General features: G+C 61.8%; 108 protein-coding genes, 6 pseudogenes and 1 riboswitch (1 of these 115 cut by a window edge). Of the genes and pseudogenes, 53 read left to right on the top strand and 61 right to left on the bottom strand.

The window, feature by feature from the left end:
• The 3 genes in view from ahcY to metF are tightly spaced (at most 44 nt apart) and all read left to right on the top strand, a layout consistent with a single transcriptional unit that may run on beyond the window.
• A protein-coding gene (gene ahcY / locus U5O12_RS10595; protein WP_416221478.1) for an adenosylhomocysteinase crosses the window boundary here: on the top strand, window positions 1-664 show its 3' portion. 857 nt of this gene lie to the left of the window's left edge; only the last 664 of its 1,521 coding nucleotides appear in the window; its start codon lies off the left edge, out of view; its stop codon occupies window positions 662-664.
• Window positions 665-676: 12 nt separating this feature from the next.
• On the top strand, window positions 677-1,576 hold the full coding sequence (locus U5O12_RS10590) for a TlyA family RNA methyltransferase (RefSeq protein WP_322578600.1): 900 nt from the start codon (window positions 677-679) through the stop codon (window positions 1,574-1,576).
• Between the two features lie 44 nt (window positions 1,577-1,620).
• Window positions 1,621-2,469 (top strand): methylenetetrahydrofolate reductase [NAD(P)H], encoded by an 849-nt coding sequence (metF, locus tag U5O12_RS10585; protein ID WP_322578599.1) that lies wholly within the window; start codon window positions 1,621-1,623, stop codon window positions 2,467-2,469.
• Window positions 2,470-2,568: 99 nt separating this feature from the next.
• On the opposite strand, the gene U5O12_RS10580 is transcribed toward metF, so the two are convergent.
• Window positions 2,569-3,465, bottom strand: coding sequence for a 23S rRNA (adenine(2030)-N(6))-methyltransferase RlmJ (locus U5O12_RS10580; RefSeq protein WP_322578598.1), 897 nt, complete (start codon window positions 3,463-3,465; stop codon window positions 2,569-2,571).
• Window positions 3,466-3,572: 107 nt separating this feature from the next.
• Between U5O12_RS10580 and U5O12_RS10575 the strand changes: the two genes are divergently transcribed.
• The 6 genes from U5O12_RS10575 (at window position 3,573) to erpA (ending at window position 7,932) form a co-directional block, all read left to right on the top strand.
• Complete coding sequence (locus tag U5O12_RS10575) at window positions 3,573-5,249, top strand: serine/threonine protein kinase (protein ID WP_322578597.1); 1,677 nt, start codon at window positions 3,573-3,575, stop codon at window positions 5,247-5,249.
• 164 nt (window positions 5,250-5,413) lie between these two features.
• The gene (rplM, locus tag U5O12_RS10570) at window positions 5,414-5,884 is read left to right on the top strand and encodes a 50S ribosomal protein L13 (protein WP_094477216.1); all 471 of its coding nucleotides are present in this window, start codon (window positions 5,414-5,416) and stop codon (window positions 5,882-5,884) included.
• Window positions 5,881-6,273, top strand: coding sequence for a 30S ribosomal protein S9 (rpsI, locus tag U5O12_RS10565; protein WP_094477218.1), 393 nt, complete (start codon window positions 5,881-5,883; stop codon window positions 6,271-6,273). The genes rplM and rpsI overlap by 4 nt, the downstream gene beginning before the upstream one ends.
• 89 nt (window positions 6,274-6,362) lie before the next feature.
• On the top strand, window positions 6,363-7,091 hold the full coding sequence (locus U5O12_RS10560; RefSeq protein ID WP_322578596.1) for a DUF6776 family protein: 729 nt from the start codon (window positions 6,363-6,365) through the stop codon (window positions 7,089-7,091).
• A gap of 18 nt (window positions 7,092-7,109) precedes the next feature.
• Window positions 7,110-7,505, top strand: coding sequence for a polymer-forming cytoskeletal protein (locus U5O12_RS10555; protein ID WP_322578595.1), 396 nt, complete (start codon window positions 7,110-7,112; stop codon window positions 7,503-7,505).
• A 61-nt stretch (window positions 7,506-7,566) separates the two neighbouring features.
• Window positions 7,567-7,932, top strand: a complete 366-nt coding sequence (gene erpA, locus U5O12_RS10550; protein ID WP_087495111.1) for an iron-sulfur cluster insertion protein ErpA — start codon at window positions 7,567-7,569, stop codon at window positions 7,930-7,932.
• A gap of 15 nt (window positions 7,933-7,947) precedes the next feature.
• Here erpA and U5O12_RS10545 read toward each other — a convergent pair whose 3' ends face one another.
• Together U5O12_RS10545 and U5O12_RS10540 are read right to left on the bottom strand one after the other, a co-directional pair.
• Window positions 7,948-9,072: an anhydro-N-acetylmuramic acid kinase gene (locus tag U5O12_RS10545; RefSeq protein WP_416221479.1), complete on the bottom strand. Its 1,125-nt coding sequence runs from the start codon at window positions 9,070-9,072 to the stop codon at window positions 7,948-7,950.
• Window positions 9,073-9,074: 2 nt separating this feature from the next.
• The gene (locus U5O12_RS10540; RefSeq protein ID WP_322578593.1) at window positions 9,075-10,439 is read right to left on the bottom strand and encodes a M23 family metallopeptidase; all 1,365 of its coding nucleotides are present in this window, start codon (window positions 10,437-10,439) and stop codon (window positions 9,075-9,077) included.
• Between the two features lie 122 nt (window positions 10,440-10,561).
• Here U5O12_RS10540 and tyrS point away from each other — a divergent pair, with 122 nt between their 5' ends.
• The 3 genes from tyrS to U5O12_RS10525 all read left to right on the top strand — a co-directional run bounded on the left by tyrS (window position 10,562) and on the right by U5O12_RS10525 (window position 12,881).
• On the top strand, window positions 10,562-11,806 hold the full coding sequence (gene tyrS / locus U5O12_RS10535; protein WP_322578592.1) for a tyrosine--tRNA ligase: 1,245 nt from the start codon (window positions 10,562-10,564) through the stop codon (window positions 11,804-11,806).
• A gap of 60 nt (window positions 11,807-11,866) precedes the next feature.
• A complete protein-coding gene (gene dtd, locus U5O12_RS10530; RefSeq protein ID WP_322578591.1) occupies window positions 11,867-12,331 on the top strand; it encodes a D-aminoacyl-tRNA deacylase in 465 nt (154 codons plus the stop codon).
• A gap of 160 nt (window positions 12,332-12,491) precedes the next feature.
• Window positions 12,492-12,881, top strand: coding sequence for a hypothetical protein (locus U5O12_RS10525; protein WP_322578590.1), 390 nt, complete (start codon window positions 12,492-12,494; stop codon window positions 12,879-12,881).
• A 201-nt stretch (window positions 12,882-13,082) separates the two neighbouring features.
• Here the strand turns inward: U5O12_RS10525 and ybeY are convergent, their stop codons facing one another.
• Window positions 13,083-13,526, bottom strand: coding sequence for an rRNA maturation RNase YbeY (gene ybeY, locus U5O12_RS10520; protein ID WP_416221477.1), 444 nt, complete (start codon window positions 13,524-13,526; stop codon window positions 13,083-13,085).
• A complete protein-coding gene (locus U5O12_RS10515) occupies window positions 13,526-14,566 on the bottom strand; it encodes a PhoH family protein (protein WP_322578589.1) in 1,041 nt (346 codons plus the stop codon). The genes ybeY and U5O12_RS10515 overlap by 1 nt, the downstream gene beginning before the upstream one ends.
• A gap of 111 nt (window positions 14,567-14,677) precedes the next feature.
• On the opposite strand from U5O12_RS10515, the gene ruvA reads away from it, so the two are divergent.
• From ruvA to U5O12_RS10500, 3 genes are all read left to right on the top strand, one after another.
• Window positions 14,678-15,250: a Holliday junction branch migration protein RuvA gene (gene ruvA, locus U5O12_RS10510; protein WP_322578588.1), complete on the top strand. Its 573-nt coding sequence runs from the start codon at window positions 14,678-14,680 to the stop codon at window positions 15,248-15,250.
• Window positions 15,251-15,275: 25 nt separating this feature from the next.
• Window positions 15,276-15,818: a hypothetical protein gene (locus tag U5O12_RS10505; protein WP_322578587.1), complete on the top strand. Its 543-nt coding sequence runs from the start codon at window positions 15,276-15,278 to the stop codon at window positions 15,816-15,818.
• 1,133 nt (window positions 15,819-16,951) lie between these two features.
• Window positions 16,952-17,827: a hypothetical protein gene (locus U5O12_RS10500; protein ID WP_322578586.1), complete on the top strand. Its 876-nt coding sequence runs from the start codon at window positions 16,952-16,954 to the stop codon at window positions 17,825-17,827.
• A 152-nt stretch (window positions 17,828-17,979) separates the two neighbouring features.
• Here U5O12_RS10500 and U5O12_RS10495 read toward each other — a convergent pair whose 3' ends face one another.
• Window positions 17,980-19,062: a carbonic anhydrase family protein gene (locus tag U5O12_RS10495; RefSeq protein ID WP_322578585.1), complete on the bottom strand. Its 1,083-nt coding sequence runs from the start codon at window positions 19,060-19,062 to the stop codon at window positions 17,980-17,982.
• 154 nt (window positions 19,063-19,216) lie between these two features.
• On the opposite strand from U5O12_RS10495, the gene ruvB reads away from it, so the two are divergent.
• Entirely contained in the window at window positions 19,217-20,290 is a 1,074-nt protein-coding gene (gene ruvB, locus U5O12_RS10490; RefSeq protein WP_322578584.1) for a Holliday junction branch migration DNA helicase RuvB, read from the top strand.
• 2 nt (window positions 20,291-20,292) lie between these two features.
• On the opposite strand, the gene U5O12_RS10485 is transcribed toward ruvB, so the two are convergent.
• The 8 genes from U5O12_RS10485 to U5O12_RS10450 form a co-directional block, all read right to left on the bottom strand.
• Entirely contained in the window at window positions 20,293-22,047 is a 1,755-nt protein-coding gene (locus tag U5O12_RS10485; RefSeq protein WP_322578583.1) for a lysoplasmalogenase family protein, read from the bottom strand.
• 70 nt (window positions 22,048-22,117) lie between these two features.
• Window positions 22,118-22,576: a hypothetical protein gene (locus U5O12_RS10480; RefSeq protein WP_322578582.1), complete on the bottom strand. Its 459-nt coding sequence runs from the start codon at window positions 22,574-22,576 to the stop codon at window positions 22,118-22,120.
• A gap of 15 nt (window positions 22,577-22,591) precedes the next feature.
• Entirely contained in the window at window positions 22,592-23,242 is a 651-nt protein-coding gene (locus U5O12_RS10475; protein ID WP_322578581.1) for a histidine phosphatase family protein, read from the bottom strand.
• Window positions 23,243-23,833: a DUF4136 domain-containing protein gene (locus tag U5O12_RS10470; RefSeq protein ID WP_322578580.1), complete on the bottom strand. Its 591-nt coding sequence runs from the start codon at window positions 23,831-23,833 to the stop codon at window positions 23,243-23,245.
• 10 nt (window positions 23,834-23,843) lie between these two features.
• Window positions 23,844-24,803: a tRNA 2-thiocytidine(32) synthetase TtcA gene (gene ttcA, locus U5O12_RS10465; protein ID WP_322578579.1), complete on the bottom strand. Its 960-nt coding sequence runs from the start codon at window positions 24,801-24,803 to the stop codon at window positions 23,844-23,846.
• Window positions 24,804-24,829: 26 nt separating this feature from the next.
• Window positions 24,830-25,201, bottom strand: a complete 372-nt coding sequence (locus U5O12_RS10460) for a dihydroneopterin aldolase (protein WP_094477252.1) — start codon at window positions 25,199-25,201, stop codon at window positions 24,830-24,832.
• Window positions 25,198-25,599 carry a dihydroneopterin aldolase gene (locus U5O12_RS10455; RefSeq protein WP_322578578.1) on the bottom strand — a complete coding sequence of 134 codons (402 nt, stop codon included), beginning with the start codon at window positions 25,597-25,599 and terminating at the stop codon, window positions 25,198-25,200. The genes U5O12_RS10460 and U5O12_RS10455 overlap by 4 nt, the downstream gene beginning before the upstream one ends.
• Window positions 25,596-26,378: an SDR family oxidoreductase gene (locus U5O12_RS10450; protein ID WP_322578577.1), complete on the bottom strand. Its 783-nt coding sequence runs from the start codon at window positions 26,376-26,378 to the stop codon at window positions 25,596-25,598. The genes U5O12_RS10455 and U5O12_RS10450 overlap by 4 nt, the downstream gene beginning before the upstream one ends.
• Window positions 26,379-26,453: 75 nt before the next feature.
• Here U5O12_RS10450 and U5O12_RS10445 point away from each other — a divergent pair, with 75 nt between their 5' ends.
• A complete protein-coding gene (locus U5O12_RS10445; protein WP_322578576.1) occupies window positions 26,454-27,575 on the top strand; it encodes a class I SAM-dependent methyltransferase in 1,122 nt (373 codons plus the stop codon).
• 28 nt (window positions 27,576-27,603) lie between these two features.
• On the opposite strand, the gene U5O12_RS10440 is transcribed toward U5O12_RS10445, so the two are convergent.
• Window positions 27,604-28,344 (bottom strand): DnaJ domain-containing protein, encoded by a 741-nt coding sequence (locus tag U5O12_RS10440; protein WP_322578575.1) that lies wholly within the window; start codon window positions 28,342-28,344, stop codon window positions 27,604-27,606.
• Window positions 28,345-28,479: 135 nt separating this feature from the next.
• Between U5O12_RS10440 and U5O12_RS10435 the strand changes: the two genes are divergently transcribed.
• From U5O12_RS10435 to U5O12_RS10390, 10 genes are all read left to right on the top strand, one after another.
• Window positions 28,480-28,848: a phosphomannose isomerase type II C-terminal cupin domain gene (locus tag U5O12_RS10435; RefSeq protein WP_322578574.1), complete on the top strand. Its 369-nt coding sequence runs from the start codon at window positions 28,480-28,482 to the stop codon at window positions 28,846-28,848.
• An 18-nt stretch (window positions 28,849-28,866) separates the two neighbouring features.
• Window positions 28,867-29,850, top strand: a complete 984-nt coding sequence (locus tag U5O12_RS10430; protein WP_322578573.1) for an ROK family protein — start codon at window positions 28,867-28,869, stop codon at window positions 29,848-29,850.
• A gap of 169 nt (window positions 29,851-30,019) precedes the next feature.
• Window positions 30,020-31,270, top strand: a complete 1,251-nt coding sequence (locus tag U5O12_RS10425; RefSeq protein WP_322578572.1) for an ABC transporter substrate-binding protein — start codon at window positions 30,020-30,022, stop codon at window positions 31,268-31,270.
• A 103-nt stretch (window positions 31,271-31,373) separates the two neighbouring features.
• Entirely contained in the window at window positions 31,374-32,636 is a 1,263-nt protein-coding gene (locus tag U5O12_RS10420; protein WP_322578571.1) for an ABC transporter substrate-binding protein, read from the top strand.
• Window positions 32,637-32,681: 45 nt separating this feature from the next.
• Window positions 32,682-32,810, top strand: a complete 129-nt coding sequence (locus U5O12_RS10415; protein WP_322578570.1) for a hypothetical protein — start codon at window positions 32,682-32,684, stop codon at window positions 32,808-32,810.
• A gap of 5 nt (window positions 32,811-32,815) precedes the next feature.
• On the top strand, window positions 32,816-33,694 hold the full coding sequence (locus U5O12_RS10410; protein WP_322578569.1) for a sugar ABC transporter permease: 879 nt from the start codon (window positions 32,816-32,818) through the stop codon (window positions 33,692-33,694).
• A gap of 18 nt (window positions 33,695-33,712) precedes the next feature.
• Window positions 33,713-34,564, top strand: a complete 852-nt coding sequence (locus U5O12_RS10405; RefSeq protein ID WP_322578568.1) for a carbohydrate ABC transporter permease — start codon at window positions 33,713-33,715, stop codon at window positions 34,562-34,564.
• Window positions 34,565-34,567: 3 nt separating this feature from the next.
• On the top strand, window positions 34,568-35,641 hold the full coding sequence (locus tag U5O12_RS10400) for an ABC transporter ATP-binding protein (RefSeq protein ID WP_322578567.1): 1,074 nt from the start codon (window positions 34,568-34,570) through the stop codon (window positions 35,639-35,641).
• 229 nt (window positions 35,642-35,870) lie between these two features.
• On the top strand, window positions 35,871-36,608 hold the full coding sequence (locus U5O12_RS10395) for a hypothetical protein (RefSeq protein ID WP_322578566.1): 738 nt from the start codon (window positions 35,871-35,873) through the stop codon (window positions 36,606-36,608).
• Between the two features lies 1 nt (window position 36,609).
• Window positions 36,610-37,518: a hypothetical protein gene (locus tag U5O12_RS10390; protein WP_322578565.1), complete on the top strand. Its 909-nt coding sequence runs from the start codon at window positions 36,610-36,612 to the stop codon at window positions 37,516-37,518.
• A gap of 145 nt (window positions 37,519-37,663) precedes the next feature.
• Here U5O12_RS10390 and U5O12_RS10385 read toward each other — a convergent pair whose 3' ends face one another.
• The 6 genes and pseudogenes from U5O12_RS10385 to U5O12_RS10360 form a co-directional block, all read right to left on the bottom strand.
• The gene (locus U5O12_RS10385; RefSeq protein WP_322578564.1) at window positions 37,664-37,888 is read right to left on the bottom strand and encodes a hypothetical protein; all 225 of its coding nucleotides are present in this window, start codon (window positions 37,886-37,888) and stop codon (window positions 37,664-37,666) included.
• Window positions 37,889-37,899: 11 nt separating this feature from the next.
• Window positions 37,900-39,276: a sensor histidine kinase gene (locus tag U5O12_RS10380; RefSeq protein WP_322578563.1), complete on the bottom strand. Its 1,377-nt coding sequence runs from the start codon at window positions 39,274-39,276 to the stop codon at window positions 37,900-37,902.
• Entirely contained in the window at window positions 39,273-39,974 is a 702-nt protein-coding gene (locus U5O12_RS10375; protein ID WP_322578562.1) for a response regulator transcription factor, read from the bottom strand. The genes U5O12_RS10380 and U5O12_RS10375 overlap by 4 nt, the downstream gene beginning before the upstream one ends.
• Window positions 39,975-40,059: 85 nt before the next feature.
• Window positions 40,060-41,362: pseudogene (locus U5O12_RS10370) on the bottom strand (multifunctional CCA addition/repair protein).
• A gap of 20 nt (window positions 41,363-41,382) precedes the next feature.
• Window positions 41,383-42,067, bottom strand: a pseudogene (locus tag U5O12_RS10365) (glutathione S-transferase family protein).
• Between the two features lie 110 nt (window positions 42,068-42,177).
• Window positions 42,178-44,191: pseudogene (locus U5O12_RS10360) on the bottom strand (transglycosylase SLT domain-containing protein).
• A 9-nt stretch (window positions 44,192-44,200) separates the two neighbouring features.
• Here U5O12_RS10360 and U5O12_RS10355 point away from each other — a divergent pair.
• Window positions 44,201-44,800 carry a 5-formyltetrahydrofolate cyclo-ligase gene (locus U5O12_RS10355; protein WP_322578561.1) on the top strand — a complete coding sequence of 200 codons (600 nt, stop codon included), beginning with the start codon at window positions 44,201-44,203 and terminating at the stop codon, window positions 44,798-44,800.
• Window positions 44,801-44,917: 117 nt separating this feature from the next.
• Here the strand turns inward: U5O12_RS10355 and U5O12_RS10350 are convergent, their stop codons facing one another.
• Together U5O12_RS10350 and U5O12_RS10345 are read right to left on the bottom strand one after the other, a co-directional pair.
• A complete protein-coding gene (locus tag U5O12_RS10350) occupies window positions 44,918-45,340 on the bottom strand; it encodes a TfoX/Sxy family protein (RefSeq protein WP_322578560.1) in 423 nt (140 codons plus the stop codon).
• An 8-nt stretch (window positions 45,341-45,348) separates the two neighbouring features.
• Window positions 45,349-46,293, bottom strand: coding sequence for a DUF6279 family lipoprotein (locus tag U5O12_RS10345; RefSeq protein WP_322578559.1), 945 nt, complete (start codon window positions 46,291-46,293; stop codon window positions 45,349-45,351).
• A 39-nt stretch (window positions 46,294-46,332) separates the two neighbouring features.
• Here U5O12_RS10345 and glmU point away from each other — a divergent pair.
• Together glmU and U5O12_RS10335 are read left to right on the top strand one after the other, a co-directional pair.
• Window positions 46,333-47,713, top strand: a pseudogene (glmU, locus tag U5O12_RS10340) (bifunctional UDP-N-acetylglucosamine diphosphorylase/glucosamine-1-phosphate N-acetyltransferase GlmU).
• 11 nt (window positions 47,714-47,724) lie between these two features.
• On the top strand, window positions 47,725-48,462 hold the full coding sequence (locus U5O12_RS10335; protein ID WP_322578558.1) for a HAMP domain-containing sensor histidine kinase: 738 nt from the start codon (window positions 47,725-47,727) through the stop codon (window positions 48,460-48,462).
• Window positions 48,463-48,539: 77 nt separating this feature from the next.
• On the opposite strand, the gene U5O12_RS10330 is transcribed toward U5O12_RS10335, so the two are convergent.
• A complete protein-coding gene (locus U5O12_RS10330; protein ID WP_322578557.1) occupies window positions 48,540-48,752 on the bottom strand; it encodes a hypothetical protein in 213 nt (70 codons plus the stop codon).
• Between the two features lie 205 nt (window positions 48,753-48,957).
• Here U5O12_RS10330 and U5O12_RS10325 point away from each other — a divergent pair, with 205 nt between their 5' ends.
• Window positions 48,958-49,914 (top strand): LysR family transcriptional regulator, encoded by a 957-nt coding sequence (locus U5O12_RS10325; protein WP_322578556.1) that lies wholly within the window; start codon window positions 48,958-48,960, stop codon window positions 49,912-49,914.
• Here U5O12_RS10325 and U5O12_RS10320 read toward each other — a convergent pair.
• A complete protein-coding gene (locus U5O12_RS10320; protein WP_322578555.1) occupies window positions 49,900-50,382 on the bottom strand; it encodes an Lrp/AsnC family transcriptional regulator in 483 nt (160 codons plus the stop codon). The genes U5O12_RS10325 and U5O12_RS10320 overlap by 15 nt on opposite strands.
• Before the next feature lie 136 nt (window positions 50,383-50,518).
• On the opposite strand from U5O12_RS10320, the gene glmS reads away from it, so the two are divergent.
• From glmS to queC, 5 genes are all read left to right on the top strand, one after another.
• On the top strand, window positions 50,519-52,435 hold the full coding sequence (gene glmS, locus U5O12_RS10315; RefSeq protein WP_322578554.1) for a glutamine--fructose-6-phosphate transaminase (isomerizing): 1,917 nt from the start codon (window positions 50,519-50,521) through the stop codon (window positions 52,433-52,435).
• A 233-nt stretch (window positions 52,436-52,668) separates the two neighbouring features.
• Window positions 52,669-54,111, top strand: a complete 1,443-nt coding sequence (locus tag U5O12_RS10310) for a DUF4139 domain-containing protein (protein ID WP_322578553.1) — start codon at window positions 52,669-52,671, stop codon at window positions 54,109-54,111.
• 51 nt (window positions 54,112-54,162) lie between these two features.
• The gene (locus tag U5O12_RS10305) at window positions 54,163-55,743 is read left to right on the top strand and encodes a methyl-accepting chemotaxis protein (RefSeq protein ID WP_322578552.1); all 1,581 of its coding nucleotides are present in this window, start codon (window positions 54,163-54,165) and stop codon (window positions 55,741-55,743) included.
• 346 nt (window positions 55,744-56,089) lie between these two features.
• Window positions 56,090-56,434: a hypothetical protein gene (locus U5O12_RS10300; protein WP_322578551.1), complete on the top strand. Its 345-nt coding sequence runs from the start codon at window positions 56,090-56,092 to the stop codon at window positions 56,432-56,434.
• Window positions 56,435-56,554: 120 nt separating this feature from the next.
• Window positions 56,555-57,295 (top strand): 7-cyano-7-deazaguanine synthase QueC, encoded by a 741-nt coding sequence (gene queC / locus U5O12_RS10295; RefSeq protein ID WP_322578550.1) that lies wholly within the window; start codon window positions 56,555-56,557, stop codon window positions 57,293-57,295.
• Here the strand turns inward: queC and U5O12_RS10290 are convergent.
• The 4 genes from U5O12_RS10290 to gspF form a co-directional block, all read right to left on the bottom strand.
• A complete protein-coding gene (locus U5O12_RS10290; protein ID WP_322578549.1) occupies window positions 57,250-59,040 on the bottom strand; it encodes an ABC transporter ATP-binding protein/permease in 1,791 nt (596 codons plus the stop codon). The genes queC and U5O12_RS10290 overlap by 46 nt on opposite strands.
• Window positions 59,041-59,121: 81 nt before the next feature.
• Window positions 59,122-59,334, bottom strand: coding sequence for a hypothetical protein (locus U5O12_RS10285; protein ID WP_322578548.1), 213 nt, complete (start codon window positions 59,332-59,334; stop codon window positions 59,122-59,124).
• Between the two features lie 80 nt (window positions 59,335-59,414).
• Window positions 59,415-60,308 carry a 5'-nucleotidase gene (locus U5O12_RS10280; protein ID WP_322578547.1) on the bottom strand — a complete coding sequence of 298 codons (894 nt, stop codon included), beginning with the start codon at window positions 60,306-60,308 and terminating at the stop codon, window positions 59,415-59,417.
• Window positions 60,309-60,314: 6 nt separating this feature from the next.
• Window positions 60,315-61,529, bottom strand: a complete 1,215-nt coding sequence (gene gspF / locus U5O12_RS10275; protein WP_322578546.1) for a type II secretion system inner membrane protein GspF — start codon at window positions 61,527-61,529, stop codon at window positions 60,315-60,317.
• Between the two features lie 229 nt (window positions 61,530-61,758).
• Here gspF and U5O12_RS10270 point away from each other — a divergent pair, with 229 nt between their 5' ends.
• Together U5O12_RS10270 and U5O12_RS10265 are read left to right on the top strand one after the other, a co-directional pair.
• The gene (locus tag U5O12_RS10270; RefSeq protein ID WP_322578545.1) at window positions 61,759-62,691 is read left to right on the top strand and encodes a triacylglycerol lipase; all 933 of its coding nucleotides are present in this window, start codon (window positions 61,759-61,761) and stop codon (window positions 62,689-62,691) included.
• An 87-nt stretch (window positions 62,692-62,778) separates the two neighbouring features.
• A complete protein-coding gene (locus tag U5O12_RS10265; RefSeq protein WP_322578544.1) occupies window positions 62,779-63,675 on the top strand; it encodes a lipase secretion chaperone in 897 nt (298 codons plus the stop codon).
• Between the two features lie 58 nt (window positions 63,676-63,733).
• Here the strand turns inward: U5O12_RS10265 and U5O12_RS10260 are convergent, their stop codons facing one another.
• Window positions 63,734-64,294 carry a DUF4148 domain-containing protein gene (locus U5O12_RS10260; protein WP_322578543.1) on the bottom strand — a complete coding sequence of 187 codons (561 nt, stop codon included), beginning with the start codon at window positions 64,292-64,294 and terminating at the stop codon, window positions 63,734-63,736.
• On the opposite strand from U5O12_RS10260, the gene U5O12_RS10255 reads away from it, so the two are divergent.
• Together U5O12_RS10255 and U5O12_RS10250 are read left to right on the top strand one after the other, a co-directional pair.
• Window positions 64,293-64,481 carry a hypothetical protein gene (locus U5O12_RS10255; protein ID WP_322578542.1) on the top strand — a complete coding sequence of 63 codons (189 nt, stop codon included), beginning with the start codon at window positions 64,293-64,295 and terminating at the stop codon, window positions 64,479-64,481. The genes U5O12_RS10260 and U5O12_RS10255 overlap by 2 nt on opposite strands.
• A gap of 14 nt (window positions 64,482-64,495) precedes the next feature.
• Window positions 64,496-65,428: a LysR family transcriptional regulator gene (locus U5O12_RS10250; protein WP_322578541.1), complete on the top strand. Its 933-nt coding sequence runs from the start codon at window positions 64,496-64,498 to the stop codon at window positions 65,426-65,428.
• 15 nt (window positions 65,429-65,443) lie between these two features.
• Here U5O12_RS10250 and U5O12_RS10245 read toward each other — a convergent pair whose 3' ends face one another.
• The 10 genes from U5O12_RS10245 to gspG form a co-directional block, all read right to left on the bottom strand.
• Window positions 65,444-66,832 carry a GspE/PulE family protein gene (locus U5O12_RS10245; protein WP_322578540.1) on the bottom strand — a complete coding sequence of 463 codons (1,389 nt, stop codon included), beginning with the start codon at window positions 66,830-66,832 and terminating at the stop codon, window positions 65,444-65,446.
• 3 nt (window positions 66,833-66,835) lie between these two features.
• Window positions 66,836-68,878, bottom strand: a complete 2,043-nt coding sequence (gene gspD / locus U5O12_RS10240) for a type II secretion system secretin GspD (protein WP_322578539.1) — start codon at window positions 68,876-68,878, stop codon at window positions 66,836-66,838.
• An 81-nt stretch (window positions 68,879-68,959) separates the two neighbouring features.
• Window positions 68,960-69,772 (bottom strand): type II secretion system protein N, encoded by an 813-nt coding sequence (gspN, locus tag U5O12_RS10235; protein WP_322578538.1) that lies wholly within the window; start codon window positions 69,770-69,772, stop codon window positions 68,960-68,962.
• Complete coding sequence (gene gspM / locus U5O12_RS10230) at window positions 69,769-70,260, bottom strand: type II secretion system protein GspM (RefSeq protein ID WP_322578537.1); 492 nt, start codon at window positions 70,258-70,260, stop codon at window positions 69,769-69,771. The genes gspN and gspM overlap by 4 nt, the downstream gene beginning before the upstream one ends.
• A gap of 9 nt (window positions 70,261-70,269) precedes the next feature.
• Window positions 70,270-71,529: a type II secretion system protein GspL gene (gene gspL, locus U5O12_RS10225; protein ID WP_322578536.1), complete on the bottom strand. Its 1,260-nt coding sequence runs from the start codon at window positions 71,527-71,529 to the stop codon at window positions 70,270-70,272.
• Window positions 71,530-71,575: 46 nt separating this feature from the next.
• Window positions 71,576-72,532, bottom strand: a complete 957-nt coding sequence (gene gspK / locus U5O12_RS10220) for a type II secretion system minor pseudopilin GspK (RefSeq protein WP_322578535.1) — start codon at window positions 72,530-72,532, stop codon at window positions 71,576-71,578.
• Window positions 72,529-73,203 carry a prepilin-type N-terminal cleavage/methylation domain-containing protein gene (locus U5O12_RS10215; protein WP_322578534.1) on the bottom strand — a complete coding sequence of 225 codons (675 nt, stop codon included), beginning with the start codon at window positions 73,201-73,203 and terminating at the stop codon, window positions 72,529-72,531. The genes gspK and U5O12_RS10215 overlap by 4 nt, the downstream gene beginning before the upstream one ends.
• Window position 73,204: 1 nt before the next feature.
• Window positions 73,205-73,573 (bottom strand): type II secretion system minor pseudopilin GspI, encoded by a 369-nt coding sequence (gene gspI / locus U5O12_RS10210; RefSeq protein WP_322578533.1) that lies wholly within the window; start codon window positions 73,571-73,573, stop codon window positions 73,205-73,207.
• On the bottom strand, window positions 73,570-74,004 hold the full coding sequence (locus tag U5O12_RS10205; protein WP_322578532.1) for a pilus assembly FimT family protein: 435 nt from the start codon (window positions 74,002-74,004) through the stop codon (window positions 73,570-73,572). Before U5O12_RS10205 ends, gspI begins: the two co-directional genes overlap by 4 nt.
• Before the next feature lie 19 nt (window positions 74,005-74,023).
• Window positions 74,024-74,455, bottom strand: a complete 432-nt coding sequence (gene gspG / locus U5O12_RS10200; protein WP_322578531.1) for a type II secretion system major pseudopilin GspG — start codon at window positions 74,453-74,455, stop codon at window positions 74,024-74,026.
• 71 nt (window positions 74,456-74,526) lie between these two features.
• Here gspG and U5O12_RS10195 point away from each other — a divergent pair, with 71 nt between their 5' ends.
• Window positions 74,527-74,991, top strand: coding sequence for a type II secretion system protein N (locus U5O12_RS10195; RefSeq protein WP_322578530.1), 465 nt, complete (start codon window positions 74,527-74,529; stop codon window positions 74,989-74,991).
• Window positions 74,992-75,030: 39 nt separating this feature from the next.
• On the opposite strand, the gene ilvA is transcribed toward U5O12_RS10195, so the two are convergent.
• Window positions 75,031-76,653: a threonine ammonia-lyase, biosynthetic gene (ilvA, locus tag U5O12_RS10190; protein WP_322578529.1), complete on the bottom strand. Its 1,623-nt coding sequence runs from the start codon at window positions 76,651-76,653 to the stop codon at window positions 75,031-75,033.
• A 125-nt stretch (window positions 76,654-76,778) separates the two neighbouring features.
• Here ilvA and U5O12_RS10185 point away from each other — a divergent pair, with 125 nt between their 5' ends.
• Complete coding sequence (locus U5O12_RS10185) at window positions 76,779-77,228, top strand: OsmC family protein (RefSeq protein WP_322578528.1); 450 nt, start codon at window positions 76,779-76,781, stop codon at window positions 77,226-77,228.
• A gap of 7 nt (window positions 77,229-77,235) precedes the next feature.
• On the opposite strand, the gene coq7 is transcribed toward U5O12_RS10185, so the two are convergent.
• Window positions 77,236-77,853 (bottom strand): 2-polyprenyl-3-methyl-6-methoxy-1,4-benzoquinone monooxygenase, encoded by a 618-nt coding sequence (gene coq7, locus U5O12_RS10180; RefSeq protein WP_322578527.1) that lies wholly within the window; start codon window positions 77,851-77,853, stop codon window positions 77,236-77,238.
• Window positions 77,854-78,095: 242 nt separating this feature from the next.
• On the opposite strand from coq7, the gene U5O12_RS10175 reads away from it, so the two are divergent.
• The gene (locus U5O12_RS10175) at window positions 78,096-79,100 is read left to right on the top strand and encodes a porin (RefSeq protein WP_322578526.1); all 1,005 of its coding nucleotides are present in this window, start codon (window positions 78,096-78,098) and stop codon (window positions 79,098-79,100) included.
• A 296-nt stretch (window positions 79,101-79,396) separates the two neighbouring features.
• The gene (locus U5O12_RS10170; protein WP_322578525.1) at window positions 79,397-80,479 is read left to right on the top strand and encodes a porin; all 1,083 of its coding nucleotides are present in this window, start codon (window positions 79,397-79,399) and stop codon (window positions 80,477-80,479) included.
• A 44-nt stretch (window positions 80,480-80,523) separates the two neighbouring features.
• Here the strand turns inward: U5O12_RS10170 and U5O12_RS10165 are convergent.
• Window positions 80,524-80,745 (bottom strand): annotated as a pseudogene (locus tag U5O12_RS10165) (integrase core domain-containing protein); the annotation flags it as partial.
• Window positions 80,746-80,774: 29 nt separating this feature from the next.
• Complete coding sequence (locus U5O12_RS21165) at window positions 80,775-81,305, bottom strand: integrase core domain-containing protein (RefSeq protein ID WP_416221476.1); 531 nt, start codon at window positions 81,303-81,305, stop codon at window positions 80,775-80,777.
• 120 nt (window positions 81,306-81,425) lie between these two features.
• Between U5O12_RS21165 and U5O12_RS10155 the strand changes: the two are divergent.
• A pseudogene (locus tag U5O12_RS10155) lies at window positions 81,426-81,722 on the top strand (IS30 family transposase); the annotation flags it as partial.
• A gap of 161 nt (window positions 81,723-81,883) precedes the next feature.
• Here U5O12_RS10155 and U5O12_RS10150 read toward each other — a convergent pair.
• Window positions 81,884-82,732 carry a MurR/RpiR family transcriptional regulator gene (locus U5O12_RS10150; RefSeq protein WP_322578524.1) on the bottom strand — a complete coding sequence of 283 codons (849 nt, stop codon included), beginning with the start codon at window positions 82,730-82,732 and terminating at the stop codon, window positions 81,884-81,886.
• A gap of 125 nt (window positions 82,733-82,857) precedes the next feature.
• Window positions 82,858-84,324 (bottom strand): glucose-6-phosphate dehydrogenase, encoded by a 1,467-nt coding sequence (gene zwf / locus U5O12_RS10145; protein WP_322578523.1) that lies wholly within the window; start codon window positions 84,322-84,324, stop codon window positions 82,858-82,860.
• A 143-nt stretch (window positions 84,325-84,467) separates the two neighbouring features.
• Between zwf and tal the strand changes: the two genes are divergently transcribed.
• The 5 genes from tal (at window position 84,468) to U5O12_RS10120 (ending at window position 90,209) form a co-directional block, all read left to right on the top strand.
• Window positions 84,468-85,415 (top strand): transaldolase, encoded by a 948-nt coding sequence (gene tal / locus U5O12_RS10140; protein ID WP_322578522.1) that lies wholly within the window; start codon window positions 84,468-84,470, stop codon window positions 85,413-85,415.
• Between the two features lie 12 nt (window positions 85,416-85,427).
• Window positions 85,428-86,996, top strand: coding sequence for a glucose-6-phosphate isomerase (pgi, locus tag U5O12_RS10135; protein WP_322578521.1), 1,569 nt, complete (start codon window positions 85,428-85,430; stop codon window positions 86,994-86,996).
• Window positions 86,997-87,166: 170 nt separating this feature from the next.
• On the top strand, window positions 87,167-88,402 hold the full coding sequence (locus tag U5O12_RS10130; RefSeq protein WP_322578520.1) for a winged helix-turn-helix domain-containing protein: 1,236 nt from the start codon (window positions 87,167-87,169) through the stop codon (window positions 88,400-88,402).
• A 115-nt stretch (window positions 88,403-88,517) separates the two neighbouring features.
• Entirely contained in the window at window positions 88,518-89,489 is a 972-nt protein-coding gene (locus U5O12_RS10125; RefSeq protein ID WP_322578519.1) for an MBL fold metallo-hydrolase, read from the top strand.
• Window positions 89,490-89,558: 69 nt separating this feature from the next.
• Window positions 89,559-90,209, top strand: coding sequence for an HAD family phosphatase (locus U5O12_RS10120; RefSeq protein WP_322578518.1), 651 nt, complete (start codon window positions 89,559-89,561; stop codon window positions 90,207-90,209).
• A 226-nt stretch (window positions 90,210-90,435) separates the two neighbouring features.
• Here the strand turns inward: U5O12_RS10120 and groL are convergent, their stop codons facing one another.
• The 3 genes from groL to U5O12_RS10105 form a co-directional block, all read right to left on the bottom strand.
• Window positions 90,436-92,082 (bottom strand): chaperonin GroEL, encoded by a 1,647-nt coding sequence (groL, locus tag U5O12_RS10115; protein ID WP_322578517.1) that lies wholly within the window; start codon window positions 92,080-92,082, stop codon window positions 90,436-90,438.
• 92 nt (window positions 92,083-92,174) lie between these two features.
• Window positions 92,175-92,468 carry a co-chaperone GroES gene (gene groES, locus U5O12_RS10110; protein ID WP_094477374.1) on the bottom strand — a complete coding sequence of 98 codons (294 nt, stop codon included), beginning with the start codon at window positions 92,466-92,468 and terminating at the stop codon, window positions 92,175-92,177.
• 254 nt (window positions 92,469-92,722) lie between these two features.
• Window positions 92,723-93,004 (bottom strand): hypothetical protein, encoded by a 282-nt coding sequence (locus U5O12_RS10105; RefSeq protein WP_322578516.1) that lies wholly within the window; start codon window positions 93,002-93,004, stop codon window positions 92,723-92,725.
• A 189-nt stretch (window positions 93,005-93,193) separates the two neighbouring features.
• Between U5O12_RS10105 and U5O12_RS10100 the strand changes: the two genes are divergently transcribed.
• Together U5O12_RS10100 and U5O12_RS10095 are read left to right on the top strand one after the other, a co-directional pair.
• The gene (locus U5O12_RS10100; protein ID WP_322578515.1) at window positions 93,194-94,168 is read left to right on the top strand and encodes a tripartite tricarboxylate transporter substrate binding protein; all 975 of its coding nucleotides are present in this window, start codon (window positions 93,194-93,196) and stop codon (window positions 94,166-94,168) included.
• A gap of 38 nt (window positions 94,169-94,206) precedes the next feature.
• Window positions 94,207-94,298: riboswitch (cyclic di-GMP riboswitch) on the top strand.
• A 54-nt stretch (window positions 94,299-94,352) separates the two neighbouring features.
• Complete coding sequence (locus U5O12_RS10095; protein WP_322578514.1) at window positions 94,353-94,790, top strand: hypothetical protein; 438 nt, start codon at window positions 94,353-94,355, stop codon at window positions 94,788-94,790.
• A gap of 4 nt (window positions 94,791-94,794) precedes the next feature.
• On the opposite strand, the gene U5O12_RS10090 is transcribed toward U5O12_RS10095, so the two are convergent.
• The 12 genes from U5O12_RS10090 to U5O12_RS10035 all read right to left on the bottom strand — a co-directional run bounded on the left by U5O12_RS10090 (window position 94,795) and on the right by U5O12_RS10035 (window position 110,834).
• Window positions 94,795-98,319: a YhgE/Pip family protein gene (locus U5O12_RS10090; protein WP_322578513.1), complete on the bottom strand. Its 3,525-nt coding sequence runs from the start codon at window positions 98,317-98,319 to the stop codon at window positions 94,795-94,797.
• An 84-nt stretch (window positions 98,320-98,403) separates the two neighbouring features.
• Window positions 98,404-99,531 carry an FAD-dependent oxidoreductase gene (locus tag U5O12_RS10085; RefSeq protein WP_322578512.1) on the bottom strand — a complete coding sequence of 376 codons (1,128 nt, stop codon included), beginning with the start codon at window positions 99,529-99,531 and terminating at the stop codon, window positions 98,404-98,406.
• A gap of 4 nt (window positions 99,532-99,535) precedes the next feature.
• Window positions 99,536-100,183 carry a DUF3047 domain-containing protein gene (locus U5O12_RS10080; protein ID WP_322578511.1) on the bottom strand — a complete coding sequence of 216 codons (648 nt, stop codon included), beginning with the start codon at window positions 100,181-100,183 and terminating at the stop codon, window positions 99,536-99,538.
• A 127-nt stretch (window positions 100,184-100,310) separates the two neighbouring features.
• The gene (selD, locus tag U5O12_RS10075; RefSeq protein ID WP_322578612.1) at window positions 100,311-102,569 is read right to left on the bottom strand and encodes a selenide, water dikinase SelD; all 2,259 of its coding nucleotides are present in this window, start codon (window positions 102,567-102,569) and stop codon (window positions 100,311-100,313) included.
• Window positions 102,491-104,848: an FAD-dependent oxidoreductase gene (locus U5O12_RS10070; RefSeq protein WP_322578510.1), complete on the bottom strand. Its 2,358-nt coding sequence runs from the start codon at window positions 104,846-104,848 to the stop codon at window positions 102,491-102,493. Before U5O12_RS10070 ends, selD begins: the two co-directional genes overlap by 79 nt.
• Window positions 104,845-105,450: a CDP-alcohol phosphatidyltransferase family protein gene (locus U5O12_RS10065; protein WP_322578509.1), complete on the bottom strand. Its 606-nt coding sequence runs from the start codon at window positions 105,448-105,450 to the stop codon at window positions 104,845-104,847. Before U5O12_RS10065 ends, U5O12_RS10070 begins: the two co-directional genes overlap by 4 nt.
• Window positions 105,451-105,465: 15 nt before the next feature.
• Complete coding sequence (locus tag U5O12_RS10060; protein ID WP_322578508.1) at window positions 105,466-106,005, bottom strand: TlpA disulfide reductase family protein; 540 nt, start codon at window positions 106,003-106,005, stop codon at window positions 105,466-105,468.
• Window positions 106,006-106,067: 62 nt separating this feature from the next.
• A complete protein-coding gene (locus U5O12_RS10055; protein WP_322578507.1) occupies window positions 106,068-106,706 on the bottom strand; it encodes an ATP-binding cassette domain-containing protein in 639 nt (212 codons plus the stop codon).
• A complete protein-coding gene (locus U5O12_RS10050; RefSeq protein WP_322578506.1) occupies window positions 106,703-107,095 on the bottom strand; it encodes a Rieske (2Fe-2S) protein in 393 nt (130 codons plus the stop codon). The genes U5O12_RS10055 and U5O12_RS10050 overlap by 4 nt, the downstream gene beginning before the upstream one ends.
• Before the next feature lie 35 nt (window positions 107,096-107,130).
• Complete coding sequence (locus tag U5O12_RS10045; RefSeq protein WP_322578505.1) at window positions 107,131-108,735, bottom strand: ABC transporter permease; 1,605 nt, start codon at window positions 108,733-108,735, stop codon at window positions 107,131-107,133.
• A gap of 142 nt (window positions 108,736-108,877) precedes the next feature.
• Entirely contained in the window at window positions 108,878-109,831 is a 954-nt protein-coding gene (locus U5O12_RS10040; protein WP_322578504.1) for a Tim44 domain-containing protein, read from the bottom strand.
• 118 nt (window positions 109,832-109,949) lie between these two features.
• On the bottom strand, window positions 109,950-110,834 hold the full coding sequence (locus U5O12_RS10035) for a LysR family transcriptional regulator (protein ID WP_322578503.1): 885 nt from the start codon (window positions 110,832-110,834) through the stop codon (window positions 109,950-109,952).
• A 98-nt stretch (window positions 110,835-110,932) separates the two neighbouring features.
• Between U5O12_RS10035 and U5O12_RS10030 the strand changes: the two genes are divergently transcribed.
• Window positions 110,933-111,280, top strand: a complete 348-nt coding sequence (locus U5O12_RS10030; RefSeq protein WP_322578502.1) for an HPF/RaiA family ribosome-associated protein — start codon at window positions 110,933-110,935, stop codon at window positions 111,278-111,280.
• Window positions 111,281-111,430 lie beyond the last annotated feature (150 nt).

Below are 111,430 nucleotides of genomic sequence, written 5' to 3'. Positions count from 1 at the left end.
CCTGGTGGCTGGCTACGGTGACGTGGGCAAGGGCTCCGCCCAAGCGCTGCGCGCCCTGTCCGCCCAAGTGTGGGTGACCGAGATCGACCCCATCAACGCCCTGCAAGCCGCCATGGAAGGCTACAAGGTAGTGACCATGGAATACGCTGCCGACAAGGCCGACATTTTTGTGACCACCACTGGTAACAAGAACGTCATCACCTACAAGCACATGGACGCGATGAAGGACCAGGCTATCGTCTGCAACATCGGTCACTTCGACAATGAAATCGACGTGGCTTCGCTGTCCAAATGCAAGTGGGAAGAGATCAAGCCGCAAGTTGACCACGTGATCTTCCCCAAGAGCGGCAAGAAGCCCGAAAAGCGCATCATCTTGCTGGCCAAGGGCCGCTTGGTGAACCTGGGTTGCGGCACGGGTCACCCCAGCTTTGTGATGTCGTCCAGCTTTGCGAACCAGACGATCGCCCAGATCGAGCTGTTCACCAAGCCCAAGGAATACAAGGCCGGTAAGGTCTATGTGTTGCCCAAGCACCTGGACGAAAAAGTGGCACGTTTGCACCTGAAGAAAGTCGGCGCCATGCTGACCGAGCTGACCGACGAGCAAGCGGCCTACATTGGCGTGAGCAAGGCCGGTCCGTACAAAAAAGAAACCTACCGCTACTAAGCCAGGGACGCGATGCGCATTGACCAACTGCTGGTACAGCGCGGGCTGGCCAGCACCCGCTCCCAAGCCCAGCGCCTGATCGCCGATGGCGTGCAATGGCGCAAGCTGGAGGTCGCTGGCGAAGTCTGGAAGCGCGTGGCCAAAAATGGCGACGAGGTTCCGGAGGACGCGGTGATTGAGCTGCTGGATGACTCCGAGGCGCGGTATGTGTCTCGGGGCGGCCTGAAGCTGGAGGCCGCGCTCAAGCAGGTGGGCCTGTCGGTGGCGGGCCTGCGTTGTCTGGACGTGGGGCAAAGCACGGGTGGTTTCACCGACTGCCTGTTGCAGGCAGGGGCTCAAGCGGTGGTGGGGGTGGATGTGGGCAGCGCCCAGTTGCACCCCAGCTTGCGCGCAGATCCCCGGGTCCTGTGTGTGGAGAGTGTCAATGCGCGCACCCTGTCTGCTGCAGATTTGATAGCTGCTTACGCAGACAGCACGGGGGCTGAAGGGCCGTTTGACCTTGAAGATGACAGCGAAACTTTTGAAGATTTCGACGGTGCAGAGGGCGAAGGCCCTGACGATGACGAGGCGGCTGAACTGGCCGCCTTGCCGCCCGAATTCGCACCGCCGTTTGATCTCTTGGTGGCAGATCTGTCTTTCATCTCGCAAACGCTGGTGTTGCCCGCCGCTGTGCACTTGCTCAAGGCTGGGGGAGTGCTGTTGACGCTGGTGAAGCCGCAGTTTGAGTTGCAGCCTGGCCAAGTGGGCAAGGGCGGCATCGTCAAAGACCCGGCTATGTACGCCATCGTCGAGCAGCGCTTGCGTGAGGCATGTGCCGAGTTGGACCTGACGGTCACCGCGTGGTTTGACTCGCCCATCGAAGGTGGCGACGGCAACCGCGAATTTTTCATTTGCGCCCGCAAGGCGGGCTGAGCGCAGACCTGGCTTAGGCCAGGGGTTGCGAGACGGAGATGCTGATGTTTGCGAACCACCGAATTCCGCTGAGTCTGGAATTCTTCCCCCCCAAGACGCCCGAGGGGGCAGAAAAGCTGCGCAGTGTGCGCCAGCAGCTCTACACGTTGCAGCCCGAGTTTTGCTCGGTCACTTTTGGTGCGGGCGGTTCCACACAAGAAGGCACGTTCAACGCGGTGCGCGAGATTCTGGCGGAAGGCGTCAGTGCCGCCTCCCACTTCTCCTGCATCGGTGCAACCAAGGCGACGGTGCGTGAGCAACTGGCCACGCTCAAGGCCATGGGCGTGAAGCGTCTGGTGGCATTGCGCGGCGATCTGCCCAGTGGGTATGGCGCAGGTGGTGAGTTTCATTACGCCAGCGACCTGGTGGCATTTATCCGCGCTGAGACAGGGGACGATTTCCATATCGAGGTGGCTGCCTACCCCGAGGTGCATCCCCAGGCCAAATCACCTGCCAGCGACTTGCAGGCTTTTGCAGCCAAGGTCAAGGCTGGGGCTAACTCCGCCATCACCCAGTATTTCTACAACTCTGACGCCTACTTCCGTTTCGTGGAAGAGGTGGACGCCCTGGGGCTGGCGGTGCCGGTGGTGCCGGGCATCATGCCTATCACCAGTTCGACCCAGTTGCTGCGTTTCTCGGATGCCTGCGGTGCCGAGATTCCGCGCTGGATTCGCCTGCGCCTGCAAAGTTATGGCGACGATGTGGCGTCCATCAAAGCTTTTGGGCTGGAGGTGGTGACGGACTTGTGTGAACAACTGCGAGCCGGCGGCGCCCCAGCCTTGCACTTCTACACCATGAACCAGAGCGCGGCTACGCTCGCGTTGTGTGCCAACTTGGGACTGGCCGCCAGCTAGAACCTCAGCCTGTAAGGGCATTCAGTGGGCGGCGATTTCTGCGCGTTTGGCAGTATGAGCCGCCCACTGAATGCCCTTGCAGGCGTCCGAGCGAGAGGGTCAGCCCGCCGAATCCAGCGTAAACGCTGCGTTGCTGTCTTGCCCCAGCAGCTCCACCATTTGCGGCAAGGCGTCTTTGAGCAGGGCCTTCAGTGTGTGGGGTGGGTTGATCAGGAACATGCCGCTGGCGGGTAGGCCAGGACGCACTACTTCGCCTTGCGCGTCCTGTGTCAGCTTGCTCGATTTGACCGTCAGCGTGGCATGCAGCCACGACTTGCCGGCCTTGTTGGCCATGGTTTTCAGGCGTTTGGGCAGGTCATGGGCTTCGGGCCGCGGAATGATGGGGTACCAGACGGCGTAGGTGCCCGTGGCAAAACGTAGCAGGGCGTCGGCAATCATGTCGAGCACGCGGCCATAGTCGTTCTTGACTTCGTAGCTTGGATCGCACAGCACCAAGGCGCGGCGGGACGGTGGCGGCAGGAACTTCTTCAGCCCCTCAAATCCATCTTCGCGCAGGATGGCCACTTGCCGGCCTGCTTCGAGCTGGGCCACGTTCGCCATCAGGGTTTTGGTGTCGGTGGGATGCAGCTCGAACAGCTTGAGCTTGTCGCGCGCTTCTTCCCGCAACAGGCTCTGGATGATGAAGGGCGAGCCCGGGTACACACTCCAGTGCTCGCCGTTGTTGAAGCCGGCCACCATGTCCACATAGTCTTGCAGCGCGGGGGCGAACGGTTGTTTGGGTTTGGTGGCTACCAGCTTCAAAAAGCCTTCTGCCGCTTCTTCACTGGTTTTTGCGTAGTCGCCATCCAGGCGATACAGACCGGCTCCCGCATGTGTATCGAACACATTGAGGGCAGTCTCCTTTTGCGTCATATAGCGCAGGACCGCTAGCAAGACGGTGTGTTTGAGGACGTCGGCATGGTTGCCGGCGTGAAAGGCGTGGCGGTAACTGAACATCCCCTATGATACCCACGCAGGGCACCCACGCCACAGGCGTATTCGTTGGATACAAGGGCCCGCAAGTTCCGCACGGCTTTGCGCCGCGATCTCTACACAGTTACAGAATGCGTGAAAGTACATCCCCGCCCAGTACGTCTGCCGTGTCCCCTTTGGGGCATGTAGATGCATTGCCGCCTGGCGCCATGCTGGGTGAGTTTGAAGTGCAATCGCTTTTGGGCGTGGGTGGATTCGGCATGGTGTACCGCGGATACGACCACACCCTGCACCGCCCCGTAGCCATCAAAGAGTACATGCCCTCGGCTCTGGTCGGGCGTGGCGCCAGTTTGGCGCTCACGGCTCGCTCCACGGCCGATACCCAGCCGTTCCAGACAGGTTTGCAGTCGTTCATGGACGAGGCGCGTCTGCTGGCGAGGTTTGAGCATCCTTCGCTCGTCAAGGTGTACCGGTTTTGGGAGGCCAACAACACGGCCTACATGGCCATGCCGCTCTATGAGGGGATGACGCTCAAAGAAGCCCGTCGCCGCATGAGCGGTCCGCCGCCAGAGGCTTGGTTGCGCCAAGTGCTGTGGTCGGTGCTGGAGGCATTGCGCGTGCTGCATGACAACGCCATGCTGCACCGCGATGTGTCGCCAGACAATATTTTTTTGCAGGATGTGGGGCCGCCTGTTTTGTTGGATCTGGGCGCTGCCCGGCGGGCCATTCTGGATAGCAGCCACAAACACACGGCCATTCTCAAGGTCAATTACGCGCCGATTGAGCAGTACGCCGATGCGCCCGACCTGCGCGAGGGTCCATGGACCGACCTGTATGCGCTGGCGGCGGTGGTGCATGGCTCGGTGTGCAACGAATCCCCGCTACCCGCCACATTTCGGGTAGTGCGTGACCGCATGCCGCCCTTTGCGCAGGTGGCCCAGACTGCGCAGACCCACTTTGGTCAAGCGTATACCCCCGACTTTGTGCGTACGGTGGCCCATGCCTTGGCCATAGAGCCTGACCACCGCCCGCAAAGTGTGGATGCATTTGCCCAGGAAATGCTGCTGCAGCCGCCGTCTGACATGGCGCGGTTTGATTGGCGTGATGCCCTGGGCCCTGGCGTGACCCTGGACACTGACGCCCCACCCGTAAACGCACCCACCACAGCCTTGCTGACCACACAGCCCGCACCACAACCGCGGACCCAATCCTTGGCGGCCAAGCGCCGTCGAGGGGAGGCTCGAGATGTCAAGGCCGCGCGCAGGCCACACGGCAAACGCGATGTAGCAAAGCGCAAAACCCGTGCTCCTGCTACCGCCAATTGGGTATTTGGCGGAGTCTTGGCCTTGGTTGCCTTGTTGCTGCTTGTTAGTGCTTACTTGGCTTTACGCAAGCCTTCTGCGGTGCTGGACTCCCGGCCGCCGGTGCCGGAGGTCAGTGTATTGACGCCGGCCACGGAGGCGACGTCGCCCTTGGCTGCCAGTTCGGCGCCTGCCAGCCCCGCTGTGCAGGCTATCTTGCTGCCGCCCAAGCCCAGCCTGCCCAAACCGCTTCCCTCCACGCCGGAAAAGCCTGCCCCTGCCGGGCCAGGCAAACCTGTCCGATCGGAAGTCCGTCCAGCGGTACCCGCGGCCTCTGCCCCGACGGGGGCGGTTGCGCCGCCGGAGTTGTGTCCTAACGCCAGTATCTGGACGCGCAGCATGTGTGTATACCAAGAGTGTCAGAAACCGGAATACGCTCAGTTGCCGGTGTGTATCGCGGATCGCAAGCGCTGGGAGAGCCAGAACAACAGGGTCACCAGCCCTTGATTGGCGCCGGGTTTGGGTTTTCCTGCATTTTTTGTATAATCGAGGGCTTCGCAGCGCTTTAGTGGCTCCGCGGCGAAGCTTGAACTCCCACCTAAGAGATTCCCATCAGAGGAACGCCGACCGTGGAAAAGAGCCCGACAAACCCTCCTTTAAAGAGAAATCTCATGTCTACTTTCAGCGCAAAACCCGCTGAGGTCGTGCACGAGTGGTTTGTGATTGACGCGACCGACAAGGTCCTCGGACGAGTAGCCAGCGAAGTTGCTCTCCGTTTGCGCGGCAAACACAAGGCCATTTACACGCCTCACGTCGATACCGGTGACTTCATCGTCATCATCAACGCATCCCAGTTGCGTGTCACCGGCGCCAAGCCGATTGACAAGGTGTACTACCGTCACTCCGGCTACCCCGGCGGCATTACTGCCACCAACTTCCGTGACATGCAAGCCAAGCACCCTGGCCGCGCTTTGGAAAAAGCCGTCAAAGGTATGCTGCCCAAGGGTCCCCTGGGTTACGCCATGATTAAGAAGCTTAAGGTTTACGGTGGTGCTGAGCATCCCCACACAGCCCAGCAGCCCAAGGTTCTGGACATTGCTGGTATTTCCAACAACGCTGTGAAACGTGAGGCAGCCCAATGATCGGTGAATGGAACAATGGCACCGGCCGTCGCAAATCCAGCGTCGCCCGCGTGTTTCTGAAAAAAGGCTCCGGCCAAATCGTGGTGAACGGCAAGGCGATCGAAAAGTTCTTCGGTCGTGCAACCTCCATCATGATCTGCAAACAGCCCCTGCTGTTGACCAACCACGCTGAAACGTTTGACATCATGGTCAACGTGGCTGGCGGTGGTGAGTCCGGCCAGGCTGGTGCAACCCGCCACGGCATCACCCGGGCTTTGATCGACTACGACGCGACCCTCAAGCCCGTCTTGAGCCAGGCTGGCTTCGTGACACGTGACGCACGTGAAGTCGAACGTAAGAAGGTCGGCTTCCACGGCGCTCGCCGTCGCAAGCAGTTCTCCAAGCGTTAATCGCTGGCAACGACTCGTTGCAATTGCAAAAGCCGCCAGGGTGCAAATCCTGGCGGCTTTTCTTTTGGGGCTGCTAGACTTCGCTCTCCATGAGATTCCGCCTGCTCCGCCGCCGCCTCACCATCAGTGCCCCCCGCATGGCCGTGCGCAGTGCCTTGCCTTGGCCTTTTCGCTGGGCAGTGCTGGCGATTGTGTTGGGTTTTTGTGCGGCCATCGGGTTGTGGGCGTTTGAGTTCGGCAAAAATATTGCTGGACTGGAAAAGGGCTCCAAGGAAGAGCTGTTGCAGCTCAGGGCTGAGGTCTTGGCCCTGCGTGGTGAGCTGGTCAGCGTGAAGGCCGAGCGTGATGAAGCCCAGTCGGTGGCCAATACCGCCGATACGTTGGTCACTGCGGAAAAGGCCTCGCATGAGAAACTGCTGGCACAGGTGAAGCAGCTGGAGGCTGACAACCGTTTGCTTCGTGATGATTTGGGTTTTTTTGAAAAATTGATTCCAGCAGGTTCGGTGGATGGTCTCGCAATCCGTGGTTTGCAGGCCGAACTGATTGCACCGACAACGCTAAAATGGCAGGCGCTGGTGATGCAGCCGGGTCGTAACACGCAAGAGTTCAATGGTCGTTTGGAAATAACCTTTGCGGGCACGGTGAATGGCAAACCCTGGACCGCTACTTTGCCTGACGGCCCCATGCCGATCAAGGTCAAGCAATACGGGCGGATGGAGGGCGAGTTGGCGCTTCCTCCTCAGGTCATAGTCAAGAGTGTCTCGGCACGGGTTCTTGAAGGATCGGTCGTTCGCGCGTCCCAGTCCATCAAGCTGTAATGTCTACAGAGGTTCATCATGTTTAATAAAAAGAAGCAGCCCCCGATCAAAAGCCTGATTGCCGAAGGTACCCAGATTGAAGGTAACTTGGCCTTTTCTGATGGGCTGCGTGTCGATGGAACCATCGTCGGAAATGTGCTGGCAAGTGATGGTGGTGCCAGCATCCTCGTGATTTCTGACTCCGCAAGCATTACCGGCGAAATTACTGCTGATCACATCATTGTGAACGGCACGGTAAAGGGCCCGATCCACGCGCGCCATATGCTAGAGCTGCAACCCAAAGCCCGTATTGAAGGTGATGTGGAATACGCGGCGCTGGAGATGCACCAAGGCGCCTTGATAGCTGGCCAGTTGCGCCCGATGCTGGGCAACGAAGAAAAACCCACACTGAAACTAGCGGCAAATAACCAGTAAGAAGAATTCCCGAGCGAATTCCTGTAGTATTTGTCCATCCTGATTGAGACCGGAGTCCGCCATGAGCGCCGTTGCTGAAAATATCCAAACCGAAATGCCTGCCCCTATCCTGTTCACCGACAGCGCCGCTGCCAAGGTGGCGGATCTGATTGCGGAAGAAGGAAACCCAGACCTGAAACTGCGCGTCTTTGTGCAAGGCGGTGGCTGCTCTGGTTTTCAGTATGGTTTTACGTTTGATGAAATCACCAACGAAGACGACACCACCATGACCAAGAATGGGGTGTCTCTGTTGATTGATGCGATGAGCTACCAGTACCTGGTGGGCGCCGAGATTGATTACAAGGAAGACCTGCAAGGCGCTCAGTTCGTGATCAAGAATCCGAACGCCACCACGACCTGTGGTTGCGGCTCATCGTTTTCGACCTGAGTGTTGCGGCCCTGCTCAGGCAGGGTAGATTGCACCGAGTATGCGGGCGCCTTGGGCGCCCGTTACTTTTGGCAGACTCGCCGTTTGGCGTAGGCACGCTTGTCGGGCCAACCAAGCAAAAGCAGTGGCTTCTACTTGCAAGGGGGGGAGCCCACGTGCATCTGAGGGCAGTACCCGACAGTCTGGAAGATGGTGTGCCAAACGCTGCATTAAATGGGCGTTCAGGGCGCCACCACCGCATACCACCAACATGCTACACGCCGATGCTGCGTTCTGGAGGGCCTGGGCGCAGGAGAGTGCGGTGAGTTCGGTCAGCGTGGCCTGCACATCTTGCGGCAGAAGGCCAACAAATTGGCGCAGGTGATTGTCCAGCCACGCCGCGTTGAACAAATCCCGCCCCGTACTTTTGGGCGGTGGCTTGGCAAAGAATGCTTCGTCAAGTAGCGTATTCAACAAGTCAGTATTCACTTTGCCACTGGCGGCCCATTGGCCTGCATCGTCAAACGCTTGGCCGGTGTGGCCGTAACACCATCCGTCCATCAGTGCATTGCCGGGTCCACAGTCAAATCCCAATACCGGTGTTTTGGAGGCGGAGTCCAAGATCGTGACATTGGAAATGCCGCCAATATTCAGCACAGCCTGTGTGGTGTTGGGTTGGCCAAAAAACGCCTGATGAAAAGGTGGCACCAGTGGCGCACCTTGGCCACCCGCTGCTACATCCCGGCTGCGGAAGTCGGCCACCACGTCGATGCCGCACAGCTCGGCCAGCAAGGCCGGCTGGTTGAGCTGCAAGGTGTAGCCCGTGCCATCAAACTCTTGGGGCCTGTGGCGAACCGTCTGCCCATGTGCGCCAATGGCACGTATTGCGTGCGGATGGCATTGCGTATGTGCCAGCAGGGCTTGAACCACATCTGCATAACAACGCACCAAGGCATTACCGGCCAAGGCTGCCCGATGCAGTTCGTTGGAGCCTGCACTGTTCAGTGCCAGCAGCTCAGCGCGCAGATTCGAGGGAAACGGTGCGCTGGCATGGTGCAAAACGCGCAACTGTTCGCCGGAGAAATCAACCAGCACACCATCAATACCGTCCAGCGAGGTGCCAGACATCAAGCCTATGTAGAGCTCCGGCACAGACTGAATGTCTATTCCGCGCTGGCCAGGCTGACTTGGGCTGCGGCGCTCAGCTGGGTGCGAACTTCGGCAGCGGTCTTGTCGAACAACGGCTTGGCAGAGGCGGTGACCGGGATCGACTCACTCTGGCGGGCGATAGTCAGGGGGTCGTGGTGCACGCCGTTGACGCGGAATTCAAAGTGCAGGTGCGGGCCTGTGGCCCAGCCGGTGGAGCCCACGGCGCCAATATTCTGGCCCTGGCTGACGGTCTGCCCCTTTTTGACTCCAATGCGGCTCAGGTGGGCATACACCGTGGTCTGGTTGTTGCGGTGCTTGATCATCACCACATTGCCAAAGCCATTTTGCACGCCAGCAAAATCGACGACGCCATCACCCACAGTGCGCACTGGCGTGCCGGTTGCCGCCGCATAGTCCACGCCCAGGTGGGCGCGCCATTTCTGCAGGATGGGGTGAAAGCGCATTTTGAAGCCGCTGCTCACGCGCGAAAACTCCATGGGCGATGCCAAGAAGGCGCGGCGCAGGCTATCGCCTTCGAGTGTGTAATAGCCGCCCTTGCTCGCTTCTGCGGCAGTGGGCTCGCGGAACCACATGGCTTGATGGGCCTTGCCGGCATTGACGAACTCGGCGCTCAGCACACGGCCGGAGCGCAGCGGCTCGCCATCGCCTTCCAGCGTTTCGTAGACCACCGAGAAGCGGTCCCCTTTGCGCAGGGCGCGGTGAAAGTCGATGTCGCCCGAGAAGATCTCGGCCAGCTGCACCGCAATGGCGTCCGGCAGGCGCGCGTCGTCGGTGGCGGCAAACAGCGAGGTCTGGATCACACCACCGCCCAAGCGGGTAGAGGCCACCAGGGGCAGGGTTTCCAGTTGGGCCGTGAAATCTGTGCCTTGCTTGCGGATGCTCAGGCGCTTGAAGGTACCGTCGTCCATCGGACTCCAGCGGGCGGTCAGGCTCAGCAGCGACTGTTGGTCGTCCACCTCCACCGTGACATTACGGCCCGCGCGACCCAGCAAGACTTGCTGCACTTGGCTGTTGGTGCGCAAAAACGCGGCGGCGGCGGGGTCAAACACGCCCAGGCGTTTGAGCAGGCTGTCCGCGGTGTCGGTGGAGCGTGTGAGCTCTGAACGGTACAAAGGCGTTGCGGGCAGGGCCGACAAGGTGGCCTCGGGCAGCACCAATTGCAGGGGAATGGACTCGACCACGGTGCGCACCGGCAGGTCGGCTGCATCAGGCGCCAGGTTGGCGACAGCGAAGGTGGCACCCGTGCCGCCGACCAACAGGGCGGCGACGATGGCGGTGATGCGTTTGGGATGGCGTTCTGTCAGGTCGCGGGCGAAGGCAAGACAGGTCTCTACGGCCTGGATCAATCCGTGTTTCAAAATCTGGAACTCCGATGGATGGGGCGGCCCGACTAAAATCCAGCCGCTGGCAACGAAACCGTTGCAGGAGAGAGCCCGAAGTATAGCGGCCGCATACCCCCCAGCAACGAGAAAAAACCCTTATGAATCAAGCCTTAATCCCCCAATTAGTTGTAAGCGATCGTGTCCGCGAAGCCCTGGCGGTGACCCTGCGCGGTGTGGAAGAACTGTTGCCACAAGACGAGTGGGTGAAAAAGCTCGCCAAGTCCGAAGCCACCGGCAAACCGCTGCGTATCAAGCTGGGGCTAGACCCCACCGCGCCCGACATCCACATCGGCCACACCGTGGTGCTGAACAAGATGCGGCAATTGCAAGATCTGGGCCACACGGTCATCTTTTTGATTGGTGACTTCACCAGCATGATTGGTGACCCGTCCGGCCGCAACAGCACGCGCCCCCCGCTGACGGCGGAGCAGATCAAGCTGAACGCGGAAACCTACCGCGCCCAGGCCGACAAGATCCTGGACCCTGCCAAAACCGAGCTGCGCTACAACAGCGAGTGGAGCGACCCGCTGGGCGCGCGCGGCATGATCCAGCTGGCCAGCCGCTACACCGTGGCGCGCATGATGGAGCGCAACGACTTCCACGACCGCTTCAAAGCCGGTACGCCGATTGCGGTGCACGAGTTTTTGTACCCGCTGATGCAGGGCTACGACTCTGTGGCGCTGCAGAGCGACCTGGAGCTGGGCGGCACTGATCAAAAGTTCAACCTGCTCATGGGCCGCACGCTGCAGGCTGAATACGGTCAAGAGCCCCAGTGCATCTTGACCATGCCGTTACTGGAAGGTCTGGACGGCGTCGAGAAGATGTCCAAGAGCAAGAACAACTACATCGGCGTCACCGAAGAGCCCAACACCATGTTTGCCAAGGTGCTCAGCATTTCCGACGTGCTGATGTGGAAGTGGTACACCTTGCTCAGCTTCAAGCCCGAGGCCGAAATTGCCGCACTCAAGGCGGAGGTGGAAGCCGGACGCAACCCCAAGGATGCCAAGGTGGCCTTGGCCAAGGAAATTACGGCACGCTTCCACAGCGCTGCCGCAGCGGATGCAGCCGAGCAGGACTTCATCAACCGCAGCAAGGGCGGCATCCCCGATCAAATCGACGACATCAGCCTGCCTTTGGGCGAGGGCGGTGCTGCGATTGGTATCGGTGCATTGCTGAAATCTGCCAATCTGGCCGCATCCAGTGGTGAGGGCAACCGCCTGATCGATGGTGGCGGTGTGCGCATCGACAGCAACGTGGTCAGCGACAAGGGCCTGAAGCTGGGTGCCGGGACGTACGTGCTGCAAGTGGGCAAGCGCAAGTTTGCCCGCGTGACACTGGCGTAAATGCTCCTATTTTCATAGCTGCCTGCGCATGTTTTATAAGGGCTGGAGGCCAAAAACACCATGATCTCGGTCGTGCAGCGCGTTCGCCGTGCGCAGGTGGTGGTGGATGGTGCCACGGTGGGCAAGATTGACCAGGGACTCTTGGTACTGGTGTGCGCCGAGCAAGGCGACACGGAGGTGCAAGGAGACAAGCTGCTGGCCAAGCTGCTCAAGCTGCGCATCTTTGGCGACGCCGACGGCAAGATGAACCGCAGCGTGCAGGACCTGGACGGTGCGGGCCTGCAGGGCGGCTTGCTGATCGTGAGCCAGTTCACGCTGGCGGCCGACACCTCGAGCGGTAACAGGCCCAGCTTCAAGGGGGCTGCCGCACCGGATGATGGGCGCCGCCTGTATGACTACTTCGTCGCCCAGGCGCGGGCGGCGCACCCCATCGTGCAAACCGGCATTTTTGCGGCGGACATGCAGGTGGAGCTGGTCAATGATGGGCCCGTAACGATTCCGATGCGGGTGATTCCTGTTGTTTGATTGCTATTGATTTAATAGCTATTCGCGCATATTCCATGGGCGCTAGAGGCTCAAAGTCTTTATGTCTTCAGAGGGGTGTTTCAGTCGAAGGCCCCAGCTTACGAGGGCTCATGCTGCGGCACGTCGCTGCGAAATCATGCTCCGTATCGATAATTTGCGCATGAAAATCGCACTCGCTATCGGAACCGCATTCCTCGCTTTGTTGTGGACCGGCTTTATCGCACTGTCGGCGGCCTTGGCCAATTGGGTGGCAGGCCAAGGCGTTGACCTGCAGGGCGGGCTTCAGACCATCGCCCAGTGGCCGCTGCCCCCATGGATTGCGCTTTGGACAGATGCAGGCACGGCTGAGGCAGTGCGCGCAACCATCGTGTGGTCTGTGGAGTTGCTCGCCGCTGCCATGCCCTGGATTACCCCATTGCTGGATTGGGTAGCACCGCTGCTGTGGGTGATCTGGGCTGTCGGCATGGTGGGGCTGGTGGTGTTGGCAGCGGTGGGTTGGCTGCTGATCGGCCGCATGCGCGGGCGCGCACGGTTTGCGGGCGCGCGCTAGGCGCATTCACTGAGGGGTCTTGGCCCTTCCCCTCCCTAGGCGCGTAGAAAGACCTGGGCCATATTGGCGTACCCAAGTCTCCAGCACTTGCAAGAGTGGCCGGGCTGCGTATTTTGCGAAGGTCAAGTAGGAGGCCGAAGGCGGGGGGGGCACGCAGCAAAATGCGCGGCCCGGTCACTCTGGAGCACGCCGTCCAAAAACTCAGTAAGGGTTCTTGAAACCCAGCCGCGCCATGATCTCGGTTTCGCGCAGCTCCATCACCTCGGCGTCTTCGTCCAGCTCGTGGTCCCAGCCCTGCGCGTGCAAGGTGCCGTGGATGATCATGTGGGCGTAATGGGCTTCCAGCGTTTTCTTTTGCTCTTTCGCTTCCTTGGCGATCACCGGTGCGCACAGCACCAGGTCGGCGGTGACGGGTTCCTGGGTGTAGTCAAAGGTCAGCACATTGGTGGCGTAGTCCTTCTGGCGGTACTCGCGGTTCAGGGTCTGGCCTTCTTCGGCGTCCACGATGCGCACGGTGATCTCGCCGTCCACCTCCAGGGTGTTGCGGATCCAGCGGATGACTTTGTGGCGCTTGAGGGCATCGCGGTGTTTGTCGGCATCAGTGATCTTGCCGAATTGCAGGGAGAGGGAGAGTTCGGGCAGCATCAGCGGGCCTTGGTGGAGTTCTTGGTGGTAGAGGTTTTGGGCGAACGGGTCTTGGGCAAGCCCACGCGGGGCAGCTCTTCTTCGGCGTCCGGGATGGCAATGGGCGGCAAATCTTCCAGTCGCGCGGCCTCGTAGGCATCCACGATGCGGGCCACCAGCGGGTGGCGCACGATGTCGGAGCTGGTCAGGCGGGTGATGGCAATGCCCGGCGTGCGGCGCAGCACGCGTTCGGCCTCCACCAAGCCGCTCATCTGCGCCTTGGGCAGGTCGATCTGGCTCACATCACCGGTGATGACCGTCTTGGTGCCAAAGCCCACACGCGTCAAGAACATCTTCATCTGCTCGGGCGTGGTGTTTTGCGCTTCGTCCAGGATCACAAATGCATTGTTCAGCGTGCGCCCGCGCATGAAGGCCAGAGGCGCAATTTCGAGCTGCTGGCGCTCAAAGGCTTTATGCACCTGGTCGTAGCCCATCAGGTCGTACAGCGCGTCGTACAGCGGGCGCAAATACGGGTCTACCTTCTGGTTCAGGTCGCCGGGCAAAAAGCCCAGGCGCTCGCCAGCCTCGACAGCGGGGCGGGTCAGCACAATGCGCTGCACGGCGCTGCGTTGCAGGGCATCCACCGCGGCGGCCACGGCCAGGTAGGTCTTGCCGGTACCGGCGGGGCCGATGCCAAACGTGATGTCGAACTCGGCGATGTTGTCCAGGTACAGCGCCTGGTTCTGGCTGCGGGGCTTGAGATCGGCACGGCGGGTGGAGAGGGTGGGGCCGTCTTCGCCATCCATGCCACCGTCGCCGCTCAGCATGAGCTGTACGGTGGACGCGGCAATCGGGCGGCCTGCAATCTCGTACAGGGCCTGCAGCATTTCCATGGCGCGCTGGGCCTTGGCCTTGGCGCCTTCTACCTTGAACTGCTCGTGGCGGTGGGCAATGCGCACCTCCAGTTCGCGCTCGATGGTGCGCAGGTGTTCGTCGGTCGGGCCGCACAGGTGCGAGAGGCGCGTGTTGTTCAGCGGGGTGAAGATGTGTTTGAGAATCAAGCTGATAATCCGGCAGGGCTAAGGGGGCGCCACGGTGGGCGCATCCCCACATTGTCCCCAATGTTAGGCCTCCGGGCCACACCTCCGCATTCCAACCCCAGGCACACCACGATGATCGGCAAACTCACAGGCATCCTCAGCGACAAAAACCCACCCCAAGTCATCATTGACTGTGGCGGTGTGGGCTACGAGGTGCAGGTGCCCATGAGCACCTTCTACAACCTGCCTGCCGACGGTGCCAAGGTCTCGTTGCTGACCCACTTTGTGGTGCGGGAGGATGCGCAAATCTTGTACGGCTTTGCCACCGCCGCGGAGCGCGAGGCTTTCCGCGAGTTGATCAAAATATCGGGTGTGGGCCCGCGCACGGCGCTGTCGGTGCTCTCGGGCATGGATGTGGGTGACCTGGCCCAGGCCGTGACGCTGCAAGAGGCCGGGCGCCTGGTCAAGGTGCCGGGCATCGGCAAGAAGACGGCCGAGCGCTTGCTGCTGGAGCTCAAGGGCAAGCTGGGCGCTGACCTGGGCGCACCCATGGGCGCGGTGGGAGACGCCCAGTCCGACATCCTGCAGGCACTGCTGGCGCTGGGCTACAACGACAAGGAAGCCGCCGCGGCGCTCAAAGCCCTGCCCAAGGACGTGGGCGTGAGCGACGGTATCAAGCTCGCCCTCAAATCCTTGGCCAGATAACTAAGAATCTTGTGGGAGCTGAGTATTGACCTCAATATCCAAACTAATCGTCGGTGGATTTAAAAGTATTAGGGATAGAACAGAGATCCCCATTGCGCCCATCACATTTCTATTCGGCCCCAATTCAGCAGGCAAAAGCGCGGTGCTTGGTGCCGTGAATGCCTTGCGCCAACGCATAGAAGAGGGGCCAACCAAAATCTACCCTGAATCGCCCCGTGACACGCCTCCTCCGACGATTCGAAATGGGTCTGCGTACATTGGCAAAGAGAGGAAAGCCTACGCGGAGAATGGCATAGACATGCGGTTGGGGGACTATCCCAATGTGTCGCTGGGTGTCGAAATTGAAGACTTTTCCTCCCACGCAGAGCCCGAAAAATTGAACTTTAGCGGACGCTCACTTTATTGGGCACTCGATAGTGCATCGGTTCACGTTGAGGTTGAGGAGTTCTATTTGGAGGGCTGTTTCAGAGCATCTTCAAGTGGCTTGAAGGTAGATCAAGTGGATCTCCTCAAATTCCGTACTCCAGATATTGCCAGGAGCTTGGATTTCCCATACTCTGGAATTTGAAGAATGGAAGGCAAACTCGACTTTCGGCGGTGGATTGAAGGCGCTGGCCTAGTGTCCATCAATCTAGCGCACCCTGTTTTGGGTACGGCTTTCATTGAGGAGGGGCGCGCCAATTTTGATGTACATCTTGATAAGCGGTCGCGAAATTCGACCTACAAATAACTTTGTGCTGCGCTCCAACGTGAACATGCGGAAAAACGGAGTCTCCATTTTTCAGGCATTGCTCTCCTCAGAAGGATGGTGCACTTGCAGCCGAACTGCCATTGGGCAAGCTGGTCGCCCAACATGTTCTATTCCGTCGCCCACCCGTTTATGCACAAGCAAACCAGGCGTGGAGCGCAGCCTCGTGACCAAAACACATTCTTCCCTTTCGAGTTTACTCCCTGTACTCGCCTCAACTTTATTCCTCAGGGCGCGGGGGCGACCGGGTTACCGCGCGAACCGTCAATTTCCGGCGGAAGCGACGCGAAAGTTCTGGAACCGCTGTCTACGCAACTCATACTTGTCCTCGTATCCTTTTGTGGGCTGTCGCCACCCGGGCGGTACCGCGCCACTCTTCTCGCATCCAGTTCCGCAGCACTGCGCGTAACTCCAATTGCCCCATTCAGCGGCAACTTTGTCAATCTAAACCTTTTCCCGCCATAGTCAAACCTACTGTCTGTCTTGCAACCAAACCTCGTCTCGTACCCAAACGAAAGGGGCAGACAACACAGTTGAAAGTGCAGCCATCTTAAACCAGAGGACGAAACGGTTCTCTCAAGAGCAGGGCACAGTATGGCCTTTTGGCGTCGTTGCATGGGGCAAAAATCTCTTGGGTGGCACAACCGGAGTTACATCTCCACCCCGCCGCTCAGTGCGAAATGGGCGATGTATTTTTGCGTGCTTTCAATCGGCATTTCTCTGTATTGAAACACACAGCGAGCACATGCTGCTCGGGTTTGAAACATACGCCAGACAACGCAAGGTGCAATGCGGACAACGAGTTGAATTGCCCGCCTGAAGCCGTTTCAGTTCTGTACTTTGACCCCCAGGAGGAGGAGACTCAATGAAACAAATGCGTGTTTCCCGTTTGGGTGATTTCAAAGATCGATGGCCAAACGGATTCTTTGAAGAGCGTGGCAAGGAGCTCTTTGATGAATGATGTTTATGGCATCGACCCCGTCGCACCCTCCGACCCCAGAGACTTTGCGCACTTGATGCGCGTGTTCGAGGTGGATCAAGGGCGTTTCATTGCAGATTTCCCCAGTGGGGGATGGTTCCCCGAGGTCAAGCGACACTTGGGCAGTTTGGCTGCTTTGGAACAAATGAAGGCCATAGAGCTTTGGTTGCGAGTTGGACAAAGTGCATTGGTGCCAGCATCGGGCAGATTCAATCCATCACGCACTTGGCCAGAGAACGCCACGAATCTCCAAGGGCAGGTAAAAACTCTGATTGGCGCCAGTGGTTGCCCAGCAACGCTGACACCTCTTGATCAACTATTGCTGGACCCGAACGGGTTCCCAGATGCAAGTGGTGCCCATGTACCGCGTACGGCGGAAGCCTATGCTAGGGTTGCCGAACCCCTGCTACAGACATCCCCCAAAGTAGTGCTTGTCGATCCCTATTTCAAGTTGCGCTATTTCGATGATCGAACGCGACAGTTTCGACCGGCCACTCGTTTTCGAAAATCCTTGCAAAGTTTGTTACATGATGCTGCTCGGTGGGGGCGCGTTGAAATATTTAAACTGGCTGTCTCTCCGCGAGAGGCATTTGTAGATGATCCGGACGGTGATGTATTCGCTGACCAACTTGAAGTGCTGGCAAATGAATGTGGCGTTACGGCGATCAAATTAGAAATTCAGGAGTTGGATCCAAGCTTTTCGTCGGACAAACATCCACGCTATTTGCTAGGCATGCAGCGTGGACTGCACTTTGACTGGGGATTTGACACAGGCGACGCTGGGTCAACCAATCATGTGGAGTGGATTAGCAAAGCAGCATTGGCACCGTTGTTGAAGCGCTTTACATAAGGCAATAATTGACTGAAAAGTGCATTGCGGAACAAAGAAATAGACACTCTATTTACAGAGGTATCTCTAGAGTTAATCTAGGTTGATTTTTGATAAAATAGGCCTCTAGCCGTTGCAGATGTTGCGCTAATAGCTACAAAATCAATAGCAATTTATTGGGCTTCGCGCACGGGGCGGCTGTTGAGCGCTTGCACCGGGCGGGCGTTATTGGGGTAGAGCTGGGTGAAGAGCTTGAGCTGGCTGCGGCTGAGCGGCGACGGTTGTTTGAGCACCATCCACAGCACCCCTTCGGTACAGGGTGGTGTGGTCAGCGAGCCCATGAACTGGTAGTAGCGCTGGTCCGCCGGCAGCAATTCATTGAGGTTGAGCAGCTCGCGTGGCATGCGCACGCGATCGCCTGCATCCAGAGGCATGTAGGTCCAGACCTTGTCGATCATGGGGTTGGTATCACCGGGTTGCAGCAGCACCGCCACCACAGCCAGTTGGCCCTCATCACTCTTGTGCACCAGGTGCGCCACCATGGCGGCGCGCTGTCCGTTGATTTGCTCCTCGGACGGGGCGTGGAAATGGAACTGCAGCAGCCGGTAACGTGTTCCGCGCACGGTGATGCTGTTCTCGCCCTGCACGTCCACCTGGACGGTGTGGCCGTTGTTGATCACTGTGCCATTGCTGGGCACGTAGTTGAATTTCACCGGTTCGGCTGGTCCCTGCAGCGTGCTGCCGTCTTCGATGTTGATGGGAGATTGGCGTTTGCCGATGGCGCACACATTGAACTCGGGCTTGAGCTTGGCCCAGGCCAGCGGGCCGTTCTCGCCTTCGTAGGACCAGTGCACATCGCCCCCATGGGCATCCGCCGCAGGGGCCGCGGACACCGACGTAATCTGCACCGTTTGCCCGTGGCCCACCACAGCGGCGGCACGTGCGGCTTTGGCGCTCACGGGCGCGGGGGTGCCATTGCCGGCCGCCTTGCCGCTGACCACGATGGTGAGTTTCTTTTTGGCCGGGACCGCGGTGCCCAGGGCTTCGCGCAACTGGTCGCCCACTTCTTTGGGGCTGGATGCGCTGGTGGCGGTGATGTCTGCGGCGGGCTTTTTGGCGGCGGCTTTGGGCGCGGGCGGCGGATCGTTGGCACGTGCGGTACCGCAGCACAGTGCCAGGCCCGCCAAGAGCAGGGCGCCCAGAATGGGCTGCAGGGGCCGGGGGCGGTGCAAGGCTGTGGGGCGGCGAGAGAGCATGGGTGGCAAGGCCTTTCAGACGGGCACGGGCGAAACGAGGGGGTGTGCAACTGCTATCGGCAGTTGTGGCTGGCTTCTTGAGCCACGCCCCGTGCAGGCTATAGTGGCAACCCACCCCGCGTTTCACCCATTTTGCAACCTACAGGCCCTTTGCGTGAGCATCCAGACTGACGATTTTGCTGTTCCCCCTTTGCCCGCTGGCGCCAGCCGGGTGGTGTCGGCCGCTCCGACCTCTAGCAGCGAGGAAGCGATAGAGCGCGCGCTGCGCCCCAAGTTGCTGGACGAGTATGTGGGCCAGACCAAGGTGCGTGAGCAGCTGGAGATCTTCATCGGTGCGGCGCAAAAACGTGGCGAGGCGTTGGACCATGTGCTGTTGTTTGGCCCGCCCGGCCTGGGCAAGACCACGCTCTCGCACATCATCGCGCACGAGCTGGGCGTGAACCTGCGCCAGACCAGTGGCCCGGTGCTGGAGAAGCCCAAGGACCTGGCGGCCCTGCTGACCGGGCTGGAAAAGAACGACGTCCTGTTCATCGACGAAATCCACCGCCTCTCGGCCGTGGTGGAAGAAATTTTGTATCCCGCGCTGGAGGACTACAAGATCGACATCATGATTGGCGAAGGGCCTGCGGCACGTTCCATCAAGCTGGACCTGCAGCCCTTCACCCTGGTGGGCGCCACCACCCGGGCGGGCATGCTGACCAACCCGCTGCGCGACCGCTTCGGCATCGTGGCGCGGCTGGAGTTTTATACCAACGAAGAACTGGCCCGCATCGTCAAGCGCAGCGCCGGACTGCTGGGCGTGCCCATGGACGAAGACGGTGGTTTCGAGATCGCCCGCCGCTCGCGCGGAACGCCGCGTATTGCCAACCGCCTGCTGCGCCGTGTGCGCGACTTTGCGGAGGTCAAGGGCAACGGCACCATCACGCTGGACATAGCCAACCGTGCGCTGGCCATGCTGGATGTGGACCCGCAGGGCCTGGACCTGATGGACCGCAAGCTGCTGGAGGCCGTGATCCACCGCTTTGACGGCGGCCCCGTGGGGCTGGACAACATTGCTGCCAGCATTGGCGAAGAGCGCGAAACCATCGAGGACGTGATTGAGCCCTACCTGATCCAGCAAGGTTACCTGCAGCGCACCCCACGTGGGCGCATTGCCACGCTGGCTGCTTACCGGCATTTGGGCTTGACGGCGCCGGCTGGCCCGGCGGTGGACCTGCTGGGCGACTGAACCTAAGCCCGGGCGGGGCCGGTTTTGTGCAGGTGTGCCAGCACGTGGTGCACGATCAGCAGCTGCGCGGCGTAGTAGGTCAACAAGATCCAGAACGAGGCCAGGGGCACGGGGGTGAGGAATTTGTTGATGGCGATCAGCGAGTCGCTAAGCATGAACACACAGGCGCCCGCTGCCACCCAGCGCGCTGCGGAGTCACCCAGCACGCTGGCCCGTGACCAGGCCTGTGCCGCCATCAGGCAGATGACGGTGACGTAAGCGGCCACAGCCCCCTGGAGCACAGGGTTGCCCAGGCTGCCCCACAACACCCCCAGCATCAGGGCACCAAAGGCCAACAAGCCCCACAGTGCCTTGCGCTGCACAAACCACCCAGCGCCCTGGCGGAACAGGGCGATGTAAAACACGTGCGCCACCAAAAACGACGCCAGACCGGGAATGAAATAGTCGCCCGGCAGCATGAGGAAGACATCGCCGCCCAGCGAGAACAGCAGCGCACCCAGCAGCAATGCGTGTGATTTTGAGCCAAATGTGCCACTAGCCCTTGTGGAATAAGCGCGAATAGCGACAAAAATCATAGCTAAAACCATGACCAGCGGCTTGGTGAGAAGGTAGTACGGCAGCAGCTCCATGGCACCCAGCGTGGCCAGGGCAGCGGCTTCCACCATCAGCACCTCCAGGGCGCTCAGCGTGTGCTGCATGTAACGGCCCAACGCCCACACACCCGCCGACAGCGCCACGCAGCCCACCGCGGCATGGGCGAAGCTGAGGCTGTCGGCCACCCAAAGGTAGCCCGCCACCGCGCCCAGCAAGCCCAGAAACTGCAGGCCGGCAAACCACTGCTGGCTGAGGTTCAGTGGTGGGTTGTAGGTCTGTACCTGCTCCAGCCGAAAGGCGGGCTTGGGGTGGGCCGCGGCCAGATCGGCGGGTTGCCAGCCAGGCGGCTTGAGCCATACGCGCAACTTGTCGCTCCAGCGGCGGGTGGCCCAGCTGTCTTTGGCCAAACCCCAATAGACGTCGGCATTGGCCCAGAGCGGGTCCCAGCTGTTGAGCGGGCCGCGCGTACCGTAGACGCAGGGCTCCTTTTCTTCGGTGAAGGTGCCGAACAGGCGGTCCCACAGCACCAGGATGCCGCCGTAGTTTTTGTCGATGTATGGATCGTTCACCGCGTGGTGTACGCGGTGGTTGCTGGGGGAGCAGAACACGCGGTCAAACCAGCCCAGCTTGCCTACCTGCTCGGTGTGCACCCAGAACTGGTAGAGCAAATCAATCAGCGCCACGATGCCAAAAATCATGGGCGGCACACCGGCAATGGCCATGGGCAGGTAGAAGATCCAGCCAAAGAATGCCCCGCTGCTGGTTTGGCGCAGGGCGGTGGACAGGTTGTAGTGCTGGCTCTGGTGGTGCACCACATGGGCCGCCCAAAACAGTGCCACCACATGGCCCGCGCGGTGCAGCCAGTAGTAGCAAAAGTCGTAGAACACCAGCGCCAGCACGATGCCGTACCAGGTCTTCCAGAATTCGAGGTCCGGGTAAATGGCGACGGCGCTGAACACCGCGGTGTAAATGCCCACGCTGAGTGCCTTGGTGAGCACACCCCCCACCTGGCTCAGGATGCCCAGGCTGATGCTGTTGATGGCATCGTTGAGCCGGTAGGCCTTGGCCCCTGGCACGCGGGCGGTGGCGCGGCGGCTCCAGAAGAACTCCAACGCGATCAGCAGCAGGAAAACGGGGGTGGCGAACACAATGACTTTGCCCATGGCGGAATTTTTGCCGAGCAAGCGCTTGGTGCCGAGCGGGACAACCCTAGGCCGGGCTAGAGCGGGCTGACTATTTGCCGCGGAAGTCGCGCCACTGCGCTCGCGCAAACCATGCGCAGACCGCACCCAGCACCAGCCAGAACAGCAGCGAGCCCCAGGACATCTTCGGGAGGCTGAAGGCCTCGCTCAGCACGGCGGAGAGGCTAATGAGGAATCCCAGGCCCGAGAGCAGCACAAAGACCAGCGCCAGGGTGCGCTCCACGCCGGACTTCAGTTGCTTGACGGTGCTTTGGGTCTGCTCCCAGGCTTCGGCAGCATCGGCCAGCGGGCTGCGGTCTTGGGCAGCCAGCGCTTCGGCCACATTGGCGTGGGTGGCCAGTGCTGCAAAGTCGCCCTTGGCGGGCCGGCTCGCGCGCTTGCGCCACCAGAACACCCCAAACAGCGCTACGAGGGCCACGAGGATCAGGCCTGCGTAGAGCAACTGGTTCTGCCAAGGGACCGAACCGGCGTGCAACAGGTAGTGGCCCATGTGGGGTACTCCGCGTCAGGTACTGGATTCGTCCAGTGCGTTGTCGTCCAGGTGGCCGGTGTCGGCCCAGCCTACCAGCGTCAGGGCGTCGGGCGTCCACAGCAGGCGGTTGATGGCGGCGTTGCCCAGTTCCCAGGTGCGCGGGGCGTGCAGTTCCTGCTGCGTGGCCAGGCGATAGAGCATGTCCATCACGCCGCCATGCGCCACCAGCACGATGTGTTCGCCCAGGTGCTGCGCTGCAATCTCGTTCACGGTGCGCGAGACACGGGCCAGCAGTTGTGTGGGGGTCTCGCCGCCAGGCGGTGCAAAGTGCGGGTCGCGGGTTTTCCAGCGGCGTGATTCTTCGGGCCACTGCTCGGCAATGGCGGCCCAGGTCTGGCCCTCAAAGGTGCCAAAGCCGCGCTCGCGCAGACCAGTGTGCAAGCGCACGCTGCGCGCTGTTGGCTGCTGGGCATGTTGTGCAATCGCTTGGGCGGTGCTGTGGGCGCGGGATAGATCGCTGCTGTAGATGTGGTCGATGGTTTCATCCGCCAGCGCCAGGCCCACGCGCTGGGCCTGCCAGAGACCGTGCGCGTTCAGGCCGATGTCCAGCTGGCCCTGGATGCGGGTATCCACATTCCAGGCGGTTTCGCCATGGCGCACGGCAATGATGCGGGTGGCTCCCATTCAGCGCGCACCCGCCACGGGCAACTCCACCACCACCCGGCGCTTGCCGGGAAGCGGGTAGTCTTTCAGGGCCGCTTCCAGCATGGGCGGCAGCAGATTCAGGGTGTCGCGCCAGGGGCCGTCAAACACGGCCGCCGTCTCGTAGGCCAACTGGCCATTGGCACTGTCGCGCAGCAGCACTTGGACGCGGTGGCGGTACCAGGGCACCTCCACATCCATGGTCCACGGCCATTCTTCGTAGACCACGCCATTCGCGCCCACCACCAGGCGCGGGCGGGACGGCCGGTAGTGCGGGTTACGCATGCCGTCCACCGATACATTCACCTGCACCAGGTAGCGGGGCGCATCGTCGTTGCGCTGCAGGCCAATGCGCTCCAGGGCTTCTTGCGCCAGGGCCTCGATCTGGTCCTGGTCGCTGTTCTGGGCCTGCGAGGGAAGGCGTTCAAACCGGTAGCTTGCGCCGCTCAGGGCTGGCGCGTTGCCCACAAAGCTCTGCACATCGCTGTCAATCATGCGCGGCAGGGCGCAGCCTGTGAGCGCCGCAGCAGCCAGCACCAACAGTGCATGGCGGAACCAGGAATGCAGCGCCATGGTGGGCTCCTTAGAGGGTGACAACCTGCACGCCCGGCAGGCCGCTCAGGCTGGGCTGTGCTGGCGCGGGAAACTCTTCCTCGTCAAACGCCTTGTCGCCGTTATCGTCTTCCACCCCGGTGGGGCGAATGCCCTTGAAATCATGTTTGCTGTGGTCCATCAGGTGCGAAGGCACCACATTCTGCAGCGCCGTGAACATGGTTTCGGCGCGGCCGGGGTATTGCTTTTCCCAGTCGCGCAGCATGTTGCCAATCTGCACACGCTGCAGGTTGGTCTGGCTGCCGCACAGCGAGCAGGGGATGATGGGGAATTGGCGGTGCGCAGCCCAGCGGATCAGGTCCTTCTCAGCCACATAGGCGAGCGGGCGAATCACCACAAACTCGCCGTTGTCGCTGGTGAGTTTGGGTGGCATGCCCTTGAGCTTGCCGCCGAAGAACATGTTGAGGAAAAATGTCTGCAGCATGTCATCGCGGTGGTGGCCCAGCGCGAGTTTGTTGCACTTGAGCTTGCGCGCCACGTTGTACAGAATGCCCCGGCGCAGGCGGCTGCACAGGCTGCACATGGTCTTGCCCTCGGGGATATTTTTCTTGACGATGGAGTAGGTGTCTTGCGTCTCGATGTGGAACTCCACGCCCAGCTTGGTCAGGTACTCGGGCAGGATGTGGTCGGGGAAGCCCGGTTGCTTTTGGTCCAGGTTGACCGCCACGATCTCAAAGTTGATGGGCGCGCGCTGCTGCATCTTGAGCAGGATGTCGAGCATGCCGTAGCTGTCTTTGCCACCGGACATGCAGACCATCACGCGGTCGCCTTCCTCGATCATGTTGAAGTCCATGATGGCCTGGCCCATTTGACGGCACAGGCGTTTTTCGAGCTTGTGCGTTTCGCGCTCGATCTTCAGCTCTTTGTTCCGGTTCGCTGCCGCCGCTTCTGCGGCCTCGGCGGCTTCGTCTTCAACCCATACTGCACTCATATCGTTCTCCATGGCGCCATGCGCACTTACCACTGGCCGGTCTCCATGCGGATGGCCACTTCACAATCTTCAAAAATTTCCAGTTTCGCAATCTTGACCCGCACCCCCAGCACTCCGGGCAACTGCATCAAGCGGTGTGCCAGTTTGCCAATCAGTGTTTCCAGCAGGTTCACGTGTTCTGCGGTGCATTCGGCAATGATGATCTGGCGCACCTTGCGGTAGTCCAGCACATGGTTGATGTCATCGTCATGCGGCAGCAGGGGCTGGGTGCCCAGGCTCAGCTCGGCGTCCACCTGGATCGGCTGGGGCGCGGTTTTTTCCGACTCCAGAATGCCCAGGTTCGCGTCGAAACGCAGGCCCGTCAGGGTCAAGGTTTGGTGACCGGTGCTGGCCTTCATGCGTTCATGCCTTTCATGCGGAATACTTCAACGCCCACGCCCGCACAGTCGGGGTACACGTCCGGTTTTTGGGTGGACAGGCGCACGGCGCGCACCTGCGGGTGGGCCAGCAGCTGCTGCACCAGTTCATCACACAGGGTTTCCTGTAATTCGATGTGCCCTTGGGCAATGCGCGCTGCAATCACTTCGCGCACAAAGTCATAGTCCACCACTTCATCCAGCTTGTCCGCCTTGGGGGTGCTGCTGGCAAAGGGTACAAACAATTCCACATTAAAAACCAGGCGTTGGGTCACGCCTTTCTCAAAGTCGTGCGCGCCAATGTGCACCGGCACCATATGGTCGCGCAAAAACAGGCGGCGGCATTCCAGGGCCAGGGTGTCAAACATGCTGTGGCTCATGGCGCACCTCCTGCATTGGACGGCACCATGAACATCACGTCACGCGCCAGTGGTACCAGGTGCTGCCCGTTGTCCACGGCAATGGTTACGCCATTGATGGCGGGGCTTTGCGCCAAAAACACGCAGGTGGCGGCCACCTGGGCTGGGTCCAGCGGCTCGCGCAGCAGGTTCACGCGTGCGGCTTGGTCAAAGTTGTCTTGGGTTTGCGGGCCGCTCAAAAACATCAACCCTGGCGCCAGGCCGCAGACGCGAATGGCCGGGGCCAGTGCCTGCGCCTGCAGGGCCACCGCACGCTCCAGCGCCAGCTTGGTCACGGTGTACGAAAAATAATCCGGGTTCAGGTTGAACACCTTCTGGTCCAGCACATGGAGGATGCTGCGCGAACCTGCGGGCTCGTTGGCATCGGTTTGCGCCATCAGGCTGGACAGCGCCAAAGGCGCCAGCAAGTTCACCTCGATTTGCTGGCGCGCACCGTCCACGTCCATAGCCTGGCCACTGTCAGGCTCGAAGCTGGAGGCATTGTTCACCAGGCAGTGCAGCGGGCCGGATTGGGCGGCAATCTGTTGCACCATGGCGCGTCGGCTGTCTTCCTGGGCCAGGTCGGCGTGGATGGCATGGGCCGCGTACCCTTGGGCGCGCAGGTTGGCACACAAGGCCTCGGCCGCGTCGGCACTGCGTTGGTAGTGGCACCACACCTCCCAGCCTGCCTGCGCAAACTGGGCGCACAGCAAAGCGCCCAGGCGATGGGCGCCACCGGTGATGAGTACGCGTTTAAGCACCAAATAGTCCTTGAGCAGGGTGGGGATGAGGGGGCAAGATAATCCTTGGCTTTACCAAACACGAGACGGATGTTCATGTTCACTGCCGAAAGCATTCCGGCCAGCCTGACCCGAATTATCGCGGATGCGACCGAAAAAGCCGGGGGCTGGCAGGGTTTTGACGCGTTTATGGGCCAGGCCCTCTACACGCCGGGTCTGGGCTACTACGCCAATGGCCTGTCCAAATTCGGCCAGATGCCGCAAGGCCTGCGCAGCGCCGAGGGCATCACGGGGGCCGGGAGCGACTTTGTGACAGCACCTGAAATGACGCCGCTGTTTGGTCAGGCGTTGGCCCGCCAAGTGGCGCAGGTTTTGGAGGCTACCGGCACTGATGAGGTCTGGGAGTTCGGCGCGGGCACAGGAGCGTTGGCCCTACAGCTGCTGGAGACGCTGGGGGACAAGGTGCGCAGCTACACGATTGTGGACCTGTCGGATTCGCTCAAGGCGCGGCAGGCGCAGACCTTGGCTGCCCACGCGGGCAAGGTGCGCTGGGTAAGCACCTTGCCGGACCAGATGCGCGGCGTGGTGGTGGGAAACGAGGTGCTGGACGCCATGCCGGTCCAACTGCTGGTGCGCAAAAGCGGCGTCTGGCATGAGCGTGGGGTGGTGGTGGAGCAGGGTGCATTGCAGTGGAGCGACCGTCCCACGGCGCTGCGCCCGCCGATTGAGATTGACGGCGAACATGACTACCTGACCGAGATTCATCCTCAGGGTGAGGCCTTTGTGCGCACCCTGGCGGACCGCCTGGCATTGGGTGCTGCCTTGTTGCTGGACTATGGTTTCCCCGAGAGTGAGTACTACCATGTGCAGCGCCACATGGGCACGGTGATGTGCCACCAAGCGCACCGGAGCGACCCGGATCCGCTGCAGGCGGTGGGGCTGAAGGACATCACCGCCCATGTCAATTTCACTGGCATTGCCCTGGCCGCGCAGGACGCGGGGCTGGACGTGCTGGGCTACACCAGCCAGGCCCACTTCCTGATCAACTGCGGCTTGGTCGAGGCCATGCAGGATGCGCCTTTGCCAGAGCGCGTCGCCGCCCAGAAGCTCATCATGGAGCACGAAATGGGCGAGTTTTTCAAGGTCATTGCCTTGGGCCGTGGCGTGGACGTTAGCCTGCGAGGCTTTGCGCGCGGCGATAGAACCCACCGTTTGTGAGTACTCATTTGGCGCACCCGCGTCGGGCTTAACACTGTGTACGTCGGTACTGCTGGTAGCAGAGTTCGCGGATGCGTTGCTGGTCTGCTGCTAGCCGCCGTTGTGCGTCGTAAACGCGCTGACGCTCTTCAGATTTCGCTTCTGACTCTTTGCGCTGTTTGTCTCGTTGCAGTGCTTCCTCCTTGCGGCGCATATCGGATTGCGCTTGTGACTCTGCAATCATGGCGCTTCGCAAGCTGTTGGAGGCATCCGCCGCCATTTGTTGCTCGCGGGCCTTGTCCTCTGCTTGTTGGCGCGCTCGTCTTTCGTCGGTGCGTTTGCGCTCCTCTTCTTCCCGCACTAGCGCTTCGGCCGCCAGTTTTTTCTCCGCCAGCAAGGTCGCTTCGGCGGCCGCTCGGACCTTGTCACGGGCATGGGCCATATAGCCCCCAATCACAAACATAGACAGCACTAACAATGCCCCGACGTACAAAAAGTTGGTGTACCAAGGCGGTGGCACCGGTTCCATCACAATTTTGGGTGCGGATCGCGGCCTGTTCACATAGCTAAGTAGCTTTCTGTCGTGGGCCGCCCGCATGTCACTGTTGCTCAGGATTTTGTGGGCTTCACGGATGGCCAACATCCGTGCGATGGCGTCGCTGTCTTGAGCCAGTTTGGCGTGGTTGTAATGATGTAGCGCCTTCTGTAATGCTTGGTTAATTTCGTCTGGCGTGGCATTGCCAGGAACTCCCAGTACCTTGTATGCAGAATCCATGTTGCGGCCCCCCACCGGCCCGGCTTTGTTTTATCGTGGCCAAATCATATACATGTAACAAGCCGTTTGCGGGGCTGCCGTAACGGCACGGTAACACCGCCCCATGCTTGCAAGGTAGTATCGGCCGCGAGTTTTAAGGATCTTTTCATCATGACCACCACCCACCGCACCGAGACCATTGAACGCACACTCCGCCCCTGGGGCTGGTACGAGACCGTGTCGGAAGTCGCTGGCAACAAGATCAAGCGCATTGGTGTGTTGCCGGGCCAGCAGCTGAGCCTGCAAAAGCACCACCAGCGCGCAGAACATTGGGTGGTGACCCAGGGCACGGCCCGTATCACGCTGGACGACAAAGTCTTTGACCTGACGCCGGGCCAGCACTGCGACATCGCCGTGGGGCAGGTGCACCGCCTGGCCAACCTGACCACCGAGCCGGTGGAAATTGTGGAAGTGCAATTTGGCGCCTACCTGGGCGAAGACGACATCGTGCGTCTGCAAGACGACTATGGCCGCCAGTAATTGAAGGACATCAGCACCATGGCAACAACAACTTCAACTCCGTTTGTGCAAATGCCCGCGGGCTGCCCGCCGGTGGCCTGTGTCGACATTGGGGGCACCAAAGTGGCCGTGAACATGGCCGACGCCCAGGGGGTGCGCGGCAAAGTCTCGGAGCCAACCGCCAAGGTCGGCAACAACGACGCGCTAGCGCAGCAAATCATTCGCATGATTGGCGAGAGCTGTGCCCTGGCAGGCATTGCCGTGGCCGATATTTCCGCAGTAGGCGTGGCCACCTGCGGCCCATTCGTCATCAAGCAGGGCATGGTCGAGCTGGCTGGCCCCAACATTTGCGGCGGCCTGGCTGGCAAGGCGCGCGGCCTGCCCAATGACTGGACCACGGCGCTGCTGGAAGCCCCGCTGAAGGCGGTGTTTCCGAATGTGCGGGTGGAGAACGACGGCGTGGGCGCGCTGGAGGCCGAACGCCGCTGGGGCGCCCTGCAAGGGCTGGACAACTGCGCCTACGTGACCTGGAGTACCGGCATTGGCATGGGCCTGTGCGTGGATGGCCACATTTTGCGCGGCAAGAACGGCAACGCCGGCCACGCGGGCCACACCTTTGTCATCAGCAACGACGATGCCCTGTGCGGCTGCGGCTTGGTGGGCGATGTGGAGGGGCTGGTGGCCGGTAACGCCATTCCGCGCCGTTTTGGCAACGATGGCTTTACCGATGCTGCTACTCTTTTTGTAGCTGCTCGCGCAGGTAATACGGGGGCTGTGGCCATTATTGATGGCTTATGCGAGGTTATGGGCCGCACCCTCTTCAACATGGTGGCGACGCTGGACTTGCAGCGCATCAGCGTGGGCGGCAGTGTGTTCTGGCACAACCGCGACTACCTGTTGCCCAAGCTGCAGGCCTACCTGCACGGCAAGCTGCCCGCGCTGACGCAAGGCGTGGAAATCGTGCCAGCTGGCCTGGGCGAACAGGTGGGCGACTACGCCGCTTTGGCGCTGGTGGTGTCCTGATTCTCCATCAGAGGGGTTGATTTAATCGACCCTAGGGAAACTCCTAGTAGTTCAGCGTTAAAAATTAATGAAAATTAATTAATTCGAGTTGGCATGGTGCCGACAAGAATGCAACGTTGTTTTGGGCCCCACCAAGGGGCTACGAAGACAAAACTTTTTTGGAGACAAGATGTTGAAGCTTTCTAAACTCGCCACCGCAGTGGCACTCGTGGTTGCTGGTTCGGCCGCTGTGGCTGGTGAAGTGGAAGTCCTGCACTACTGGACATCCGGCGGTGAAGCCAAGTCGGTTGCTGAACTGAAGAAGATCATGCAAGCCAAGGGCCACGTCTGGAAAGACTTTGCTGTGGCCGGTGGCGCTGGCGACAACGCCGCCACCGTGTTGAAGAGCCGTGTGGTGAGCGGCAATCCTCCTGCTGCTGCCCAGATCAAGGGCCCTGCCATCCAGGAATGGGCAGCCGAAGGCGTGCTGGCCAACCTCGACGCCACTGCCAAGGCCGAAAAGTGGGATGACCTGCTGCCCAAGGTCGTGGCTGACGTCATGAAGTACAAGGGCAACTATGTGGCTGCCCCCGTGAACGTGCACCGCGTGAACTGGATGTGGGCCAACTCCGCCGTGCTGAAAAAGGCTGGCGTGACCTCCACTCCCAAGACATGGGACGAATTTTTCGCTGCCGCTGAAAAAGTCAAAAAGGCTGGCCTGATTCCCGTGGCACACGGTGGCCAGAACTGGCAAGACTTCACCACCTTTGAGTCCGTGGCTCTGGGCGTGGGCGGTACCAAGTTCTACAACGACGCCTTGATCAAGCTGGACGAAAAAGCGCTGACCAGCGCCACCATGACCAAGGTCCTGGAAACTTTCCGCAAGATCAAGGGTTACACCGACGCAGCTGCTCCCGGCCGCGACTGGAACCTGGCCACCGCCATGGTGATCCAAGAGAAGGCTGCATTCCAGTTCATGGGTGACTGGGCCAAGGGTGAGTTCTCTGCCGCTGGCAAGGTGCCAGGCAAGGACTACATCTGCGCTGCTGCGCCTGGCACCGACAAGGCTTACACCTTCAACGTGGACTCGTTTGCCATGTACAAGCTCAAGGACGCGGGTGCCCAAAAGGCCCAGGGCGATCTGGCTGCTTCCATCATGGGCACCGAGTTCCAGGAAGTGTTCAACCTGAACAAGGGTTCCATCCCTGTGCGTTTGAACATGAAGATGGACAAGTTTGACGACTGCGCCAAGACCTCTGCCAAGGACTTTGTGGACACCGCCAAGTCTGGTGGTTTGGTGCCTTCCGTGGCCCACGGCATGGCCATCAAGCCTGCTGCTGAAGGTGCGATCAAGGATGCCGTGTCCCAGTTCTGGAACGACGACAAGATCTCCGTGGCTGACGGCGTGAAGAACATCGCCAAAGCTGCTGCTACCAAGTAAGTCGTGCTGGCGCGCAAGCGCCAGTTTCTTGCCAAGCAGACGCCCCATCCCCCTGCGGGGGTGGGGCTGTTCAAATTTGACCGTCTTCTCAAGATTGCATCCCATGCCATTCCAATCCTCTTTGCGTTGTCTGTGGGCCGCTGTGGCCTTGTGTGCTGGTGCGAGCCTGTGGGCTGGCGAGGTGGAGGTGCTCCACTACTGGACGTCGGGGGGCGAGGCCAAATCGGTGGCCGAGCTCAAAGGCATGATGGCCCAGCGTGGCCATACCTGGCGGGATTTCACAGTCACTGGCGGCGGTGGACAAAACGCCATGGCGGTGCTCAAACAGCGTGTGCTGGCGGGCAGTGCGCCTGCTGCGGCCAACATCAAGGGCCCGGCGATTCAGGAATGGGCCGAGCTCAAGGCGCTGACCAGTCTGGATGCGATGGCATCGTTTGAGAAGTGGGACGAGGTCTTGCCCAAAGTGGTGGCGGACCAGATGAAATACAAAGGCCGTTACGTGGCCGTGCCGGTGAACGTGCACCGCGTGAACTGGTTGTGGGCCAACTCCGCAGTCTTGAAGAAGGCTGGCGTTGCAGCGCTGCCCAAAACTTACGATGAATTTTTTGCCGCTGCCGACAAGATCAAGGCGGCCGGCTTTGTGGCCGTGGCCCATGGGGGCCAGGACTGGCAGGACTTCACGGTGTTTGAATCCGTGGTGTTGGGCGTGGGCGGCCCCGCGTTTTACGACAAGGCCCTGGTCAGGCTGGACCGTGCGGCGCTGGCCAGCGACGAGATGAAAAAGTCGCTGGAGGTGTTTCGCCGTATCAAAGGCTACACCGACGACAAGTCGCTGGGGCGCGACTGGAACGTGACGACCGAACTGGTGATCAACGGCAAGGCCGGCTTCCAGTTCATGGGCGACTGGGCCAAGGGCGAGTTTTTGGCCGCTGGTCAGACCCCCGGCAAAGACTTCACCTGCTCGGCCGCGCCGGGTACCGACAAGGCCTACACCTTCAACGTGGACTCTTTTGCCATGTTCCAGCTCAAAGGCTGGGAGGCCCAAAAGGCCCAGGGCTACCTGGCCTACCTGCTCATGGGAAAAGACTTCCAGGAGAAATTCAACCTGCGCAAGGGCTCCATCCCCGTGCGTTTGGGCATGCCCATGGACAAGTTTGACGAATGCGCCAAGACCTCTAGCAAGGACTTTGTGGCCACGTCCGCCAGCGGCACGCTGGTGCCGTCGGTGGCGCACGGCATGGCGCTGTCCTCCAGCCAGCAGGCCGCCATGCGTGCGGTGGTGTCCGAGTTCTGGAACAACGACAAATTGACAGTGCCTGAAACCCTGTCCAAGCTGTTGGCGGTAAGCGCCCCCAAACAGAAATAAAGCTTATCCGCCAGCGGCACGCTGGTGCCGTCGGTGGCGCACGGCATGGCGCTGTCCTCCAGCCAGCAGGCCGCCATGCGTGCGGTGGTGTCCGAGTTCTGGAACAACGACAAATTGACAGTGCCTGAAACCCTGTCCAAGCTGTTGGCGGTAAGCGCCCCCAAACAGAAATAAAGCTTATGAAAACCCTTGAAAACATCCTGCCCAAGCTGGTGATCGCCCCGGGCTTTGTGCTCGGCTTCGCCTTCATCTATGGCTTCATGATCTGGAACGGCGTGCTCTCCGTCACCGGCTCGCGCATGCTGCCCAACTACGAAGAATTTGTGGGGCTGGAGCAGTATGTGAAGCTGTGGGAAATGGACCGCTGGTACGTGGCGCTCAAGAACCTGGGTCTGTTCAGCTTGTTGTATGTGGGCGGCTCCATGGTGCTGGGCATGGGCCTGGCAATTTTTCTGGATCAGAAGATACGCTTTGAGGGCGTGCTGCGCACCGTATACCTGTACCCCATGGCACTGTCCTTCATCGTGACCGGCACTGCGTGGAAATGGATTTTGAACCCCAGCCTGGGTCTGGAAAAACTCATGCACGACCTGGGTTGGGCCAGCTTCAGCTTTGACTGGCTGGTGCAGTCCGACACCGCCATCTACTGCGTGGTGATTGCCGGCATCTGGCAGTCCGCCGGCTTTGCCATGGCCCTGTCGCTGGCCGGCCTGCGCGGCATTGACGACAGCATCATCAAGGCCGCCCAGATCGACGGTGCCTCGCTGCCCCGCATCTACTGGCGCATCATTTTGCCCATCTTGCGCCCCGTGGTGTTCTCCACCGTGCTGGTGCTGTCGCACCTGTCCATCAAGAGTTTTGACCTGGTGATGGCGCTCACCTCGGGTGGCCCTGGCTTCTCGTCCGACGTGCCGGCCACCTTCATGTACACCATGAGTTTCACGCGCGGCCAGATTGGCCTGGGCGCCGCCAGCGCCACCATGATGCTGGCCTTTGTGGCCGCCATCGTGGTGCCCTATCTGTACAGCGAATTGCGCTCCAAACCCCACGACCGTTAAGCCGGAACCTGCCCTCCTATGCTCAAAAACCTACCCCGCGTGCTGATCTACGGCACCCTTCTGATTGCGGCCTTCTTCTTTCTGGCGCCGCTCTATGTCATGTTGGCCACGTCCTTCAAGGACGCCGAGCAAATTCGCTCGGGCAACCTGCTGAGCCTACCCAACAGTCTGAACTTCGAGTCTTGGCGGCTGGCTTGGTCCACTGCCTGTACGGGTGTGGACTGCCGCGGCCTGCAGCCCTACTTTGTCAACTCCATCATCATGGCCGTGCCGGCCGTGCTCATCTCCACCGCCTGGGGCGCCATCAACGGCTACGTGCTGAGCATGTGGAAGTTCAAGGGCAGCGAAGTGCTGTTCGGTTTCATGCTGTTTGGCGTGTTCATGCCCTTCCAGGTCGTGCTGCTGCCCATGAGCCAGGTGCTGGGTTTTCTGGGCCTGTCCAGCTCGCTGGGTGGCTTGGTCATGGTGCACTGTATCGCCGGTCTGGCTGGCACCACGCTGTTCTTCCGCAACTACTACACCGCCATCCCCAAAGAGCTGGTGAATGCTGCGCGTATTGACGGTGCCGGTTTCTGGCGCATCTTCTTCCGCATCGTGGTGCCCATGTCTACGCCCATTTTGATGGTGACGCTCATCTGGCAATTCACCAACATCTGGAACGACTTCCTGTTTGGCGTGGCTTTCAGCGGCGCCGACAGCAAGCCCATCACCGTGGGTCTGAACAACATGGCCAACACCTCCAGCAGCGTGAAAGCCTACAACGTGGACATGGCTGCGGCCGTGATTGCTGGTCTCCCCACCATGCTGGTCTATGTACTCGCAGGTCAATATTTCGTGAAAGGTCTCACCGCCGGCGCGGTGAAAGGATAAAAAATGGCAGCTTCTCTCCAAATCGCAGGCATCCGCAAAGTTTTCGGCAAGGGCGACAAAGCCGTTGAAGTCCTCAAAAAGATCGAAATCGACGTCGCCCCTGGCGAATTCCTGATCCTGGTCGGCCCCTCTGGCTGCGGCAAGTCCACCTTGCTCAACATCATTGCTGGACTCGAAGAACCATCCGAGGGCGAGCTGCGCATCGCTGGCAAAAACGTGGTGGGCGTGGCCCCCGCGCAGCGCGACATCGCCATGGTGTTCCAGAGCTATGCGCTGTATCCCACCATGAGCGTGGCCGACAACATCGGGTTTGCGCTAGAAATGCGCAAAGTGCCGCTGGAGCAGCGCAAGAAGCGTATTGCCGAAGTGGCCGCCATGCTGCAGATCGAACACCTGCTGGACCGCCGCCCCGCGCAGTTGTCTGGCGGCCAGCGCCAGCGTGTGGCCATGGGCCGCGCTTTGGCGCGTGACCCCCAGCTCTTCTTGTTTGACGAACCGCTCTCCAATCTGGACGCCAAGCTCCGTGTCGAAATGCGTGCTGAAATCAAGCGCCTGCACCAAGTCAGCGGCATCACCAGCGTCTACGTCACGCACGACCAAATCGAAGCCATGACTCTGGGCAGCCGCATCGCGGTGATGAAGGACGGCATCCTGCAACAAATCGGTACGCCCGACGACATCTACAACCGCCCGGCCAACACCTACGTGGCCACCTTTATCGGTTCGCCCACCATGAACCTGATCAAGGGCCATGTGGAAACATCCGGTGCCCAAGGCCGCTTCAGCTTCAACGGCAGCACCCTGGAGCTGGCTACCCCCGCCGTGGGCGACGCCACCCTGGGCGTGCGCCCCGAGCACATCGAGCTGGTGGCCGACGCCTCGTGGCGTGGTGAGGTCGCGGTGGTGGAGCCTACCGGCGCCGATACCTATGTGGTGATCAAGACTGCCGCGGGCGATGTGACGGTGCGTACTGCGCCTAGCGCCCAGTGGAAGGCGGGTGACCAAGTGGGCTTGCGCGTGAGCCCTGCGAATACCAACTGGTTCAGTACCGCGACGGGTGTGCGTCTGGACGTTTGAATTTTCCAACATTCAACGAAAAAGCCGGGTGGCCCTTTTTGGGAGTCCGGCTTTTCTATTTTTGTCAAAAACTGGTAGCTGTCGTTCTTCACCGGCGCTTTGAAGGACAACCCCGACCAGCAACGGTGTTTGATCGCGTCTGCGGTAATCGGTCGACAATGCTGTGGGCAGAGTGGGGTACATTCAAAACCCCACCGTTGGCATCGGTGGCAGACTACTTCGAGTACTTATGGAAACAGAACAATCGATCTCGACCGACGCGAACGCGCTGAAGACCTTCCTTGTTGAACATGTGCGCAAGCATTATGCGCAAACGAATGAAGACCTGCTGCTTGCCAACGTTGGCTGGGCCCTAAACAACCAGCGTCCCGAGCTACGCGAAAAGCTAGGGCGTCGAACGGTTGGGCAGTTCATTCGACGCGAGCTTAGTGAGCAGCTCGACATGCCGCGAAACCTCGGTAATCCCACAGAGCAGTATGTCTACTTGAAAGGGCAAGCGGACGCGTCTGTGCCTTCGTCGACTCGAGGCGCGACTACGGCTGCCGCAACTTCGGTTAAGTCGAGAAAGTACGCCCACGCGGTCTTTCTCGCTTTCACCCGTCCGGTCACCCCAGGCTACAAGCGTTTCCTGATGCTGGGTGACCCGATTCACTTTCGCGACATCTTGGATGACGCCGAAGCGCCGGGCGAAGGTGTGGAAATCGAGTCCACCCTGATCGTACCGCCGTCCGCCGGTCAATCCAAAGCGGAGGTTCTGCAAGAACTGAATAAGCAGGTCGATCATTGGCTTCGACAAAACGGGCTGCAGTTGAATTGCGTCCTCGAACAGTCAAAACTCGCGAGTGCTGACGGCGGCAATCACATAAGCCTCTGGGACCTCCTGCTTGCCTCACTCACCGAGGCAGAGCGAAAGCGAATCCAACTCCCGCTCGATATCATCGCGAAGCTCCAAAATACTCCGAAATAGCATGCGATTCACCCTCGGGTACGCTGGCTTACCGGCTGGCGAGGCGTTTGACTATATAAACAAAAAACGCGACTCTCTATTGAGCGCGAATTCTGATTTCGTCGGGTTTCCGATGTCGAAGAAAGAGGGGCTTTCGGCGAATCACGCCAAGCTTTTCCTGACGGAATTCAAAAGTCGGCTTGATAGTGAATTTGACAAACAGTCGAATTTAGTGGGTACGTGTTGTGCAGTGATCTACCGCCGCAGTAACAACGGCAGCGATATCGCCTTCGAGAACCACTTCTTCCCCGCTATCCTGCCTGTGCCTATCAATTGGGAGCCTAGTGGCACCACCCCTGACGAACGGCGGGCTGCGGAAAAATGTCTTTTCGAAACTTTGGTGCGGACGACAGCGCGGACTCGCGAAATCTTGGCGGTCTTGCACCGCGAGCTTCGCGATCAAGCGAACACAACGCCATTGCTGCTGCCGGTGCGTAACTTCAAATCGAACTCTTATCGAGATTGGCTGCGCGAATTACAGACCAATATCGCTGCGTCCAACGACGAACAGCTGGCCAAGAATGTATTGAACGCTGCTACCAACGCTTTCGAGGCGAGTTACCCTCGTGTGAGGGGCTCAGGGGAGGTGCTGTCGTTTCACGATGATCGAGGGATCGAGTTCAAAGCCCCGGGAGCATCGCGTCGAATGCACGGCCGCCCGTGGATGGTGGAGGAGCACCCGGAAGACATGTGTCACCTCGCGGGATTTCGTCGCTTGGGCGCACCGTTCAACGCGGCGTTCCACTATGACGCGCAAAAGAATTCACCGAAGAAGCTGACCGGACGCTTTTGTCAGTGCCACGGTGACTTGGAGAATAAGACGGGCGATCCGCACTTGAATATCGCGCCCGGCGATTTCACCAGAATCTAGACGCAAAAAAGGCCAGCATATGCTGACCGTCAATGCAGTGAGATCGTATAACGATTCACCAATAATCATCAGTGTCTGAAACTCTCTTCCAAGTCTGATGGTGCGCCGGCCAAGATGCGGGGGCCATATATTGCCAGCCGATCCTCTAGCTCATCGCACCAAACTGAAAATGGGACATCCAGCCAATCTCAGTTAACTCGCTCACTTTAGAGGCAGAAATCCCCGTGTTTTTTAGTACGAAGCGTTCCGCACCCAGAAGATGCGCTGCAAAAAATGCAGCCCCCAGAATGTAGCACATCACCATATACAGCACGGGCTTGTCGCAAACGCGATGTTCTGCTGCGATCACGAACGGCAGCAACCGCGGCAAGCAGCTCACCTTCACCCCTGCACCGGCAACTGCAACCGAATCGTCAGCCCATGCGGCAGCGTGGTCTGCGCGGTCGCCGTGCCGTTATGGCGCCGCGCAATTTCCGCCACGATGGACAGGCCCAGGCCGCAGCCGCCGGGGAATTCGCTGGCGCGCCAGAAGCGTTCAAACACGCGCTCCAGGTGTTCGGCCGACAGGCCAGGACCGGTGTCTTCTACGTCCAGCCAGCACATACCCTCACGCACCGTGGTGCGCAGCGTGACGGCGGCACCCTTGCCGGCGTAGCGCAGGGCGTTGTCGATCAGGTTGCTCAGCACTTCGCGCAGCAGCAGCTTGTCACCGGGCACCGTCAGCGAGTCTTCGCCCTCGTAGCCCAGGTCCACGCCCGCAGTCACCGCACGCGGCGTCCACTCGCGCGCCACTTCACGGGCCAGTGCGGCCACATCCACGGGGTGCAGCGCCACCTCGGCCTCGGTGCGCGCCAGTGACAGCAGTTGGTGCACCAGGTGGGCGCTGCGTTGGGCACCGGTGTGCACCTTGACCAAGCGTTGGCGCAAGGCCTCGGGCTCGGTCTCCTGCATGGCCAATTCGGTCTGGCTGATCAGGCCGGCCAGCGGGGTGCGCAGTTGGTGGGCGGCGTCGTTCAAAAAGCGCTTTTCCTGGCTCAGGCTGCGGCGCAGGGTGGTGAGCAGCTGGTTGAGCGCATTGGCCAGCGAGTGCACTTCCTCCGGCGCCTGCGTCATCTCGATGGGGGACAGCGACGCCGTGGCACGGTGCGCCAGCTGGGCCTCCAGCCGTTCCAGCGGCGCCAGGCCGCGGCGAATGCCCTCGTACACCAGCACGCTGAGCACGGCGCCCAGAATCAGCAGCGGAAACAGCACGTCGCGCACCAGCTCGCGCGCAATGCGCTGCTGCACCACCAGGCTCTTGGCCACCTGCACGCGCATGCGCTGGTCGGTAAAGCCGTCGCCAAAACTCAGGTCGATGGACGCCACGCGCATGGGCTTGCCGTCCAGCACCACCTCGTACAGCAGCGGTTCGTTGTCGGGCACGTAGAGGTCGGGCGTCATGCCGGGGATCTTGGTGTTGCCCAGCAAAAAACTGCCGGGCGGCGAGGACACCATGTAGGCCACGCGGTCCTCGGGGTCCTGCTCGATGATGTCGCGCGCCGCGCGCGGAAAGTCCACCAGCAGGCCCGAGCCCATGGGTTTGACCTGGCGCGCCAGCGAGCGCACCGATTGCGTCAGCGACTGGTCAATCGTCTTCTCGGCATAGGTGAGTGCCACGCGAAAGGCCAGCACCCCGCCCATGAGCCACAGCACCAGCTGCGGCAGCAGCAGCCACACCAGCAGTTGCCGCTTGAGCGAGAAGCGGGCCGGAACGTTCATGCGCTTTCGGTTTCCAGCATGTAGCCCAGACCGCGCACGTTGCGGATGTTGAGGCCACTGTCGGTGAGCTTGCGGCGCAGGCGGTGCACATACACCTCCAGCGCGTTGGAGCCCACCGCGGCGCCGTCTTGGGGCTGGGTTTGCCACACGGCCAGTACGTCTTCGCGCCCCACGACCTGGCCCATGTTGTTGACCAAGAGCGAGAGCAGCGACCATTCGCGCTGCGTCAGGTCCATGGGCTCTTCGCCCAGCCAGGCCAGGGGGCGCACCGGGTCCAGGCGCAGGTTTTTGCTGGAGTCGCTTTGCACTTCCAGCGAGCCACCAAAGGCCGGCAGGCGCGAGCGGCGCAGCATGGCCTGCAGGCGTGCCAGCAGTTCGGCCATGTTGAAGGGTTTGGTGAGGTAGTCGTCGGCGCCGGCGTTGAGGCCTTGTACCCGGTCGTCCACACCGTCGCGGGCAGTGAGGATGAGCACTGGCAGCGCACTCAGGCGTTGGCGTATCCATTGCAGCACTTGGATGCCGTCGAGTACGGGCAGGCCCAGGTCCAGCACCACGCCATCAAATCGGGTGCCTTCCAGCAGGCTCTGGGCTTGCGCGCCGTCGCTGGCGCTGCTCACGCTGTGGCCCGCGTGGACCAGCTGCGCACACAGGCCGTCGCGCAGCAATTCGTCGTCTTCAACAATCAGTAAATGGGCCATGGGCTAAGCATACCAAGGCAGACTGTGCCGCAGGGAGGGGGAAAGCGCGGGGGGCGCTACCCGCGAAGCGTTGGGACGAGCCCGTTCAGGCGGCTGGCGCAGCGTCCAGACCTGCGGCCACCGCTTCGGTTCGAGCAGTTTGGATGAATTGACCTATCTTTGGGCCTGTAGCACCCATGGATATTGCGCGAGCAGCTACCAAATCTGTAGCAACTGCCAGTGCCAATTGCAGCGTCTGCGCCAAACGCGTGGCCTGCGGGTAGGGCGTGTCGGTTTTGCCCAAGCGGCCTTGGGCATCGCACTGACAGGCTTGCAGCGCTTGGGCAAAACGCGCCGGTTTGCGAAAGGCGTCGCAGCGCTCCAGCAGGCGCACCAGGGCTGCTGCGTTGAGCGTGGCACTGCGGTGGATGTTGCCGTGTTCACGCGCCACCACATCGGCCAGCTCGGCACAGTCGGTGGGCACGCGCAGGCGCTGGCACACAGTTTTGAGCAGGCGCACGCTGCGCTCCTCGTGGCCGATGTGGCGCGGCAACACGTCGGCGGGTGTGGTGCCCTTGCCCAGGTCGTGGCCCAGACAGGCAAAGCGCACGGCCAGCGGCGCACCCAGCTGGGCCGCGCGGTCCAGCACCAGCATCACATGTATGCCCGTGTCCACCTCGGGGTGGTGCTCGGGGCTTTGGGGCACACCCCAGAGGCGGTCCAGTTCGGGCAGCAGGCGCGCCAGCGCGCCGCAGCTGCGCAGCACCTCAAACATGCGCGAGGGCTGTGCTTCCATCAGGCCCTTGGCCAGCTCCTGCCACACGCGCTCGGGCACCAGGTGGTCCACTTCGCCCTCGGCCACCATGGTCTGCATCAGGGCCAGGGTTTCGGGCGCCACGGTGAAGTCGGTGAAGCGCGCGGCAAAGCGCGCCAGCCGCAGGATGCGCACCGGGTCTTCGCGGAAGGCGGGCGTCACGTGGCGCAGCACACGCTGGGCAATGTCGGCACGGCCGCCGTAGGGGTCGACCACAGAATTTGCATCAAATTGGCCTCTGGACCCCGTAGATATATGCGCGAGCAGCTATCGAATTGATAGTAAGGTCGCGCCGCGCCAGGTCTTCCTCCAGTGTCACGCCGGGCTCGGCATGCACGGCAAAGCCGCGGTAGCCGGGGGCAGTCTTGCGCTCGGTGCGGGCCAGCGCGTATTCCTCGTGCGTGTGGGGGTGCAGGAACACCGGGAAGTCGCGCCCTACGGCCACAAAGCCCGCGTCCAGCATGGCTTGCGGTGTGGCGCCCACCACCACCCAGTCGCGGTCCTGCACCGGCAGGCCCAACAGGGCGTCGCGCACAGCGCCGCCCACCAGGTAGGTTTGGCCGGGAATGGACGGGAGAGTTGGGGTGGCAGGCATGGGGTCAAGGGGGCGCGGGGTCAGCGCTTCAGGCGGTAGGGCTCTTCAAAGTCCAGAAAATCTTTCTCATTCAAGGCATCGTTCACCCAGGCTTGCACACCGGGCAGAGCCAGCACGCGGGCCACATAGGCGGCAGCTGTTGGGCGGCAGGGGCAGGGCATAGGTCTTGAGGCGGGTGCAGACCGGGGCGAAGTAGGCATCTGCCACGCTGAAGTTGCCAAACAGCAAGGGGCCGCCGTGCTGGTCCAGCAGGCTTTCCCACATGGCGACCAGGCGCGCGACGTCGGCCCGCACGGCCGGTTTGTCGCGCCAGATCAGGGCGCCGGTGGCGGCCAGGTCGGCCTCGATGTTCATGGGGCAGTTGCCGCGCAGGGCGGTGAAGCCAGAGTGCATTTCGGCGCAGATGCTGCGTGCCCGGGCGCGGGCGGCTTTCTCCTGCGGCCACAGCGGCGTGCCGGAAAACTGCTCGGCCACGTACTCGGCAATCGCCAGGGTGTCCCATACCGCCAGGTCGCCGTCTACCAGCAGCGGCACTTTGCCCGTGGGTGTTAGCGGACCCAGCGTGGCCTTGAACTTGGAGCTGCTGTCAAACGAGTCGAAGCGGACCATCACCTCTTCAAAGTCGATGCCCGCTTGCTTGAGCAGCACCCAAGGGCGCATGGACCATGAAGAGTAATTTTTGTTGCCGATGTAAAGCTTGAGCATGGGACACCTGTGCGTGTAAGGGCTTTCATCCTAATGGCTGACGCCCTGCCCATTGATGACAAAGGTAGGCCGCATTGATGCATGGCGCACGCCTTGGACGGCGCACGGGCTCAGGGCAGTTCCAGTCCGGCCTCCGGTGTACTGGCGTCGCGCGGGCCCACCGTGCCCAGGCGTGCCTTGAGCGACTGAGGCTGACCGCTGATCAGCGCGGCATACAGCGTGGTGTTGGCCAGCACTTTTTTCACATAGTCGCGGGTTTCGGTAAACGGCACGTTTTCGGCCCAAATGGCGGCTTCCAGCGTGGGGCTACCGGTCTGGCCCCGCCAGATGCGCGGGCGGCCCGGGCCGGCGTTGTAGGCCGCCGCGGCCATGGGCATGGAGCCCCCAAAGCTGTCCAGCACCAGCTTGAGGTAACCGGTGCCGATGGCAATGTTGGTGTCGCGGTCGGTGATCTGGTGGGCCTGGAAGTCGGTCAGGCCGATCTTCTTGGCGGTCCAGCGCGCGGTGGCTGGCATGACCTGCATGAGGCCGGCTGCGCCTACGCTGGACTTGGCGTCCATGATGAAACGGCTTTCTTGGCGGATCAGGCCGTACACATAGGCCGGCTCCAGGCCAATGGTCTGGGTCCGGGCCAGCACGGCGGTCTTGAAGGGCATGGGGAAGCGTTGCTCCATGTCCACCACACCTTTGGTGCGTTCGCTGGTGTTGATGCAGCGGTCCCACACCTCGGCCTTGCAGGCCAGGTCGGCGGCGGCCAGCAGGCTGCGGTCGTCCATGCCGCCGCGGGTGTGCAGGTTGGTGGTGTAGTTCCACTCGCGCACGCCCTCGGTGCGCAGGCCCAGTTGCATGGCGTACAACGCACGCATCAGGCCAGGGGTGGTGCGGGCGTGGTCTTTTTCTTCGGGCGTCAGGGGCAGGGGTTTGGCCGGGGCGGTTACTTTGTTGCCCAAGTCTTCCAGGGCCAACATTTCGTAGAAGCCCTTGATACCTGCAATGCTCTCCAGCGCACGGGTGGCGTCGGCGCGGGCGGCGTCGGTGGTGGCGCGGGCCAGTTGGGCGCGGGCACGCCAGTAGACCCAGGTGGCGTCGTTGCGCAGTGGACTCGGGCATGGCGGCGATGGCGTCTTGCACCACATTCCAGCGCCCGGCGCGCAGGGCGGCGCGGGCGGCCCAGACCAGGTGGTCTTCGTGCATGTGTTGAAACTGGCCCTTGGCAAAGTAGCCCACGGCGTCGTCCGAGAGTTTTTGGGCGGCGCGTTTGCCAATCACGCCCCAGATCCAGCTGCGTTCTTCCTGCGTGAGCTGGGCTTTCCAGCGCAGCTTCTCCACTTCCGTGGCGGCTTCGGCGGGCTCTTGGTAGGCCAGGCGGATGAGCGCCAGCGACACCAGTTCGCGGGTCTGCGGACGCAGCGCAGTGAGCTTGTCGTTGAGGTACTTGCCGGGGTTCAGGTAGATGGTGTTGACCGTTTTGACCCAATCCGCGTCCAGCAAACCCACGGCCTGGGTGGCAATGCGCAAGCGGTCGTTTTCCATGCCCAGGCGGGCGCGCAGCCAAGCCGTGTGGGAGGTGAGCTTTTTATCTTTGAGCAGCTGCGCCGCTGCGCCGGCACAGGCTTCGTCGGCGTCTTTGAGGGCCAGCCAGGTGTCTTGCACGGCATTGGCCACGTCGGTGCCCTGGGTGCTGTAGTCCGCCTGCAGGCTGTAACACCGGATGGCACGTTCGTCGTTCATGCGGTAGGCCGGCAGCTCGCGCTGGAAGCTGGCCCAATCGCCGCGCCGACCCAGTACCTGCAGCCACTCGGCGCGCAAGCGGTCTTCCTGGTAGGTGCCGCTGTAACGGTTCAAAAAGTCTTGGATGTCTGCGTTGCTGGCATCGTCCAGCCGGGCCGACATGTCCCAATAGGCGGCCCACGGCTCCAGCAGGTGGTTGCGCGCTTGGGGCAACAAGGCCGCCAGACGCTTGCGGTCACGCTGCTTGTAGGCTTGCGCCATGTCGAGGATGGTGTCGTCGGAGCGGGCGGACTCGCGCACCACGTCGCGCCCTTGGGCTTTTGCCGGAGCGGCGAAGGAGGACACCGCGAAACCCGCGAGGGCCAAGGATGTCAGAATGGCTGGAAACTGCATGTGGGGATTATGGACAACTCGGACGAAAGCAAAGCCGCGCAAAAGAAAGCCCTTCGCAAGGCGCTACTCGAACAACGCCTGAACCTGCCGGACCGCCTACAGCGCGCAGAACTTCTGCAGCGCGTGATGCGGATTTGGCTGGTGGGGCGACCGGATGCGGTGATTGGGGCCTACTGGCCCATCAAGGGTGAATTTGATCCGCTGCCGGCGTTGCACCGATGGAAGGAAGACGGCGAGCTGATTGACCAGCCGCAGCCCCGTCGTATTGGCCTGCCCGTGGTGAACCGGGAGCACAAAACCATGACCTTCCATGCCTGGTACCCCGGTTGCCCGATGGAAGAAGACGCCTACGGCATTCCCAAACCCAAAGATACCGAGCTGATCGTACCCACCTTGCTGTTTGTGCCCTGTGTGGGTTACAGCGCGGGTGGATACCGGTTGGGGTACGGCGGCGGGTTTTACGACCGCATGCTGGCCAGCCTGAGCCCCAAGCCCTTCACCGTGGGGCTGGGTTTTGGCACCGAGTTTGTGGATGACTTCGAACCCGAGCCGCACGATATGCCGCTCGATGCCATCCTCAACGACCACGGGATTGTTTGGCCAGTTTGATGTGGCCCCCCCACGCTCCGCCCACGCACGGCCTCTGGGCCGTGCATGGCCTATTGCCACAACGTGAACGCATTTGCGGGCGCAAATGCGTGAGCGGGTCGCTGCCCCCCGAGGGGGCTAAGCCGCCTTGGGGCGGCCCGGCGGCGGCTTGGGTCTGCCTCGGGTGGCCTTCTTGGTGGGCGCCTTGGGCCGTACGGGCTTGCGTGCCTGCAGCGCCGCTTCCATTGCCAGCCGGGCCCAGGGCAGCATCAGGGCAGGTGATTCCATCGCCTCGGCCGGGGTGCTGTAGTAATTCATGCTTTTGGGCTGGCCTTGCACCGGGTAGGTGAAGCGGGCGCAGCCTTCGGCCTCAAAACGGTGGCGGCTCTCGTCGCTGGCCTTGAGCCACAGGGTGTCACCATCGCCCAGATTGGCCAAAATGGCAATCGTCATTCCGTCCACGCTGATGCCCCAGCCGCCAAACATGCGCCGGGCCACACAGGGGCCTGCGCTTTGCAGCAGTTCGCAGCTGTAGTCGGCAAAACTTTGGTCGATGGACATGGCGGGTATCAGGGGCGCATCAGCGCGATGAGGTCGCTTTCGTAGCCTTTCAGCGTCTCTTGCAGGCGCTGGCGTTGGCTGGCCGAGGTGCGATTGTGAAACGCAGCAATCGCCTCGCAGGCTTGGCTGCGCACGCGCTCGGTGTACTGGCGAAACGCAGGGTCGGGCGACTGCAGGCTGCGGGCCACCAAGGCGCGTACTTCGGCCTGGGTGTGGATCTCGGTGGCATTGCCGTTGCGCAGGGCGCGCAAGGTTTGCAGCGTGTCTTGTTGGCGGCGCAACACCTCGCGGTACTGCACGCTGGCGTCAAAGGCCGATGCCTCCAGCTGGGCCTGCAGCTGCTTGCGCTGGGCCTCGGTGATGCGGCCGTAAAAACCTTCGGCGCGTTCCACCAGCTTTTTCAGGCGGCGCTCCGCACGGTCCTCGGGGCTGCCATCCATCCACTCTTCGCGCCACTCGCGGTTGCGTTTGTCCAGCGCCTTGGCCAAGTGGTCCAGCTGCGCGCTGCTCAGGGTAGGCCCCAGGGCCACGGCGGTGGGGGCTGCACGGTCCAGCGCAGTCTGGATGCGCTCTTCTACATACTGGCTGAGCTGGCACACCTGGGCGGCTGTGACCTCCTGGGGCGCAGCGGCCTGCAGGTTTTTGAGGGTGGTGGCCAGCGGGGGCAGCTCTTCCTTGCGGTGCCAGTCTTGCAGGGCATGCAGGTCGTTGCGCAGGCGGGTGGACTGGGCGCCATCGAAGTCAAAATAGCCGTCCAGCCACCAATAGGCCAAGTCTGGGGCGTTGTTGTAGCCCAGGCGCACCGCGTTGCAACCGCTCAGGCTCAGCAGGCCCATGAGCAGCCCGATAATGGCGCACCAACGGCCTGCGCTGGCCCACCAGCGTTGCGGGCCCACCCATTCATCAGAAATTTGCGCGAGGACATGCACGTGACGTCTAGTTTTCAGGTTCAAGGGGCTTCGGGCCAGCGGCCGGTAGTGGACGTGGTCATTATGGCGGCGGGCAAAGGCACGCGCATGAAGAGCAAAACCCCCAAGGTCTTGCACACCCTGGCCGGGCGCCCCTTGCTGGGGCATGTGCTGGACACCGCGGCCCAGTTGCTGGCCCGCAAAGTGGTCGTCATTACTGGCCACGGTGCTATCGAAGTAGAAGCAGCTTGCGCAGGATCCACGGGGGCTAGGGCCGAATTTGACTTGAATTTTGTGCGCCAGGAGCCGCAGCTGGGCACGGGCCACGCTGTGCAACAGGCCGTACCGGCGCTGGCCGACGACGGCGTGGTGGTAGTGCTGTCGGGCGATGTGCCGCTGACCCAGGCCGACACCCTGTTCCACCTGATTGCCGCTTGCGCAGGCGACAAGCTGGCGCTGCTGACGTTGGAGCAGCGCGACCCCACCGGTTACGGCCGCATCGTGCGCGCGGGCGATGCGGTGCAGGCCATCGTGGAGCACAAGGATGCATCGGACGCACAGCGCCAAATTACCGAGATCTACAGCGGCATCATGGCCGTGCCCGCAGCCGCGCTCAAGCGCTGGCTGGCGCGGCTGGACAACCATAATGCGCAGAAAGAGTACTACCTGACCGACATCGTGAAGTTTGCGGTGGCGGACGACGTGGGCGTGGTGGCGCACAAGATTGACGACGCGGTGCAGGTGGCTGGCGTCAACAGTCCCGGTGCAACTGGCCGAGCTGGAGCGTGCCTACCAGCTGCGCCAGGCCCACCGCCTGATGGAGGAGGGCGTGCGCCTGGCCGACCCGGCACGTATTGATGTGCGCGGCGACTTGCTCTGCGCGCACGATGTGAGCATCGATGTGAACTGCGTGTTTGAAGGCATGGTCAACCTGGGGGAGGGCGTGTCCATCGGTGCGCACTGCGTGATTGCGAACGCGGTGATCGAGGCCGGTGCCGTCATCCATCCGTTCACCCATATCGACGGCGAAAAGCTTGGTGTGACCGTCGGCGCGGGGGCGCTGATTGGCCCGTTTGCCCGTCTGCGCCCCGGTGCCAAGCTGGGCGCCGAGGTGCACATTGGCAATTTTGTGGAAGTGAAAAACTCCACGCTGGCCAAGGGCGCCAAGGCCAACCACCTGGCCTACCTGGGCGACGCCACCGTGGGCGAGCGTGTGAACTACGGCGCGGGCAGCATCACCGCCAACTACGACGGCGCCAACAAGCACCGCACGGTGATTGAGGCTGATGTGCATGTGGGCAGCAACTGCGTGCTGGTGGCGCCCGTCACCATTGGTGCGGGCGGTACGGTGGGCGGTGGCTCCACCATCACCAAAAGCACCGAACCTGGTGCGCTTAGCGTGGCGCGTGGCAAGCAAGTCAGCATTGCCAACTGGGCGCGGCCTGCCAAGACACCCAAAGCCTGATCGCTGGCCCCATGTCCGACCCGCACACACGCATCGCCGAACTTGAAGCGGAACTCGCCGCAGTGCGGCGCGAGATGCAGGACTTCACTTCCGCCGTGTCGCACGATTTGCGTGCGCCGCTGCGCCATATCGTGTCCTTTGCCCAGTTGGTCGAAGAAGATGCGGGGCCACAGCTGTCCGCCGAGGTGCAGGGGTTTTTGGCCACAATTTCCGGCTCTGCCAAACACCTGGGAGCCATGCTGGATGCTTTACGCGAGCTGTCCCGCGTAGGGAGTTTGCCCCTGGCGCCAGTGCCCGTGGACCTGGGGGGGCTGGTACAAGAGCTGGCTGAAGAGATGGCGCAAGCCCATGCACCACGCCGGTTGGCGTTGGAGGTGGAGGTGCCGGACACCACTGTTACGACCGATCCCGCCTTGCTGCGCGTGGTGCTGCGCGCCGCCTTGGACAATGCTTGGAAATTCACATCCCGCATGCCCGACGCGGACGCGCGCATTGCCGTGCGCGCCCAGCAAATGGAGCAATGCTGGAAGCTGGAGGTTCAGGACAACGGCGCTGGTTTTGTGGCCACTCAGCCGGCGCAGGCCTTGCGCATGTTTGGGCGCCTGCATCCAGCCAGCGCATTTCCTGGTTTGGGCGTGGGGCTTGCCTTGGCCGCCAAAGCCGCGCAGCGTTTGGGCGGAACGCTCGAACTGACACCGGGTCAACCCCTTGGCGGTGTTTTGACCCTGTCACTGCCTTTGCTGCCCTAGCCGAGCGAGCATAAAAAAGCCCGGACATGCCGGGCCTTGCGTGTGCTCAGGTCACTGCATCGCTGCAGTGGCTGTGCTTACCACTTCTTGATTTTGTCCAAGTCAGCGAAAGCGTCTGCGGCAGACTTGCCTTGGGTCTCAGCGGCGGGCTTTGCAGCGGCCTTGGGGGCTGCAGCTGCAGCCACTTGTTGGCCGGACTTGGCATCGGTGGCCTGGTCGGCGGCCATGGCTTGGCCAGCGAAAGCGGCAGTCAATGCAATAGCGATGGCTGCGATAGAAGTCTTGTTCATGATGAAGTTCCTTTCAATGTTTAGAAGAATCCGCTCTGGCGGGCATCACACCGTCTGAACAGCATCGATGGGGCGTTTAATTCATGCGTCTCGTCGATGGGATGAACTGTAAAATTTCTGATTAAGAAGATAAACAGCGTAAATAGCACATGCGCGTTTCTGTTTTGGCAATAATGCTCGCTTGATATCGCCTTAGAGTGCCCCCATGGACAGACTTCTTTCAATGCGTGTGTTTCAACGGGTGATCGACGAGGGTGGCTTTGCGGCCGCGGCCCGGGCCTTGGACATGTCGCCCGCCGTGGTGACACGCCTGGTGGCCGACCTGGAGGAGCATCTGGGTACGCGCCTCTTGCACCGCTCTACCCGGCGGGTGTCCCTGAGCGAGGCGGGCGAGTCTTATCTGGCACGGGTGCGGGCAATTTTGCAGGACATTGACGAGGCCGATGCCCTGGCCAACCTGCACACCCAGGAGCTGGCCGGTGAGCTGCATGTGCTGGCTACCCCCGTGCTGGCCACTTACGTATTGGCGCCACTGGTAGCGGGCTTTCGGGCGCTGTACCCGAAAATCGTCTTGCATGTGAACGTGGAGTCGTTTGTGGAGCCGCCCATCGACGGGAACGATATCACCCTGTTCACGGCCGACGAGGCCTACGACGGCGATGTGGTGGCCCGAAAAATTGCGGTCGTCGAGGGCGTTTTCGTGGCGTCGCCAGAGTATTTGAAGCGCAAGGGCACGCCGTTGCGCCCCGAAGATTTGTCGGCCCATGATTGCCTTGGCATCAAGGGCAGCACTTTGGGCGCACGCATGTGGCGTTTCAAAAATTCCGAGAACTTGCAGGATGTTGTGGATGTGCCGGTGACACCTGTCGTCTGGTCCAACCATATCGAAACCCTGATCCGTGCCACCCTGGACGGCGCTGGCATTGCACCCGCCACGGTGGAGCTGGTGGCGCCCTTTTTGGCCAGCGGGGAGTTGGTGCGCGTCATACCGCCCTGGATTGTCGGTCAGATGTTTTTGTATGCGGCATTGCCCAGTCGCCAGTTTTTGCCGCGTCGCACCCGCGTTTTTCTGGACTACCTCTCGGAGCAAACGCGCTTGCAACTCGCCAGTGCCATGGACGCGTGTGGCGCTGGCTGTGGCCCGGTGTTAGCCCAGCGCTAGTTCTGCGCCGAACTTGCTGCGCTTGATGCTGAAGAAGCTCTTCACATTGCGCACATTGGAGTCGGCCGTGAACAGGCGTTGCGTCAGCGCCTGGTAGCCGGGCATGTCACGGGCGTGCACCACCAGGCAAAAGTCTGGTCCTGGCGACACGCGGTAGCACTGCTGCACGGCTGCTTCGTCGGCCACACGGGCTTCAAACCTCTCCAACGCCTCGGCGTCCTGCCGGTCCAGCGTGATTTCCACAATCGCCGTGAGCCCGTGGCCCAGCGTGGCGGCCAGGCGCTCCGGGCTCAGCAGTGCAATTTGTTTTTCAATCAACCCCGCATCGCGCATGCGCTTGACCCGGCGCAGGCAGGTGGGGGGGGTGGTGTGGGCCAGTTCGGCCAGGGCCTGGTTACTCAGGCTGGCGTCGCGTTGCAAGGCGGCCAGCAATTGCAAGTCCACGGCATCGAGTGTGATTGATTCCATCATCTGTTTATAAATGGAATAAAAAACCATTTCAATGAATTTTTGAAATAAAAAACCAAATAATCCGAAAAAATGATCGGATATTTCTTTGCGTTCTGCCTACGATGCACGCCATCAACAGATTTGGAGACTGTCTATGTGTGGCATCGTCGGCGCGGTATCGACCCGCAACATTGTTCCTGTGCTGGTGCAAGGCCTGGAGCGGCTGGAATACCGGGGGTATGACTCTTGTGGCGTAGCGGTGTATGCGCAAGATGGCCCCAACGAAGGTGGTTCCAGTTTTAGCGGCTTGCGCCGCGCGCGCAGCACCTCGCGGGTGTCGGAGTTGATTGCGCAGGTGGCCTCGGGTCAGGTGCAGGGTACGTTGGGCATTGCCCACACACGCTGGGCCACCCACGGTGCGCCGGTGGTGCACAACGCCCACCCCCACTTCAGCCACGGCACGGGGGTGGATGCCGATAGCAAGCCCGGCCGTGTGGCCCTGGTGCACAACGGCATCATCGAAAACCACGACGAGCTGCGCGCCGCCCTCAAGGCCAAGGGTTATGTGTTCCACAGCCAGACCGACACCGAAGTCATCGCCCACCTGATCGACAGCCTGTACGACGGCGACCTGTTTGAAGCCGTGAAGGCCACCGTGCTGCAGCTGCATGGTGCGTACGCGATTGCCGTGTTTTGCAAGGACGAGCCCCACCGCCTGATTGGCGCGCGTGCTGGTTCGCCACTGATATTGGGTGTTGGCAAAGATGGGCAAGAACACTTCCTGGCCAGCGATGCCATGGCCCTGGCCGGCGTGACCGACCAGATTGTCTACCTGGAAGAAGGCGATGTGGTGGACGTGCAGCTGGGCAAGTACTGGCTGATCGATAAGGCCCACAAGGCTGTGGCCCCCGCCCAGCGCCCGGTGAAGACCGTGCTGGCCCACAGCGGCGCGGCCGAGCTGGGCCCCTATCGACATTACATGCAGAAGGAAATCTTCGAGCAGCCGCGCGCGATTGCCGACACCCTGGAAGGTTTGGAAGGCATCGTGCCCGAGCTGTTTGACCAGCAGGGCAACCACGCCCCCGGCGCCAATGCGGCGCGCGTGTTCAAGCAGATCGACAGCGTGCTGATTCTGGCCTGCGGCACCAGCTATTACAGCGGTTGTGCGGCCAAGTACTGGATCGAGAGCATTGCCAAAGTGCCCTGCCAAGTAGAAGTGGCCAGTGAGTACCGTTACCGCGAGTCGGTGCCCAACCCCAACACGCTGGTGGTCACCATCACGCAGAGCGGCGAGACGGCCGATACGCTGGCTGCGTTGCGCCACGCGCAGAGCTTGGGCATGCAACACACGCTGACCATCTGCAACGTGGCCACCAGCGCCATGGTGCGCGAGTGCAGCCTGGCCTACGTGACGCGTGCCGGCGTGGAGATTGGCGTGGCCTCCACCAAGGCATTCACCACCCAACTGGCGGGCCTGTTCTTGCTGACCCTGTGCCTGGCGCAGGCCAAGGGGCGTTTGACGGATGCGGACGAAGCCCGCCACCTCAAGGCCATGCGCCACCTGCCGGCCGCGCTGCAAGCCGTGCTGGCCTTGGAGCCACAAATCATGGCCTGGGCCGATGATTTTGCGAAGAAGGAAAACGCGCTGTTCCTGGGCCGTGGCCTGCACTTCCCCATCGCCATGGAAGGTGCTTTGAAGCTGAAGGAAATCACCTACATCCATGCCGAGGCCTATGCCGCCGGCGAGCTCAAGCACGGCCCGCTGGCGCTGGTGACCAGCGAAATGCCGGTGGTGACGGTGGCGCCCAACGACGCGCTGCTGGAAAAGCTCAAGAGCAATCTGCACGAAGTGCGCGCGCGTGGCGGCGTGCTCTATGTGCTGGCCGATGCCGACACGCGTATCGACAGCGGCGAAGGCCTGCACGTGATCCGCATGCCCGAGCACTATGGCGAGCTGTCGCCGCTGCTGCACGTGGTTCCGCTGCAGCTGCTGGCGTACCACACGGCTTGCGCACGCGGCACCGATGTGGACAAGCCCCGCAACTTGGCCAAGAGCGTGACGGTGGAGTAATTTTTGGGTCAAATTAGCCTCTAAAGCTTATAGATATTGCGCAAGCAGCTATCAAATACGTAGCATTTATATGGCTGTTGGGTGACCTTGCGTAACACTCTGCAACAAGGTCGGCGGCGCAGAGTCGCCCGGCGTTGCATGGGGGCGGGGCGTGGGCGGCTATGCTGCACAGGCCCTGCTGCAGGTGCGCTTGGGGTGCGCCTGCTGCTTACCCTTTTGCAGAAAGTTTTTCCATGCGCTCTATTTCCGCTCCTTTTGCCCTGGCCGCGCTCACCGTGCTGGCCCAGTCCGCCCTGGCCCAGTCGCCCGAGCAGCGCAGCACACTGGCCGACCAGCAAGAGGTGGCCGTCACCATTTACAACGACAACCTGGCCCTGGTGAAAGACCAGCGCCGCGTGCAGCTGGGCGGCGGCAAGCTGGCGCTGGCGTTTCGGGATGTGAGCGCCCGCCTGCGGCCCGAGACCGCGCTGCTGCGCAGCGTGAGTGCACCGGGCGCTTTGAGCGTGCTGGAGCAGAACTTTGACTTCGATTTGCTCACGCCGCAGAAGATGCTGGAAAAATATGTGGGCCAGACCGTGAACGTGGTGCGTACCAACCCGGCCACCGGCGTCGAGACCACCGAGGCAGCCACTGTGCTTTCGGCCAACAACGGCGTGGTGCTCAAGATCGGCCAGCGCATTGAGACCGGCATTCCCGGCCGCCTGGTGTTTGGGGATGTGCCCGCCAACCTGCGCGACCGCCCCACGCTGGTGATGGCGCTGGACAACAAGGGCGCCGCCCAGCAGGACGTGGAGCTGAGCTACCTGACCTCGGGCCTGGGCTGGAAGGCTGACTACGTGGTGGAGCTGAATGCGGCCGATGACAAGCTCGACATGTCGGGCTGGGTGACGCTGACCAACACCAGCGGCGCCACCTACCGCAACGCCAGGCTCCAACTGGTGGCGGGCGACGTGAACCAGGTGCAGCCCGAGTTGCAGCGTGGCCGCCCGGTGATGATGGCCGCGCCGATGGCGGCCAAGGCCGAATCGCGCATGGCGGAAGAGACGCTGTTCGAGTACCACCTCTACACCCTGGACCGCCCCACCACCATTGCCGAGAACCAGACCAAGCAGGTCGCCCTGATGTCGGCCAGTGGCGTGCCGGCGCGCAAAGAGCTGCTGCTGCAAGGCAACGACTACTACTACCAAGGTGCGGCGGGCGACCTGGGCCAGAAAATGAAGGTGGCCGTGTTCGTGGAGTTTGACAACAAGGAAAGCGCGCGGTTGGGCATGCCTCTGCCCAAAGGGGTGGTGCGCGTCTACAAAAAAGACAGTGCAGGCAACGCCCAGTTCATTGGCGAAGACCGCATCGACCACACCCCCAAAAACGAAAAGGTCCGCCTCAAGCTGGGCGACGCCTTTGACGTGACGGCTGACAAAAAGCAGACAGACTTCAAGAAGCTCAGCGGTACCGGCAAGTACAACTATGTGTTCGAGAGTGCCTACCAGCTGGTGCTGAAAAATGCCAAAAAAGAGGCCGTGACCGTGACAGTTCAAGAGCCCATGCCAGGAGATTGGCAAATTCTGAGCGCCAGCCAGGCGCATACCAAAGGGTCCGCCAATACCGCAGTCTGGAAGGTCACTGTGCCTGCCGAAGGCAGTACTGTTTTGACATATCGCGCAGTGGTTCGCTATTGACCCTGGCCGGGCCTGCCCGGATACTGGACCGCTACTGTTACGGAGCGGTCCATGAAGTCCTTGAGTATTGCCTTGAAGCTGTGGTTGCCCGCTATCGCGGTGAGTGTGGGGCTGGTGGCCATGGCCTCGGGTTCCGCCATCCGGACCATTCGTTCGCAGGCCATCACCGTGGCCGAACAATCAGAGCAGCAAAGCAAATTGGAAATGGCCGCCCGCTGGCGGGGGCTGGGTGAGGCCAATGCCCTGCGTGGCATTGGTGCAGCGCTGAATGCTGACGCTGCAGCGGGCCAGCTCTTGTTGGCGGACCAGAGCAGCGCCACTGCAGAAATCGGCCAGCTGCAGGCAGGGCTGGAGAAAATCATGCAAAGCCCTGCGGAGAAGACGGCGCTCGAAGCGGTGAAGGCCAGGTCACAGTCTTTGCAGGCCTCCATCAGCAAAGCCCAAGATCTGAAGGCTTCGGGCGACATGGCAGCGGTGGGAAGCCACATCCAGTCGGCCACGCAATCTGAACTCAAGGCATTTTTGGCTGCCCAGCAAGCCATGGTGGCGCTCACCGAGGCTGGCGCCACGGCGCTGCGTGACAAGGCGGGTGAAGAACGCATGCGCACGGTTTGGTCCGTCGCGGGCATCATGGCGGTGATTGTGGTGCTGATCTCCATAGGCACTCGGCTGTTGCAGCGCAACGTGTGTGACCCGCTGGACGAGATTGTCCGGGTGGCTCAGTCGATTGGCCAAGGGGATTTGAGCGTCGCCATCCAGACCACGCGCAAAGACGAGATGGGCGAAGTGTTGCGTTCTTTGGCCCACATGGCCGACTCGCTGGCCCAGTTGGTGGGGCAGGTCCACAGGTCCACTGGCAGCATCAGCATCGCCAGCTCTGAAATTGCGCATGGCAACCAAGACCTCTCGAACCGCACCGAGAGCACTGCTTACAACCTTCAGCGTGCCGCTTCGACGATGGACCACCTCAATGGATCACTACAACAGTCGGTGGACGCCGCGCGGCAGGCCAACGCGCTGGCGGGGTCGGCTTTTTCTGTGGCAGAAAACGGCGGCACGGCGGTCTCCCAGGTGGTCAGCACCATGCACGAAATCAATGCCTCTTCACGCAAGATTGTGGACATCATTGCGGTGATTGACGGTATCGCCTTCCAGACCAACATCCTGGCGCTCAATGCCGCCGTGGAAGCCGCCCGTGCGGGCGAGCAAGGCCGCGGGTTTGCCGTGGTGGCTAGCGAAGTGCGCGCGCTGGCCGGGCGCAGCGCCGAGGCAGCCAAGGAAATCAAAACCCTGATCGGCAGTTCAGTTGCCAATGTGGAGCATGGCTCGCGTTTGGTGGACGGGGCCGGGCAGACCATGCAGGACATTGTGCAATCGGTGCAGCGCGTCACCGGCATCATTGCTGAAATCAGCGCCTCCAGCAGCGAGCAGAGCCAAGATATGCAGCAAGTGAGTGCTGCCGTGTCCGAGCTGGAACAAATGACCCAACAGAATGCGGCCTTGGTGGAGCAAAGTGCAGCGGCTGCGGCGTCCCTGCGTGAGCAGGCGGCATTGTTGGACCGCTTGGTGGGCCGGTTTACCCTGCCCGGCGGGGCGCGCAGTGTTATGCCCCAGTCCTTGCCTGCGGCCTGACACGCTACGCCTGCGAGGCTTGCCGCACATCAGAACGCACCCATGTGGTGCGTTTTTTGTCGATGGCATGTGGGTCGGTCGTTAAAAAAATCAAAATTTTTAAAAAAAGACCTAAATAACCCCCTAAATCTGCCGTTAAGAAACGTACGTCAACTCCTAAAAGTAACCGGAGGGGCCCAAAGGCCTACCCAAAATGCAACTGCCGTCCATTGATCGAAACCCAAATGTGCGCCCCTCCGGCGCAGATTTGGCTTCGTCTGGGGCAAATAGGGTTATCCCAGTTGCTCCGGTCAACCCTGTAGCGAGCGCCAGTCCGTCGGTCGAGCCCTCCCCCGGAGTCATCGACATGGTGAACCCCGCACTCAAGAGTCCGGAAGGCCAGCCACCCCGGGTTGTGGTGCCCGATCCCACAGAGCGCGGAGCAGAGGCGGCCACGGCCCCCAAAGACTGGACGATCCATCGCCCAGAACCGGAAAAAGTGGAAGACCCTCCGCCCAAGCCGATCTCCCAAGTGCTGCTGGATCACCTGAAGACCATGTGGACCGCCAGCGCCAGTGCCATCCAGATTGAGCAGGTCAAGATCCAGCTCACCCCACCGCAGCCCCTGAGCCCCGCTGAGGTGCCGGGCCAGCTGGCCAAGGAAGTGCTGGTCTACACACCCAGCAAGATCAAGAAGACCGAAAACATTTAAAGTGTGACCCCACGCTCCGCCGCTGCGCGGGTCGGAGCCTCCCCCGAGGGGGTGAGTTTCCCTTGAGGCGGCCCCACTGAAAATTGCTTGGCCGGATTGCCTTGCTCTACCATGGCGGCCATGCATACCACCGCACTCGTCCTTTTCTCCGGCGGCCAGGACTCCACCACCTGTCTTGCCCATGCCTTGTCGCGCTACGAGCGTGTCGAAACCATTGCCTTTGACTACCGCCAGCGCCACAGCGTGGAGTTGGATGCCCGCCTGAACGTGCTACGCGAAATCCGAGCGCACTTTCCGCAATGGGCTGCCAAGCTGGGCGAAGACCACTTGCTGGACTTGGCGGTGTTGGGCGAAGTGAGCGAGACCTCACTCACGCGTGACACGGCTTTCCAGATGGAGGCCAGCGGCCTGCCCAATACCTTTGTGCCGGGCCGCAACCTGCTGTTCATGACGCTGGCCGCTGCCTTGGCCTACCGGCGCGGGCTGCAAGTCATCGTGACGGGTGTGTGCGAAACCGATTTTTCGGGTTACCCCGATTGCCGGGACGACACCATGAAAGCCTTGCAACTGGCCTTGTCGCTGGGCATGGACAAGCGGTTTTTGATCGAAACTCCGTTGATGTGGATCGACAAAGCCCAGACCTGGGAGCTGGCCCATGCGCTGGGCGAGCAGTCGGGCGTGCCCGGAGGCGGCGAGGCGCTGGTGGATCTGGTGGTGGAGCACACCCACACTTGCTACCTGGGCGACCGCACGCACCGCCAGGCCTGGGGCTACGGCTGCGGCAGTTGCCCGGCCTGCGAGCTGCGCGCCAAGGGTTATGCGCGGTTTTCGGACAAGGTAAACAAAGCGCCTTCGCCCTGACGGGGCGTGAGCACCCATTGGCGGCTGTGGAAAGCCGCCACCCCCGGCCTGTGCGCGATGGACACCAAGCCACCACCGCGCTGCATCACCAAGTCGCTCAAGCGCTGGTACAGCGTGTGTTCTGCCGCCTCGTCCAGCGCGCTGGTGGCTTCGTCGGCAAAAATCCATTGGGGTTGCTTCAGCAGCACACGCGCAATCGCCAAGCGCTGCTGTTCGCCGCCAGACAGTTTTTGGCTCCAGGCATCTACCCTGTCCAGATCGTCTACCAAGCCGGGCAGCAGTGCGTCGCGCAGCGCCTGCTGCAGCTGGGCATCGGTGTATGCCGTGGTGGCCTGGGGGTAGGCCAGGGCCTCGCGCAGCGGGCCATTGGGAAAATAGGGTCGTTGCGGGATGAACATGGTGTCGGTGGGCAGCTGCACCGCGCCGCTGGCAAAGGGCCAAATACCCGCCAGCGTGCGAAACAGACTGGACTTGCCGCTGCCCGACGGGCCCTGCAGCAAGATGCGGTCGCCCGGCTGGGCCTGCAGCTGTGTGGGGGCCAGTAGCAGCGTGCCATTAGGCAGTGCGACAGAGATATCCGATCCGCTCAAGGTGTCGGATGATGCTATGTTTTTAGGAGCTGTTCGCGCAGTATTCACGGGGCCTAGAGCCTTAAATGATGCCTCAAAGCTGGTCAGGCGATCGGTGGTGGCGCGCCAGGTAGCCAAGGTGCTGTAGTTGTCGACAAACCAGCTCAAGGCGCCTTGCACTTGGCCAAAGGCGCTGGAGATTTGCATCAGCTCGCCCAGTTGGATGGCCCCGCTGAAAAAACGCGGTGCGGCGACCACGAACGGAAACACCACCGCGGCCTGGCCAAAGAAGCTGGTGAACCAGATCAGGCTTTTCTGTGCCTTGATGAGGGCCAGGTAGTTGTCCAGCACCTTGCCGAATCGGTCCCCGAGCTGTTGCCTTGCTACGGTCTCACCACGGTCCAGCGCAATGGATTCGCTGTACTCACGCACCCGGATCATGGTGTGGCGAAAGTCCGCCTCCACACGCTGTTGGGCAAAGTTCAGCGGAATCTGCTTGCGGCCAATGTAGTGGGTGATGACGCTGCCCGCAACGCAGTAGAGCACTGCCATCCACACCATGAAGCCGGGGATGTTGTAGTCGTTACCCCCCACGTTGAAGGCAAAGCCACCTGACAGGCCCCACAAGATGCCCACAAAGCTGGCCAGCGTGACCACGGCGTTGAGCAGTCCCATGGTGAGCGAGATGGTGTAGCTGGTGAATTGGTTGATGTCTTCCTGGATACGCTGGTCCGGGTTGTCGGGGTTGGCATCGCTGTGGGCGGCACTGGTGAAGCGGGCGAGCTCCAGCCGGTAAAACGCCTGGCCGCTGAGCCAGCGCTGCAGGTAGTGCGCCGTCATCCAACTGCGCCAGCGCATTTCCAGCAGCTGCGTCAGGTAAAACTTGTAGACCGCAATGACGATGAACGCAAACGCGAGGTAGGTGAAGCGCCCCAATTGGGCCCAAAACACGCCGGCATTTTTCTCTTGTAGCGCGTCGTAGAACAGCTTGTTCCAGTCGTTGAACAGCACGGCCATGTAGACCAGGCCCAGGTTCAGTGCCACGATGGCGGCCAGCATGCCGCGGGCCTTCCATTTGTCCTCGGAGTGAAAGTAGGGTTGGGTCAGCGCCCACACGCGGCGCGCAAACTGCCCAAACGCGCGGAGCTTGTCGCCCACGGTTGCCACAAAAGCCATGTCCGTCATCCTTATTTGAAATGGCAGCGGCCCACAGCCCTGCGCAGGGGCCATGGTAGCGGCTGCAAACCGCTTCTTGCACTAACGGTGGGAGGGTGGGGCGATGTCGCGTTGCAACACTGCGGGTTGGGACGCTCGCACCTGCTCCGCGGTACGGTCGTATCCATCACGGGCCAAGCGGCGCCACATCTTCGCGTTGTCTGACAGCTGGCGGTCACGCTGCAATGGCTCAGCCGGGCTGATGTTTTCTGCAGCAGAGGCAGAAGGAGCGCGGGCGGATTTAAACCAAGACATCAAGCGCCTAGCTTAGGCACACGCCTTGGCCTTGTCAGCCAGTTTTACATTGGTTTACCAAAGCTTTTCGGGCTGTTGCCTTAGTTGCGCACACCGCTGGCCACATGGCCTGCCGGTACGTGGCGGGCCGCAGATTCGATGTGGCCGGTCTGGTCGTCAAAGAAAAAGTCAGGTTCGAACTCGCGCAGGAACTCGCCCTTGTCCAACCCGCCCAGGAACATGGCTTCGTCCACTTCGATGTTCCAGTCCATCAGCGTGCGGATGGCGCGCTCATGCGCCGGCGCGCTGCGTGCGGTGACCAGCGAGGTGCGGATGCGCATGTGCGGAATGGCCGCCTGCTGCATGCGGTGCAGCGCCACCAGCAGGGGCTTGAAGGGGCCGTCGGGCAGGGGCTGGGCAACCTTGTCCATTTCGTGTTTTTGAAACGCCGACAAGCCGCCGCTCTGGTAAATCTGCTCGGCCTCGTCGCTGAATAACACTGCGTCGCCGTCGAAGGCGATGCGCACTTCGGAGGGGTGGGCATCGCTGGCGTGTGCGCTGTGCGGGTACACCTGCGCGGCGGGCACGCCAGCGGCCAGTGCCGCGCGCACATCGCTCAGGTGGGTGCTTAAAAACAGGTTGGCGTGCAGCGGTTTGAGGTAGCGCCAGGGCGCCTCGCCGCGTGTGAACGAGCAGCGGATGATGGGCAGTGCGTAGTGTGCTGCGCTGCGCATGACGCGCAGGCCACTGACCGGGTCGTTGCGCGAGAGGATGACCACCTCGACGCGCTGGGTTTGTGCATCATTGAAGGCCAGCAGCTTTTGCACCAGCGAAAACGCCACGCCGGGCTTGGCTGGTATATCGAGCCGGTCGCGCTGCAGTTGCATGTAGGCGCGGTCGTCGCCTTGTTCAAAGATCTGGTTTTCTTCTTCAAAGTCGAAGAGTGCGCGGCTGGAAATGGCAACGACCAGTTTGCCGTCGAGGGTGAGTGCCATGGTTTGTTACTTCACTAATTGATTCAATTGGATGATCGGCATCAGCACGGCCAGCACGATCAGCATGACCACCACGCCCATGGCCACGATCAGCAGCGGCTCCAGCAGGGTGGCCAGTTGCAGGGCGCGGCGTTGCACTTCGTTGCGCAGTTGCAGTGCGGCGCGGTCCAGCATATGGGGCAAGCGCCCGGTCTGTTCACCCAACCGGGCGAACATGGCCAGCAGCGGCGGAAAGCGTTTTTCGTGCGCCAGTGCACTGGCCAGTGGCGCGCCTTCGCGCACCAAGGTCAGTGCCTGCAGGGCATCGGCGCGCATGGCACGGTTGGACAGGGTCTCGGCCGCAGCTTGTAGCGCTTTGAGGATGGGTACTCCGGCCGCAGCCAGCATAGCCAGCGTACTGGCAAAGCGCGCGGCGTTGTAGCCCCGGGCCAGCCGACCCAGGATCGGCAGACGCAGCCAGGCGGCATCCACTTTTAGGCGAAAAGCGACTCCAGACCAAGCTATTCTTGCGCCAATAGCTATCAAAAAAATAGCAATCAGCGCTGCCCAACCATACGAGCGCACCGCAGCGCTGATGCCAAGCATGATGCGCGTGAGTAAGGGCAGTGCCTGTTTGGAGCCCGCAAATACCCCCGCCACCTGCGGCACCACATAGGCCAGCAAAAACAGCACGATGGCCAGCGCCACCACGCTCACCACCGCTGGGTATAGCGCTGCGCCCAGCAGCTTGGACTGCAGGGCATGTTGCTCTTCCAGCTCATCAGCGAGGCGCTCCAGCACCAAGCCGAGCTGGCCGCTGTGTTCGCCTGCGCTAATCACGCCCACATAAATCTCGGAGAACTCGCGTGGGTGTTGGGCCAAGGCTGCACCCAGGCTGGTACCGCCGTTCACTTCGGCGCGGATGGTGGCCACCACATCACGCTGGGCGGGGGTCTCGGCTTCTTCGGTGAGTGAACTGAGTGCGCGCTCCAGCGGTAGCCCGGCCGACACCAAGCCGGCAAGCTGGCGCGTCCACACGGCGCGCTGGGTGCTGCTGAAAGCCCGGCTGCCGCGGCGCACCGAAGTGCCGGAGCTGGGCGTGGTGCTGAGTTCCTGCACGCTCAGGGGCACCAGCTGCTGCTGGCGCAGCTGGCTACGCGCGGCGCGCGGCGCATCGGCCTCCAGCACGCCGCTGCGGGTTTTACCGTCGGCGTCCAAGGCTGAATACGTGTAGGCGGGCATGGCGCAATGGTAGCGGCAGCGGGGTGCGCGGGTTTTCCACCATGACAAGAAACATGCGGACCCGTAAGCTCTGACAAAAGCACGATCGTGCTATTTGAGTTTCACCCACCGACACAAACCGTGGGCCGCAGCTCGCCCGCGACAGCGCCCCCACCCCAGAGGTCGCACCGGTATCCACCTTGACATCCCTTCAACCCCATCGACCCTGAGAGGTCCCGAGGAGACACACATGAAGAGAATCGTGACGGGCTGGCTGGCGGCGTGCGCGCTGGCCATCGGCCTTTTTCCCGCAGCAGCGTTTGCTGCCGGCTACACCCAGACCAAGTACCCCATCGTGCTGGTGCACGGCTTGTTTGGCTTTGACAACATTGGCCCCGTGGAATATTTCTACGGCATCCCATCGGCCCTGCGCGCAGACGGCGCCAAGGTCTATGTGGTGCAAGTGGCAGCTGCCAACAGCACCGAAGTGCGCGGCGAGCAGTTGTTGACGCAGGTGAAACAGATCTTGGCGGCCACGGGCGCCAGCAAAGTTAACCTGATGGGCCACAGCCATGGCGGTCCGACCACACGCTATGTGGCCTCGGTGCGACCCGATCTGGTGGCCTCAGTCACCTCCATCGGTGGGGTTAACAAAGGCTCTACCGTGGCCGATGTGCTGCTGGGTGTAGCGCCCGCAGGCACCTTTAGCAACACGGTGCTGGTGTCCATCACCAACGGTTTGGGCACCATCATCAACTTCCTGTCGGGGGGGGGCGGTCTCACCCAGAACTCCCTGGCTGCGGCGCAGTCGCTCAGCACTGCGGGCAGTAAAAATTTCAATGCGGCCCACCCGCAGGGCGTGCCAACCAGTGCCTGCGGCGAGGGTGCCTACAACGTGAACGGGGTCGCCTATTACTCCTGGAGTGGTGCCAAGCCCTATACCAATCTGCTGGATATCGCCGACCCCGCGTTGGCGCTGACCTCGCTGGCCTTCTTGGGGGCCAAAAACGATGGTCTGGTGAGCAGTTGCTCGTCACGCCTGGGCAAGGTGATTCGGGATGACTATGCGATCAACCACCTGGACGAAGTGAACCAGACGGTGGGCTTGACCAACCTGTTTGAGACCAGTCCGGTCACGCTGTTTCGCCAACAGGCCAACCGCCTGAAGAACGCGGGACTCTGAGCCTTGCTGCCATCGATACGAAGCCCGGCAGGGTTGCGCCTGCTAGGCGGGTTGGTGGTGGTGGCAGCCGTGGGGTGGTGGGCTTTTTTGCCCACCTCTGACGCTGTGGTTCTGCTGCCTGTGCCGGTCGAAAATTCTTCTGCAGGTCCTGCCGCGTCTCTGCACGGCACGGTGCCCGACGGTGCGGCCAGCCTGCGCGGCTTCAACGCCTTGCCTGGTGCGAGCAGTGGTGGTCTGGCCTATGGCGCCTTGCGTCGTTTGTTTGACTACTACCTGAGCACGGTGGGCGAGTTGCCGGTGGAGGGGATTGCACAGCAAATCCGTAGCGAGCTGGACAAATCCCTGGCTCCGGAGCAAGCCGAGGCAGCCAAGCGTTTGCTGCTGCGGTATATGGATTTCAAACGCGAGTTGTTTGCGCTGGAGCAGCAGTTTGCCAAGCAAGCTGCGGGACCACACAGCCTGCGCCAACGCTTTGAAGGCATGCAAGCCCTGCGCGCGCGTTTTTTCAATGCAGAAGAAGAACATGCGATGTTCGGGCTGGAGGATGCGGCTGATCTGGATGCACTGGCCCGCCTGGAGATTGCCAACAACCCGGCGCTGGATTCCGTACAGAAGAAAGCTCAGCTGGCGGCGGTTGATGCGGCCATGCCACCTGCTTTGCGCGCAGACCGTGATGCGCCGCGCGCCCTGATTCATCTCGAAGAAAAAGCCCAGACCTTGCGTGCCCAAGGTGGCAGTGAAGACGACGTTTACCGCCTGCGTGCCCAGGCGCTGGACGCTTCCGCGGCTGCACGTTTGGCCGAGGTGGACCGCGAGGAGCTTGCTTGGAAGGCGCGTATAGACCGTTATGTGGCTGAGCGCACACAGGTGCTCAAGACGCTGGAAAATGCCCCGGCGTCGGAGCGCGCGGCGGCTTTGGAGCGCATCCAGCAAGACCAATTCTCGGAGCTGGAGCGCAAACGGCTGGTGGCGTACGAACCCTGACATAAAAAAGCCTCCGCAGCGGCTACGCTGGGGAGGCTGACAGGGAAGCGCTTGGTGCTTAGTTGGTCCGTGTAGCGGGGTAGAGGTTAGGGAACAGTTCGTTGAGTTTGCGGCCTGCGCCGGATGCAAATTCGTCGGTGCCCAAGTCCTTGCCGGCCACGATGTCGCCAGTGCGTTGTGCCTCGGCCAGTTCTGCGCGTACTTGTTCACGGGTCTTGCCTGCCACTGCAGGTTTTGCAGGGTAAGCAGCTGGGTTCAACTCGTTGAGCTTGCGGCCGGCACCGGATGCAAATTCATCGGTGCCCATGTCTTTGCTGGCAGCGATGTCACCGGTGCGTTGTGCCTCGGCCAACTCGGCGCGCACTTGTTCGCGGGTCTTGCCTGCCACTGCGGTTTTTGCGGGGTAAGCAGCTGGGTTCAACTCGTTGAGCTTGCGGCCTGCGCCGGATGCAAATTCGTCGGAGCCCATGTCTTTGCTGGCAGCGATGTCACCGGTGCGTTGTGCCTCAGCCAACTCGGCGCGCACTTGTTCGCGGGTCTTGCCAACGTCAGCGGCTTGGGCGTGGCCAGTGACCAATGCTGCGACGGCCAAAGCGATAGATGCGGTTGCGTATTTCATGATTCAAATCCTTCTCTTGGTGATTGATTCCGTTCTCAGGACACAGCGTCCTGCCAACGGTATCGAGGGGGCGTTTCAGGTTCGTCTCATCGATGGGTTGGACTTTAGAGAAGGCTGTGCATTTAAAAAATACCTCGTCAAGCAGTGGTGCATTACGCCGTTTGAAATAATCCAGCTCTTGATTTGAGAAGAAAGAACTCCATGGATCGATTGACGTCAATGCGGGTATTCCAGAAGGTGATTGACGAGGGGGGATTTGCGGCTGCAGCCCGCGCGCTGGACATGTCTTCCGCGGGAGTGACGCGACAAATTGCAGACCTGGAGGACTACCTTGGTACCCGGCTCTTGCACCGTACTACGCGGCGTGTGTCTCTCAGTCCGGCGGGTGAAACCTATTTGGGGCGGGTGCGTGCCATCTTGCAAGACATTGACGAGGCCCACGAAGTGGCCAGTTCGCAAACCCAGGGCTTGCGTGGCGAGCTGCGGGTGTTGGCGCCTCCGGTGCTGGCGACCCATGTGCTAGCACCATTGCTCGCCGGGTTTGGCACCGAGTACCCGCACATCACCCTGAACATCGATGTGGAGTCGTTTCGCGAACCGCAGATTGAGGACTACGACGTCACCCTGCTGCCCACCGAAGGTTTTTTTGATGCGGATGTGATTGCCCGCAAGGTGTCCACCACCCAGGCGGTGCTAGTGGCGTCCCCTGATTACCTCCAGCGCAAGGGCGCGCCCAAAGAACCGAAGGAACTGCTTGAGCACGACATCTTGCGGCTGAAAACGCCGAGTGCGGTGTTTGGCCAATGGCGCTTGTTGAACGCAGAGCAGAACGACGCTCCCAGCGACTTCGAGGTCAAACCCAAACTCTGGGCCAACCATACCGACACCTTGCTCAAGGCCGCCATTGACGGTGCAGGCATCACGTCGGCGGCAGTCGACTTGGTTGCGCCTTTGCTCAACCGTGGTGCCCTGGTGCGTGTTTTGTCGCCGTGGATTGCGGGGCGCCTTACGCTCTACGCTGCCTTGCCCAGCCGCAAGTTCATTCCGGAGCGCACGCGGGTGTTTCTGGAGTACCTGACCGAGCAAACCCGCATGCAGTCTGATGCAGCCATGCGGGCCTGCACACACTGCTAGGGTGAGCGGGATCTGCTAGTCCCGCACCACACGCACCAGCTCTTCTCGGCTGGTCAAGCCGCTGTGCACCAGGCGTTCACCATCGTCACGCAGCGCCACCATGCCATCCGCCAAGCCCGCTGTGCGAATCTCGGCTTCAGATGCGTTGTGGTGCACCAGCTCGGCAATCGCATCGGTCACGCGCAGCAGCTCAAAAACTCCCGTGCGTCCGCTGTAGCCGGTGTGGCCACAAACCTCGCAACCTTGACCGCTGCAGCGTGTGCACAGCTTGCGCACCAAGCGTTGGGCCAACACGCCGCGCAAGGAGGAGCTCAGCAGAAACGGCTCAACGCCCATGTCAGTGAGTCGCGTCACTGCGCTAGCCGCATCGTTGGTGTGCAGGGTGGCGAGCACCAGATGCCCGGTCAGGGACGCCTGAATGGCAATCTGCGCCGTTTCAAAGTCGCGGATTTCGCCGATCATGATCACATCGGGGTCTTGCCGCAGGATGGCGCGCAGGGCTTTGGCAAATGTCAGGTCGATTTTGGGGTTGACTTGGGTCTGGCCCACCCCGGGTAGCTCGTACTCGATCGGGTCTTCCACCGTCATGATGTTCTGGCGCGCTGCATCCAGCCTGGAGAGCGAGGCATACAGCGTGGTGGTCTTGCCCGACCCGGTGGGCCCGGTGACCAGGATGATGCCGTGCGGCTGAGCGATGAGGTCTTCGAAGCGCTGCAGCACCGTGCCCTGCATGCCCACGGATTCGAGACTGCGCTGGTCCTGGCTCTTGTCCAAGAGGCGCAGCACGGCGCGCTCGCCATGCGCGCTGGGCAGCGTGCTGACCCGCACGTCCACCGCACGGGTGCCAATGCGAAGGCTGATGCGTCCGTCCTGTGGCAGGCGCTTCTCCGAGATATCCAAGTCGGCCATGATCTTCAGGCGCGAGATCAGCGCCGCGTGCAGCGCGCGGTGCGCCTGCACCACTTCGCGCAGTGTTCCATCCACCCGAAAGCGCACGCTGCTGTGGCGCTCATAGGGTTCGATGTGGATGTCGCTGGCGCCATCGCGCGCCGCTTGGGTTAGCAGTGCATTGAGCATGCGGATGATGGGTGCATCGTCCGCGGTTTCCAGCAGGTCCTCCACCGCGGGCAGCTCTTGCATCATGCGACTGAAATCGGCTTCGCCCTGCACTTCGTTCATCACCGTGGCCGCGCTGGATTCACCCTGCGCATACGCCGCACTGATGCGCTGCGTGAGAGTGGCAGCCTCCTGCGTTTGGACGCTCTGCACGCTGTGTTTGCGCATAACCTCGCCGATGGCGGTGGGCGCGGTGGCCTCGTGCACCCACAGTGTCAGTACCTGGCCGCTGTCTTCCAGCAAGAGCTGCTGGCTGCGTGCAAACGCGTAAGGCAGGGGGTAACGCATGGGTTACTGCGCAGCGGGTGCGGCAGCGGGAACAGGTGCCGCCGCGGGCGGGCTGGCCGGGCGCACCGGGGCGGGGGGCAAGGCCGGCAAAACAGGGGCTTCGTTGATCGGTACCAAGCTGCTGGGGGGGGGCTGGCCAGCCTGTTGGCCGCTGCGCATTTGTTCGTAGCGGTCATTGGATAGCGCCTGGGTGGCATTGGCGTCGCGCACCACCACCGGCCGCAAGAACACCATCAGGTTGGTCTTCTTGCGGCTGCGGGCCTCGCTCTTGAACAGATTGCCAAAAAACGGCACATCACCCAGGCCGGGCACCTTCTCCTGGTTGCCCGCAAACTCGTCCTGCAGCAGGCCGCCCAGTACCACCACCGCACCATCTTCCACCAACACATTCGACTCGATGGTGCGTTTGTTGGTGGTGGGGCCGTTGGTGGCGTTGGCGGTGGATGCCAGAACGCTGGATACCTCCTGAAAGATGGTCAGCTTGACCGTACCGTTCTCGCTGATCTGCGGCTTCACTTTGAGGGTCAGGCCCACATCCTTGCGCTCAATGGTCTGGAAGGGGTTGACCGTGCCCGTGCTGGCACCGGTGTTGGTGAACTGCCCGGTCACAAAGGGCACGTTCTGCCCGATGACGATCTTGGCCTCCTCGTTGTCCAGTGTCAGCAGGTTGGGCGTGGAGAGCACATTGCCGCTGCCCGACTCTTCCAGAAAACGCGCCAAAAAGCCCAGCACGTAGACGCCATTGGTCTTGGTAGCGGCACCCAGGTTAAAACCGCGCGATGGTGACACCGTACCGGCAGCACCCTGCGTGGCGAGGTTGATGATGTTTTTACCCGCACTGCCAAAGTTGGTGCCCAGGAGGCCAATCACTCCGTCCCCCGCATTGCCCAGCGCTCCTTGCCATTGGATGCCGAACTCGGCCGCCTTGTCGGCACTGACCTCGGCAATCAGGCTTTCCACAAACACTTGGGCGCGGCGGGCATCCAGTTTGTCAATGACAGCACGGAGCTGGCGGTATTGCGGTTCGCTGGCGGTGATGATGAGCGAGTTGGTGGTCGGGTCGGCCTGGATCTGGCCACCCGTGCTGGGCTGGGTGGCTGCTGCGGCTGCGGTGGTTGCAGCCGGTGCGGCGGCGGCTTGGCTGCTGCCACGGGTGTCGGCGCTGATGGCAGCGCGCAGGGTGGTGGCCAGCTGGGTGGCGTTGGCGTTTTTGAGGTAGACGACGTAGATGTTGCCCGCCGCACCGTTGCTGGTGTTGGCGCTGGGTTGGTCCAGCCGCTGGATGAGCGAGCGGGCCAGCGCCAGCCGTGCCTGGTTGGCCGCCCGCACGATGAGGGCGTTGGAGCGCGGCTCTACCAGGATGGTGGTCTTGTAACTGGCATCGGCCTGGCCGCCAGGGGCGCTGCCGCCCGAGGTCTCCAGCAACCGTGTGGCAAGCTGGGCCAAGTCCGAGGCAATGGCGTGCTGCAGCGGAATGATCTCCAAGTCGGTGGCGTTGGGTACGTCCAGCGCCTGCACGATGCGCGCGATGCGGCGCAGGTTGTCGGCGTAGTCAGTAATCACCAGCGAGTTGTTGCCGGGGTTGACGTTGATGACGTTGTTGGGCGTGATCAGCGGGCGCAGCACGGGCACCAGGTTGCTGGCGTTCTCGTGCGCGATCTTGAAAATCTGGGTCTGAATCTGGCCCGTGGTGACCGGCCCCTTGTTGCTGTCGTCCACCGACACCGCGGTGCCTTGCAATTTGGCATCGGCCTCCGGCACCACCTTGTCCAGCCCATCCACTTGCACCACAGTAAAACCCTGCATGCGCAAGGTGGTGAGGAACAGGTAGTAGGCCCGCGCTGGCGAGGCCGGGCTCTCGGTCACCAGAGTCATGGTGCCCTTGACGCGGGGGTCCACCACCACATTGCGCCCGGTCACCGTGGCCATGGTGCGGGCCACAGCCTCGATCTCGGCGTTGTTGAAGTTCAGGGTGACAGGCTCGGCGCGCTTGGGTGCGTTGGTTTGCGCCCAGACTTTAGTGCCAAAAAGGCCTGCAGAGCCCATGGATATTGCGCAAGCAGCTATCAAATACATAGTATTTGACAGGCGCCCTAGGGGCCGGGTGACAGGTATGGTTGGCATGCGTTAACCCACTTGGATGACGGAGCGCGCGCCATCGCGCCGTCCAATGATATTGAGCAAATTGGCTAGTGCCTCTTCGCGGCCTGCCGCTGCGCTGGCAAAGCCCGCAAATTGCAGGCGTCCAGATGTCATGCGACCGCTGCCTTGCAGCTGCAAGGCGCCTTCCAGTGTCTGCAACTCGAGTGTGGGCTCGGCTCCGCCTTGCATGCGCAGCTGGTAGCTGCCAATGGGGCGCAGGGTCGACAGGCTGGTGGATATGTCCAGGGCCTGCAGCTGCAGTTGGCCTTGCAAGTTCAGGCGTCCCGGTGCCATGGAAATGCTCAGGCCTTTGGTAGATAGCGCCAATGTGCCTTGCAGCTGTAGTGTGTTCCATGGCGTGCCCAGGCCCGCCAGTACAGTGCTGGGCAGGCGCAGGGCTTGTAGCGGGTTGCGGTCTTGCGCCTTGACCAGCAGGCCGCTGCTTTGGGGCCGCAGCATCCAGTCCCAGCTGCCGCTGAGGCAGCAGGGGGCCTGCAGCTGCACGTGCAGGCCCAGCCAGCTTGGCTGCAGTTGCCAGGCCAGGCGGCCAGGCAGGGCACTGCGCGGGGCTTGGGCATCGTCAGTACCCAAGGACAGCTGCGCACTGCCGTCCCAAATGGTGCCCTGGGCATGGTGCAGCTGCACGCGCTGCGCGGTGGCCAGGGCCAGACCCCAAGCCAGCCAGTGCGCCGGTGCGGCCAGAACCAGCACCAGTGCCAAGCCAAGGCTTGTGCCCACCAGTGCCCAGCCCCACGGGGCGCGCGGCGGGGTAGTGGGGCGTTGTGTCCGCCGTGTCATGCGGGTCCCAACAGCAGGCGCACCGTGCCGCTCCAGCCTTGGGGGCTGCGTTGCAACTGCGCTTCGTGGGGCACCAGGCGTGCGCTGGTGCGGGTGCGCGCCAACCACTGGGCCAAGGCCTCGGGACTGGCCTGGCGCAGGGTCACGGTGGCCACATTGCCCTGCACTTGCAAGCTGCCCTGGGCGCCCAGTACTTCGGCTACTGCGCGTTGCAGGGCCTGTTGTCTGCCCAGGGAATCCAATGCGGGCAGTGCTTGCAGGCCTCGGGCCTGGGCCTGGAGTTGCAGCATGCGCTGGTGTTGCACATCGAGCGCGCTGCGCTGGGCCTCAAAGCTGCCCACGGTACGCCATGCCGGCGCCAGCAACTGGGTCCACACCAGCGCACCCCCTACCAAAAAGGCAGCGGCGAGTAGCAGGCGCTGTTCCCGTGGCGGGCGCTGGGCCCACCAGCGGGCTGCGGCGGAGGGTGGGGAGCTGGTGCGTGCCATGGGTGTTGTTCAGGGGGCTGCGGCGCGCAGGCGCAGGCGAGTGCCTTCGGCTTGCAGGGTGTAGCCCAGGTCGGCGAGTTGGCGGCGCAGTGCCTCCACCGGCTCGGGGCTTAACGGAAGCGGTTCGATGCGCAGTTCGCCTGCTACAAATTCCATAGCTGTTTGCGCAGAGTTCGTGTGCATCAGGGGCTCAAAGTTCTCAGATCCACCCAGTGCCGCGAGCAGACTTTCCAGATCGTTGCGGGACGCGGTGCCGCCCGACTGGCGCAGGCTGGCCACGGCACGCTCCATTTGTAGCGGAGCGTCAATCACCACGGTAGTGGCTGGAAAGGTGCTTTGCAGCACGCTGTGTATCGCAGCGCGGCGCTGGGCCAGCTGTTGCTGTGCCCACCAGGCATAACCCTGCAATCCCACCAGCTGCACCAGCACCAAGGCCAAGGCCGCCCAACGCGCGGGGCGCCATGCAGGGGCTTGCCACAGGGTGTGCAGCGCCAGTTGCACGCTGCCCCAGCCTGGGTGGCTGGGCGTGAGTTCGCCCTGCGCCAGGTTCCAGGGGCTGTGGCTCGCATCGAGCAGGCGCTGGGCGCGGGGCTGCACCTGTATTTCGCGTTGCAGGCTGTGTTCTGCATTGGCGGCCAGGGGGGCTTCGGCCCACACCGGGCCTTGGGTGTGTCGTGTGGGCAAGGCCAGTGGGCTATGGCCGTCCCAGGGGCGGCGGTGTACGCCTTGCGCATCCGTCCACACCCACTGGGCATCGTGGTCGTTCCCGGTGCACCACAGCGCGCTGGTTTCCTCCGTCGGGGCCCATTCGGGCACCACAGACTGAACGCGGTAGCCGGCCTGGGCCAGCGTGGCCATATGCGTGCGCAGCCACTGTCGCTGGCACACGGCGACCCAAAGAGGCGCTCCATCTCGGGCGTCTGGCGGCAGGGCGAAATGCAGCTGCGCAGGTTCGTCCAGCAGCTGGTCTTCAAGTAGCCCTTCGAGGATGGTGCGCAGCCGGGCAGCGCCACCTGTACGCCAGCCGGTGCGCAGCGTGCCTGCTGGCAATTGCACACGGTGCCACGACAGGGCCGATGCGGGTACGATGACCACGGTGTCGGCGGCACCACTCCGCTGCGCCACGGCGGGCAATTCCGGCAGGCTCAGGTATTCAGTGGGGTGCAGGCCGTCGCTACTGCGCACGCTCTCCCACATGCCTTCGGCCTGCACGCTGGTGCCGGCGGGCATCTCTTGCAGCAAGGGGAGCAACACGGCGTGGCGGGTCATGGGGATACAAACATCCTGGGGAGGGCGGCGGTGAGTGGGGTGCGCTTCATTGTACGGACGCCCCCTGTGGTATCTCGCGTGTCGTCCACAGCGCTTTGACTTGCAGGCCCTCGCGCAGCATGCGTGTGCGTTCCTGGCTCAGCACGCTGCCCAAGCGCAGGCGCACCCGCACTTCAAAATAACGCGATCCCACGCTGTGCATGCCATCGTTCAGGCTCAGCCCGGCAATACCCGAGGCTTGCACCACATCGGCCAGGGATCGGAAGTGGTTTTGCGCCCGGCCCTGTGCCAGACGCTGTGCAAGCGCAAGGTCCAGCCCGGGTAGGCAGGCATGCAGCACCAAGGGAGATGCGGTGTTGAGATTGACCGGTGTGCGCTCGGGCAGCACTACCACATGGTCGTGCAAGCGCGAGATGGTGGCGGGCGACACGCCCAGCCAGCCCAATTGCTCTGTGCTGCGCGGCAGCAGCGGGTGGGGGGCGTTGCCTGCAGGCCCGGTGCTTGGTGCCTCTGGCGCAGCCAATGCGATCTGCAGCTGTGCCACCAGCACCATCAGCTCGTCCGCGGGCAACTGCAGGGCTTCAAACAGGCGCCCAAAGGCCAGCAGGGTGGGGGCATGCACGCGGCCGTCCTGCACCAGGTTGAGCACATTGAGGCGCGACTGCAGGTCGGTAATTTGCCCCGAGAGGTAGGCGCCCTGCAGGTGCTCGCTCATGGCTTCGGTGGTATTGCCCAAAAAGCTGGAGATTTGTGCTTCCTGCAGGGTTACCGCCCACGGTTCGCCCAGGTGGTCCACCGTCGTGTTGCGCGCGTCTTCGCGCAGGATCAGGCGGGCCCAGTCGGCCGCCCCCTGAAGCAGCCAGCGCGACTGTGCATGTGCGCGCTCGGCCGTCTCCACCTCAATGGCCCGCCATTGTTGCCAGAGCGCTGCTGCGCTCAAGGTGGCCACCAGCGTGACCAGCAACATGGCGGTGAGGATGGCGGCGCCTCGCTGATGCCTCATGGCGAGGCGCCTGCTGTGTGGTTACGGGCCCAGTCGCGCACCAGTGTGCCTGGCAAGGGGTGGGTGGTGGGCAGTGTCAGTACCAGGCGTATGCCTTCGGGCAGGCTGGTGTTGGCCTCGACGCCGGGGCCAGTGCCCGCGCTGGAGAGTGGGTTGCTCCAGGCGCCTGTGCGGTAGTAAAACAGCTGCCACTGTGGCAGGGCCGTGATGCGAATTTCGCGCGTGCGGGTGCTGGTGTCAGCCCCCTGCGCCCAGGCGTTGGCAGCGGTCCAGGCAGTGAGCCAAGCCTCGCGTGTGGCAACGGGAGCGGATTGCCAGCGCAGCCACTGGGACACACCGTCGCGCTCGGCACGCGTCCAGCACACCACCACGGTGCCTTCGTCGCCGGGCAGGCGGCGGGTCAGGCGCAGTGCGCGGCCGTCCCACTCCAGTGTGCGGGTTTGGGGTAATGCCACCAAAGCGTCCAAGTCTGCACCCCATTGGCCCAGCCCGGCCTCCAGGGTGAGCACAGCGTCGGCATGTCGGCGGTTCACCTCCATCGCAGTTTGCATGCCGGCCAGTACGCGCCAGGCCATGCCCGCCATCAGCGCCATCAAGGCCAGCGCTACCAGCAACTCCACCAGGGTGAAGCCAGACTCCTGCACGGCGTGCTGGTGGGGAAGGCGTTGCATGTCAGAGTCGTCCGGCCACGGTGCTGAGTTGTAGCAGGGGCACGCCATCACGCGTCAAGCGGGCTTCTACGCGGCGGAAGTTGGGGTTGGGGGTGGTCTGTACCAAAAGGCGCAGCTCCAGTACGCGCCCTGCTTGTTCGCAGGGGCGCGTGCTGTCACCAACATCGGGCAGTTGCTGGGACAGGCGAACTTGGGCCAGCGCGTTCTCGGCACACAGTTGGGCCAGCAGCCGGTCTGCCTGGCGCTCAGCGTTGCGGGTGAGGGATGAGGTGGCTTGCAAGCCGGCCATGAGTGTGACGGCCACGATGGCCAGTGCCACCAGTACTTCCACCAGCGTAAAGCCTGCCATGCGTTGGTGGTTTGGTTTCATGGTGCGGTGTTCTGCACGGCAAATGGACGAATGCCATCGGTGACCACCCACAGGCTGCGTGCGGGCTGCTCCTGCAACCATAGCCGGACCTGCTGCGCGCCGATCAGGGGCTCGGGTCCCAGCACAAGAGGGGCGTTGCTGTGGGCTTGGGTTTCGGTATGTTCCCAGGCACTGGGCAAGCGGGGCGTCCCCGCGGGCATTCCTTCAAACACAAAGCCATTCGGTGTACTGCGCCATCGCATGGGCACACCGCTGGCGCGGGACTGGGCGCGGCCTGACTCCAGCAGGGCCGCCAATCGCTGGGCCTCGCGGTCCAGGCGGGTGCGTGAGGCATCTTGCAGGCTAAAGGCCACACCTGCAGAGGCGATGGCGACGATAGCCACCACGACGAGCAGTTCGAGCAGGGTAAAGCCTGTGGCGCGCCGTGGCATGGGGTGCGCGGCGGTAGCCCTACCAGTTACCGATGTCGGCGTTTTTGCCTTCGCCGCCGGGCTGGCCATCGGCGCCCAGGCTCAACACGTCAATTTCTCCTTTGAGGCCGGGGTTCAAGTAGAGGTAAGGGCGTCCCCAGGGGTCGTTGGGCAGCTTGTCCACATAGGGGCGCCAGTTGGGCGGCACCACCCCTGTTGTGGGTTTGCTCACCAGGGCTTGCAGGCCTTGTTCGCTGCTGGGGTAGCGCTGGTTGTCGAGTTTGTAGAGCTTGAGCGCCTGACCCAGGTTGGCAATGTCGGTCTTGGCGGCGGCTACGCGGGCGTCATCAGCCCGGTCCAGCACATTGGGCACGATGAGTGCTGCCAGCACACCAATGATGACCAGCACCACCATCAGTTCGATGAGGGTGAAGCCGCGTTGAAAACTGCGTAAATGTTGCGAATGGCGCATGGTGGAGTGTGTTGGACGATGGAGGCGGTGCATCTTGGGGTGCATCCGTCGGTTCCATGATAATGCGCCGCATGGCTTTGTCTGTAACCCTTCGCACATCGGTGTGGCCGGCTCGCGTGGCGGCGCTGCTGGTGTCGGCCGCTGCCGCAGGTAGTGCGGTCTATTGGGGTCTCAAACTCAGTGGTCCGGCCGCTGGCCCGTCCGTGGTGGCGGGGCAAGTGCCTGACGCGGTACTGGACACCAGCTTGGTGGCGCGTGCGCTGGGCGGCTCTGCCAGCGGGAGCGGTGTGGCTCCTTCGGCGGGCACGCCGGTTGCGGTGGCCGAATCGGCGCGGTTTGTCTTGGTGGGGGTGGTGGACCAACGGGCAGGTGGGGCTGCCTTGCTCGCCGTGGATGGCAAAGCTGCCAAACCAGTGGTCGTGGGTGCTCCCGTGGCGGACGGTTGGACTTTGCGCGCAGTGGAGGGGCGCCGTGCCACACTGGAGCGAAACGGCGCCCAGTTGCTGCTGGAGCTTCCACCCCGGGTTAAAGGCTAAATTGGTCTCCAGCCCGCGTGGAATATGCGCGAGCAGCTATTATTTTTGTAGAAACATTCGGTACACCGGGTTGTCGGTTTCTTCCACATAGGGGTAGCCTAACGTGTCCAGAAACTGTGCAAACGCCTTGTCGTCGGCCCCCGGCACCTGCAGACCCACCAGAATGCGGCCATAGTCGGCACCCTGGTTGCGGTAGTGGAACAAGCTGATGTTCCAGCCCGGACGCATCAGACTGAGGAACTTCATCAGCGCACCTGGCCGCTCGGGGAATACAAAGCGCAGCAGGCGTTCGTCCTGTGCCAGGCTGGAAATGCCACCCACCATGTGGCGGATGTGTTCCTTGGCCAGTTCGTCGTGGGTGAGGTCCAGCGTTTTGAAGCCGTGTTTTTCGAAGTTCTTGGCGACCTTGCTCGACTCGCCTTTGCCCTGCGTGCTCAGCCCCACAAACACGTGCGCCTTGGCGGCATCGCTGATGCGGTAGTTGAACTCGGTCACATTGCGGGTTCCGCCTGGTAGTTCTCCAATCAGTTCGCAAAAACGTTTGAAGCTGCCGCGTTCTTCGGGGATGGTCACCGCAAACAGCGCTTCGCGTTCTTCGCCTACCTCGGCTCGTTCAGCCACAAAACGCAGGCGGTCGAAATTCATGTTGGCACCGCAGAGGATGGCCGCGTAGGTTTCACCTTTGGTCTTGTGCGTGGCGACATACTGCTTGATGGCGGCCACGGCCAACGCGCCTGCTGGTTCCACGATGGAGCGTGTGTCCACAAAGATGTCCTTGATGGCGGCGCACACCGCATCGGTGTCCACGGTCACATAGTCATCCACCAGCGTGCTCGCAATGCGGAAGGTTTCCTCGCCCACCAGCTTCACGGCCGTGCCGTCGGAGAACAGGCCTACATCGGGTAGCGTCACGCGTTGCTTGGCTCCCACCGACTGAATCATGGCGTTGGAGTCATTCATTTGCACGCCGATGACCTTGACGCCCGGTGCCACCGCCTTGATGTAGTTCGCTACACCCGAGATCAGGCCGCCGCCGCCAATGGCCACAAACACGGCGTCCAGTCCTGGGCCGGTTTTGCTGCCGGTCTTGTGGCCCGATTTGGCGGCCTTGTCGGCGCCCAAGGTCTGCACCTGACGCATGATTTCCATGGCCACCGTGCCCTGGCCGGCAATGACGTCCGGGTCATCAAAGGGGTGCACAAAGGTTAATCCCTCTTTTTCTTGCAGTGTCACGGCGTGGCCGTAGGCGTCTGAATAACTTTCGCCAAACAGCACCACTTCGCCGCCAAAACCGCGTACTGCGTCTACCTTGAGCTGTGGCGTGGTGGTCGGCATCACGATCACAGCGCGCACGCCCATGCGGCTGGCCGAAAGGGCCACGCCTTGGGCATGGTTGCCTGCAGACGCGCAGATCACACCTTTGGCAATCTGCTCTGGTGGCAGCTGCGCCATTTTGTTGTAAGCGCCACGCAGCTTGAAGCTGCGCACCGGTTGCTGGTCCTCCCGCTTGAACAGCACCGTATTGTGGAGACGGCGGCTCAGCGCGCGAGCAGGTTCCAGCGCTGTTTCGCTGGCAACGTCGTACACGCGGGCGGTCAGAATCTTCTTGAGGTAGTCCGCCGGGGTGAGGTCGAGGGTTGGGGGCTGTTTGGGGGGACTCACGGGGCTACACTCCAGGTTAAATATGCTAAAACGCAAAAAATCGGCTCCGCGCGGGGCTGTTAGATTGCATTGTAGCGAACTAAGTACTGGCTCCGCGCGGGGCAATTTATAGGAGGATATGCACCATGGAATGCACAGTGAGTTGGACTGGTGGCTTGAATACCCGCTCCGGCATGGGTTTTGTAGCGGAGACCGGCAGTGGCCACACCTTGATGATGGATGGCGCGCCTGACGCGGCCAAACCAGAAAACGGCGGTCAAAACTTAGCCCCCCGTCCACTTGAAACTGTTTTGGCAGGTACCGGTGGCTGCACTGCTTATGACGTGGTGTTGATTTTGAAGCGCGGCCGCCACGATGTTCAGGGGTGCACGGTCAAGCTCACGGCGGAACGCGCTGAAGTGGATCCCAAGGTGTTTACCAAGATCCATATGCAGTTCACGGTCACTGGCAAGGGCATACCCGCCAGTGCTGTGGAGCGTGCGATTGCCATGAGCCACGACAAATACTGCTCTGCCAGCATCATGCTGGGCAAAACCGCCGAAATTACGACCGGATTTGACCTCGTCGAGGTGTGAGCTGCGGCTAAATTCGCTCCGCCACGGTGGTCATCACCTTGGCGGCGGCGCGCATCAATTCCTTGACCGGCTGGGGCAACTCCACGGCGCCCGCGGCTTGTGCGTCTTGGGCATGGCGTAGTTCGTCATCGTGCATTTGTGCCACGATGGCGCGTGAGGCGTGGTCACCCTCCGGCAGCAGTTCCAGATGGCTTTGCAGGTGGGCTCCCACCTGTTTCTCGGTTTCCACCACAAAGCCCAGACTGATGGCGTCGCCCATGCGGCCGGCCAGCAGTCCAAGGCCAAATGCGCCCGCGTACCACAAGGGATTCAGCAGCGAAGGTCGTGAATCCAGCTCTTTGAGCCGCTGGGCCGTCCAAGCCAGGTGGTCCGTTTCCTCTGCGCATGCTTGTGTGAAGTGCGCGCGTAACGCCTTGTTCGGGGTAGCAAGAGCTTGCGCCGTGTAAAGCGCTTGTGCGCAGACCTCGCCCACGTGGTTCACCCGCATCAACCCTGCGGCCTTGCGTTTTTCGGTGTCAGTAAGTTGTGTTGCGTGCTCTGCCAAGGTAGGGCAGGGGTTGGCAGCGTGAGGCTGCGCGAACAAGGTGCGCAGAGCCGAATCTGCAGCGGTAAGTAGTGCGTCCATTTGGTGGCTTTCCAGTATGGGAAGAGTCTACCGGGGATGACGTTAAGGTGAGGTTGATGACAGTCAAACAATTTGTTGCAACCCAACAACGGTAACCCGTAGGAACCCTAATATTTCGGGCTTTTCCTTTGCCAAATGTCCCCCCGTCTGGTGCAATACACCCAACTTCCTGAATAGGAGGTTGGCCCGGAGTTCCGAACAATCGGTCCGGAGCTCTATGTTTAACCTTGGAGTATTTCTACATGAAAAAGACCCTCATCGCCCTGGCCGTTCTGGCTGCTTCTGGCGCTTCTTTCGCTCAAGCCACGATCTCTGGCAACTACACAGCCGGCTACCGTTCTTCTACTGGCGTTGGCGCTACAGCTACCACCAATGGTGCTGATCAGTCCGGCTTGGGTAACGACACCTCTTTGGTGACTTTTGCTGCCAAGGAAGACTTGGGCGGTGGTATGGAAGCTGGCGTTTCTATGAAAATCGACGGCCTGACACGCGGTGGCGTTTCCGGTGGCGATTCTGGTATGTACATCTCCGGTGGCTTCGGCAAGATCTCTTTGGACAACGGCCGTGGCTCTGACTACCTGTCTGGCGGTACCGCTGGCGTGGGCGGCGTTGGCCTGGACGGCAAAGTGTTTTCCACTTTGACTGCTGGCGACTCTATCGGCTATACATCCCCCAACTTTGGTGGCTTTACATTCGGTCTGAGCCACTCCGAAAGCGCTATCACCCAAGGTGGTGAAAACGCATCCCCCATTGGCCTGGGCGCTGGCGCTGCTGGTACCCCTGCAGGTGCGGCTTACCAACGTAGCACTGGTTTGACTTTGGGTTACGCTGGCGGCCCCTTGGCTGTGAACGGTAACTACACTGTGTATGATCAGCAAGGCGCTGCTCCTTCCACAAACGGCAAGAGCCGCGTGAGCATCCGTGGTGCTTATGACTTCGGCGTTGCCAAGCTGGGTGCTGGCTACCGCAATACCCAGTTCGTGTCTGGCGTGCGTCAAGACTCGTTCTTGGCTGTCGGCATTCCGTTGGGTGCTCTGACTTTGGGTGCTGACTGGGGTCAACGTACGCACAGCGACACTGCCGTTGCTGGCGGCACCGACGGTACACGTGGCGGTTACGGCCTGAAGGCTGAGTACGCTTTGTCTAAGCGTACCTCCTTGGTGGCATCCTATGCTTCTTGGGAAGCTTCTGTTGGTGTTGCTCAGCGCACCACAGAAACCAATTTGTTGGTTTCCCACTCCTTCTAATAACCGGCTGGCTTAAGCCAGCTAGGGTTTAGAAAATGAAAACCCGCTGCAGAAATGCAGCGGGTTTTTTGCTATGTGCGCGTTTCGCAATGTAGAAAAAATGGATGCGTTGGTGCTAATACAACAAAATTCACTTTTTGGCACGGTCGTCTACTTTTTGTCCCCTCAATTACATGACGTGCATGTGAATTTTTGTTTCAATACAAGTTACTTCTGAATTAAGAAGTAGGAGTTGCAGGTTGGGTTTGCAATAACCTGAACTGCTGACCATCTAACTCAAACTGAAGAGACACCACATGAAAAAATCTTTGATCGCTTTGGCAGTTTTGGCTGCTTCTGGCGCGTCCATTGCGCAAGCCACCATCACTGGCAATTACACTTTCGGCTACAAGCAAAGCACTACATCGGCCAGTACTGTCGCAACTGGTTCGACGTTAAACCAACAAGTTACGCAAGGTATTGCTGGTGGTAATGCTGGCAATGCTACCGGTGATGCATCGGGATTGGGTATTGATACTTCATTGGTGACGTTTACTGCCAAAGAAGATCTGGGTGGTGGCATGAATGTCGCCGCTGAAATGAGCATTGACGGCCTTAGCCGTGGTGGTGTTTCTGGTGGCGATTCGTCCTTGAAACTTACCACAACTGTTGGCCGCATTACGCTGCAAACCTACAAGCCCGTTGACTACTTGTCGGGTGGCATCTCTGGTGTGGGCGGTGTGGGCATGGACAATAAAGTGTTTCCTGCCCGTGGTTTGAAAGATGGCATCGGTTTTGATACCAAAGTCGGCCCAGTCTTCTTGGGTATTGCTCATATGGAGCAAGCATCTACTTCGGGTGGTAGCACATCTGGTGTGGGCATGGGCTTGGGCGCTGGTGGTGCAGGCGTTGCCACTTCCACTGGTCAGCGTTTGAACAGCTTGTCTGCTACATATGTGGGTGGTGCTTTGATTGCCAACATCAATTACCTTGTTTACGACGGTCGCACTGACAATGTCAACACATCTTACAAAGATGTGATCCGTGCTGCGGCGTCCTATGATTTTGGTGCCGCCAAATTGGGTGGCGGAGTTTCCGTATTGACAGTTACCGGCGGTGGAACATTGACGGACTCCATGGTTGCTGTGTCAGTTCCACTTGGTGCTTTGACACTGGGCGCCAACTATGCTCAAGAAACGTATAACGGAACAGTGGTTCAAGCTGCAATCGGCGTAACTACGGCAGGTCAATTGGACCAAACACGTAACGGCTATGGCCTGTCTGCAACTTACGCCCTTAGCAAGCGTACTAGCCTGATTGCTAACTATGCCAACTGGCTACCTTACGCTGGTGCCAATCGCAACAGCGAGACCAATCTGTTGGTTTCCCACTCCTTCTAATTCCCGGACTGGCGTAAGCCAGTTGTTGGTTTTGACCCGTCCTGCTATATGGTGACACCTGTATTTGCAGGACTCCCCTGTTGAATTAGCTCAGCCAGAGACGCCCGATGGACCTCATCGGGCGTTTTCAATTGTAGAGAGCAGTGAGGTCGCTCCCGGTTGTAGATGGCCACGGACTCATCAACCATCCGCCTGGCCTATGCAAGGCTACAGGGGCGCTGCAGCAGAAACTCCCCCTTGAGAATCCCATTGATACGCTCGGCCAACGTGAAGCCTCCTCGAATTCCTGAGCCAGTCAGAAGTAGAGGTTGGGGAATTTTGTCACACGGTATTCGACTGGAGGAACTGAGCCCAAGGCTTCATGGGGCCGATGGTGGTTGTAGCGATGCAGCCAGTCCTCCGTAATGTCCCTGACCTCCTGCAAGGAATCAAAGACATAGCAGTCCAGCACTTCGGTGCGGTAAGTCCGGTTGAATCGTTCCACATAGGCATTCTGGGTTGGCTTTCCAGGCTGGATGTGATTGAGGGCAATGCCCTTGACGCGCGCCGGGATACGTGCGGGCAGCCGCTTCTTGCCCCGCCGTGGTAGGTTGAGATGGAGCTGGCAATACACCCTCCACAGCACCGTCTTGCCCCAAGGGTGGTTCTGATGAAGGGCGCTGGCGTACAACAGGCCAAAGCCGTGTCGTGGATTGGTGGCCATGTAGGTCTGCATGAACTGGATTACCCCGGAGTCGTCGCTCTGCTTGTGGCAATAGCGCAGTGTGGAGCGAGCGATGCCGCTGGCCACACAGGCCCTGCGCTGGCTCATGCCGCGCTCGGTCATGAGCGGGAGTGTCTGAATTTCTGTGTGTGAGGCGGGGATACTTGCCCACGGCAATGGGCAAGCGGATTTCATCTTAATTGAACTGCTTGGTAAATCGTTCGTCGTAGAGGATGGCGAACTGACCGGGGACGGGAGATGGCACACCATGCGCAATTGACAGCCCAGACCGGGGTTGCGGTGTACTTCTGTGATCCGCACAGTTCATGGCAGCGGAGTACCAATGAGAACACCAATGGCTTGGTGCGTCAGTTCCTGCCAAAGGGTACGGATCCGTCGGGCTACAGCCAGGAGCAGCTCGACGGGATCGCTGACTTGATGAATGGGCGCCCGCGCAAGACGCTGGGCTGGTTGACCCCATTGGAGGTCTACCGCCAGTGGCTGATCAAGCTTGAGCAAGCTCCTGACACCATCCAATAAACTACCCCAGTGTTGCACTTGGATTTGAACCCGCCCTTTCTGATTAGAAAAGGTGTCAACTCATTTCAGGACGGGTCATTTAGATTAAAAAAGCCCACTGTAACGCTACAGCGGGCTTTTTACTTGGTGCAGATTAGGCGGCAGCCGAGATGTTTGGCAAGCTACGCGTATCGCTTATTCCGCAAATTGTGTTTCATTTCCCGAAGCAAGGGCTGCAGCGTGCCGCTTCCAATGCGCAGGGCCACGCAGGTGGCGAGGATGTCGATGATCATCAGGTGCAGCAAGCGGGACACCATGGGGCTGTAGCGGTCGAAGCCCTCGGGGTGGTCGGCGCTTAGGTGGATGTGGCCTGCACTCGCCAGGGGCGAGCCGCTGGCGGTGATGACGATGGTGGTGGCGCCATTCTTGCGGGCGATGTCGCAGGCGTCCATCAGGTCGCGGGTGCGGCCCGAATTGCTGATGACGACCACGCAGTCGCCTTGCCCCAAGATAGAGGCGCTCATGACCTGCATGTGGCCGTCGCTGTAGGCCGTGGTGTTGATGCCCAGGCGGAAAAACTTGTGCTGCGCGTCTTGCGCCACGATGCCAGAATTTCCCACTCCAAAGAACTGGATCTGCCGCCCTGCGCTGTAAGCCTCTACCAATGCCAACACCGCTTTTTCAATGGCGAGGGTGGATGCGTCGTTGCGGTACTTGAGGAAAGCTGCGACCGTGTTGTCGATGACCTTGACCATCACGTCGCCCGTCTTGTCGTCGGCATCGACGCTGCGGTGGATGAAGGGTACGCCTTCGTTCACGGTGCCAGCCAGCTTCAGCTTGAAATCCGAAAGACCGTCGTAGCCGACGCTGCGGCAAAAGCGGACAACGGTAGGTTTGCTCACATGGGCGCGGTCGGCGAGCTCACTGACAGGCAGTTTGGCAAACGCGCGCGGGTCTGCTAGGCAGAGCTTGCCGACCCGCTGTTCTGCGGGTGCCAATGAAGGCAAAGAGGCTTTGATTCGGTCCAGCATGGAAATTCCTCAGTCGGAGAGAAGGCTTGAGCGCTACAGTGCCGCGCGACGGCGTGAGGGCCCGTTTCCGAAGGAACTCCTGCGGTAGTGGGGGGCGGAACCCGTGGAGCGGCGGAGCGTGGGAGTCACGACTCTTCCGACCAGCAGAAGCCGTCGCGCGCGATCATGGCGCTGGATGCGCTGGGGCCCCAGGTGCCGGCCGCATACAGGCGCGGGCCTTGGGCGTCCGCAGCCCAGTGCTCCAGCATGGGTTCGACCCAGCGCCAAGCTTCTTCTTGTTCGTCGCTGCGCACAAAGAGATTGAGGCGGCCGTCGATCACATCCAGTAACAAGCGTTCGTAGGCGCCTACGCGCTCGGAGCCGAAGCGTTTGTCAAAGTCCAGGTCTAGCTGCACCGGGGCCAGGCTTTGCGAGGAGGTCGCGCGCGATTGGCGGTTTTCCTGGCCTTGGGCCAACATGTGCAACTCCAGCCCGTCTTTGGGCTGCAGGTTGATCACCAAGCGGTTGGCAGCGCCTTCGTTGGAATCGTAGATGGCGTGCGGCGTGGGGCGAAAGTTGATGACGATGCGCGCATCACGGCCGGCCAGGCGTTTGCCCGTGCGGATATAGAAGGGCACACCCGCCCAGCGCCAGTTGGCAATCTCGGTGCGCAGGGCGACAAAGGTTTCAGTGTTGCTCTTGGGGTCAACGCCCGTTTCTTCGCGGTAGCCCGGCACCTTGTTGCCGCCACTGGTGCCAGCCGCGTACTGGCCGCGCACCACGTCTTGCTTCAGCGTTTCGCTGGTCCAAGGTTTGAGAGAGCGCAGTACCTTAAGCTTTTCGTCGCGGATGGCGTCGGCGTGCGAGTTGATGGGCGGCTCCATCGCAATCGCGCACAGCAGCTGCAGCGCGTGGTTTTGAACCATGTCGCGCAGTGCACCCGTGGTCTCGTAAAACGCACCACGGCTCTCCACGCCCAGGTCTTCGGCAATGGTGATCTGGATGTTGGCGATGTGCTCGCGGCGCCACAGGGGTTCGAACAGTGCATTGCCAAAGCGCATGGCAAACAGGTTCTGTACCGAAGGCTTGCCCAGGTAGTGGTCGATGCGGAAGATCTGCTTTTCTTCGAAGAAACGACGCACGGTCTGGTTAATCGCGCGGTTGGACGCCAAGTCGTGGCCCAGCGGCTTTTCCAGTACCACGCGGGTCTTGGGCGTATTCAGACCCGCAGCGGCCAATTGTTCGCACACATTGGTGAACAGGCTGGGCGCGGTAGCCACATAGATGACCACGCTGTCGGCGTTGCGGGTGTTCAGCGTCTCGGCCAGTGCGGCGTAGTCATCGGGCTTGGACAGGTCCATGCGTTGGAATTCGAGCATGGCAGCAAAGCGGGCAAACTCTTCGGCACTAGGGCGCTTGGCCAACTCTACTTTCTCGAAGCGGGACTGGATCAGGTCGCGGTATTGCTCGTGGCTCAGGTTGTCGCGGCCCACGCCGATGATGCGTCCACCTTCTGGCAGGGAGCCATGGCGAAATGCCTGGAACAAAGCGGGCATCAACTTGCGCCAGGCCAAATCGCCGGTGCCGCCAAACATGACTAGATCAAAGCTCATAAGACAGGTGGTACGTTTAAGAGTTACATGAAAGATGACGTTGTAATGTAACTTTGTTTCATTGATAATTCAAGCTGTTGCACCGCCCCAATTTTGCGGGTTTACCCTAGTTCTTAACCTGGGCCTTCTGGCCAGCGCTCCTCATGAACCAACTCGACGCACTCAAACAATTCACCACCGTGGTGGCCGACACCGGCGACTTCAAGCAGCTCGACGCCTTCAAGCCGCAGGACGCGACCACCAATCCTTCGCTGATCCTGAAGGCGGTTCAGAAGGCCGATTACGCGCCCCTGGTCAAAGACACGGTGAACCAGTTCCGCGGCCGTCCCATGGACGAAATCGTGGACCGCCTGCTGGTGCGTTTTGGTTGCGAAATCCTCTCCATCATCCCCGGCCGCGTGTCCACCGAAGTGGACGCCCGCCTGAGCTTTGACACCGCCGCTACCGTGGCCCGTGGCGAGCGCCTGATAGAGCTGTACCAGGCGCAAGGGATTCACTCCGACCGCGTACTGATCAAGGTTGCGTCCACCTGGGAAGGCATCAAGGCCGCCGAGCAGCTGGAGCGCAAGGGCATCCGCACGAATCTGACCTTGCTGTTCGCGTTCTGCCAAGCCGTGGCTTGCGGTCAGGCCAAGGTGCAGCTGATTTCCCCCTTCGTTGGCCGCATTTATGACTGGTACAAAAAGAACGCGGGTGCTGCCTGGGTGGAAGCTGACAACGCGCTGGCTAACGACCCCGGCGTGAAGTCCGTGGCGCAGATCTACAACTACTACAAGAAGTTCGGCATCGCTACTGAGGTGATGGGCGCGAGCTTCCGCAACGTGGGCCAGATCACGGCTTTGGCCGGTTGCGATTTGCTGACTATCAGCCCCGACCTGTTGGCTAGCCTGGCCGCCACCGACGCTCCGCTGACGCCTGCGTTGAACGCCGAAGCCGCCAAGTCGGCCGCCATCGAGCACGTGAGCTATGACGAAGCCAGCTTCCGCCTCGCCCTGAACAACGACGCCATGGCCACCGAGAAGTTGGCCGAGGGCATTCGCGCCTTCTGCGTGGACGCCGTGAAGTTGGAACAACTGCTGCTGGCAGCGTAAGGGGCGCGCGACATGGCACGTACCCGATGTGACAGCACGCCCGCCTGGGGCGCCCTGCAAGCCGCCTACGATGCGTTGGGCAAAGCACTGGATGTGCGCGAGGCTTTCCAAGCCGATGCGCAGCGCTTTGAGCGCTTCAGCCAGGAGGCGCCCTATGTGTTCGCCGATCTGTCGAAGAACCGCATCGACGCGGCGACCGAAGCCTTGCTGTTTGATCTGGCGCGCCAAAGCGGCGTGCTGGAACACCGCGATGCCATGTTCGCGGGCCAGAAGATCAACAACTCCGAAGGCCGTGAAGTCTGGCACGTTTTGTTGAGAAATCCGCCCGGAGCTCCCGTAAATTATGCGGGAGCAGCTACGGATTTCGTAGCGAGTGAGCAGGCCAAGGTGCATGCCACGCTGGACGCCATGCTGGCCTACGCCGAGAAGGTGCGGGCCGACAAGGCTATCACCGATGTGGTGAACATTGGCATCGGTGGCTCCGACCTGGGGCCGCAAATGGCGGTGCTGGCACTGGACGCCTTTGCCACCACCGGCAAGCGCCTGCACTTTGTGAGCAATGTGGACGGCCACGAGCTGGCCGCCAAGCTGCCGCACCTGAAGGCCGAGAGTACGGTCTTCCTGATCGCCAGCAAGACCTTTACCACCATCGAGACCATGACCAACGCGGCTTCCGCCAAGGCCTGGTTCGAGGCGCAGGGCGGAACCGACATTGCGCGCCACTTTGCCGCGCTGACCACCAATGTGCCGGCGGCGAATGCCTTTGGCATCACCACCACCTTTGGCTTCTGGGACTGGGTAGGCGGTCGTTACTCCATGTGGTCGGCCATTGGTCTGCCCATCGCCATCGCCATTGGTGCAGCCGGCTTCCGCGAATTCCTGGCCGGTGCGCATGCCATGGACGAGCACTTCCGCACTGCGCCGCTGGAGAGCAATCTGCCCGTGCGCCTGGGCCTGCTGGATGTCTGGTACCGCAACTTCCACGGTTTCACCAGCCGCAGCATTGCGCCGTACCACAGCGCGCTGCGCCGCGTACCGGCCTATTTGCAGCAGCTGGAGATGGAAAGCAATGGCAAGCGGGTGGACGCCACGGGCGAAGCGCTGCCCTTTGGCACCTCGCCCGTGCTGTGGGGCGAGCCGGGTACCAATGGCCAGCACGCCTACTTCCAGATGCTGCACCAGGGCACGGATGTGGTGCCGGTGGAGTTTATTGCCGTCAAGAAGGCGCGCCATGATTTGAAGGGCCATCACCCCATGCTGCTGGCAAATGTGGTTGCGCAGGCGCAGGCGCTCTTGCAAGGCAAGAGCGATGCCGGTGGCCACAAGCATTTCACGGGCAACCGCCCCAGCACCTTCTTGCTGCTGGACGACCTGACACCGGCCTCGCTGGGCGCCTTGATTGCGCTGCAGGAACACCGCGTGTTTGTCAGCGGTTCGCTGTGGGGTATCAACAGTTTTGACCAGTGGGGTGTGGAGCTGGGCAAGGTGCTGGCCAAGGACATTGAGCCACGTCTTGCTTCGGGTGATGTGGCTGGGCTGGATGGCTCTACGGCTGGTTTGCTGGCGCGCTTGCGGGCCTGAGGTATTCCGCTGTGCTGTGGTGGGTACTCGCACAGCACGCAGGGGCACACCGGCGGGCTCATACTGCCAAACGCGCAGAAAACGCAGTTTCGGCGAAGCCAAATCGCCCGCCGCTGCGCCCCTGCATGCTGCGGAGCGTTGGATAGCCTCGGCTTCACTTCACTCTGACCATGGCGTCACTCTCACTGGCCCAAGCTCGCAACCTGCACCTCGCAGCCCAGGGCTTGCTGCAGCCGCCCACGCGGGTGGCCAGGCGCACCGATGTCGCGGCCTGCGTGCAGCGCATGGCACTGCTGCAGATCGACACCATCCATGTGGTTTCGCGCAGCCCCTACCTCGTCCTGCATTCCCGGCTGGGTGACTACTCGCGCGAATGGCTAGAAGAGACCTTGGCAGGTGGCGCCGTGTTTGAAACCTGGGCGCACGAGGCCTGCTTTGCGCCAGCGGACGACCTGCACACCCACCGCGCCTACAACCGGCAGGCCCGCCAGCACTGGGGTTTGGCCAACGCGCGCAAGATGGCGGCCACGCAACGTGTGCACCTCGACAAGCTGCTGGCCCACATCCGCGACAAGGGACCGGTGAAGGCATCCGATTTTGAACGGACAGAGGGGAAGGGGGGCGCGTGGTGGGGCTGGAAGGATGAGAAGCGCTGGCTGGAGGCGCTGTTTGCCCATGGGGAGTTGATGATCGCGCGGCGCGAGAACTTCCACCGCGTCTACGACCTCAGCGAGCGCGTGGCGCCGCAGATGCTGCAACTCGTCGATGAAGCCCATTTGGAAACACTCAACACCGTGTTGATCGAGAAGGCCGTCACCGCACTGGGCATCACCCAAGCGCGTTGGATCCACGACTACTTTCGTACCAAACCGCGTCTGAAAGACGCAGACCTGGATGCGCTGGTGGACGCGGGCACACTGCTGCGCGTGGCGGTAGAGGGTTGGGACGCGCCCGGCTATGTGCACGCCAGTCAAGCTGCATTGCTGAAGAAGGCGCAGGCCGGCAAGCTGCTGGCCACGCACACCGCGCTGCTCTCGCCCTTTGACCCCGTGGTATGGGACCGCGAGCGCGCTTCCACCCTGTTTGACTTTGACTACCGGCTGGAGTGCTACACGCCCGAGCAAAAGCGCGTGTACGGCTACTTTGTGCTGCCCATCTTGTGCCGCGGTGAACTCATTGGCCGGCTGGACGCCAAGGCGCACCGTGCCGAGGGCGTGTTTGAGGTGCGTGCGCTCCATGCCCAGCCTGGCATGGTCTGGAGCGATGAGCAGCTGGCTGATGTGGCCGCAGCCATTCAGCGCAGCGCGGATTGGCATGGCACGCCCAGCGTGCGTATCACCCGCACCCAGCCTGCCAAGTTGGCTGCTGCAATGCGCCGCGCCCTCAAGGGGCTGGCGGCGAGCTGAATCGCCGCACACGGCGGCGATAACCCTTTTGTTTTTCCGGTCTTGTTGGGCTGCATTGCACGAAGTAGTTGTGTTTGAGACTATCCAGTCTTTATTCAAACTCAGGAGATTGCACATGGTGACTCGACGCGACTTTTTTGTGGGCGGCGGAGCCGCACTGGCTGCGTATGCCGCCGGCTCATTCATGCCCTTGGGTGCGCAATCGGCGCCGAACTTTGGTGCACCCAGCGTGGTGCAAGTCGGGTTTCGCAAGCAAAAAATCGGCGATATCGAAGTCATCGCCCTGAACGATGGCGTGACACGGCGCCCGCTGGCCGCCGAGTTTGTGCGCAATGCGCCGCTGGGAGAGGTGCAAGAGCTCTTGAAGTCGCAGAACTTGCCGACCGACTATCTGGATGTACCGTACACCGCGTTTCTGGTGGTTTCCGGCAACCGCAAAGTCCTGATGGACACCGGCTTTTCTGACAACGGCGGCCCCACCACCGGGCGCCTGCTGACGAACCTGAATGCAGCGGGCTACAAGGCCGAGGACATCGACACCGTGATCCTGAGCCACTTCCATGGCGACCACATTCTGGGCGTGCGCAACAAGGCGGGCCAGCTGGTCTACCCGAATGCCAAGGTCATGGTGCCCTCGGTCGAGCACGGGTTCTGGATGGACGACGCCCGCATGGCGGCTGCGCCAGACGCCATGAAGGGTGCGTTCCAGACCGTGCGACGCATGCTGGGTGGCTTGAATGACAGCCAGCTCGTCAAGTTTGAAGCGGGTGCCGAGATCGTTCCCGGTATCAAGAGCGTGGCGGCCTACGGTCACACGCCTGGTCACACCTTGTTCATGGTGGAAAGCAAGGGCGAGAAGTTTGCCTACCGGGCCGACATCACCAACGTGCCACAACTCTTCGCCCGCAACCCGGATTGGGCGGTGCAATTTGATATGAATGCGGAGGAGGCGCGCGTGGCACGTCGCAAGGTGTTCGACATGATCGTGGCGGACAAGGTCATGGCAGGCGGCTTCCACTTCCCGTTCCCGGCGTTTGGGCGGGTGGAAAAGCTGGGCAACGGTTTTGAATTCAAGCCCGTGGCCTAACACTTCGCCAAGCCCAAACCGAGCCTCGCTGGCGCTATGCTGGCGGGGCTTTTTTATTGGGATAAGAAAATGAATGTAGTGTTTGATTTTGGTGCGGTGCTGTTCACCTGGCGCCCGGTGGATTTGATAATGGAGTGCTTTCCGCAACGCGCTGCTACCCGCGCTGAAGCGGGGCACCTGGCCCACGAAGTGTTCGGCCACGCTGACTGGCAGGCCTTTGACCGCGGTACCGTCGCTATGCCCGATGTGATTGCGCAGGTCGCCCAGCGGGTGGGGTTGGATGCAAGGGTGTTGGGCAGGCTGGTAGAAAGCATTGGCGAGCGACTGACGCCCATGCCGGAGTCTGTAGCGTTGTTCGAGCAACTGGTGGCCTTGCGCGCGCGGCGCGCAATAACCGGTGCTGAGCCTGTGCGCCTCTACTACTTGTCCAACATGCCGGTTCCCTATGCCCGCACACTGGAGCGCATGAACCCGTTCCTCAAACAATTCAATGGCGGCATTTTTTCCGGCGACGAGCTGCTTATCAAACCTGAGCCCGCCATCTACCAACGCCTTCAGACGCGCTATGCCTTGGAGCCGTCCAAGACCGTCTTTCTGGATGACCTGCTGCCCAATATCCAAGCCGCGCAGGCAGAGGGATGGCACGGTATCCACTTCCACAGCGCACAGCAAGCCAGCCAATCGCTGCAAGCCCTGGGTTTGAACGATTTAGCCCTCTAGCCTCCGCAAAATATGCGCAAGCAGCTATCAAAAGCATAGTGAACAGGACGTAAAAAAGCCCCGCAAGGCAAAACCTTGCGGGGCTTTTTTGTTTGGGTTTTCGCCGAGAGCGATAACGCACCATCGACGCAGCATGAGGTGCCAGGCCAAGGCGCAAGGGCGCAGACAGTGCCTACGGTACGGCAAGCCCTTGCAACGCCGGCATGGCGCCTCAGGCAAGGAGCAATTACATGCCCATGCCGCCCATGCCGCCCATACCACCCATGTCAGGCATACCGCCAGCAGGAGCATCGTCCTTCGGAGCTTCAGACACCATGCACTCGGTCGTCAGCATCAGGGAGGCCACGGAAGCAGCGTTCTGCAGAGCAGTGCGTGTCACCTTGGTGGGGTCCAGGATACCCATTTCGATCATGTCGCCGTAGGTGTCGTTGGCAGCGTTGAAGCCGTAGTTGCCCTTGCCGGCCAACACAGCGTTCACCACCACAGAAGCTTCGCCACCGGCGTTGTACACGATCTCGCGCAGGGGCGCTTCGATGGCCTTCAACACCAGCTTGATACCGGCGTCTTGGTCAGCGTTGTCACCCTTGATGGCGCCAGCCGCTTGCTTGGCGCGCAGTAGAGCCACGCCACCACCAGCCACAATGCCTTCTTCCACAGCAGCGCGGGTCGCGTGCAGTGCGTCTTCCACGCGGGCCTTCTTTTCCTTCATTTCGACTTCGGTAGCAGCGCCCACCTTGATCACGGCAACACCGCCAGCCAGCTTGGCCACGCGCTCTTGCAGCTTTTCACGGTCGTAGTCGGAAGTGGCTTCTTCGATTTGCACACGCACTTGTTTCACGCGGGCTTCGATGTCAGCAGCAGCACCAGCACCGTCGATGATGATGGTGTTTTCCTTGCCCACTTCCACGCGCTTGGCAGAACCCAGGTCAGCCAAAGTCACTTTTTCCAGGGTCAGGCCCACTTCTTCAGCGATGACCTTGCCACCGGTCAGGATGGCGATGTCTTCCAGCATGGCCTTGCGGCGGTCGCCGAAGCCAGGAGCCTTCACAGCCACCACCTTCAGGATGCCGCGGATGGTGTTCACCACCAAAGTTGCCAGGGCTTCGCCTTCGACATCTTCAGCAATGATCAGCAGGGGACGGCCAGCCTTGGCGACTTGTTCCAGGGTAGGCAGCAGGTCACGGATGTTGCTGATCTTCTTGTCGAACAACAGCACGAAGGGGTTGTCCAGCAAAGCAGCTTGCTTTTCGGGATTGTTGATGAAGTAGGGAGACAGGTAGCCGCGGTCGAATTGCATGCCTTCGACGACATCCAGTTCGTTTTGCAGGGACTTGCCGTCTTCCACAGTGATCACGCCTTCCTTGCCGACCTTGTCCATCGCATTGGCGATGATTTCGCCGATGGAGGTGTCAGAGTTGGCGGAAATGGAACCCACTTGGGCGATTTCCTTGGAGGTGGTGGTGGGCTTGGAAGCCTTCTTCAGCTCTTCGATCAGGGCAATCACGGCCTTGTCGATACCGCGCTTCAGGTCCATGGGGTTCATGCCAGCGGCCACGTACTTCATGCCTTCGCGCACGATGGCTTGGGCCAGCACGGTAGCGGTTGTGGTGCCGTCACCCGCGTTGTCAGAAGTCTTGGAAGCCACTTCCTTGACCATCTGCGCGCCCATGTTTTGCAGCTTGTCTTTGAGTTCGATTTCCTTGGCCACGGACACACCGTCCTTGGTCACGGTGGGGGCGCCGAAAGAACGCTCCAACACCACGTTACGGCCTTTGGGGCCCAAGGTCACTTTGACCGCGTTGGCCAAAACATTCACGCCTTCAACCATGCGTGCGCGGGCTTCGCCGCCGAAAATTACGTCTTTTGCTGCCATGTTATGACTCCAAATTTAAGTGAAATATGCCGCTAGACCGCGTAGATATTGCGCAGCCAGCTATGAATTCAATAGCTTGTTAAAGCCCGGAATTACTTGGACTCGACCACCGCGAACAGGTCGTCTTCCTTCATCACCAGCAGCTCGTCGCCGTCGACCTTGACGGTCTGGCCGGAGTACTTGCCGAACAACACGCGGTCGCCGACCTTCACGGTCAGGGCCTTGGTTTCGCCCTTGTCGTTGGTCTTGCCTGGGCCTACAGCCAGCACTTCGCCTTGGTCTGGCTTCTCGGCAGCGTTGTCAGGAATGTAGATGCCGGAGGCAGTCTTGGTTTCGCTTTCAACGCGCTTAACAATCACGCGGTCTGCCAGAGGACGCAGTTTCATGAGGAATCTCCTAGGGTTTGAAACAGAAAGGGAACAGGTGCCCGCCGGAGGCGGTACACACATGAACTTGTGGCACTGGCGCTGTTAGCACTCAGCCCCAACGAGTGCTAATGATAAGGCCTTTTGGCGCCGTTTCAAGAGACCACGCAGCGAAAGCTGCTTTGCAGGCGCTGCATGTACAGCCCGGCTTGGGCAGGGCACAGGCAAAAAAAAGCGCCCTCGATGGGGCGCTTTGGCGCAGCAGAAAGGAGCGCTCAGGGTTTGCTGGCGGCAATCGCTGCACGCTCCACGCGATCTGCCAGGGCATACAAGTCTTGGGCAAAGCCGGGGTCCGATGCTGCCGCGTCATCCGCCATGGCGCGCAGTTGGCTGGCCTCGTCCAGCGCCACCGGTGCTGCAGCGTCGCTGTGGAATGCTGCCGCCCAGAGGGCCACACTGAGGGCACGTGCGGATACCAGCACGTCGCGCAGTGCTTGACCCACGGTGGGCTGTTGGACTGGGGCGAAATGGGGAGTGCGGATGGCAGTGCTGTTCATGGTGAAGACTCCTAAAGCAAACGATGTTGCACTGCAGTATAGGGTAAACCCTAGTCAACTTCCAGTGGGGTGTTGCGCAGGCCGCACAACCCGTGCGGGTATCTCACAAGATGAAAACGCGAGCCTTGCTGCAGAATCGCCCGGCTGGTGCTGCCGTGACCAGCCCTCATTTTTTCTGGAGAAATTGCCATGTTGTTGAAAAAGCTGTTGGTGTGGAGTCTGGTGTCTGTGGCTGCTGTGAACGTGGCACAGGCCCAAAACGCGGCCTACCCGAGCAAGCCCATTCGCCTGATCATTCCCTTTCCTCCCGGCGGCGGTACCGATATCTTGTCCCGCCTGGTGGCCCAAAAACTCACCGAGGCCAACAAATGGTCCGTGGTACCCGACAACCGCGCTGGTGCCGGAGGCACCATCGGGATCACTGAGGCCGTAAAAGCCGCGCCCACAGGGTACGACCTTGTGATGGGCCAGAAGGACAATTTGGTGGTGGGCCCCTGGCTCTATGGCAATCTGCCCTGGGACCCGACCAAGGACCTGGTGGCTGTGGCCCACGTGGCCTACACCCCGGTGGTGATTGCCACCAGTGCCAACTCCAGGTTCAAGACGCTGGCCGACGTGGTGGCCGCTGCCAAAGCGGCCCCCGACACCATTACCTACGGCTCACCCGGCAACGGCACCACTATCCACCTGGCCGGCCACCTGTTCGAGAAGGCTGCCAACATCAACATTCGCCACATTCCTTACAAAGGGTCCAACCCCGCGCTGATGGATGCGCTGGCTGGCAATGTGGATTTGCTGGTGTCGTCGGTGCCTTCGGCCATGGCACAGATCAAGGCGGGCAAGCTGCGGCCGCTGGCCGTGACCTCGGCTGCACGTAGCAGCTCTTTGCCTGAGGTGCCCACCGTGGCCGAATCCGGTTACAAAGACTTTGATGTGAGCACTTGGTATGGTGTGTTTGCGCCCGCGGGTACGCCAGTGGCTGTTGTTACTACGCTGAACACCGAAATCAACAAGCTGTTGGCCAACCCTGAGACCAAGGCCGCCATCCTGGCCCAGGGCGCAGAACCCGTGGCCATGAAAGCCGACCAGTTCTCCAACCTGCTCAAAACCGATTACGCCAAATGGAAGGGCATCGTGCAGTCCTCCGGCGCCAAGGTCGAGTAGCGCGAAGCGGGCGATCTTTCTACAATCGCGCTTTTAGCAAAAAATCCGGGCAAACCTGTCGAGAGGCAGGGACGCAAAGCCTCCGGTCCCCATTCGCGCCCAAAGCGGAAGGGATAGCGGGGTTGCCAGCAGAATGCTGCTGTGTCAGTGCGTGTGCGCCGGGACATCGACCAGGGAGCCGTGCATGAAACAAACCAAACCCTATGGCCGGGCGTATCTGCCTGCCGCCAGCGCTGCTGCACCTTCTGTTGCGGAGCCTGAGGGTGGTCCCACCACCATTTTGGAAGCTCCGCCCGCCGGTGTGGAGTTGTTCAGCCTGGGTGCAGGGAACTTGCCACAGACGCCACAGATTGCGGCGGCCCCATGGCGCAAGGTCGCGCGCGATGGCTGCACCCTATTGCTTCTGCTCGTGGTGGCCCTGGCGATTTATGTGGGAATGCGTGACAGCCTGATGCTGGCCAACTTGCTGCAACAGGTCTCCACCGAAGACACCGTCATGGTCTGCAAAGACGGCAAAGTGCACTATGCCGACAACAGCATTGCCGACCGCCTCCTGAACCGCGGGCGTTTTGTTTGCACCGAGTGGAAAGTTCAGCCCACCTTCATGCGCCTTCCGCGCTAGTCGCTCAAATATCAACTGCGGGGCGCATGGCTGCGGGTTTCACAAAACGCCAGCGTCCCACAACCATGGACAGCAGCAGTGCCGCAGCGCCCGACGCCGCCACATAGGCCAATGGCTGGGCCCACTGCCCATCAAAGGCGCCGAACAGGCTGGCTTTGACTGCGCGCACCACCCAAGTCATGGGCAGCCAAGGACTGATCTGGGTGAACAGTCCTCCACTCAGCTCCACCGGCATCACCCCGCCGGACGACGAGAGCTGCACTGCCAGCAGCACCATGGCCATGGCTTTGCCAGCATCGCCAAATGCCTTCGTCAACAGCAGCACCATGGCCAAAAAGCTCAGCCCCGACACCGCCAACGTCAACATAAAGGCCGGGCCATTGGCGACCCGCATGGTCAGTACCTGCTGGGCGGCAAACCCCAGCAGCAGTGCCTGCACTACCACCAGCCCGGCGGGCAAACCCACCTTGCCCAGCAGCTGCGAGGGGCGCGAGAAATGCTGGGCCCGGCGGGGCAGCGTGCGCACATGGATAAGAAAGGCCGCAATGCCGGCCCCCAGCCACAGGGCGGCAGGCAGGATGTTGGGTGCAAAACCACTGCCACTGTTGGATACCGGCGCGCTGAGCTCCATCACTGGTTGTACCGAGCTGGCCATACCGGCCGCACTGCCACCGGGGGTGTCCAAGGCAGCGGGCAAGGAGTCGGCCAGCAGGTCCAGCCCGCCAGAGAGGCCTTGCGAGCCCATCCGGATTTTTTGCAGTCCGTCCGCCAGCGCAAAGTTGCCATTGGCCAGCGCACTGGCGCCGCGGTTCAGTTCGTCCAGCTGGCTGTCATCGGGTAACTTGCCCACGGCAGTGCGAATGCCGCCGTTCAATGCGCGCATGCCGGTGGTCAGTGCACCCACACCCGCACTGATCTTGTCTGCACCCTCGGCCAGTTGGCGCTGCGCATTGCTGGCACTCTTGAGGCCGTCGTCAAGCTGGTTCACACCGTTGGCGAGTTGGTTGGCGTTGTCTTTTACCCGGGTGGAAACCAGCAGACTGCTGTTGGCTTCTTCTTGGAAGCCTGCTACACCTTCGCGGATTTTTTGGGAGCCGACTTGCAATTCATCCATGCCACGCGACAACTCACCGTGCCCGGCTGCCAAACTTTCGGCACCGGCCTTCAGGCGGTTGAGTTCGGAATTGGGCGGGCGGCGGGCGTCCATGGTGCGCAGGCCGGTGCCCAGTTGGCGCATGCCCTCGGTCAACTGTTCCACGCCATCCTGCAACCGGCCTGAACCAGCCGAGAGTGCTTTGGCAGCACTGGCGGTTTGCTCGCTCCCCGTTTTGAGTTGCGCTGCGCCTGTGCGTAGTTGCTCCACACCCAGCCGCAGTTGGTCCACGCTGTGCTGGGAGCCAGCGGCATTGCTGAGTACCAGTGCCCAGCGTCGTTCGTTGAGGCTTTCATTCACCTCATGGCCCAATTCGGTGGCGAACTGGCGGGCAATCACCGCGGTTTCGTAGTTGTTGCCCTCGGCGCTGTAAATCACCAGCTTGCCGCCCCCAGGTTGCGCGCCGGGAATGGCGTTGGAGCTAAAGTCTTTGGGGATGATGAGTGCAAATGCCAGGCTGCCCTGGCGCACGCGGTGCCGGGCCTCTTCGGCATCGTGCAGATCCACATAGCCAAAGCGGTGGCTGCTGCGCAGTTTGGAGACCACCTGCCAGCCCACGTTGAACACGTGGTCACGGTATTCCACCCCTTCATCCAGGTTCACCAGCGCCACGGCCAATGACTGCGTGTTGGACGCCGGGTCCCACACGCTGGAGAGGTAAATCAGTGCGTACAGCGCTGGCAGCAAGGCCACGGCAGCGGCGGCCACCAGCATCTTGGGGTAACGCACAAACGCCCGCAGCTCCGTGCGAACGATGTAGGCGATTTGCTGCAGAGGGCTCATGGCCGGTGGGGGGCTTGGGCCGGTGCGGGGTACTACTGGTCGGGTGGCACCTGCTTGGGAGCTTGCGGGTCGGCAATGTATTGCGGCGACATGATCTGCACGCCGTAGGTGTTGAAGACGTCCTGGATATTGGCGTGCAGTGCACTCAGGACCAGTGCCCGTGGACGCGGCTCCGAAGGGACGGCCTGGCAGACCAGCCTGTAAACCGGGTACCAGTCTGACAGTGCCGTCTGGAACACCTGGGGTGCGTGCGGCGGCCTCTTGCAGCATGGCGTGCACCTGGCGCCAGGGCGTGTCGTAGCCGATGGTGACCGTGGTGTCCAGCACATACCCTTCGCCTTGCACGGCGCGGGAGTAGTTTTTGGTGGTGCTGCCCAGAATGGTGGTGTTGGAAATGGTGACTTCTTCACCCAAGCCGGTGCGGATGCGGGTGGCAAACATGCCCACGTCGGTCACCGTGCCTTCCTGGTCTGCAATGCGCACGTACTCGCCACGGCGAAACACCCGGCCGTAGGTCAAGATCAAACCGCTGGCGGCCTGCCCCACCAGGTTCGAGGCACCCAGCGAGATCATCAGTCCTACCAACACCGACAAACCTTTGAACGCTTCGGTTTGTGCGCCCGGCAAATACGGGTAGGCCATGGCCAGGGCAAACAACCAGACCACGACGGTGGCAATGCGCCGTGTGGGCACCGCCACATCCGCGTCCAGCCATGCCACGCTGTGCTGGCCCTGCTGGATGCGGTCAAAAAAACGGCCCAACATGCCGGTGGCGGCGCGCGCCAGATAAAAGATCACCACAGCGGTAAACAAGCCCGGCACCGCGCCTACCACTGCGTTGCCCAGCAAGCCCAACAGGTTGAGCAAATAGCTGTTGAGGGTTTCGCCCCACGCGCGGGTGAAGGGAAAACGTGCGAGCACAAAGCTCAGCCATTCATACATTAGCAAGAGCAGCAACACGCGGTAGGCGCCGCTGAGCAGTTTGCGCACCACGGCCGCTGCGCGCTCGCGTTGCAACAGCTCAATGCCGCCCCACTGCAACTTGCGCGAATGCCACTCGGACAGTGTCACCAGGCGCCGCGCCAGCGCCGCGTGGCTGCGCCGCAGTACCCAGGCCAGCGCCAGAGCTATCGTTGTTGCCAGCGCCGACCATCCCAGCGCCCGCACCATCGCTTGCCAGTCGCGTGCCTCGCGGCTTTCAGCAATTACCAAGTCCAGCGCCCGGGCTGCGCGCTGCGCGCTGGCTTGCAGGGTTTCCTGCTGCAGCACATCCACGTCTTCTGCCGTAACTACGAAGGTGGTTGCACCATCAATCTGTACCAGCACACCCATGGCGTCAGGCGTCTGGCTCACCCGGTGGGGGCCTGGGCTGTCGAGTTGTTCGCGCAAGCGGGCCGCTGCCCGCTTGGCACGGTCGGGTGCGGACACGCCAGACAAACTGCCGCGGAATGTAAATACCGGGCGGTTGAAGTAATGCAGAGTACTCGCGTCGTCTGTCACTGCTGTGCTGGCCGGCGCAGCTTGTGTATCGGCAGACCAGCCGGTGCTGGCAACCAGCAGGCCCAGGCAGCAGGCAATGAAGTAACGTTTCATGGTGAAAATCATCGTCGCTCAAGGCTGGCCGCCTTGGGTTACCGGGCAGAAACAGTGGCAGCACGGCTGAGCCGTGCCAAGGGATCAGGAATTGCTTTGCAAGTAACGCGCCACAAAGCGGCGGTCGGCCCATTCCTTGAGCCAGCTGATGGGGCGGCCCTGGGCGCTGTAGGTGCCCCAGCCGGCCACGGCTTGCCGCGCGCCACCAAACAGCAGGTGCAGCGCATCGGCTTCGTTGCGGCTGGCATGTAGCGCACCGCCGGTGGTCGCGGCAGGCAGGTTGCGCGCCAGTGCCATGCTGTTGTCGGTCACGGCAAATACCTGTGGGTGGCTGGTGCTGCGCTGGTAGGCGTCGGTAAGTATCTGGCCTTGGGGCGACAGGGCCAATGCGCTTTTTGCCTGCCAAGCCGGGGTTTGGCCTTCGATAGCCAGCAGGGGCACATCACATGCCAGGCGGGCGCCACAGCCCAGGTGCACCTCGTCGGCTTTCAAGCCGACCGCGTTGTCATGCAGCACCGTGATGCGTTGGGCCTTCATGGTGGTGGTCAAGCGCTGCTGCAAGGGGCTGGGGGTGCTGGCACCATCGGCCAGCGGGCCGGCCACCAAGGTGACAGCGCTATTGGGCAGGCGCTGGCGCACAGCCATGGCCAGTTCCATGGCCGCGGTACCTGTACCCACCACCGCTACGCGCAAAGCACGTGTCTCGCCCAGCTCACACACGCGTGGCCACAGCGCAGCAAAGGTTTCCATGGGGTGGACAAACAAGCCATGCTCACGCGCGCCGGGAATGTCACGCTCAATCTGTTCGCGGTTTTGCACGGGCCCGGTGTTGACCGACAGCCAGTCGTAATGCTGGGTGCTGCCATCGTCCAGCAACAGGGTCTGGGTGCTGGCATCCAGCGCTTTGACATTGCGTTGCAACCAGCGGATGCCGGCTCGACGCACCAAGGGCTCCAGCGGGATGGCGCATTCGTCCAGCGCATAGTGCCCGGCTACAAAGCCTGGCAGCATGCCGGGGTAAATGCTGCGGGGGTGGGGTGCCACCAGGATGATGCGCATCTCGGCCAGCGGGTGGGCGGCCAGGTTGGAAAGCACCTGCAGATTTGCCATGCCGCCGCCCAGCAGGACTAGCTGGCGAGGCTGGTAACCGCGCGCGTCGCTGTGTGGCACGGAGTCCACATGGTTCTTGAGATGCGCGGCCAGAGCGTTCATGGTGCTATTGTTTCATGAGTAGCAGGTCTTTGACAAACCCCAGGCTGGCGCCGCCGGTGTTGTCGGAATCCGCCCCCACCACAATCGCCTGCAACGGCGGCACGGTATCGGTTTCATCACCAAAACTGGCCAAAAAATCCGCCTGCAGGTCGCGCCGCTGGGGCAGCCATTGGCCCAGGGCCGTGGTGCCGCTGGCGAGGATGTGCAGGCGCACACGGCCGGTGTAAGCATTGGCCAGCAGCGTGCCGGGCGGCAAGCTGGTGTCCCACACGTAGCACAGCGTGGCGCCGGGCAGCGCCTCGCCGCTCACCCGGCGTGCTAGGCGCAGCAGGTTGCGCTCCACAAACGGTATCTTTTCGAGTGGCAGGTCAAACAGCGCGCACACCTTGAGTGCGGCATCGTCACCGTCCTTGCGCCGCAGGTTGGATGCGGCCAAGGCCTGGTCCAGGCGCCACTGCCATTGCAAAAATCGGCCCCCGGCGTCGGGTGCCAGCGCGTGGCTGACCGTGCCGTAACTCTTGTCGCTGCGCAGGCGCAACACCTGCTGGCCGTCGAGTGTGGTGATGTCGGGCGCCACCAGTGGCACCTTGTCGCCGGGCAGGCCAAGCACCCGCCAGGGCGGCGCAGGCGCGCCATCGGCAGCGCCTGCCAAGGGTTGCAGCAGCGAAGGTGGTGGCGTTTGCGCCCAGGCTACGGACCCTGCTCCAGCCCACAAAAAAGCAAAAAATAGGCCTGTAGACCTTATGAAATATGCGCGGATAGCTATAGAAAACATAGCATTAAAAGGCGACACGCACCGATGCCTCACCCGCAGGCAGGGCCTGCACCCGGCCGATGGCGCAGGCCGCGGTGTAGCCCTGGGCGTGCAGTGCTGCCATGCAGGCTGCCGCCTGCGCGGCGGGCACGCTGGCCAGCAGGCCGCCCGCGGTTTGCGGGTCCACCAGCAGCGGCCAGTGTGCGTGGGCCATGGCCTCGCTGGCGTTCTGCACGGCGTGTTGCTGGCGCGCATTGGCGCTGTGCAGGGAGCTCAGCAGGCCTTGCTGCACGCAGTCCCGCGCGCCGTCCAGCAGGGGCAGGGCGTTCATATCCAGCACCACCTGCATGCCGCTGGGGCGTGCCATTTCCACCGTGTGGCCGACCAGGCCAAAGCCGGTCAGGTCGGTGCAGGCGGTGGCGCCATGGGCGCGCAGCGTGTGTGCTGCCGCCTGGTTGCTCTGCACCATGCTGGCTAGCGCGGCCTGCACCCAGCGCCCGGTGGCGGCGGCGCGGCCGTGCGCGGCAAACAGGGCGCCGGTACCCATCGGCTTGGTCAGCAGCAGCACGTCGCCGGGCTGCATGCCGCCCTTGCGCAGCACGCCAGTCATCTGCCCGTGGGCATCCATGTCCACCAGACCGTTGACGGCAAAACCCAGCGCCAGCTCGGCGCCTTCGCCGCTGTGGCCGCCAATCAGCGTGCAGCCTGCGGCATTGAGCACTTGCACTGCGCCGGCCATCATCTGGCGCAGCGTGGCCTCCACCTGCCGGTCCACGCCGGGGGGCACGGTGGCAATGGCGGTGGCCGTGTGCGGCTGCGCGCCCATGGCAAACAGGTCGCCCAGCGCGTGGTTGGCGGCAATCTGGCCAAAGACAAACGGGTCGTCCACAAAAGCGCGAAAAAAGTCCACGCTGTGTACCAGCGCCTTGCCGGGTGGCACGCGCACCACGGCGGCGTCGTCGGGGCTGTCCAGGCCCAGCAGCACATCCGGGTTGGGCGCCACCCACAGGCTTTGCAGTGCGCGCGACAACACGCTGGCGCCCACCTTGGCCCCGCAGCCCCCGCAGCGCATGGCCACGGCGGCTTGGGCCTGTTGGCTCTCCTCGGCAGAGAGTTGCAGGGGTGCAGGCGGCGCAGCGGCCGCAAGCGCTGGCATGCCAGCCAAACCGTCGGCGCCTTGCACGCTGAAGCGCTGCATGAAGCGCCGGTCTATCCAGTCCTTCCAGCGCCAGACCCAGGCACCCGCAAAGCCGATGGCACCGCGCGAGGCCACGGCATATTTGTCGCCCGTGCTGATGAGCGCCAGCCAGCGGCGCTGCGGCCGGTAGGGTTGCAAGGGCAGGCCCTGTACGGCACGCTGCAAGTTGCGCGCTAGCGGCATGCCCATGCGCACGGCGAACACACCGGCTTTTTCCAGCGCAAAATTTTCCATGGCCGCCACGTCCCCCGCCGCAAACACGCGCGGGTCGCTGATGCTTTGCAGCGTGTCGTGCAGCCGGATGCAGTGGCGCGGGTCCAGCGCCAAACCTGTGTCCTGTAGCCAGGTGCCGCCGCCCGCTTGCGTCACCCACAGCACCTCATCGGCAGCAAACCAGCTGCCCTGGGCGGTGCGCAAGCGGCCCGCTTGCACTTCGGCAATCGGCGTGTGCTGGTGCACATGCACGCCGCGCTGCGCCAGCACGCGTGCAAAGCGCGTGCGAACGCCGCTGTTGTGCGTGGGCAGCAGCTCCTCAGAGGTGAACAGGTGGAACTGCAAGGCCTCGGCATCCCGCCCGGCCGCCTGCAGCATGGCGCGCAGCCGGTATTGCATGGCCAGGCACAGCTCCACACCGCCCGCCCCACCGCCCACCAGCGCGATGGTCAATGAACCCGGGTGTTGTTCGACCCGTGCCAGCAGCGCCAGCCAGCGCTGCTGGAATCCGGTGATGGGTTTGACAGGCACCGCATGCGCAGCGGCGCCCACCACCTGCATTTGGGGCGTGGAGCCAGTGTTGATGGAGACCAGGTCGTAGTCCACATCCGGCCGCCCGCGCAGCTGCACCGTGCGGGCGTCGCGGTTCAGTCCCGTAACTTCGGCCTGGATGAAGCGGGCCCCGGTGGCTGCGCACAGGCGGCACAGGTCGATGTGTACCTCGTCATACGTGTAATGCCCCGCCACGTAGCCGGGCAGCATGCCGGAGTAGGGTGTGTGTGCGTCGGTACAAATCAGGGTGATGCGCACGCCGGGCAGCGGGTGCATGGCGAAGTAGCGCAGCACCCCCACATGGCTGTGGCCACCGCCCACCAACACAATGTCGCGGACGATGGGTGTGGCGGGTGTTTGCATAGGCGTGGATTGTGCCGGGGGGGGCCCCCCCGCTGCCTGGGAAGGTATCTACGTTTCCAGTCGTGGAACTTGCGCACCCACTCCAGGAGTTTGTGCGGTTGGTGCGCGCGCTTCCATTCACCGGCGGCGTATTTGTTGGCCTCGGCCAGCGTGGGGTAGGTGTGGATGGTGCCCAGAATCTTGTTGAGCCCCAGGCCGTGTTTCATGGCCAGCACGTACTCCGCCAGCAGGTCGCCCGCGTGGGTGCCGACGATGGTGACGCCCAGGATGGTGTCTTTGCCCGGCACGGTCAGCACTTTCACAAAGCCGTGCGCCTCGCTGTCCGCAATCGCGCGGTCCAGGTCGTCAATGCCGTACTTGGTGACCTCATAGGCAATGCCTTGTTCCTTGGCGTCCTGCTCGTTGAGGCCTACGCGCGCGACCTCGGGGTCGATGAAGGTGGCCCAGGGGATCACCGAGTAGTCGGCCTTGAATTTCTTGAAGTCCCCAAACAGCGCATTCACCGCCGCATACCAGGCCTGGTGTGCAGCCACGTGGGTGAACTGGAAGGGCCCGGCCACATCGCCAGCCGCGTAGATGTTGGGGTAGATGGTCTGCAGGTACTCGTTGGTCTGCACTGTCTTGTGGGTGGGGATGCCCAAGTCTTCGAGGCCATAGCCGGTGAGCCGCGCCGTGCGGCCCACTGCACACAGCAGTTGGTCGAACGGGATGTGTTTTTCCACGCCTGCGTGCTCTACCACCAGTACTTTCTCGCCATTCACCCACGCGCAGCGCAGGGCTTTGTGGCTGGTGAGCAGGTCCACGCCATCGGCGCGCAGGGATGCGGCGGCCAGTTCGGACACTTCCACGTCTTCCCGCGCCATGATGCGCGGCGCCATTTCCACTTGCGTGACTGCTGAGCCGAGCCGCGCAAAACTTTGTGCCAGCTCGCAGCCAATCGGTCCACCGCCCAGCACCACCAAGCGCTTTGGCACTTCGTCCAATTTCGCGAATTCGTCCCACAGCGTGTCGCTGGTCACATAACCCACCGCGTCCAGACCCGGCAGCGGTGGCACAAACGGCCGCGCACCGGCGGCGATGACGATGCTGCGGGTGGTCAAACCTTGGGTCTTGGGTGTGCCGCCGTCGTTGAGCGCAATTTCCACCGTCCACGGGTTGACGATTTTTGCGTAACCCTGCAGCACCTCCACGCCCAGGCCGGTGTAGCGCTCCACGCTGTCATGCGGTTCAATGGCGGCAATCACGTCGTGGATGCGCTGCATCACGGTTTTGAATGAAAACAAGGGTTGCCCCCCGTCCTCTGTGCGCGAGCTGCTATGTAAACCATAGCGTTCCGCATGCTGCATCTGGTGCGCCAGCTTGGCGCTTTTGATCAGGGCCTTGCTGGGCACGCAGCCGTAGTTGAGGCAATCGCCGCCCATCTTGTGGGCTTCCACCAGCGTGACCTTGGCTTTGACAGCAGCAGCGATATAGGCCGAGACTAGGCCGCCTGCGCCACCGCCAATGACGATGAGGTTGCGGTCAAAGCTTTTTGGGCGCACGGCGTTCCAGCGTGCGTAGACCTTGCGTTTCTGGATGAAGTGCATGGCAGCCTTTGCAAACAAAGGGAATACCCCCAGCAGTACCAGCGCGCCCAACAGGCCGGGGCTTGCCACATCCTGCAGGCTGCGAATGTCGGCCAGTTGCGTGCCCGCATTCACGTACACCGCGGTGCCCGCCAGCATGCCGAGTTGGCTGACCCAATAAAAGGTCCAGGTGCGCAGAGTGGTCAGGCCCATGGCCAGGTTGATCACAAAAAACGGCACCACGGGAATCAGGCGCAAGCTGAACAGGTAGAGCGCACCCTCGCGCTCGACCCCCGCGTTGATGTCCGCCAGACGTTTGCCGAAGCGGGCCTGCACCACATCGCGCAGCACAAAGCGGGCCGCCAGAAAGGACAGGGTGGCCCCGATGCTGGAGGCAAACGACACCAGCAGCAGCCCCCACGCCAGGCCAAAAATGCCGCCACCCGCCAGCGTCACAATCGCCGCGCCGGGCAAGGACAGGCCCGCCACGGCCACATAGATGGCGAAATAGGTGGCCCGCACCGTCCACGGTTGTTCGGCATACAGCGCCGCAAACGCGGCCTGGCTGGATTGCAGGTAATCCAGCCGCAGAAAACGGCCCAGGTCCAGCCACACAAACGCAGCAATGGCCGCGGCCACCACGGCCAGCAGCAATACTTTGGACAGCTTCATTGGAAGGTTCTCCAGCCCCACCAGATGCGGGTGACGACGGTGATGCCGCACAGCGCGGCAAAGGCATAGGCCAGCGTGGCAAAGTGCGCGGGCCACAGGCACATGGCGACAAAAAAGGCCAGCGTTTCGGTGGCCTCGGTCAGCCCGCCCAAAAAGTAAAACGACTTGCCCGGTGTGGCCAGGTCTTGCAGCCCGCGCTTGGCGGCCAGCACGGCAAAGGCCAGAAAACTGCTGCCTGTGCCCATGAAGGCCGCCAGCAGCACCGCCGCTGGCAGGGCGTTGTCGGCTGGGTTGGCCACGGCAAATGCCAGCGGAATGCTGGCGTAAAACAAAAAGTCCAGCGTGATATCCAGAAACCCTCCCGCATCGGTGGCCTGCGTCTGGCGCGCAACGGCGCCATCCAATCCGTCACAGAGTCTTGAGGCCAAAATGGCTACGGAACCCATGGAATATGCGCCACTAGCTATCAAAATTGCAGCAAATAGGCCAATGCCAAAGCCCAGCAAGGTGACAGTGTTGGCCCCCAGCCCGGCGCGGACCAGCAGACGGGCGGTGGCGGTGAGGGGCGGGCGGATCAGCGGGATGGCGTAGCGGTCGAGCATGGGGGCGTGCGGGGTTCAGGGCAGGAGTTCGGCCACGCCGTCCCACACCTCGGGGGCCAGGCGGCCTTCAAAGCGCTGGATGATTTTGCCTTGGGTGTCCACCAGCAGGGTCAGTGGCAGGCGCTGGCCTGTGGGTGCAGCGCCATCCAGCTTGAGCGACTGCCAGTTTTTGGTCGGCATCAGCGTTTGCCCCACCAGGGCTTCGTAGCGACTCCAATCCTCGGCGCGGGCATCCACATTTACGGCCACCAGCGTGAAGGGTTTGGCCTGCCAGCCAGCCGCATTGGCGCGCAGCTCGGGCAGGCTATCGCGGCATACCGCGCAGCCGGTCGACCAGACAAACACCACCACCACCTGCTTGCGCAAGCTGGCCACATCGAGGCGCTGGCCCTTGGCATCGCTGGCGTTCAGTAGCAGCGTGCTGCCTTTGGCCCACGCTGGTGCGGTGGTTTGGCTTTGGGCTGGTGCACTGGACAGCGCCGCACCGGCGGCGAGCAGTGCCGCCAGCATCCAGCGCAGGGCAGGGGCAAAAGGCAAGGGTAAGGTGGTAGGCATGGAAGGGCAGTCTAGGCGACGCAGTGTGACTCTGCCCATTGGTCGCGTAAAGCCGGGGTTTCTTACAGGGGGCTTGGCGGGCGCAGCTGGGTCAGGCACTGTGCATCTGCCACATCGGCGGCGTCGTGGGTGACCAGCAATGCCGGAATCTGGCGGCTTTGCACCAGGCCAAAGACCAGCGTGCGCATGCGGTTACGCAGCGCAGCGTCGAGCTTGGAAAAAGGCTCGTCCAGCAGCAGCGCCTGTGGCTGGGCCAGCAGTGCGCGGGCCAGCGCCACGCGGGCGCGCTGGCCCCCCGAGAGGGTGGCCGGATCCGCGTGCAGCGCAGGGGTCATCTCTACATCGGACAGCGCGGCCAGTACCGCCGCTTCGCGCGCAGGCTGCGGCCCGGCGGGCACGGCAAACAGCAGGTTCTCGCGCACCGTCATATGGGCAAACAGCAGGTCTTCCTGAAACAGGATGCCCACCTTGCGGGCCTGCGTGGGCAGGGTGTCGATGTGTTGGCCATTCAGCGTCACCGTGCCGTTGCACTGCAGGGCTTCGTCCAGCGTTCCACACACGGCGGCCAGCACGCTGCTTTTGCCCGAACCGCTGTCGCCCATCAGCGTGTGCACCGTGCCGGGGGCGATGCGTAGTTCCAGGTTCTGCACCAGTGTGGTGGCGGGCGTAGCCAGGCGGGTGATATGGATGTGCAAGCTCATGGGCTGGGGGCCACACAAATCTGGCCCAGCGTGTCCACCACGACCGGAATGGCCAACAGGCCCACCCCATCACATTCACCACTGACACAGGTACCGTCGCTCCAGCGGTAGCGCGCGTAATGCACATTGCAGGTGATGCTGGTGTGGGGCACAAAGATCAGCAGGTCTTGCCGCGCTGCCAGCGGCACGCCAAAGTGGGCGCAGCGGTTCACATAGGCTTTCACCTCGGTGCCGCTGCGCAGCAACACATAACGAAACGGTGCTTCGCCGCTGCCAGGCTCCGTAGGTAGCTCGCCCATGGTGGCAACGCCATCTGGCAGGGTGTCCAGCTCGCCCAGCAGGGTGCCTGGTGGGGGCAAGGGCGTCGGGGTGGGGGGGGGCGTGTCCATGGCGCAATGGTATCGGGTGGTGGTTGGCCCGAGCCTCAGAACCGCCGCGCCCGCCCCAAGCGCGCTGCAAGCGCAAACACCAGCACCGGCAGCAGCCACTGCAGCCACGCAAAGGCGGCGGTGAGCGAGCGCTGGCCGCCGGCAGCCAGGTTCACGGCCTCGGTGGTCACCGTGGCAAAGCGGCCCGCGCCCACATAGAGCGTGGGCAGGTACTGCGCCACGCTTACCGCAAACCCAATCGCGGCACTGGCCGCCAACGCACTGCGCAGCAGCGGCCATTTGACGCGCAGCAAAAACACGGCATGGCCATGCCCCAGGCTGGCGCTGACCTGCCGCAGGCGTGGGTCAAAGCCCTGGTAAGGGCCTTGCAGGGCAATCAGCACGTAGGGCAGCGACGCCAGCGTGTGGGCCAGCCACAGGCCGGTGCCTGTGGTGTCCAAGCCCCACGCCAGGCTGAGCCGGTGCAGGCCCACCACCCACAGCACGGCGGGCAATACCAATGGCAGCATGAGCACGGGGCGGGCGTGCAGCTGCCAGCGCGCGGGCGCCCACTCCAGCCAGGCCACGGCCCACAGCAGCGCCGCGCCGCTGCTGGCCAGCGCCAGCCACATGGTGGTCCAGACCGTGCCACTGCTGCGTGCCACGCCTTGCCAAGCGGCGGTGGTGAATGCATCGGGCCACAGCTTTGGAAACGGCCAAGGCCCGATCACGCTGCCCAGCAGCAGCGCCAGCATCACCGCGCCGTACACGGCCACCAGCCAAGCCAATGCCCCGGGCCCACTCGCCGTGGGGGCGCGGGATGCGTGTGCAGGGGCACCGCGTGTCCAGCGCTGGCGCATCCACGGTGTACGCAGCAGTCCCCAGCCCAGCGCAGCGCACAGGGCCAGCACCCCTGCCAGCAGCCAGGCTGCAGCGGCGCCTTGCGCGTTGACCGCCGGGTCCGCATCCTGTAGCCACTGCCAGGCTAGCACTGCCAAGGTCGGTGGGGTGGTGGGGCCGATCAGCAGCGCCACATCCACCACCGTGAGCCCGTAGGCCAGCACGGCCAGCAGGGGCGCGGTCAGGCGCGGCAGCAGCTGGGGCCAGCCCACCCGCCACCACGCAGCACGTGCGCTGTAACCCAGCGTGTAGGCCAGCCGCAGCTCCTGCTGCAGGCGGCGTGCCACATCAGGCCGCTGCAGGTGGGCTAGCGCGGCCCACAGCAAAAACGGAATTTCTTTGCACACCAGCACCGCGATCAGGCCCAGGCCCCAGGGGTCTTGCGTGGTGGGCCAGGGCGGGGGCGCAGTCAGCCCGGTGGCCCAGGGGGAAAGCAGGCGCAGCAGCCAGCCGCTGGGCGCCAGTAGCGCCAAGAGCCCGATGGCAAAGGCTGCGTGGGGCACGGCCAACAGGGGCGCAAGCAGCTTGGGAATGTGGAGGATGTGGGCGCCAGTGTGTGTCCGGTCCACGACGCTTGCGAGTATCCAGGCTGTAGCTGCGACAGCGATGGCGCTAGAAAGTAGTCCCGTCCAAACACTCAGGGACAGCGCCCGCCAAGTCTGTGGATGCTGAACAACCAGCGCCCACGCCTCCAAGTCCAAGGCGGGACGCAGTGCTTCCACCACACTGCCGCCCAAGGGCAGCAGCGCGAGGGCTCCCAAGGCTGTCCAAGTAATCAGTCGGGTTGCTGCGGGCCAAAACATGCTCGCATGGTAATGAGTCCATGCTGCCAGCCCGTCGTGTACGGGTGGAGGGGTAAAAAAAGCGCACAGGAGCCGTAACTCCTGTGCGCTCCGCCCTGCTTTAGCTGGCTTGTTGAATGCCTGCCAAGATCCAGCCGCCACTACCCTGTAGCGATTTGGTCAGATGCCAGATTTCGTCAAACGTTTCATCGTCCACTCCCGCACCAAACCTCATAAAGCCGGTGAACTGCACGCTGACAACGTAACGGTTGCTTTCTTCGGCGACTTCCAGCACCTTGGCATCCAGGCGGACGACATCGCTGGTGTGCGTAGAGGCCTCACGCTCAGCAAAATCCAGCTTGAGTTCGGCAAACATTTCCGGCGTGGTGAATTCCCGGATGTCATCGAGATTGCCAGCGTCGTAGGCAGCCTGCAGACGAATGAAGTTGACTTTTGCGTTGCGCTCGAAACCGGCGCTATCGAAATCCGCAGGGACCGCAGGGGACACAGCATGCGCCGCGCCGATGTGGGAGCCGATCATGGAGCCTGAGGAGCCCGCACTATGCCCGGTGTGGGAGGGCAGGGCCGATTTGTAGGCAGCCTCGGTGTGTCGCGACACGTCGGGGCTCGCACCGCGGTTGGCAGTTGCCCCGGCGGCTGACGGCATCAGCCCTCCAACGTGTTGCATGCCACCCTGGCGACCCTGAGCGCGCTTGCGCATGATGAAGCCGATCACCGCTATCACTGCGAAGGCGAGCAATCCCATCATCAGCATGGACGCCAGCTCATCACCAAAGCCAAAGTGCGAGGCGAGCGCGGCAATGCCCAAGCCCGCCGCCAAACCAGCGATAGGGCCCATCCAGGAGCTCTTGGGAGCAGCGGATGCTCCGGCTGCGCCTGCCGCCGGGGCCGCGTTTTGGGCCGCTGGTGCAGTGGGGGCCTTGTCTTGCACCGCTTGGCGTTGCGTGCCCATGGATTTGCCAGAACCCAGGCGCTTGGCCGCCTCTGCGTCAACCGACATCGTGGCAATGCCAAGTGAGAACACCACAGCGAGAACAGAAAGAATTTTCTTCATAGTCATCTCCAAAGAACAAAGACAGCTTGGAGACTAACGGTGTTTTCTGGAAGGAAAAACAAGCGCTTTATGGAAAGTTAGTCAGTTTAAAACTGAATGTAAAAGCTGCAGTTCCAGATCACTCCAAACCCTGCAATACCCTTTGAACCAAGGGGTGTTGCACTTTGCGTTCGGTGCCCACGGCATAAAAATGTTCCACCACGCCTTCGCAGGGTCCCAGACGTTTGACGCCGTAGTGTGCGAGCAGGTCTTCTTCAGCCCACTGCGCAGCCGGGAATACGCCCATGCCGCTGGCCCCGAACGTATTGAGCAAGGCACTGTCTTCAAATTCGCCTGCGATGCGTGGCCGGATGCCAAGGTGTTCAAACCAGTGGTCCAGCCGTGCTCGCACCGCATTGTGGGCAGTAGGCAAAAGCACGGGCATATTGGCAATGCTTTGTGGAAATTTGCGAGCCCCCGTCCGGATTAGCGATGGTGTGGCGTACCAAGCCATCGGCGAACTTCCCATGGCATGGCTGTAGAGCTTGATGTTGGGATTCACCGGCGCCGGGCGGTCCGAGAACACCACGTCAAGACGGTGCAGCGCAAGGTCTCCCAACAGGTCTTCCAGCTCGCCTTCATGGCACAGCAGCCGCAGGTTCGGCTCGGCAATGACCGGGTTCAGCAAGCGACGCACCACCAATTTGGGGAGCCCATCCGAGATGCCAATTGCCAAGCGCTTGGAGGGAACACTGGCCGCATCGCGCACCAGGGTCGGCAGGTTTTCACCAATTTGGAAGATCTGGTCTGCCAACTGCATGGCGGTAACCCCGGCTTCGGTGAGGGCCAAGCCTCTCCCCGCTGGCTTGAGCAGCGCATAACCCAGGGCTCGCTCTAGCTCACGCACTTGGGCGCTCACAGTTTGCACTGCAATATCGAGTTTTTCGGAGGCCCGCGACATCCCCCCTTCTTTCGCCACGACCCAAAAGTAGTAGAGGTGCTTGTAGTTGAACGAGTTGCTCATATTCAGCTTTTTAAGAGAATTTAATTAAGAAATTATCTGCTTTTTACGTAATTTCCATGGCATTAAGGTCGAGCTTGTTCACAACAAGGAGATGTTTTATGCAAGTTATTTTCGAATCTCGGCATGCGTCGGCAGACGCTTTGAGAGAAGAGGCCTTGGGGCGCGTGCGCTTTGCGTTGCGGCGGCTGGGGGCGGTGGTGCCACGTGCCAAAGTGATGCTTACCGATGTCAACGGACCACGTGGCGGTGTGGATAAACACTGTTTGCTGGAGGTAAAAACCGAAAAGGCGGGGGTGTTGGTGATTTCGTCGCTGGCCAGTGATTGGCGCACCGCTCTTGATGAGGGGCTGGGCCGCCTGGTCCGTGCCTTAAAGCGCGCGCTGCACCGCCAGCACAAACCGGTGCGCGGGCGCTTGCCCAAGCTGATTGCCGGAGAGCCCGGATGAACGCAGACTTTCTTACGCCTGGGTGGATTGGCTTGGCGCTTGCGCTGCCCATTTTGTGCGTGGCATGGCACGGGTACTCAGCCCGAAACATGCGCGATTTCAAGCTGCTGGCGAGTATTGGCGCTGGGCGGCGTGTTGCTCCCTGTTGTC

The sequence above is a fragment of the Rhodoferax sp. genome (assembly GCF_034519335.1).
Classification (GTDB): Bacteria; Pseudomonadota; Gammaproteobacteria; order Burkholderiales; family Burkholderiaceae_C; genus Allorhodoferax.
This window is presented reverse-complemented; position numbering and strand designations above follow the sequence as displayed.

Excerpts from the sequence above, each read along its gene's own strand:
- U5O12_RS10590 (WP_322578600.1), top strand. The coding sequence starts at position 677 with ATGCGCATTGACCAACTGCTGGTACAGCGCGGGCTGGCCAGCACCCGC.
- metF (WP_322578599.1), top strand. The coding sequence starts at position 1,621 with ATGTTTGCGAACCACCGAATTCCGCTGAGTCTGGAATTCTTCCCCCCC.
- U5O12_RS10580 (WP_322578598.1), bottom strand. The coding sequence starts at position 3,465 with ATGTTCAGTTACCGCCACGCCTTTCACGCCGGCAACCATGCCGACGTC.
- U5O12_RS10575 (WP_322578597.1), top strand. The coding sequence starts at position 3,573 with ATGCGTGAAAGTACATCCCCGCCCAGTACGTCTGCCGTGTCCCCTTTG.
- rplM (WP_094477216.1), top strand. The coding sequence starts at position 5,414 with ATGTCTACTTTCAGCGCAAAACCCGCTGAGGTCGTGCACGAGTGGTTT.
- rpsI (WP_094477218.1), top strand. The coding sequence starts at position 5,881 with ATGATCGGTGAATGGAACAATGGCACCGGCCGTCGCAAATCCAGCGTC.
- U5O12_RS10560 (WP_322578596.1), top strand. The coding sequence starts at position 6,363 with ATGAGATTCCGCCTGCTCCGCCGCCGCCTCACCATCAGTGCCCCCCGC.
- U5O12_RS10555 (WP_322578595.1), top strand. The coding sequence starts at position 7,110 with ATGTTTAATAAAAAGAAGCAGCCCCCGATCAAAAGCCTGATTGCCGAA.
- erpA (WP_087495111.1), top strand. The coding sequence starts at position 7,567 with ATGAGCGCCGTTGCTGAAAATATCCAAACCGAAATGCCTGCCCCTATC.
- tyrS (WP_322578592.1), top strand. The coding sequence starts at position 10,562 with ATGAATCAAGCCTTAATCCCCCAATTAGTTGTAAGCGATCGTGTCCGC.
- dtd (WP_322578591.1), top strand. The coding sequence starts at position 11,867 with ATGATCTCGGTCGTGCAGCGCGTTCGCCGTGCGCAGGTGGTGGTGGAT.
- U5O12_RS10525 (WP_322578590.1), top strand. The coding sequence starts at position 12,492 with ATGAAAATCGCACTCGCTATCGGAACCGCATTCCTCGCTTTGTTGTGG.
- ybeY (WP_416221477.1), bottom strand. The coding sequence starts at position 13,526 with ATGCTGCCCGAACTCTCCCTCTCCCTGCAATTCGGCAAGATCACTGAT.
- ruvA (WP_322578588.1), top strand. The coding sequence starts at position 14,678 with ATGATCGGCAAACTCACAGGCATCCTCAGCGACAAAAACCCACCCCAA.
- U5O12_RS10500 (WP_322578586.1), top strand. The coding sequence starts at position 16,952 with ATGAATGATGTTTATGGCATCGACCCCGTCGCACCCTCCGACCCCAGA.
- U5O12_RS10495 (WP_322578585.1), bottom strand. The coding sequence starts at position 19,062 with ATGCTCTCTCGCCGCCCCACAGCCTTGCACCGCCCCCGGCCCCTGCAG.
- U5O12_RS10485 (WP_322578583.1), bottom strand. The coding sequence starts at position 22,047 with ATGGGCAAAGTCATTGTGTTCGCCACCCCCGTTTTCCTGCTGCTGATC.
- U5O12_RS10480 (WP_322578582.1), bottom strand. The coding sequence starts at position 22,576 with ATGGGCCACTACCTGTTGCACGCCGGTTCGGTCCCTTGGCAGAACCAG.
- U5O12_RS10475 (WP_322578581.1), bottom strand. The coding sequence starts at position 23,242 with ATGGGAGCCACCCGCATCATTGCCGTGCGCCATGGCGAAACCGCCTGG.
- U5O12_RS10470 (WP_322578580.1), bottom strand. The coding sequence starts at position 23,833 with ATGGCGCTGCATTCCTGGTTCCGCCATGCACTGTTGGTGCTGGCTGCT.
- ttcA (WP_322578579.1), bottom strand. The coding sequence starts at position 24,803 with ATGAGTGCAGTATGGGTTGAAGACGAAGCCGCCGAGGCCGCAGAAGCG.
- U5O12_RS10460 (WP_094477252.1), bottom strand. The coding sequence starts at position 25,201 with ATGAAGGCCAGCACCGGTCACCAAACCTTGACCCTGACGGGCCTGCGT.
- U5O12_RS10455 (WP_322578578.1), bottom strand. The coding sequence starts at position 25,599 with ATGAGCCACAGCATGTTTGACACCCTGGCCCTGGAATGCCGCCGCCTG.
- U5O12_RS10445 (WP_322578576.1), top strand. The coding sequence starts at position 26,454 with ATGTTCACTGCCGAAAGCATTCCGGCCAGCCTGACCCGAATTATCGCG.
- U5O12_RS10435 (WP_322578574.1), top strand. The coding sequence starts at position 28,480 with ATGACCACCACCCACCGCACCGAGACCATTGAACGCACACTCCGCCCC.
- U5O12_RS10430 (WP_322578573.1), top strand. The coding sequence starts at position 28,867 with ATGGCAACAACAACTTCAACTCCGTTTGTGCAAATGCCCGCGGGCTGC.
- U5O12_RS10425 (WP_322578572.1), top strand. The coding sequence starts at position 30,020 with ATGTTGAAGCTTTCTAAACTCGCCACCGCAGTGGCACTCGTGGTTGCT.
- U5O12_RS10420 (WP_322578571.1), top strand. The coding sequence starts at position 31,374 with ATGCCATTCCAATCCTCTTTGCGTTGTCTGTGGGCCGCTGTGGCCTTG.
- U5O12_RS10415 (WP_322578570.1), top strand. The coding sequence starts at position 32,682 with ATGGCGCTGTCCTCCAGCCAGCAGGCCGCCATGCGTGCGGTGGTGTCC.
- U5O12_RS10410 (WP_322578569.1), top strand. The coding sequence starts at position 32,816 with ATGAAAACCCTTGAAAACATCCTGCCCAAGCTGGTGATCGCCCCGGGC.
- U5O12_RS10405 (WP_322578568.1), top strand. The coding sequence starts at position 33,713 with ATGCTCAAAAACCTACCCCGCGTGCTGATCTACGGCACCCTTCTGATT.
- U5O12_RS10400 (WP_322578567.1), top strand. The coding sequence starts at position 34,568 with ATGGCAGCTTCTCTCCAAATCGCAGGCATCCGCAAAGTTTTCGGCAAG.
- U5O12_RS10395 (WP_322578566.1), top strand. The coding sequence starts at position 35,871 with ATGGAAACAGAACAATCGATCTCGACCGACGCGAACGCGCTGAAGACC.
- U5O12_RS10390 (WP_322578565.1), top strand. The coding sequence starts at position 36,610 with ATGCGATTCACCCTCGGGTACGCTGGCTTACCGGCTGGCGAGGCGTTT.
- U5O12_RS10380 (WP_322578563.1), bottom strand. The coding sequence starts at position 39,276 with ATGAACGTTCCGGCCCGCTTCTCGCTCAAGCGGCAACTGCTGGTGTGG.
- U5O12_RS10375 (WP_322578562.1), bottom strand. The coding sequence starts at position 39,974 with ATGGCCCATTTACTGATTGTTGAAGACGACGAATTGCTGCGCGACGGC.
- U5O12_RS10355 (WP_322578561.1), top strand. The coding sequence starts at position 44,201 with ATGGACAACTCGGACGAAAGCAAAGCCGCGCAAAAGAAAGCCCTTCGC.
- U5O12_RS10350 (WP_322578560.1), bottom strand. The coding sequence starts at position 45,340 with ATGTCCATCGACCAAAGTTTTGCCGACTACAGCTGCGAACTGCTGCAA.
- U5O12_RS10335 (WP_322578558.1), top strand. The coding sequence starts at position 47,725 with ATGTCCGACCCGCACACACGCATCGCCGAACTTGAAGCGGAACTCGCC.
- U5O12_RS10330 (WP_322578557.1), bottom strand. The coding sequence starts at position 48,752 with ATGAACAAGACTTCTATCGCAGCCATCGCTATTGCATTGACTGCCGCT.
- U5O12_RS10325 (WP_322578556.1), top strand. The coding sequence starts at position 48,958 with ATGGACAGACTTCTTTCAATGCGTGTGTTTCAACGGGTGATCGACGAG.
- U5O12_RS10320 (WP_322578555.1), bottom strand. The coding sequence starts at position 50,382 with ATGGAATCAATCACACTCGATGCCGTGGACTTGCAATTGCTGGCCGCC.
- glmS (WP_322578554.1), top strand. The coding sequence starts at position 50,519 with ATGTGTGGCATCGTCGGCGCGGTATCGACCCGCAACATTGTTCCTGTG.
- U5O12_RS10310 (WP_322578553.1), top strand. The coding sequence starts at position 52,669 with ATGCGCTCTATTTCCGCTCCTTTTGCCCTGGCCGCGCTCACCGTGCTG.
- U5O12_RS10305 (WP_322578552.1), top strand. The coding sequence starts at position 54,163 with ATGAAGTCCTTGAGTATTGCCTTGAAGCTGTGGTTGCCCGCTATCGCG.
- U5O12_RS10300 (WP_322578551.1), top strand. The coding sequence starts at position 56,090 with ATGGTGAACCCCGCACTCAAGAGTCCGGAAGGCCAGCCACCCCGGGTT.
- queC (WP_322578550.1), top strand. The coding sequence starts at position 56,555 with ATGCATACCACCGCACTCGTCCTTTTCTCCGGCGGCCAGGACTCCACC.
- U5O12_RS10290 (WP_322578549.1), bottom strand. The coding sequence starts at position 59,040 with ATGGCTTTTGTGGCAACCGTGGGCGACAAGCTCCGCGCGTTTGGGCAG.
- U5O12_RS10285 (WP_322578548.1), bottom strand. The coding sequence starts at position 59,334 with ATGTCTTGGTTTAAATCCGCCCGCGCTCCTTCTGCCTCTGCTGCAGAA.
- U5O12_RS10280 (WP_322578547.1), bottom strand. The coding sequence starts at position 60,308 with ATGGCACTCACCCTCGACGGCAAACTGGTCGTTGCCATTTCCAGCCGC.
- gspF (WP_322578546.1), bottom strand. The coding sequence starts at position 61,529 with ATGCCCGCCTACACGTATTCAGCCTTGGACGCCGACGGTAAAACCCGC.
- U5O12_RS10270 (WP_322578545.1), top strand. The coding sequence starts at position 61,759 with ATGAAGAGAATCGTGACGGGCTGGCTGGCGGCGTGCGCGCTGGCCATC.
- U5O12_RS10255 (WP_322578542.1), top strand. The coding sequence starts at position 64,293 with ATGATTCAAATCCTTCTCTTGGTGATTGATTCCGTTCTCAGGACACAG.
- U5O12_RS10260 (WP_322578543.1), bottom strand. The coding sequence starts at position 64,294 with ATGAAATACGCAACCGCATCTATCGCTTTGGCCGTCGCAGCATTGGTC.
- U5O12_RS10250 (WP_322578541.1), top strand. The coding sequence starts at position 64,496 with ATGGATCGATTGACGTCAATGCGGGTATTCCAGAAGGTGATTGACGAG.
- U5O12_RS10245 (WP_322578540.1), bottom strand. The coding sequence starts at position 66,832 with ATGCGTTACCCCCTGCCTTACGCGTTTGCACGCAGCCAGCAGCTCTTG.
- gspD (WP_322578539.1), bottom strand. The coding sequence starts at position 68,878 with ATGGGCTCTGCAGGCCTTTTTGGCACTAAAGTCTGGGCGCAAACCAAC.
- gspN (WP_322578538.1), bottom strand. The coding sequence starts at position 69,772 with ATGACACGGCGGACACAACGCCCCACTACCCCGCCGCGCGCCCCGTGG.
- gspM (WP_322578537.1), bottom strand. The coding sequence starts at position 70,260 with ATGGCACGCACCAGCTCCCCACCCTCCGCCGCAGCCCGCTGGTGGGCC.
- gspL (WP_322578536.1), bottom strand. The coding sequence starts at position 71,529 with ATGACCCGCCACGCCGTGTTGCTCCCCTTGCTGCAAGAGATGCCCGCC.
- gspK (WP_322578535.1), bottom strand. The coding sequence starts at position 72,532 with ATGAGGCATCAGCGAGGCGCCGCCATCCTCACCGCCATGTTGCTGGTC.
- U5O12_RS10215 (WP_322578534.1), bottom strand. The coding sequence starts at position 73,203 with ATGCAACGCCTTCCCCACCAGCACGCCGTGCAGGAGTCTGGCTTCACC.
- gspI (WP_322578533.1), bottom strand. The coding sequence starts at position 73,573 with ATGAAACCAAACCACCAACGCATGGCAGGCTTTACGCTGGTGGAAGTA.
- U5O12_RS10205 (WP_322578532.1), bottom strand. The coding sequence starts at position 74,004 with ATGCCACGGCGCGCCACAGGCTTTACCCTGCTCGAACTGCTCGTCGTG.
- gspG (WP_322578531.1), bottom strand. The coding sequence starts at position 74,455 with ATGCGCCATTCGCAACATTTACGCAGTTTTCAACGCGGCTTCACCCTC.
- U5O12_RS10195 (WP_322578530.1), top strand. The coding sequence starts at position 74,527 with ATGGCTTTGTCTGTAACCCTTCGCACATCGGTGTGGCCGGCTCGCGTG.
- U5O12_RS10185 (WP_322578528.1), top strand. The coding sequence starts at position 76,779 with ATGGAATGCACAGTGAGTTGGACTGGTGGCTTGAATACCCGCTCCGGC.
- coq7 (WP_322578527.1), bottom strand. The coding sequence starts at position 77,853 with ATGGACGCACTACTTACCGCTGCAGATTCGGCTCTGCGCACCTTGTTC.
- U5O12_RS10175 (WP_322578526.1), top strand. The coding sequence starts at position 78,096 with ATGAAAAAGACCCTCATCGCCCTGGCCGTTCTGGCTGCTTCTGGCGCT.
- U5O12_RS10170 (WP_322578525.1), top strand. The coding sequence starts at position 79,397 with ATGAAAAAATCTTTGATCGCTTTGGCAGTTTTGGCTGCTTCTGGCGCG.
- U5O12_RS21165 (WP_416221476.1), bottom strand. The coding sequence starts at position 81,305 with ATGACCGAGCGCGGCATGAGCCAGCGCAGGGCCTGTGTGGCCAGCGGC.
- U5O12_RS10150 (WP_322578524.1), bottom strand. The coding sequence starts at position 82,732 with ATGCTGGACCGAATCAAAGCCTCTTTGCCTTCATTGGCACCCGCAGAA.
- zwf (WP_322578523.1), bottom strand. The coding sequence starts at position 84,324 with ATGAGCTTTGATCTAGTCATGTTTGGCGGCACCGGCGATTTGGCCTGG.
- tal (WP_322578522.1), top strand. The coding sequence starts at position 84,468 with ATGAACCAACTCGACGCACTCAAACAATTCACCACCGTGGTGGCCGAC.
- pgi (WP_322578521.1), top strand. The coding sequence starts at position 85,428 with ATGGCACGTACCCGATGTGACAGCACGCCCGCCTGGGGCGCCCTGCAA.
- U5O12_RS10130 (WP_322578520.1), top strand. The coding sequence starts at position 87,167 with ATGGCGTCACTCTCACTGGCCCAAGCTCGCAACCTGCACCTCGCAGCC.
- U5O12_RS10125 (WP_322578519.1), top strand. The coding sequence starts at position 88,518 with ATGGTGACTCGACGCGACTTTTTTGTGGGCGGCGGAGCCGCACTGGCT.
- U5O12_RS10120 (WP_322578518.1), top strand. The coding sequence starts at position 89,559 with ATGAATGTAGTGTTTGATTTTGGTGCGGTGCTGTTCACCTGGCGCCCG.
- groL (WP_322578517.1), bottom strand. The coding sequence starts at position 92,082 with ATGGCAGCAAAAGACGTAATTTTCGGCGGCGAAGCCCGCGCACGCATG.
- groES (WP_094477374.1), bottom strand. The coding sequence starts at position 92,468 with ATGAAACTGCGTCCTCTGGCAGACCGCGTGATTGTTAAGCGCGTTGAA.
- U5O12_RS10105 (WP_322578516.1), bottom strand. The coding sequence starts at position 93,004 with ATGAACAGCACTGCCATCCGCACTCCCCATTTCGCCCCAGTCCAACAG.
- U5O12_RS10100 (WP_322578515.1), top strand. The coding sequence starts at position 93,194 with ATGTTGTTGAAAAAGCTGTTGGTGTGGAGTCTGGTGTCTGTGGCTGCT.
- U5O12_RS10095 (WP_322578514.1), top strand. The coding sequence starts at position 94,353 with ATGAAACAAACCAAACCCTATGGCCGGGCGTATCTGCCTGCCGCCAGC.
- U5O12_RS10090 (WP_322578513.1), bottom strand. The coding sequence starts at position 98,319 with ATGAAACGTTACTTCATTGCCTGCTGCCTGGGCCTGCTGGTTGCCAGC.
- U5O12_RS10085 (WP_322578512.1), bottom strand. The coding sequence starts at position 99,531 with ATGAACGCTCTGGCCGCGCATCTCAAGAACCATGTGGACTCCGTGCCA.
- U5O12_RS10070 (WP_322578510.1), bottom strand. The coding sequence starts at position 104,848 with ATGAAGCTGTCCAAAGTATTGCTGCTGGCCGTGGTGGCCGCGGCCATT.
- U5O12_RS10065 (WP_322578509.1), bottom strand. The coding sequence starts at position 105,450 with ATGCTCGACCGCTACGCCATCCCGCTGATCCGCCCGCCCCTCACCGCC.
- U5O12_RS10060 (WP_322578508.1), bottom strand. The coding sequence starts at position 106,005 with ATGCCTACCACCTTACCCTTGCCTTTTGCCCCTGCCCTGCGCTGGATG.
- U5O12_RS10055 (WP_322578507.1), bottom strand. The coding sequence starts at position 106,706 with ATGAGCTTGCACATCCATATCACCCGCCTGGCTACGCCCGCCACCACA.
- U5O12_RS10050 (WP_322578506.1), bottom strand. The coding sequence starts at position 107,095 with ATGGACACGCCCCCCCCCACCCCGACGCCCTTGCCCCCACCAGGCACC.
- U5O12_RS10040 (WP_322578504.1), bottom strand. The coding sequence starts at position 109,831 with ATGAAGAAAATTCTTTCTGTTCTCGCTGTGGTGTTCTCACTTGGCATT.
- U5O12_RS10035 (WP_322578503.1), bottom strand. The coding sequence starts at position 110,834 with ATGAGCAACTCGTTCAACTACAAGCACCTCTACTACTTTTGGGTCGTG.
- U5O12_RS10030 (WP_322578502.1), top strand. The coding sequence starts at position 110,933 with ATGCAAGTTATTTTCGAATCTCGGCATGCGTCGGCAGACGCTTTGAGA.